At 37.6% G+C, this 96,736-nt stretch carries 96 protein-coding genes and 1 pseudogene (1 of these 97 running past the window's edge); 34 read left to right on the top strand and 63 right to left on the bottom strand.

Going from position 1 to position 96,736, the window contains the following annotated elements:
• Positions 1 to 174: 174 nt before the first annotated feature.
• On the bottom strand, positions 175 to 447 hold the full coding sequence (locus tag IEX29_RS19535) for a YbyB family protein (RefSeq protein ID WP_188736403.1): 273 nt from the start codon (positions 445 to 447) through the stop codon (positions 175 to 177).
• A gap of 153 nt (positions 448 to 600) precedes the next feature.
• On the opposite strand from IEX29_RS19535, the gene IEX29_RS19530 reads away from it, so the two are divergent.
• Positions 601 to 804 carry a YlaI family protein gene (locus IEX29_RS19530; RefSeq protein WP_077601046.1) on the top strand — a complete coding sequence of 68 codons (204 nt, stop codon included), beginning with the start codon at positions 601 to 603 and terminating at the stop codon, positions 802 to 804.
• Positions 805 to 917: 113 nt separating this feature from the next.
• On the opposite strand, the gene IEX29_RS19525 is transcribed toward IEX29_RS19530, so the two are convergent.
• A complete protein-coding gene (locus IEX29_RS19525) occupies positions 918 to 1,226 on the bottom strand; it encodes a YlaH-like family protein (protein WP_188736401.1) in 309 nt (102 codons plus the stop codon).
• Positions 1,227 to 1,381: 155 nt separating this feature from the next.
• Here IEX29_RS19525 and IEX29_RS19520 point away from each other — a divergent pair, with 155 nt between their 5' ends.
• Positions 1,382 to 1,555 (top strand): DUF5325 family protein, encoded by a 174-nt coding sequence (locus tag IEX29_RS19520; protein ID WP_175637037.1) that lies wholly within the window; start codon positions 1,382 to 1,384, stop codon positions 1,553 to 1,555.
• Here the strand turns inward: IEX29_RS19520 and IEX29_RS19515 are convergent, their stop codons facing one another.
• From IEX29_RS19515 to IEX29_RS19500, 4 genes are all read right to left on the bottom strand, one after another.
• Positions 1,556 to 2,362 (bottom strand): inositol monophosphatase family protein, encoded by an 807-nt coding sequence (locus IEX29_RS19515; RefSeq protein WP_188736398.1) that lies wholly within the window; start codon positions 2,360 to 2,362, stop codon positions 1,556 to 1,558. It abuts the gene before it with no gap.
• A gap of 205 nt (positions 2,363 to 2,567) precedes the next feature.
• A complete protein-coding gene (locus IEX29_RS19510) occupies positions 2,568 to 3,473 on the bottom strand; it encodes an RNA-guided endonuclease TnpB family protein (RefSeq protein WP_268239101.1) in 906 nt (301 codons plus the stop codon).
• A gap of 39 nt (positions 3,474 to 3,512) precedes the next feature.
• Positions 3,513 to 3,854, bottom strand: coding sequence for a hypothetical protein (locus IEX29_RS19505; protein ID WP_188736395.1), 342 nt, complete (start codon positions 3,852 to 3,854; stop codon positions 3,513 to 3,515).
• Positions 3,855 to 4,072: 218 nt separating this feature from the next.
• A complete protein-coding gene (locus IEX29_RS19500) occupies positions 4,073 to 4,261 on the bottom strand; it encodes a YkzI domain-containing protein (protein ID WP_077601043.1) in 189 nt (62 codons plus the stop codon).
• Between the two features lie 240 nt (positions 4,262 to 4,501).
• Here IEX29_RS19500 and IEX29_RS19495 point away from each other — a divergent pair, with 240 nt between their 5' ends.
• Entirely contained in the window at positions 4,502 to 5,125 is a 624-nt protein-coding gene (locus tag IEX29_RS19495) for a YktB family protein (RefSeq protein ID WP_188736393.1), read from the top strand.
• Positions 5,126 to 5,164: 39 nt separating this feature from the next.
• Here IEX29_RS19495 and IEX29_RS19490 read toward each other — a convergent pair whose 3' ends face one another.
• The 3 genes from IEX29_RS19490 to IEX29_RS19480 are packed head-to-tail and all read right to left on the bottom strand — an operon-like array spanning position 5,165 to position 7,262.
• Positions 5,165 to 5,434, bottom strand: a complete 270-nt coding sequence (locus IEX29_RS19490; RefSeq protein WP_188736391.1) for a UPF0223 family protein — start codon at positions 5,432 to 5,434, stop codon at positions 5,165 to 5,167.
• A 2-nt stretch (positions 5,435 to 5,436) separates the two neighbouring features.
• Entirely contained in the window at positions 5,437 to 6,399 is a 963-nt protein-coding gene (locus IEX29_RS19485; protein ID WP_188736389.1) for an NAD(P)H-dependent flavin oxidoreductase, read from the bottom strand.
• A 20-nt stretch (positions 6,400 to 6,419) separates the two neighbouring features.
• Positions 6,420 to 7,262 (bottom strand): polysaccharide deacetylase family protein, encoded by an 843-nt coding sequence (locus tag IEX29_RS19480; RefSeq protein ID WP_229720297.1) that lies wholly within the window; start codon positions 7,260 to 7,262, stop codon positions 6,420 to 6,422.
• Positions 7,263 to 8,564: 1,302 nt separating this feature from the next.
• Here IEX29_RS19480 and IEX29_RS19475 point away from each other — a divergent pair.
• Complete coding sequence (locus IEX29_RS19475; protein ID WP_188736385.1) at positions 8,565 to 10,232, top strand: BCCT family transporter; 1,668 nt, start codon at positions 8,565 to 8,567, stop codon at positions 10,230 to 10,232.
• Between the two features lie 347 nt (positions 10,233 to 10,579).
• Positions 10,580 to 10,960, top strand: coding sequence for a hypothetical protein (locus IEX29_RS19470; RefSeq protein WP_188736382.1), 381 nt, complete (start codon positions 10,580 to 10,582; stop codon positions 10,958 to 10,960).
• A gap of 44 nt (positions 10,961 to 11,004) precedes the next feature.
• On the opposite strand, the gene lpdA is transcribed toward IEX29_RS19470, so the two are convergent.
• From lpdA to IEX29_RS19445, 5 genes are all read right to left on the bottom strand, one after another.
• Complete coding sequence (gene lpdA / locus IEX29_RS19465) at positions 11,005 to 12,411, bottom strand: dihydrolipoyl dehydrogenase (protein WP_188736380.1); 1,407 nt, start codon at positions 12,409 to 12,411, stop codon at positions 11,005 to 11,007.
• Positions 12,412 to 12,414: 3 nt separating this feature from the next.
• The gene (locus IEX29_RS19460) at positions 12,415 to 13,698 is read right to left on the bottom strand and encodes a dihydrolipoamide acetyltransferase family protein (protein WP_188736378.1); all 1,284 of its coding nucleotides are present in this window, start codon (positions 13,696 to 13,698) and stop codon (positions 12,415 to 12,417) included.
• Between the two features lie 19 nt (positions 13,699 to 13,717).
• The gene (locus IEX29_RS19455; RefSeq protein WP_188736377.1) at positions 13,718 to 14,695 is read right to left on the bottom strand and encodes an alpha-ketoacid dehydrogenase subunit beta; all 978 of its coding nucleotides are present in this window, start codon (positions 14,693 to 14,695) and stop codon (positions 13,718 to 13,720) included.
• A 3-nt stretch (positions 14,696 to 14,698) separates the two neighbouring features.
• Entirely contained in the window at positions 14,699 to 15,781 is a 1,083-nt protein-coding gene (pdhA, locus tag IEX29_RS19450; protein WP_188736375.1) for a pyruvate dehydrogenase (acetyl-transferring) E1 component subunit alpha, read from the bottom strand.
• A gap of 451 nt (positions 15,782 to 16,232) precedes the next feature.
• A complete protein-coding gene (locus tag IEX29_RS19445) occupies positions 16,233 to 16,904 on the bottom strand; it encodes a YkyA family protein (protein ID WP_229720296.1) in 672 nt (223 codons plus the stop codon).
• Between the two features lie 888 nt (positions 16,905 to 17,792).
• Between IEX29_RS19445 and def the strand changes: the two genes are divergently transcribed.
• The 4 genes from def (at position 17,793) to IEX29_RS19425 (ending at position 21,477) form a co-directional block, all read left to right on the top strand.
• Positions 17,793 to 18,344 carry a peptide deformylase gene (gene def, locus IEX29_RS19440; RefSeq protein ID WP_188736373.1) on the top strand — a complete coding sequence of 184 codons (552 nt, stop codon included), beginning with the start codon at positions 17,793 to 17,795 and terminating at the stop codon, positions 18,342 to 18,344.
• A 538-nt stretch (positions 18,345 to 18,882) separates the two neighbouring features.
• Positions 18,883 to 19,092, top strand: a complete 210-nt coding sequence (locus IEX29_RS19435) for a DNA-dependent RNA polymerase subunit epsilon (RefSeq protein ID WP_188736372.1) — start codon at positions 18,883 to 18,885, stop codon at positions 19,090 to 19,092.
• Positions 19,093 to 19,094: 2 nt separating this feature from the next.
• Positions 19,095 to 20,762, top strand: a complete 1,668-nt coding sequence (gene rnjA / locus IEX29_RS19430; RefSeq protein ID WP_077601031.1) for a ribonuclease J1 — start codon at positions 19,095 to 19,097, stop codon at positions 20,760 to 20,762.
• A gap of 100 nt (positions 20,763 to 20,862) precedes the next feature.
• Positions 20,863 to 21,477 carry a class I SAM-dependent methyltransferase gene (locus IEX29_RS19425; RefSeq protein WP_188736370.1) on the top strand — a complete coding sequence of 205 codons (615 nt, stop codon included), beginning with the start codon at positions 20,863 to 20,865 and terminating at the stop codon, positions 21,475 to 21,477.
• Positions 21,478 to 21,562: 85 nt separating this feature from the next.
• Here IEX29_RS19425 and IEX29_RS19420 read toward each other — a convergent pair whose 3' ends face one another.
• From IEX29_RS19420 to IEX29_RS19405, 4 genes are all read right to left on the bottom strand, one after another.
• Positions 21,563 to 22,225 carry a potassium channel family protein gene (locus IEX29_RS19420; protein ID WP_188736367.1) on the bottom strand — a complete coding sequence of 221 codons (663 nt, stop codon included), beginning with the start codon at positions 22,223 to 22,225 and terminating at the stop codon, positions 21,563 to 21,565.
• 391 nt (positions 22,226 to 22,616) lie between these two features.
• Entirely contained in the window at positions 22,617 to 24,347 is a 1,731-nt protein-coding gene (locus tag IEX29_RS19415) for an ABC transporter ATP-binding protein (RefSeq protein WP_373290700.1), read from the bottom strand.
• Positions 24,348 to 24,462: 115 nt separating this feature from the next.
• A complete protein-coding gene (locus IEX29_RS19410) occupies positions 24,463 to 26,211 on the bottom strand; it encodes an ABC transporter ATP-binding protein (protein WP_188736363.1) in 1,749 nt (582 codons plus the stop codon).
• A 431-nt stretch (positions 26,212 to 26,642) separates the two neighbouring features.
• Entirely contained in the window at positions 26,643 to 26,891 is a 249-nt protein-coding gene (locus IEX29_RS19405; protein WP_188736361.1) for a thioredoxin domain-containing protein, read from the bottom strand.
• A 124-nt stretch (positions 26,892 to 27,015) separates the two neighbouring features.
• On the opposite strand from IEX29_RS19405, the gene IEX29_RS19400 reads away from it, so the two are divergent.
• Positions 27,016 to 27,888: a helix-turn-helix domain-containing protein gene (locus tag IEX29_RS19400; protein WP_188736359.1), complete on the top strand. Its 873-nt coding sequence runs from the start codon at positions 27,016 to 27,018 to the stop codon at positions 27,886 to 27,888.
• Positions 27,889 to 27,931: 43 nt separating this feature from the next.
• Positions 27,932 to 28,309: a VOC family protein gene (locus IEX29_RS19395; protein ID WP_188736357.1), complete on the top strand. Its 378-nt coding sequence runs from the start codon at positions 27,932 to 27,934 to the stop codon at positions 28,307 to 28,309.
• A 102-nt stretch (positions 28,310 to 28,411) separates the two neighbouring features.
• Here the strand turns inward: IEX29_RS19395 and IEX29_RS19390 are convergent, their stop codons facing one another.
• From IEX29_RS19390 to cbpB, 3 genes are all read right to left on the bottom strand, one after another.
• The gene (locus IEX29_RS19390; protein WP_188736355.1) at positions 28,412 to 29,530 is read right to left on the bottom strand and encodes an N-acetyldiaminopimelate deacetylase; all 1,119 of its coding nucleotides are present in this window, start codon (positions 29,528 to 29,530) and stop codon (positions 28,412 to 28,414) included.
• Positions 29,531 to 29,546: 16 nt separating this feature from the next.
• Complete coding sequence (gene dapD / locus IEX29_RS19385; RefSeq protein ID WP_188736353.1) at positions 29,547 to 30,254, bottom strand: 2,3,4,5-tetrahydropyridine-2,6-dicarboxylate N-acetyltransferase; 708 nt, start codon at positions 30,252 to 30,254, stop codon at positions 29,547 to 29,549.
• Positions 30,255 to 30,477: 223 nt separating this feature from the next.
• Positions 30,478 to 30,927, bottom strand: a complete 450-nt coding sequence (cbpB, locus tag IEX29_RS19380) for a cyclic-di-AMP-binding protein CbpB (protein WP_188736351.1) — start codon at positions 30,925 to 30,927, stop codon at positions 30,478 to 30,480.
• 353 nt (positions 30,928 to 31,280) lie between these two features.
• On the opposite strand from cbpB, the gene IEX29_RS19375 reads away from it, so the two are divergent.
• From IEX29_RS19375 to IEX29_RS19365, 3 genes are all read left to right on the top strand, one after another.
• Positions 31,281 to 32,129 (top strand): metallophosphoesterase, encoded by an 849-nt coding sequence (locus tag IEX29_RS19375; RefSeq protein ID WP_188736349.1) that lies wholly within the window; start codon positions 31,281 to 31,283, stop codon positions 32,127 to 32,129.
• 180 nt (positions 32,130 to 32,309) lie between these two features.
• Positions 32,310 to 32,882: an SCO family protein gene (locus IEX29_RS19370; RefSeq protein ID WP_188736347.1), complete on the top strand. Its 573-nt coding sequence runs from the start codon at positions 32,310 to 32,312 to the stop codon at positions 32,880 to 32,882.
• Between the two features lie 257 nt (positions 32,883 to 33,139).
• Positions 33,140 to 33,610: a YkyB family protein gene (locus IEX29_RS19365; protein WP_188736345.1), complete on the top strand. Its 471-nt coding sequence runs from the start codon at positions 33,140 to 33,142 to the stop codon at positions 33,608 to 33,610.
• 119 nt (positions 33,611 to 33,729) lie between these two features.
• On the opposite strand, the gene IEX29_RS19360 is transcribed toward IEX29_RS19365, so the two are convergent.
• Positions 33,730 to 34,062 carry a hypothetical protein gene (locus IEX29_RS19360; protein ID WP_188736343.1) on the bottom strand — a complete coding sequence of 111 codons (333 nt, stop codon included), beginning with the start codon at positions 34,060 to 34,062 and terminating at the stop codon, positions 33,730 to 33,732.
• A gap of 291 nt (positions 34,063 to 34,353) precedes the next feature.
• Positions 34,354 to 34,518, bottom strand: coding sequence for an FbpB family small basic protein (locus tag IEX29_RS19355; protein ID WP_188736341.1), 165 nt, complete (start codon positions 34,516 to 34,518; stop codon positions 34,354 to 34,356).
• Between the two features lie 111 nt (positions 34,519 to 34,629).
• Between IEX29_RS19355 and IEX29_RS19350 the strand changes: the two genes are divergently transcribed.
• From IEX29_RS19350 to IEX29_RS26835, 3 genes and pseudogenes are all read left to right on the top strand, one after another.
• Complete coding sequence (locus IEX29_RS19350; RefSeq protein WP_188736339.1) at positions 34,630 to 35,790, top strand: aminotransferase A; 1,161 nt, start codon at positions 34,630 to 34,632, stop codon at positions 35,788 to 35,790.
• Between the two features lie 125 nt (positions 35,791 to 35,915).
• Positions 35,916 to 36,440, top strand: coding sequence for a signal peptidase I (gene lepB / locus IEX29_RS19345; RefSeq protein ID WP_268239100.1), 525 nt, complete (start codon positions 35,916 to 35,918; stop codon positions 36,438 to 36,440).
• Positions 36,441 to 36,993: 553 nt separating this feature from the next.
• Positions 36,994 to 37,074 (top strand): annotated as a pseudogene (locus IEX29_RS26835) (YjcZ family sporulation protein); the annotation flags it as partial.
• A 78-nt stretch (positions 37,075 to 37,152) separates the two neighbouring features.
• Here IEX29_RS26835 and IEX29_RS19335 read toward each other — a convergent pair.
• Both IEX29_RS19335 and IEX29_RS19330 read right to left on the bottom strand, forming a co-directional pair.
• Complete coding sequence (locus IEX29_RS19335) at positions 37,153 to 38,517, bottom strand: TrkH family potassium uptake protein (protein ID WP_188736337.1); 1,365 nt, start codon at positions 38,515 to 38,517, stop codon at positions 37,153 to 37,155.
• Between the two features lie 29 nt (positions 38,518 to 38,546).
• Positions 38,547 to 38,948, bottom strand: a complete 402-nt coding sequence (locus IEX29_RS19330; protein WP_188736335.1) for a YwpF family protein — start codon at positions 38,946 to 38,948, stop codon at positions 38,547 to 38,549.
• A 277-nt stretch (positions 38,949 to 39,225) separates the two neighbouring features.
• Between IEX29_RS19330 and nfsA the strand changes: the two genes are divergently transcribed.
• The 8 genes from nfsA (at position 39,226) to IEX29_RS19290 (ending at position 44,003) form a co-directional block, all read left to right on the top strand.
• Complete coding sequence (gene nfsA / locus IEX29_RS19325) at positions 39,226 to 39,972, top strand: oxygen-insensitive NADPH nitroreductase (protein ID WP_188736332.1); 747 nt, start codon at positions 39,226 to 39,228, stop codon at positions 39,970 to 39,972.
• A 302-nt stretch (positions 39,973 to 40,274) separates the two neighbouring features.
• The gene (locus IEX29_RS19320; protein ID WP_077601008.1) at positions 40,275 to 40,478 is read left to right on the top strand and encodes a DUF1657 domain-containing protein; all 204 of its coding nucleotides are present in this window, start codon (positions 40,275 to 40,277) and stop codon (positions 40,476 to 40,478) included.
• Positions 40,479 to 40,564: 86 nt separating this feature from the next.
• Positions 40,565 to 41,008 (top strand): hypothetical protein, encoded by a 444-nt coding sequence (locus IEX29_RS19315; protein WP_188736331.1) that lies wholly within the window; start codon positions 40,565 to 40,567, stop codon positions 41,006 to 41,008.
• A 65-nt stretch (positions 41,009 to 41,073) separates the two neighbouring features.
• On the top strand, positions 41,074 to 41,553 hold the full coding sequence (spoVAC, locus tag IEX29_RS19310; protein ID WP_188736329.1) for a stage V sporulation protein AC: 480 nt from the start codon (positions 41,074 to 41,076) through the stop codon (positions 41,551 to 41,553).
• A complete protein-coding gene (gene spoVAD / locus IEX29_RS19305) occupies positions 41,553 to 42,569 on the top strand; it encodes a stage V sporulation protein AD (RefSeq protein ID WP_188736327.1) in 1,017 nt (338 codons plus the stop codon). Before spoVAC ends, spoVAD begins: the two co-directional genes overlap by 1 nt.
• On the top strand, positions 42,566 to 42,916 hold the full coding sequence (gene spoVAE, locus IEX29_RS19300; protein WP_188736325.1) for a stage V sporulation protein AE: 351 nt from the start codon (positions 42,566 to 42,568) through the stop codon (positions 42,914 to 42,916). Before spoVAD ends, spoVAE begins: the two co-directional genes overlap by 4 nt.
• Before the next feature lie 11 nt (positions 42,917 to 42,927).
• The gene (locus tag IEX29_RS19295) at positions 42,928 to 43,131 is read left to right on the top strand and encodes a DUF1657 domain-containing protein (RefSeq protein WP_188736323.1); all 204 of its coding nucleotides are present in this window, start codon (positions 42,928 to 42,930) and stop codon (positions 43,129 to 43,131) included.
• 14 nt (positions 43,132 to 43,145) lie between these two features.
• Positions 43,146 to 44,003 carry a DUF421 domain-containing protein gene (locus tag IEX29_RS19290; RefSeq protein WP_188736322.1) on the top strand — a complete coding sequence of 286 codons (858 nt, stop codon included), beginning with the start codon at positions 43,146 to 43,148 and terminating at the stop codon, positions 44,001 to 44,003.
• An 84-nt stretch (positions 44,004 to 44,087) separates the two neighbouring features.
• Here IEX29_RS19290 and IEX29_RS26830 read toward each other — a convergent pair whose 3' ends face one another.
• From IEX29_RS26830 to citZ, 6 genes are all read right to left on the bottom strand, one after another.
• Entirely contained in the window at positions 44,088 to 44,240 is a 153-nt protein-coding gene (locus tag IEX29_RS26830) for a GNAT family N-acetyltransferase (protein ID WP_373290699.1), read from the bottom strand.
• A 41-nt stretch (positions 44,241 to 44,281) separates the two neighbouring features.
• Positions 44,282 to 45,262, bottom strand: a complete 981-nt coding sequence (locus IEX29_RS19280) for a zinc-binding dehydrogenase (RefSeq protein ID WP_188736320.1) — start codon at positions 45,260 to 45,262, stop codon at positions 44,282 to 44,284.
• 1,212 nt (positions 45,263 to 46,474) lie between these two features.
• A complete protein-coding gene (locus IEX29_RS19275) occupies positions 46,475 to 47,887 on the bottom strand; it encodes a hypothetical protein (RefSeq protein ID WP_188736318.1) in 1,413 nt (470 codons plus the stop codon).
• Positions 47,888 to 48,073: 186 nt separating this feature from the next.
• The gene (gene mdh, locus IEX29_RS19270; RefSeq protein ID WP_188736317.1) at positions 48,074 to 49,012 is read right to left on the bottom strand and encodes a malate dehydrogenase; all 939 of its coding nucleotides are present in this window, start codon (positions 49,010 to 49,012) and stop codon (positions 48,074 to 48,076) included.
• A 141-nt stretch (positions 49,013 to 49,153) separates the two neighbouring features.
• Positions 49,154 to 50,428, bottom strand: coding sequence for an NADP-dependent isocitrate dehydrogenase (icd, locus tag IEX29_RS19265; protein ID WP_188736316.1), 1,275 nt, complete (start codon positions 50,426 to 50,428; stop codon positions 49,154 to 49,156).
• 61 nt (positions 50,429 to 50,489) lie between these two features.
• Positions 50,490 to 51,608 (bottom strand): citrate synthase, encoded by a 1,119-nt coding sequence (gene citZ / locus IEX29_RS19260; protein ID WP_188736315.1) that lies wholly within the window; start codon positions 51,606 to 51,608, stop codon positions 50,490 to 50,492.
• 625 nt (positions 51,609 to 52,233) lie between these two features.
• Here citZ and ytvI point away from each other — a divergent pair.
• Positions 52,234 to 53,340: a sporulation integral membrane protein YtvI gene (ytvI, locus tag IEX29_RS19255; protein WP_188736314.1), complete on the top strand. Its 1,107-nt coding sequence runs from the start codon at positions 52,234 to 52,236 to the stop codon at positions 53,338 to 53,340.
• Between the two features lie 4 nt (positions 53,341 to 53,344).
• Here ytvI and IEX29_RS19250 read toward each other — a convergent pair whose 3' ends face one another.
• From IEX29_RS19250 to dnaE, 7 genes are all read right to left on the bottom strand, one after another.
• A complete protein-coding gene (locus tag IEX29_RS19250; protein WP_373290698.1) occupies positions 53,345 to 53,713 on the bottom strand; it encodes an FxsA family protein in 369 nt (122 codons plus the stop codon).
• A gap of 345 nt (positions 53,714 to 54,058) precedes the next feature.
• On the bottom strand, positions 54,059 to 55,819 hold the full coding sequence (gene pyk / locus IEX29_RS19245; RefSeq protein ID WP_188736313.1) for a pyruvate kinase: 1,761 nt from the start codon (positions 55,817 to 55,819) through the stop codon (positions 54,059 to 54,061).
• Between the two features lie 42 nt (positions 55,820 to 55,861).
• A complete protein-coding gene (pfkA, locus tag IEX29_RS19240; RefSeq protein ID WP_188736312.1) occupies positions 55,862 to 56,821 on the bottom strand; it encodes a 6-phosphofructokinase in 960 nt (319 codons plus the stop codon).
• Between the two features lie 354 nt (positions 56,822 to 57,175).
• Entirely contained in the window at positions 57,176 to 58,132 is a 957-nt protein-coding gene (gene accA / locus IEX29_RS19235) for an acetyl-CoA carboxylase carboxyl transferase subunit alpha (protein WP_188736311.1), read from the bottom strand.
• 6 nt (positions 58,133 to 58,138) lie between these two features.
• Positions 58,139 to 58,993: an acetyl-CoA carboxylase, carboxyltransferase subunit beta gene (gene accD / locus IEX29_RS19230; protein ID WP_188736310.1), complete on the bottom strand. Its 855-nt coding sequence runs from the start codon at positions 58,991 to 58,993 to the stop codon at positions 58,139 to 58,141.
• A 389-nt stretch (positions 58,994 to 59,382) separates the two neighbouring features.
• Positions 59,383 to 60,621 carry an NADP-dependent malic enzyme gene (ystJ, locus tag IEX29_RS19225; RefSeq protein ID WP_188736308.1) on the bottom strand — a complete coding sequence of 413 codons (1,239 nt, stop codon included), beginning with the start codon at positions 60,619 to 60,621 and terminating at the stop codon, positions 59,383 to 59,385.
• A gap of 293 nt (positions 60,622 to 60,914) precedes the next feature.
• On the bottom strand, positions 60,915 to 64,232 hold the full coding sequence (gene dnaE / locus IEX29_RS19220) for a DNA polymerase III subunit alpha (RefSeq protein ID WP_188736307.1): 3,318 nt from the start codon (positions 64,230 to 64,232) through the stop codon (positions 60,915 to 60,917).
• A gap of 165 nt (positions 64,233 to 64,397) precedes the next feature.
• On the opposite strand from dnaE, the gene ytrH reads away from it, so the two are divergent.
• Both ytrH and ytrI read left to right on the top strand, forming a co-directional pair.
• The gene (gene ytrH / locus IEX29_RS19215) at positions 64,398 to 64,730 is read left to right on the top strand and encodes a sporulation membrane protein YtrH (protein WP_077600988.1); all 333 of its coding nucleotides are present in this window, start codon (positions 64,398 to 64,400) and stop codon (positions 64,728 to 64,730) included.
• Positions 64,730 to 65,236, top strand: a complete 507-nt coding sequence (gene ytrI / locus IEX29_RS19210; RefSeq protein WP_188736305.1) for a sporulation membrane protein YtrI — start codon at positions 64,730 to 64,732, stop codon at positions 65,234 to 65,236. The genes ytrH and ytrI overlap by 1 nt, the downstream gene beginning before the upstream one ends.
• Positions 65,237 to 65,553: 317 nt before the next feature.
• On the opposite strand, the gene IEX29_RS19205 is transcribed toward ytrI, so the two are convergent.
• The gene (locus tag IEX29_RS19205; protein ID WP_229720294.1) at positions 65,554 to 66,498 is read right to left on the bottom strand and encodes a DHH family phosphoesterase; all 945 of its coding nucleotides are present in this window, start codon (positions 66,496 to 66,498) and stop codon (positions 65,554 to 65,556) included.
• Between the two features lie 136 nt (positions 66,499 to 66,634).
• Here IEX29_RS19205 and IEX29_RS19200 point away from each other — a divergent pair, with 136 nt between their 5' ends.
• Positions 66,635 to 66,928, top strand: coding sequence for a YtpI family protein (locus IEX29_RS19200; RefSeq protein ID WP_147211028.1), 294 nt, complete (start codon positions 66,635 to 66,637; stop codon positions 66,926 to 66,928).
• A 159-nt stretch (positions 66,929 to 67,087) separates the two neighbouring features.
• Here the strand turns inward: IEX29_RS19200 and IEX29_RS19195 are convergent, their stop codons facing one another.
• The 4 genes from IEX29_RS19195 to IEX29_RS19180 all read right to left on the bottom strand — a co-directional run bounded on the left by IEX29_RS19195 (position 67,088) and on the right by IEX29_RS19180 (position 70,250).
• Entirely contained in the window at positions 67,088 to 68,395 is a 1,308-nt protein-coding gene (locus tag IEX29_RS19195; RefSeq protein ID WP_188736303.1) for a DRTGG domain-containing protein, read from the bottom strand.
• A 72-nt stretch (positions 68,396 to 68,467) separates the two neighbouring features.
• Entirely contained in the window at positions 68,468 to 68,695 is a 228-nt protein-coding gene (locus tag IEX29_RS19190; RefSeq protein WP_188736301.1) for a hypothetical protein, read from the bottom strand.
• 109 nt (positions 68,696 to 68,804) lie between these two features.
• Positions 68,805 to 69,491 (bottom strand): metal-dependent hydrolase, encoded by a 687-nt coding sequence (locus IEX29_RS19185; protein WP_188736299.1) that lies wholly within the window; start codon positions 69,489 to 69,491, stop codon positions 68,805 to 68,807.
• Between the two features lie 90 nt (positions 69,492 to 69,581).
• Entirely contained in the window at positions 69,582 to 70,250 is a 669-nt protein-coding gene (locus IEX29_RS19180; protein WP_188736297.1) for a PspA/IM30 family protein, read from the bottom strand.
• A 184-nt stretch (positions 70,251 to 70,434) separates the two neighbouring features.
• Between IEX29_RS19180 and IEX29_RS19175 the strand changes: the two genes are divergently transcribed.
• Both IEX29_RS19175 and IEX29_RS19170 read left to right on the top strand, forming a co-directional pair.
• Positions 70,435 to 71,532, top strand: coding sequence for a M24 family metallopeptidase (locus tag IEX29_RS19175; protein WP_188736295.1), 1,098 nt, complete (start codon positions 70,435 to 70,437; stop codon positions 71,530 to 71,532).
• 256 nt (positions 71,533 to 71,788) lie between these two features.
• Positions 71,789 to 72,217 (top strand): universal stress protein, encoded by a 429-nt coding sequence (locus tag IEX29_RS19170; RefSeq protein WP_188736294.1) that lies wholly within the window; start codon positions 71,789 to 71,791, stop codon positions 72,215 to 72,217.
• 94 nt (positions 72,218 to 72,311) lie between these two features.
• On the opposite strand, the gene IEX29_RS19165 is transcribed toward IEX29_RS19170, so the two are convergent.
• The 6 genes from IEX29_RS19165 to IEX29_RS19140 all read right to left on the bottom strand — a co-directional run bounded on the left by IEX29_RS19165 (position 72,312) and on the right by IEX29_RS19140 (position 77,598).
• Complete coding sequence (locus IEX29_RS19165; protein ID WP_188736292.1) at positions 72,312 to 73,157, bottom strand: DUF2785 domain-containing protein; 846 nt, start codon at positions 73,155 to 73,157, stop codon at positions 72,312 to 72,314.
• A 251-nt stretch (positions 73,158 to 73,408) separates the two neighbouring features.
• Positions 73,409 to 74,593: an acetate kinase gene (locus tag IEX29_RS19160; RefSeq protein ID WP_188736291.1), complete on the bottom strand. Its 1,185-nt coding sequence runs from the start codon at positions 74,591 to 74,593 to the stop codon at positions 73,409 to 73,411.
• A 22-nt stretch (positions 74,594 to 74,615) separates the two neighbouring features.
• A complete protein-coding gene (locus IEX29_RS19155; protein ID WP_188736289.1) occupies positions 74,616 to 75,608 on the bottom strand; it encodes a class I SAM-dependent methyltransferase in 993 nt (330 codons plus the stop codon).
• Positions 75,609 to 75,907: 299 nt separating this feature from the next.
• Positions 75,908 to 76,408, bottom strand: a complete 501-nt coding sequence (tpx, locus tag IEX29_RS19150; protein WP_188736287.1) for a thiol peroxidase — start codon at positions 76,406 to 76,408, stop codon at positions 75,908 to 75,910.
• A 93-nt stretch (positions 76,409 to 76,501) separates the two neighbouring features.
• The gene (gene ytfJ, locus IEX29_RS19145) at positions 76,502 to 77,041 is read right to left on the bottom strand and encodes a GerW family sporulation protein (protein WP_188736285.1); all 540 of its coding nucleotides are present in this window, start codon (positions 77,039 to 77,041) and stop codon (positions 76,502 to 76,504) included.
• Positions 77,041 to 77,598 carry a DUF2953 domain-containing protein gene (locus tag IEX29_RS19140; protein WP_188736283.1) on the bottom strand — a complete coding sequence of 186 codons (558 nt, stop codon included), beginning with the start codon at positions 77,596 to 77,598 and terminating at the stop codon, positions 77,041 to 77,043. Before IEX29_RS19140 ends, ytfJ begins: the two co-directional genes overlap by 1 nt.
• 281 nt (positions 77,599 to 77,879) lie before the next feature.
• On the opposite strand from IEX29_RS19140, the gene IEX29_RS19135 reads away from it, so the two are divergent.
• Positions 77,880 to 78,677, top strand: a complete 798-nt coding sequence (locus IEX29_RS19135; RefSeq protein WP_188736281.1) for an NAD kinase — start codon at positions 77,880 to 77,882, stop codon at positions 78,675 to 78,677.
• Between the two features lie 181 nt (positions 78,678 to 78,858).
• Here IEX29_RS19135 and IEX29_RS19130 read toward each other — a convergent pair whose 3' ends face one another.
• The 5 genes from IEX29_RS19130 to refZ all read right to left on the bottom strand — a co-directional run bounded on the left by IEX29_RS19130 (position 78,859) and on the right by refZ (position 84,722).
• Positions 78,859 to 79,056 carry an alpha/beta-type small acid-soluble spore protein gene (locus IEX29_RS19130; protein ID WP_040979745.1) on the bottom strand — a complete coding sequence of 66 codons (198 nt, stop codon included), beginning with the start codon at positions 79,054 to 79,056 and terminating at the stop codon, positions 78,859 to 78,861.
• Positions 79,057 to 79,659: 603 nt separating this feature from the next.
• On the bottom strand, positions 79,660 to 80,862 hold the full coding sequence (gene thiI, locus IEX29_RS19125; protein ID WP_188736279.1) for a tRNA uracil 4-sulfurtransferase ThiI: 1,203 nt from the start codon (positions 80,860 to 80,862) through the stop codon (positions 79,660 to 79,662).
• Between the two features lie 5 nt (positions 80,863 to 80,867).
• Complete coding sequence (locus IEX29_RS19120) at positions 80,868 to 82,010, bottom strand: cysteine desulfurase family protein (RefSeq protein ID WP_188736277.1); 1,143 nt, start codon at positions 82,008 to 82,010, stop codon at positions 80,868 to 80,870.
• 219 nt (positions 82,011 to 82,229) lie between these two features.
• Positions 82,230 to 83,924: a septation ring formation regulator EzrA gene (gene ezrA, locus IEX29_RS19115; protein WP_188736274.1), complete on the bottom strand. Its 1,695-nt coding sequence runs from the start codon at positions 83,922 to 83,924 to the stop codon at positions 82,230 to 82,232.
• Between the two features lie 174 nt (positions 83,925 to 84,098).
• The gene (gene refZ, locus IEX29_RS19110; protein WP_188736272.1) at positions 84,099 to 84,722 is read right to left on the bottom strand and encodes a forespore capture DNA-binding protein RefZ; all 624 of its coding nucleotides are present in this window, start codon (positions 84,720 to 84,722) and stop codon (positions 84,099 to 84,101) included.
• 142 nt (positions 84,723 to 84,864) lie between these two features.
• Between refZ and msrC the strand changes: the two genes are divergently transcribed.
• Positions 84,865 to 85,344, top strand: coding sequence for a free L-methionine (R)-S-oxide reductase MsrC (gene msrC / locus IEX29_RS19105; RefSeq protein WP_188736270.1), 480 nt, complete (start codon positions 84,865 to 84,867; stop codon positions 85,342 to 85,344).
• A gap of 367 nt (positions 85,345 to 85,711) precedes the next feature.
• Positions 85,712 to 86,314: a 30S ribosomal protein S4 gene (gene rpsD / locus IEX29_RS19100; RefSeq protein ID WP_188736268.1), complete on the top strand. Its 603-nt coding sequence runs from the start codon at positions 85,712 to 85,714 to the stop codon at positions 86,312 to 86,314.
• Positions 86,315 to 86,431: 117 nt separating this feature from the next.
• Here rpsD and IEX29_RS19095 read toward each other — a convergent pair whose 3' ends face one another.
• From IEX29_RS19095 to IEX29_RS19055, 9 genes are all read right to left on the bottom strand, one after another.
• Positions 86,432 to 86,830, bottom strand: a complete 399-nt coding sequence (locus IEX29_RS19095) for a DUF1259 domain-containing protein (RefSeq protein WP_229720299.1) — start codon at positions 86,828 to 86,830, stop codon at positions 86,432 to 86,434.
• A gap of 523 nt (positions 86,831 to 87,353) precedes the next feature.
• Entirely contained in the window at positions 87,354 to 88,589 is a 1,236-nt protein-coding gene (locus IEX29_RS19090) for a dicarboxylate/amino acid:cation symporter (protein ID WP_188736266.1), read from the bottom strand.
• A gap of 346 nt (positions 88,590 to 88,935) precedes the next feature.
• The gene (locus IEX29_RS19085; RefSeq protein WP_188736264.1) at positions 88,936 to 90,030 is read right to left on the bottom strand and encodes a zinc-binding dehydrogenase; all 1,095 of its coding nucleotides are present in this window, start codon (positions 90,028 to 90,030) and stop codon (positions 88,936 to 88,938) included.
• Between the two features lie 69 nt (positions 90,031 to 90,099).
• The gene (locus IEX29_RS19080; RefSeq protein ID WP_188736262.1) at positions 90,100 to 91,674 is read right to left on the bottom strand and encodes an FGGY-family carbohydrate kinase; all 1,575 of its coding nucleotides are present in this window, start codon (positions 91,672 to 91,674) and stop codon (positions 90,100 to 90,102) included.
• A gap of 118 nt (positions 91,675 to 91,792) precedes the next feature.
• Positions 91,793 to 92,779 carry a sugar-binding transcriptional regulator gene (locus IEX29_RS19075; protein WP_188736260.1) on the bottom strand — a complete coding sequence of 329 codons (987 nt, stop codon included), beginning with the start codon at positions 92,777 to 92,779 and terminating at the stop codon, positions 91,793 to 91,795.
• Positions 92,780 to 93,158: 379 nt separating this feature from the next.
• The gene (locus tag IEX29_RS19070; RefSeq protein WP_188736258.1) at positions 93,159 to 93,584 is read right to left on the bottom strand and encodes a GNAT family N-acetyltransferase; all 426 of its coding nucleotides are present in this window, start codon (positions 93,582 to 93,584) and stop codon (positions 93,159 to 93,161) included.
• A 7-nt stretch (positions 93,585 to 93,591) separates the two neighbouring features.
• Positions 93,592 to 94,104, bottom strand: coding sequence for a YjcG family protein (locus IEX29_RS19065; protein ID WP_188736256.1), 513 nt, complete (start codon positions 94,102 to 94,104; stop codon positions 93,592 to 93,594).
• A gap of 92 nt (positions 94,105 to 94,196) precedes the next feature.
• Positions 94,197 to 94,922 carry an alpha/beta hydrolase gene (locus IEX29_RS19060; RefSeq protein WP_188736254.1) on the bottom strand — a complete coding sequence of 242 codons (726 nt, stop codon included), beginning with the start codon at positions 94,920 to 94,922 and terminating at the stop codon, positions 94,197 to 94,199.
• Between the two features lie 75 nt (positions 94,923 to 94,997).
• Positions 94,998 to 96,736: the 3' portion of an ABC transporter ATP-binding protein gene (locus tag IEX29_RS19055; RefSeq protein ID WP_188736251.1), read on the bottom strand. The gene runs 67 nt beyond the window's last position; 1,739 of the gene's 1,806 nt are visible here — the last part of the coding sequence; the start codon falls outside the window, past its right edge — the gene reads right to left on this strand; it ends in the stop codon at positions 94,998 to 95,000.

The raw sequence follows: 96,736 nt of genomic DNA, 5'->3' as shown, positions 1-96,736 counted from the left end.
TGACCAATTCATTATAAAGGATTTTTTTATGGCTTAAAACAGTAAAAACCGAAAATTAGGATTATTTTGTATTATTAGACATAATTAATGCAATGCTAGTGATTTCTATGGTAATAATAAAGCCCGCCTGCTGAATGTTTTTAGTTAAACAAATCGGCCGGCGGGCTATTTGTATTATTCATCTTCTTCTGAGAGCTGATACATTTTATCCTTTTTCTCGTTGTAATACTGTACTCCAAATTGGGACCCTTCTGAAACCATCTTTGCATTTTCCAACTGGTCTAATTCTTCATCAGTAGACTCATCAGGTTTTCCCGCATTTTCAAATACTCTTAGTGTACCTGCAGCCGATTTTAATTTTTTTCGTTTTTTTCTATCTGACAATAATACTCCGGCAACTCCTGCTCCAACTGCTCCTAACGCTGATACAACATATCTTTTTTTCATATAATCACCCTTTCAAGAATTCAGGCACTCACTTTAGTTATATGATTCCCACTTTTCACCTTTTCAAACTTTGATTATTTAATTTGATTATAAAATTATGCTATACTAATATAAGATATCGTTTTACTATTTTTGTCGAATTGGGGTGAAAAAATGCAGGTTAAATGCACCATATGTGATAAAGTAGAAGAAATAGAAAATGATTCACCACATGCAAAAAGATTACGTAACCGCAGAAAAAATATTCATTTATGCACTCCATGCTATAAACGCATTGAAGAAAATACAAAAAAACGGCTGGCTACAGGTAAGTTTCGATTCTATCAGGAAACAAAGAAAGTAGATGACTACTTATAATCCGTTGTAAGCTTTTTATCATCTAAAAAAGCAGAGATTCCAAAATGGATTCTCTGCTTTTATTAGTACATATTCACAATTTTCCAGGAATTGGCGCTCTAATCTGTGTGCGTTTACGAATTACTTTCCTGCACATCTTGTCGATTCTTTCTTTCACGATGTAATCGAAAACGATAGATTCCTAATACAAATATTATAATAATTAAGCATTCTACTGTAGGCATTCTCATTACTGTTGAGAAAATTGTTACGACGAATGTACCAATCATCAATAATATGTATACAATCATATTTTTTAAAACCGGGAGCTTCTTAGCAAAGCCCAACTGATAAGCTACTGCTGAGAGAATTAAATTAATTACGTAAAAAATCCAGAAAATATGCTCAATTCCATTCATTTTAAGGATATACTCTAATACCATTATTTAAACGCCACCTTATCTTTACGCTCCCTTAATCATACTAAAAGTGCTTCCATATGACTAGAGAAAAATAAAAAATTATATGTCTGTTTTTTGAAGTTCTCCGCGATATCCTTTATACTAATCTGTGGACAGATAATAAAGGCGGTTGAAAAATGAAGAAATTAGACATTCCAATGCTGTTGTTAGCAATTTTAGTTGTTCTATTATTTATTTTAGTTGGACTGGCTATTGCTTTCCGAAGTGTTTGGGCTATCATTTTATGTATTATATTGGCATTTTCTACATTCGGATTTGCGATGTCCAACAAGAAAAAAAGGAAGGGATAATTATTTCCTTCCTTCCTTAATAAAATCTACGATAGATTGATGAATTGCCGGATTAGCCACTAAAGAGGACGACCTTTCCAAAGGATTCCAAGGATTTCCATCAATATCTCCTGCAATACCGCCAACTTCTTCAGTCAATATGATTCCTGCAGCTACATCCCACGGTGAAAGGCTTAAAGCCAGATAAGCATCTTGAATTCCCTCAGCAACATACGCCAATTCTAATGACGCAGAACCATGGGAACGTGTTCCTCTCACCTTACGCACAAATTTTTGCATCACCGGATAATCTACCAGTTTGTTCTCACATAACCAAAAATGGTTCATGCCGACAATAGCTTCTTCCAGCTTTTTCTCCTTGTCCAGCGGAGCTAATTTTGAATTATTTTTAAAAGCGCCTTCTCCACGTTTAACATGGTATAAAATATCGCCCATAACGTCATATATAAAGCCTATTTCGCCCACGCCATTATGTAAAATTCCGATTGATATGGCAAAGGTCCGCTTTTGATGGACGAAATTCATTGTTCCGTCAATGGGATCAATAATCCATATTGTTCCATCAACTTCTGTTAATGCGTCTCCATATCCTTCCTCACCAATAATATGATGTTCGGGATAATATTGATGAATACGATCTACGAAAAACTTCTCTGTCTGCTTATCAAGAACCGTTACTAAATCATTTGGATTCGATTTTGTTTCAATATCCAACGGCTCATCCATATGCTCACGAATGAAGCTGCCTGCTTCATATATCCAATTCTTTGCTGTTTCATAAATTTCCTGTCTTTGTTGCTGATTCATTATCCATCGCCTCCAAAAACTTCAAGTAAGCTTATTTTATCAAACTCCTGTCCATTAGACCAATCGTTAACACCCCATGACTGAAATCACGGGCTTGTAAGGTTTTGCAACCTTTAGAATTTACAGCGGACAACAAGACCAGTGTCTTGCCCTTTAAATCATGCGACAGATACTGTCTGGGCTCCAAGCAACCCGTTTGTAGGATTTAAACCACAACGGTTTGTGGCAGAATTTCTTCTTTCGTATAACGTTCTCCATATTGTTTCAGGTTGAACGCAGCATTCCTATCCCGATCATGATGGCTGCCACACGAAGGGCAGTCCCATTCTCTTATAGTTGCATTTCCCTTTAGTGCCGTATGCTTATATCCACAGGTTGAACATAATTGCGTCGACGCAAAATCTTTCGACGCTTTGATAAAATATTTTCCTTGTTGTTCTAATTTGTATGTTAGATACTGTCGAAAATAACCAAAACCGTTATCCTGCTGATTTTTGGCATAATACTTGTTTTGTCTAATAGCACGAAGATCCAGATTCTCTACCACAATCATGTCATAACGTTTTGCAAGCGCATAGGCTTTCTTGTGAAGCCAATCTTTTCGTTGGTTGGCTGCTTTCATTTGTAACCTGGAAACAACAAGACGTTGTTTCTCCCAACGTTTCGATCCCTTCTTCCTTCGTGATAATATTTGTTGTTCTTTCACTAGACGTTCTTCCATTTCTCGATAATAGTGTGGATAATTGGCTTTCTTACCCTCGTTGTCTACGAAAAAATGAGATTGCGAATAGTCTAGTCCCAGAATATTAGTAGGTGTACCAATGCTTTCTATTTCCAATGGAAATTCAACACAAATAGACACGTCAAATTGTCCTTTCGTGTTCATCGTAACCGTTACATGTTTTATTTTACTAGCTTGCGGTAAGTCTCTATGTGTGTTTAGCTTTAATCCAACTGTTTTTACAGAAGACTTTTGTGCAGATGGAAGATATAATATGTCCTCCTTCATGTAGATAGTTCCGTTGTGATTGAATGTCGTATAACTGGCTTTGCTCCCTTTACGGGAATGAAACGTTGGTATTCCTTTCAAATCACGAAATGTCGGTTCTATCCCTAAGGTCTTTTGACGTTTTAGAGCAGACTTCTTATATTATTTCTTATATGCCATCTTATTAAAAGCAGTTATTGCCTTATTAAAATGTTGTTTTGCTTCATTGGAAGCATAGGCATCTCCAAGATATAAATAAGCTTCATTGTCCTCATTGACACATTGTTTTTTGAACATAGAAACAGTAGGCATTCTCATCTTCTTTAAAGAAGGCAGCTTGTCTCCAATTTGATAATTATTTGTCTCCAAATAATTGTATAAGTGAGCTACATGCAGATTATATATTTTGCGGTCTGCACCGAAGCATTGACGTAAATACATTTCCACTTCTTGAGAAATGGGGGCAGCACGATACACATAACCACGGTTTACTATTTCAAGCATTGGCTTCACTTCCTGTCTATTATACTACGAATCACATCATAGGTATAAAGATGAACATCGATTTATCAATGATTTTATTCTTTTTTCAAATATCATATGTGATTTTAGCCAAGAAAGAGAATGTCTAAACTTTTTATTCTAAGTTTATAATAAATAACCCTAATACGCCTCTTTCTTATCAAGAAAGCTGCCATATATTAGGGTGAAATGCTATCCTATTAATCCATGAGAGCCATCCATTGTTCACTAAGCTGCTTTAATCTCTCTTTGGATTTAATTATTTGTACAGTATCCTCATCCTGCATAGCCTCGTACAATGTTGCCAATTCATAATCAATCTCTAATTTTATGACAGGGAGACGTTCTTCTGCTTCTTTTCGCCGGAGAGCTTCCATAACATATTTCATCCTATCACTCCTTAACTTGAAAACATATTGATTAAATTCGTTTCATGTATGTGCTATATATTATGTTTTACAAAATAAATTGTTCACCTAAAATAACAAAAACAATTTATTGTTATCTCTCTATTCCCTCTATTTAAAGAATTGAAACCTGCTTTGGGTCTTGCTTGACTTCTTTCTATAGATGAAGAATAATATTCTATATCAAAAAAGATACACAATATTAAAGAAAGGGTGTCATTTGTGGAATTACATCATTTTAATAAAGAAGATTTCCAAACATTTTTAATCGATGGCTTAGATGAGCGTATGGAAGCTATCCAAAATAGAATACAGCCAAAATTTCAAGCGATAGGTGAAGAGCTCCTATCATATTTATCAGAAAAAACTGGTCAAGAGCTTTATTTACATATTGCAAAGCATGCACGGAGAACCGTCAATCCGCCGAGGGATACCTGGTTAGCAATTGCTGATAATAAAAGAGGATATAAAAAGCACCCCCATTTTCAGGTTGGTTTATTTGATGACCATTTATTTATTTGGCTTGCACTTATCTATGAATTGCCAAACAAACAGAAAATTGCACAGAACTATTTAGACAGCTTTGCTGAAATAAAAAGCCTTCCAAAATCATTTGTTGTCTCATTAGACCATACAAAGAAAGATTCTATGTCGTTGGAAGAATTATCTCAAAAAGATTTAGAACGTTTCCGGGATGTAAAAAAAGCCGAGTTCTTAATTGGCAGGCACCTATCTTATGATGATCCTATTTTACAAAATGATAAGGAACTATTCACCACCATTACAAAGACATATGAACAGCTGCTTCCTCTTTACCGATTGGCAATAGACAGCCGCGATGCATAAAAACAACCCCTAAACTTTAAATTAGTTTAGGGGCTGTTTTTACGTCATGGAAATTAATGCTTCTTCCGACTCTCTTGCTTTTTTCACAACATGGTAGCTGGAATATCCGGAAGACCGTTTAAATTCCTCAAACAATTGCTTTTCTCTGCTTTTCGAAGGAACAATTTCCTTAAATCGACGATATAGATGCAAAAGGTCTGTACGCCTGACTTTTTTCTCATATGCCTGTTCAATTAAAGAGAAAAAGTTCACTACATCAATAATCTCCTGTGTAGACCATGTCTCATCCATTGGATATGCGTAATTCATGTTTACACCTCTTTACTCCATTTTCCTCGAATCTGGTCCGCTTCATCTATAATGGAGCTTATTAAGTCTTTCACGCTTAAAATTTGATGAATACGGCTGGCTCCTTGACCAGCCCATCCAAAACCTGATGATTCGTTACCTGAATGAATATATTTTTGATTTACCTCTCCACTAATATAATCTTTTAACTGCTCATAATTATTCCCGTACTTTTCTTCCAGCGAAAGAATATTTTCTGTAAAAGGGCTCCGTAAAGCTCTGGCTGGAGTTCCTAACGAACGCTTTATCACAACTGTGTCTCCTTCATCTGCAGACAAAATCGCTTGTTTATAATTTATATGCGACTGTATTTCCTTTGTTGCAATAAACCTTGTTCCCATTTCAATTCCCTCTGCACCAAGAGCAAGTGCAGCCATGAGACCTCTTCCGTCAACAATACCGCCAGAAGCAATAACCGGGATTTCTAGCGCATCAACGACATGCGGTGTTAGAACAATGGTCCCTGTATCACTTCTGCCCAGGTGACCTCCACCTTCTTGCCCAACGACCATCACTGCATCTGCACCTAATTCCTGCGCTTTTTGAGCCTGCCTGGAGGATGCTACCAAGACAAGTGTTTTTATAGGAAAGTCTTTCAGCATATCTAAAACACCGGCCGGGTTTCCGCCGGTAATAGAAACAACTGGAACTTGTTCATCAATAGCAACCTGCACCATATGTTCAAATAATCTGCCATGCTGGCCAATTGCAAAATTGATGCCAAATGGCTTTCCAGTCAGCTGCTTTACCTTATGAATTTCTTTTTGCAGACTTTCTGGATCCGGCAAACTCATCGCAGTGATTTGTCCAAGACCTCCGGCATTACTAACTGCAGCAGCAAGATCAGCATAAGCCAAATATGCCAAACCGCCTTGAACAATTGGATATTTAATATTTAACAGCTTGGTAATCCTTGTTTGGTACACGGTTTCCCCTCCACATTATCTTATTCTAATGTTTCGATTAAATTAGGATCAGCTAACTTATATCCCTGTTCTCTAAGACCATCAATCACATCACCTAATGCTTCATTGGTCCATTCACGATCATGCATAAGAATATTTGCGCCAGAATGAAGCAATGATTGATCCTCGCCTATTTCCGGTGCTTCTCCTGAAATCAATGCTTCTTTCAATTTATCCGCATCCTGATATTCCTCAAAAAAATCAAAACCATACGTCCAATTCATTAAAACCATTCCTTCATCTTTTACAACCTCACGTGAATGGTCTGAATTTGCCCCATGTGGTGCTCTGAAAAATTTTGGACGCTCTCCAATAATTTCTTCAACTTTATCGTTTAGACTGACAATTTCCTCTGTCTGTTCATCCTCAGGAATATCTGGAATAACAGGGTGGGAATATGTATGGTTACCGATTGGAAATCCCATTTCATGAATAGCTTTCAGCTTTTCCTGACCTTCTTCATCTTCAATAAAGTGTCCATTCACGAAAAATATAGCCTTTGCATTCTTTTCTTGCAGTGTTTCAGCCATTTCTAAAGCGTACTTATCAGGCGCATCATCGATAGTAAGAAGAATTACGTTCTCATCATCATCGTCGTTAATAGGACGAATAGATGCTGTTTCTTCATCTATATAGTATATCGGCTCCTGATCCTCTGCTTCATTCTCTTCATTGCCCTCTTCATCAGCTTCTTCATTTGCAGCCTCTTCATCGGAGCTTTCACTTTCCTCGCTCTCTTGGTTATTTTCTGTTTCCTCCTCTGGCTTCTCTGCATTGCTTTCACTATGATCATCAGAACTGCAGGCTACTATCATACCCAACATTAGAAGGAATACGACAACAAAACCGCTTTTTCGTAACATTTTATCAAAAACCTCCATAATCCATTATAAAATTCTGATTTTATTATAAGCCAGTTTCTTACAATGAGCAACCAATGTATATTGAACAAAAGGAGTTTAGTATGTTTGCTTATTTTTAATAATAAGTACTCAACTTTCGCACCTAAAAAATAACTTGCCGATTATAGAGACATGTGTTGATTGTTCCTTCCACCTAACTCTTTACAAGGCATAAACTATAGCTAGAAAGACGGTAATGTGTGAGGCCACGATTACTTTCTATTCATAAAAGCTATTCCCGATATTTACTATTCATGCTGTGTGGTGTGTCATAGTTTCAATTGCCACATTAACCATTTGAAATGCTAAAATGATCTTTTCATCAAGCAAAAAGCAATGACTTCATCCAACTCCATCAGGATATGATTCCTTTCATTCACTGTAGAAGCCTAATTCAGAGCAGACCAACCACGAAGACTCCTAAGTGGTTCGCAGGCTAAACCCGTGACTCCTGGGGCCTAAGATTACTCACCCCATCGAAAAGTGTTGTCACAACGCCTGCACTTGTACGTCCTGGGACTGCGATTACTCGTCCCACCGAAGAGCTTTTGCGATTACTCGCCCGGAAACATTTGTGCATCGCAGGGCGAGCTGAAGATCCACTTGAAAAGCGGGTTTCTTTTCAAGTTAGCTGAAGCCGTCCCCATGGAAAGCGTAGTGGTTGGTTGAAGGCGCTATACACAATCTGCATTTCAATAAAAAGGTGACAAAATCCAATTAGGATAATGAAGAACATGCTCATCCTGGGGTAGGAAGGTATAGTTGCTTATTCTTTAGGTGCGAAAGTTGAGGTAAGTATAAAAAGACCCGGAAGTAATACATACACCTTTTGTTTGCCTGTACAAGTGCTATATCAAATGGTTTGACAATAAGGTTCAAGGATTGTTAGTCTGTTATAGGTATTTATTTAATGAAGAGGCATTAAACCAGTCCAAAACAAAAAGATAATGCTTTAAGCAGCTATTGATTTATCCTGAAATAACGTAATTCATATTACGTTTATTACTAACTATCGTTAAAAACGTTAAAATGCATAATACATAAAAATCAGTATATATTTTTGTTTTTTAGTATTTTCAATTTCAGTATCAGTTTTTGGATAATCTGCATTTAAGGGGGGAAATATAAGAAACACCCTTTAACAAACTGAACTTTTCAACACAATAGTAATCAGAATGGATAAATACAATAGAACATTTTCTTGTTATATAGAAGATAGTGACGATGCTTAGCTTATATTACTTACGTTATAAGGAGGTCATAATTATTAAATCAAAAACAATTACGCCCGTTTTTTGGGTATCGATATCATTGATACTTGTATTTCTTATTTGGGGAACATTCTTCCCTGCAAATGTCGAATATGTCTTAGGAATTATTGATGGTTTTATTTCAAACACATTCGGCTGGTTTTATATGCTGGTTACAACAGGTTTCATCCTGGTTGCACTCTTTCTTGTCTTTGGACCTTATGGAAAAATTAAATTAGGTAAGCCTGATGAAAAGCCGGAATATAGTTATTTTACCTGGTTTGCGTTTTTATTTACCGCGGGTATGGGTGTCGGCCTTGTATTCTATGGCGTCACAGAACCCATAACTCATTATTATTCTCCCCCTTCTGCTGAACCGGAGACATTAGCGGCAGCAGAACAATCTATGCAATACACTTTATTCCATTGGGGATTTCATCCATGGTCTGTATATGCAGTGCTTGCATTGGCATTGGCTTATTTTAAATTCCGGCATCGTTCCCCTGCATTAATCAGTTCTGTTTTTGCACCATTGATTGGGGATCGTGCAAAAGGCGGGCTGGGTATTGCAATTGATACATTAGCTGTTTTTGCTACTGTATTTGGTATTGCAACCTCCCTCGGGCTCGGTGCAACACAGATTACAGCCGGGTTGAATTTTACATTTGAGGGTATTCCAAATAATTTTACAACCAATTTGATTGTCATTTTTGTTATCACAGCTTTATTTATGCTTTCTGCTACAACAGGTATAAATAAAGGTATTCGTTATCTGAGCTGGACTAACGTAGTTCTTGCTATTGGGTTAATGGTTTTTGTTTTCATCCTTGGCTCTTCTACACAGATGATTGAAACATTCACAACAACATTGGGGAATTATCTACAGAATCTGCCGAGTATGACGTTAGGTACCAATGCTTTTGAAGGAGACAGAGAATTCCTGAATGACTGGACACTATTTTATTGGGCATGGTGGATTGGCTGGTCTCCGTTTGTTGGAACCTTTATTGCCAGAGTTTCCAGGGGAAGAACAATTCGTGAATTTGTTATCGGGGTAACTGCTGTGCCAGTAGTATTCAGTGCTATCTGGTTCTCTATTTTCGGTGTTGCAGGACTTGAAATGGATATAGCTCAAGGCGGTATGATTCATCAATTAATGAATGAACTGGGCAATGAAGTTGCTTTATTTGCTTTTCTTGAGTCTATGCCAATGGCTTCTGTTATCATCGGTATCGGTGTTATCTTAGTTTCATGCTTCTTTATCACTTCTGCCGATTCCGGGACTTTTGTGCTTGGTATGCTTACAACAGGCGGTAAATTAAATCCCGGCATGGGGATAAAGGTTATCTGGGGATTAATTTTAGCAGCTATCGCTTCCGTTCTACTATGGTCTGGCGGATTAAGCGCACTTGAAATGGCCATGTTGATTGCAGCATTCCCATTCGCTATTTTAATGATCTTTATGTGCTATTCTCTCTTGAAAGCATTGAAAAGCGAGCATAAAATTTTGACCTTGGAAGCAAGACAGCGCAGATATGATCCAGAATTCCGCGAAAGACAGAAAAAAGAAATCAGGAAAATGAAAGAAGGATTTGAGAAAACACTTCCTGACGCGGACGAAGAATACAAAAACGAATTTTAATTTAAAAGAATGTTGATTTGAAAAGAAAACACATTTCAATTCAGGTGTATCCGAATGAATTTAACTAAAAAGCTCTTCTTAAGTATAGAGTCACATTATACTTAAGGAGAGCTTTTATATTTACAATCTTTCTTCGACAAAATATTTATCACCATAAAAAATCTATTTTTCATTACTTTTCTTTTAAAGTATTACACTTTGCTACAATTGAATGTTACTCTAATATCATTTTCTTTACTATTTTATAACATCTGCAAATTCATAAAATATATTTGTTAAGCTATGTATATCGTATGAAAATAAAAAAGGTAGATACTTGTTTTATTTTCTGGAAGAGGTGGGATAGAATGAAGAAATTTAGTATCATTCTACTATTATTTACGATCATCCCTATATTAAATAGTTGCCAATCGGAAGAGGAGATACAAGTAATCGAATTTCAATTTACGGATTATCAGGTTATATATGTTCCTCCAGATGATGATAATGATAGCTATATGAATACATTTATTGATTTGAAGGCAAAGTATCCAAAAGAGCTTTCCAATCCTGAAAAACGTACAATGGGCAGTCAGGATTTACCGGCGGATTACACTTTAAGTACAAATAGTTTTTACTTACTCAAAGATGAATCAGTTGTTTTTTCAGTTGAAAATGCAATGTCACGCGGGCAGATCATGGATACATTAGAGTCTATTGTAGATACAAGTAATCAAATTATATATTAAAAAAGACATGCCCCGAATAAATCCGGGGCATGTCTTTTTTTAAATTACATTGTATGGATCGGCGTACCTAATCCAACTTCTGCAGCTTCCATTGTAATCTCACCTAATGTTGGGTGAGCGTGAATAGTTAATGCAATATCTTCTGCTGTCATACCAGCTTCGATAGCCAGCCCGATTTCAGAAATCATATCACTCGCATTTGGACCAGCAATCTGGCCGCCGATGATAAGACCATCTTCTTTGCGGGTAACTAACTTCACGAAGCCTTCTGATGTATTTAATGATAATGCACGTCCATTTGCAGCAAATGGGAATTTCGCTGCTTTTACATCATAGCCTGCATCTTTAGCAGCTTGTTCAGAAAGACCTACAGTTGCTAATTCAGGTTCAGTAAATGCTACTGCCGGAATTGCATTGTAGTCAATTGCTACTTTTTCACCGCTGATTGCTTCTGCTGCAATTTTAGCTTCATAAGATGCTTTGTGAGCAAGTGCCGGACCTGGAACGATATCACCAATTGCAAAGATGTTGCTTACAGAAGTTCTTCCCTGGTTATCAACTTTAACCAGACCTCTGTCATCTTTTTCAATGCCGACTTGTTCTAATCCTAATTCTTCAGTGTTTGGACGGCGGCCTACTGTAACAAGCACGTAGTCTGCTTCAACTACTTCCTCTTTACCCTTTGCTTCATAAGTTACTTTTACACCGTCTTTTGTTTCTTCCGCACCTTTAGCCATCGCTTCTGTAACAATTTTAGCGCCTTTTTTATCCAAAGCTTTTTTAACGACCTGTGTCATTTGCTTTTCAAATCCGCCAAGAATATCTTTCGCGCCTTCTAAGAACGTTACTTCTGTGCCAAAGTTTGCATAAGCTGTACCAAGCTCTGTTCCAACATAACCAGAACCAATAACAACCAATTTCTCAGGAACTTCAGTAAGGTTCAATGCACCTGTAGAATCCAATACTCTTTCAGAGAATTTGAAAGAAGGAATTTCAATTGGTGAAGAACCAGTAGCAATAATACAATTGTTAAATTTATAAGTCTGAGAGCTTTTATCATCAGCAACTTTTACAGTATGCTCATCAACGAAGTAAGCTTCACCTTTTACAATATCAACTTTATTTCCTTTTAATAGTCCTTGAACACCAGAAGTAAGTTTGTTTACAACAGAGCCTTTCCATTCTTGCACTTTAGAAAAGTCAAGGTTTACTTTTTCTGTTGTAATACCTAAGTCCTCAGAGCCTTTAGCATTCTGATATTTGTGTCCTGCTTCAATAAGCGCTTTAGAAGGAATACATCCAACGTTTAAACAAACACCGCCCAATTCACCTTTATCAACGATTGTAACCTTTTGTCCCAGCTGTGCTGCACGAATTGCTGCAACATAGCCTCCTGGACCAGCACCAACGACAAGTGTATCTACTTCTACCGGGAAATCTCCTACTACCATGACTTACGCCTCCATCATAATTAATTGTGGGTCATTCAATAAACGTTTGATTTGGTTCAACGCATTTTGAGCAGTTGCACCATCAACGATACGATGATCAAAGCTTAGGGATACAGCAAGAACTGGAGCCACTACGATTTCACCATCACGAACAACAGGTTTTTCTGCAATACGACCAATTCCAAGAATAGCTGCTTCAGGGTAGTTTAATACTGGAGTAAACCATTGACCACCAGCTGAACCAATATTAGAAATCGTATTGGAAGCACCTTTCATTTCGTCTGGTTTTAGTTTACCATCTCTAGCTTTAACTGCCAATTCATTAATTTCGCTGGAGATTTGGAAGATAGATTTTTTATCTGCATCCTTCACAACAGGAACTAAAAGTCCACGCTCTGTATCTGCAGCAATTCCGATATTGTAGTAATGTTTTTGTACAATTTCATCTGTTTCCTCATCGATGTAAGAGTTAAAAATCGGGAATTTCTTGGTTGCAGAAACCAATGCTTTAACTACATAAGGTAAATAAGTCAACTTAATTTCCTGTTCTGCAGCAACAGCTTTGAATTTCTTACGGTGTGCTACTAATTCTGTTACATCTACTTCATCCATCAATGTTACGTGTGGAGCTTTCGATTTAGAGTTGACCATTGATTTTGCAATTGCTTTACGCATTGCCGTCATTTTCTCACGAGTTTCCGGATACTGACCTTGCGGAGCAGCTGTTGCATCTTTAGAAGTTGCAGTTTCTTTCGTTTCTCCAGCTTCTGCAGCATCAGAAGAAGCTTTAGGCTGGTCTCCACTCAAGAAGTTTTCCACATCTTCTTTTGTAATACGGCCATTTTTACCAGAGCCTTGTACATCTTTAATATTCACATCATTTTCACGTGCAAATTTACGGACAGAAGGCATTGCAATAACACGCTTATCATCAGAAGATTGATCTGTATCCTCTGATTTTTCTGCAGCACTGTCATCTGTTTTTTCTTCTTTAGATTCAGAAGAAGTATCTTCAGATTTTGTTTCTTCCTCTTCCTCATCGTCATATCCTTCAGCATCAAATGAAATCAATGTATCACCTACAATTGCAACTTCACCTTCTGCTACATGGATTTTAGTAACTTTCCCGTCAACTTGAGACGGAATTTCAACGACAGATTTGTCATTTTGAATTTCACAAAGCACGTCGTCTTCTTTTACTTCGTCGCCTTCTTTAACAAACCATTTAACAAGTTCGCCTTCGTGAATTCCTTCACCGATATCAGGTAATTTAAAATTAAATGCCATGAATTTGTCCTCCTAAAATTTAGAAATTAATTACTTCGTTTACTCTTTCAATAATGTCTTTATGATCAGGTAACCAAACTTCTTCTGCATCAGAGAATGCATAAACTGTGTCTGGTGCAGTAACACGAAGAATAGGAGCTTCTAAATGTAAAATTGCTCTTTCCTGGACTTCGGAAATAACTTGTCCAGCAATACCAGCTTGACGTTGTGCTTCTTGAACAAAGACAACGCGATTTGTTTTCTTAACAGATTCCAAGATAGTTTCATAATCAACCGGGGAAACTGTACGTAAGTCAATTACTTCAGCAGAAATACCGTCTTTTTCTAATTCTTCAGCTGCTTTTAATGAAGAATGAACCATTGCTCCATAAGCAAGTAATGTTACGTCAGATCCTTCACGTTTTACATCAGCTTTTCCAATTTCAACTGTATAGGCATCTTCCGGAACTTCGCCGCGGAAAGAGCGGTATAATTTCATATGCTCTAAGAATACAACTGGATCATTATCACGAATTGCAGAGATTAGTAAACCTTTTGCTTCATATGGTGTAGAAGGAATAACTACTTTTACACCTGGTTGTTGAGCGATAAGTCCTTCTAAGGAATCTGCGTGTAATTCAGGTGTGTGAACTCCGCCGCCAAATGGAGCACGAACAGTAATCGGCGCATTATAATGGCCGCCAGAACGATAACGCAAGCGGGCCATTTGACCACTGATAGAATCCATTACCTCAAAAACGAAGCCGAAAAACTGGATTTCCGGAACCGGACGAAATCCTTCCATTGCTAAACCGATGGCTAAACCGCCAATCCCTGATTCAGCAAGCGGTGTATCAAATACACGATCTTCGCCGAATTCATCTTGAAGACCTTCCGTAGCACGGAAAACTCCACCATTTTGCCCAACATCTTCACCAAATACAAGCACGTTTTCGTCATTTTTCAATTCTACGCGCATTGCATCAGTGATTGCTTGAATCATTGTCATTTGTGCCATGATTTATTTCGACTCCTTTGCTTCGTAGATTTCTTTTTGCTCCTGTAAGTGAGTTGGAAGCTCTTCGTACATATGATTAATTAAATCTGTAACTTTTTGTTTTGGTTGTTGTTCAGCTTGTTTAATTGCTTTTTTAATATCTTCTTTCGCTTCCTCAATTACTTTGTTTTCATCTTCTTCAGTCCAAAGTTTTTTACCTTCCAGATATTTACGGAAACGAACAAGTGGATCTTTTTTCTCCCACTCTTTATCCATGTCTTCTGTACGGTAACGGGTAGGATCATCACCAGACATTGTATGCGGTCCGAAACGATAAGTTAATGTTTCAATTAATGTTGGACCTTCACCTGCGACCGCACGTTCACGGGCAAATTTTGTTGCAGCGTAAACTGCTAAAACATCCATACCGTCTACTTGGATTCCTTCAATACCTGCAGCAACAGCTTTTTGAGCTAATGTTTTTGCGTTTGTTTGTTTTTCTACTGGAACAGAGATAGCAAAACGGTTATTTTGCACAACAAAAATTGCAGGAGCTTTAAATGCACCGGCATTATTTATTCCTTCATAAAAATCACCTTGAGAAGTACCACCGTCACCAGTATAAGTGATTGCTACATTTTTCTTGCCGCGTTTTTTCAGACCAAGAGCAACACCAGCTGTTTGAACATACTGTGCGCCAATAATAATCTGCGGGCTTAACGCTCTTACTTCATCCGGGAACTGGTTCCCATGAAAATGCCCTTTTGAGAATAAGAAAGCCTGATATAACGGAAGTCCTTGCCAAATTAACTGTGGAACATCACGATACCCTGGTAAAATAAAGTCATCCTGCTCTAACGCAAACTGACTGCCTAACTGAGAAGCCTCCTGGCCTGCTGTTGGTGCGTAGAAGCCTAAACGCCCTTGACGATTAAGTGCAATGGAACGCTGGTCAAGTATACGAGTATACACCATACGTCTCATTAACTCCTTCAATTCATCATCTGATAAATCAGGGAGATCATCTTTGTTTACAACTTTTCCATCTTCATCTAGAACTTGGAACATTTCGAATTGGTTTTCAATATTTTCAAGTACCTGTTTCAAAATGATTCACCTCTTCCTTTCTTATATCAAAATTAAGTATTCTTTATCTATTCTACCCTTAAACAATAAAAATTACATACTAAAGTCATTTACCCTGATACAGGATTTCTTAATCTGTACCATTTTATCATTACTGTTCTAAAAGGACGAGCAATAGAGAGTAATACAATTTTTATCCTCTCTTATCTTAGCTCATTTTTTTATGATGGTCAATCACTTTGCTTCTTGATTTTCAATATATCTCACAAGGGCTTTCCTTCCATCATTCCTTTAAGTTTAAACTGTATTACTTAATAAAAAAACTGTATTAGTTTTGTCTCAAAACTTAACAAACTACTTTTCAATTTTTTTGCATGATGGAAATGTCCGCCTGTGTTATTTAGAGCTCTGTTTCATAAGAAAGACACCCTATACCGTTATTGCAACGGTATAGGGTGTCTTATCATTTTGCTTATTCATCTGTTTCGTCTTCATAGGTCACATTCAAATCAGAAGCTTCATAAAATGTACGTTTTGCTTCATTGTACTCAGCTGTCAATTGATTAAACTCTTCATTTAATGAAATAATTGTCTCATAATTTTCATTTAAAGCCTCTAAATGACTGGTTACTTCTTCCTGTTCAAGTTCTTCTAACTGCAGCATTTCATATAACTCTTTCTCCTGCTCTACAGAAGTTTGATAAGTATCATTTAAATCATAATATGTTTCATACCGGTTTGTCATAATTTCAAACATTTCTTCTGCATCCTGCTTTACATTTTCATCTTCTAAATCAGTAATAATAGATTCAACCTGGACAAACTCTTCCTCTGATGCTTCTATACTTTCCCTTTCTTCACCCAGCTTATCCTTCTTCTGATCAGAAAGAGAAATTGCATCCTGCGATAATTCTTGAATTTGATCAAATTGATCCATATCAAGATCCACAATCTGATTAAATATTTCTTTTTCTTGTAATTCAAGTTCTTCAATTTCACCTTGAAGCGTTTCATAATCTTCTTCTAAATTAATCGCTTCTTCCAAATGGTCATGTATTTTTTCTTCAGAAGATTTACTACTGCATGCCGTAATTAACAATATAGATGAAATAATGATTGCAAACATATAAACCTTTTTTGACACAAAAAAACCTCCAATATGTACATTTCTTTTTTTACTTCTTGGTTGTCCATTTAAATCCTTCGACTATACATGATTAAAATTGTAACATACTCATTAAGAGTCAGGGAAGAAAAGAGTAAAAGCTTTTACATCTTCTCCTCCTGATTTTATAATATGAAATATCATTAATTCAAATATGTGTTACTATAATCAACAGACTTGTCTAACATAAATTTTTAATGTGTTATAAACTCAACTTTCGCACTTTAAAAAGAAACTTCCTATCCATAGAAACAGGGGTTGATCATCTCTTCCATATATCTGTTGACAAAGATAGAAGGTAAAGTGTAAAGCGACCGCTGCGGCGGACCGTTTTGCTTTCGACGTACAACTCTTTTCGATGGGGTGAGTAATCGCAACCCCAGGACGTTGCGACCTTAGCCTGCCTAGGGGCACGCTCTTCAGCTACAAGCGTCAAAAACTAGACAACTTCCCGACAGCGCCCTACGATAAAGAAGACTTAGTGACTGGCAAGCCGTCAGGCGCAGACAGAGCTAAAGTCGCGCTTATGCCCCGCGGGTGAAAGTCATCATCCGTTAAAGTAAAGGAAGGCCGACTAAAAGCAGGCTGAAACCTAACGTCGGCATACCCCTAAAGGGGCATGATTCCTTTATCTCAGTTGCTTCGGTCCAGTTGTTACGTTTTTAAACGACGCTTTCCGCTTTTCTTTCAGGAGTCAAAACGGTCCGCCTCCGCTAGCAGGATGTTCTATACTGAAATAACTGAACAAATAAAAGGCAGATCTGACAGAACAAATTTTTGTGTTGCATGGTAAACATGCTCAGCAATGTTTATTCTTAGGTGCGAAAGTTGAGTTATAAAGATAAATCTATAAAAGGAGTCATAAACATGATAACAATGAATGATATTGTCAGAGAAGGTCACCCTTCTTTAACTAAAAAAGCTGCAAAGGTCGATGTTCCATTATCAGGAGATGATAAACAGTTATTAGAAGAAATGCTTCAATTCTTAAAAAACAGCCAAGATGAAGAAATTGCCGAAAAATATAACTTAAGAGCCGGCGTAGGTCTGGCAGCACCACAGCTTGGTGTAGAAAAGCAATTGATTGCACTGCACTTTGAAGATAGCAAAGGGAAAAAATACAGCATGGGATTAGCCAATCCTAAAATTATCAGTCATTCTGTAGAGCAGTCATATTTACAAAATGGAGAAGGGTGTTTATCTGTTGATCGTGTTATAGAAGGATATGTTCCTAGACATGCCCGTATTACAATAACTGCAACAGATATTAATGATAATCCTGTGAAACTCCGGCTGAAAAATTATCCGGCTGTTGTATTCCAGCATGAAATCGATCATTTGCAAGGTGTTATGTTCTTTGATCGGATTAATAAAGACAATCCTTTCGCTATTCCGGATAATGCAATCGAGATAAATTGACGCATGTCTGCGTGATATTTCTTTTCAAAACTGTATAATTTTGTTGATTTAGACGATGATAGAAATAGTTTATACGATTCGATCAGACGATTGTTATTTATAACGTCAAAGCACGGCCTTTCTAGGAAAGACCTTAAAAAAAACGAGTTTATCCGCTCAAAAAAAAGTAGGTAAACTCGAGTTTTTCTAATTATTTATCGTTTTTTATTTAATTCTTTCCAATTTCGTACTATACTATAGATAAGAGGATTGGACGGTAGAGGGTTAAATTTGCTTTTCTAAATTATCGGAAGGAGAAGTGAGTCCTTATGCTGAAACGTCTTAAAGAGAAACTCAAAAAACGTTTAAAGGATTTACTGGGCAAAGAGGGGCGTGTACCAACTACTAATAAATAATTAAACCGCCAAACAATAATTTTTAACGGTAAAAAGCCATTTTTCAGGTGAGCTGACGGAAACTTACCTTTTATAACGGAATATAACACATCAAAATAATAACCCTAACGTAATAGAGTTTTAAATTTTAAAGGAGAGATGAAATGATTTTTAAAGTATTATATCAGGCATCATTAAATCAAGTGCCTGTTAGAGAACGCACGGAGAGCCTTTATGTAGAAGCGCAATCCTTAAGAGAAGCAAGATCAAAAATTAGTGACCGTAATATTAACATTGAGTACATTCAAGTATTAGATGAGGCACATCTCGAATACGAAAAAAGTACTGGCAAGTTCGAATTGGAGAATGTATAACAATGAAGTTTGTAAAAAATGATCAGACTGCTGTATTTGCCCTAGGCGGACTTGGGGAAATCGGCAAAAATACGTATGCAGTTCAATTCCAAGACGAAATCATCCTTATTGATGCAGGAATTAAATTCCCTGAGGATGAGCTTCTTGGTATTGATTATGTTATCCCGGACTACACCTATCTTGTACAAAACCAAGATAAAATTAAAGGTCTTTTTGTAACACACGGTCACGAAGATCACATTGGTGGAATCCCATTTTTATTAAAACAAATTAATGTGCCAATTTATGCTGGAAAGTTAGCAATCGGTCTAATCCGTAATAAACTGGAAGAACACGGCTTATTACGCAGCACGAAGCTAATTTCCATTCAAGAAGATGATGTTATTAAATTCCGTAAGACTTCCGTAAGCTTTTTCCGCACGACACACAGTATTCCAGATTCATTTGGGGTTGTTGTAAAAACACCGCCCGGAAATATTGTGCACACAGGTGATTTCAAATTTGACTTTACCCCTGTCGGCGAACCTGCAAACCTTTCTAAAATGGCTCAAATTGGCGAAGAAGGGGTATTATGCCTTCTATCCGATAGTACGAATAGTGAAGTGCCCGGATTTACAATGTCTGAAAGCGTTGTTGGCGAAAGCATCCAAGATATATTCAGCCGTGTTGATGGCAGACTGATATTTGCTACATTTGCGTCTAATATCTATCGATTACAGCAGGTTGTTGAAGCAGCTGTTAAACATAACCGTAAAGTAGCTGTCTTCGGAAGAAGTATGGAATCCGCAATAAACATCGGTCTGGATTTGGGTTATATCCAAGCTCCAAAAGATACGTTTATTGAAGGTAACCAAATTAATCGTCTTCCGGCAAATGAAGTAACGATCCTCTGTACAGGTTCACAAGGCGAATCAATGGCAGCACTTTCCCGGATTGCCAATGGAACGCATCGTCAAATTCAATTAATTCCTGGAGATACGGTTGTATTTTCATCATCACCAATCCCTGGAAATACTGTCAGTGTAAGCAGAACAATTAATAAGCTGTATCGTGCAGGAGCAGATGTTATTCATGGAAAACTGAGTAATATTCACACTTCTGGTCACGGAAGTCAGGAAGAGCAAAAGCTGATGCTGCGCTTAATTAAACCAAAATATTTCATGCCAATTCACGGCGAATACCGTATGTTAAAAGAACATACGAAACTGGCTGAATTATGCGGGGTGGAAGAAAACCATTCATTCATCATGGATAATGGTGACGTACTGGCTCTTGGAAAAGAACAAGCTTCCATCGCAGGTAAGATTCCATCCGGCTCCATCTATGTAGATGGAAGCGGCATTGGCGATATTGGAAATATTGTTCTGAGAGACCGTCGCATTCTTTCTGAAGAAGGATTAGTTATTGTCGTCGTAAGTATTAACATGAAAGAATTTAAAATTGAAGCAGGTCCAGATATCATTTCCCGCGGCTTTGTTTATATGCGTGAATCAGAAGACCTTATCAACGATGCACAAAAGCTTGTTGCCAAGCATTTGGAAAAAGTAATGGAACGCCGGACAACACAATGGTCTGAAATTAAAAATGAAATTACAGATACGATTGCTCCGTTCCTATATGAGAAAACAAAGCGTCGTCCAATGGTATTGCCAATCATCATGGAAATTTAAAGAACAAAAGCTTCATTCACCTCAAGCAAACTAAGAGGTGAATGAAGCTTTCTTTAAATGATTCAAACACTGTTGTCTATTTTAGAAAGAGGTACAGGTAATGAAAGATAAATATTATGATAAGCTGTTAAATATCCATACCATGGAGAATAAAAAAACGATATACCCTGAATCACATCACTACAACCCTTATGAACCTACCCCATATAGTGCTCTGGAAAGGTTGACGGTATCTTATACTTTTGACAAACAGGACACTGTTATTGATTTTGGCTGCGGAAAAGGACGTTTACCTTTTTATCTTCATTTTTTTCAGCATCTATCTGTTACTGGAATTGAAATGGATTCAGATTTTTTTAATGATGCCGAGCATAATTTACAAGCATATAAGCAATTAGTAAATCCTGAAAGCGGCGGGTCTGAAATTCAATTTATCTGTTGTTTAGCAGAAGAATATCAAATTAAACCTCAAGATAACCGGTTTTACTTTTTTAATCCTTTTTCTGTGCAAATTTTTAAGCATATTGTCTCTAACATCCAAAAATCTGTGGAGAATATCCCAAGAGAGGTGGATATTATCTTATATTATCCGCACGAAAGTTACATTCAATTTCTTGATTACTACAGTCCATTTGATTTATTCATGGAGATAAAACTAAAAGCTTATTGGCTTAATCCAGATGAACGAATCGTTATCTACCGCCTGAGCAGTTAATTTTTTTAAGTACATATCTGGAGCTTTTCCCTCTAAAATGAATTAAAATAAAAGAACCTTTCACTAATGGAAGGTTCTTTTATTTTCAGTCAAAAATCAAGGCTTTTTCAAACCTGTTAATATCATGATCTGCTCCTATAATAATAAGTATATCCCCTTCTTTTAAAGGCTTGTCCGCTTCAGGGGAGACATCAATTTCCGATCCACTCTTTATTGCAACAATATTACACCCAAACTTCGCCCGGACGTCGAGTGAGATTAAAGTCTTTCCAATCATTTTCCTGCCGGCAATAACCTCTACAATACTATACTCATTGGAAAGCTCCAGATACTCTAAGATATTATTCGAAATAAAGCTGTGCGCTAACCTTTTTCCCATATCCCGTTCCGGGTGAACAACATGATGGACCCCAATCCGGTTTAATATTTTATCATGATAATCATTCTGTGCTTTGACAGTAATTCTTTTTATATCCAAATCAGTTAATATAACGGCTGTCAGAATACTTGCTTGTATATTTTCACCGATAGCGACGATAACATGATCAAAATTTGTAATTCCAATTTCTTTCAAGGCATCTTCATCGGTTGCATCCAGTACAACGGAATGATATGCAATATTTTTATATTCATTCACTTTAGCTTCATCAGAATCAATAGCCAGAACATGCATTCCTTTATCGCTCAGCTCTTTACAAATGCTGCCTCCAAATCTGCCCAGCCCAATAACTGCAAAATCCTTTTTCATAAGAAACCTCCATTCTTCTGCTCTTTATATTAACTTGAACTACCCCCACTTATCAACCTTATTGGTTGCTTGAAGCGGGAGATTCCTAAGAACACCGACCCATTGGTCAGTTATGGATCAGGCTATCCCCGCAGCCCCTGCGGTTAATTGCAATGGTCCCTTACCTCTTTCTTTCTATTATATCAGAAGAAGGACCGAAAAGGAACGTTCGTTCTATTTATTTATGAATAGTTACTGATCAAAAAGCAATCTCTTGTCGGCAGGCGATTCATCTCCCCTTTATCACTTTGATTAAAGCCTTCAAGCGCTTGAAGAGGGAGTCTTCTCGGCTGTTTTAATAAAGTTAAAAGAAAGGGAGCCAGTTTATAATCAACTGCTCCCCTTTTCTTTACTACATTGCATCCAGCATTGTAAATTGTGATTTTACAAGATCATAATATTTTCCATGCTGCTGCATTAACTCTTGATGGCTTCCATATTCTAAAACCTTACCTTGCTCCAGAACATAGATACAGTCTGCTTCCCTAATAGTGGACAGACGATGCGCAATAATAATGGATGTTCTTCCTTTTAATAAACGCTTCAAAGCCTTTTGGATTTTCACTTCTGATTCTGTGTCAATGCTTGCTGTTGCTTCATCCAATATAATAATACTTGGATTTGCCAGCAGTGCTCTTGCAAAGGATAATAATTGCCTTTCTCCAGCAGATAAAATATTTCCCCGCTCTTCTACTTCTGTCTCATAATCATTCGCTAAACGGCTGATAAAACTATCTGCTCCGACAACTTTTGCTGCTTCTTTTACTTCTTCATCCGTTGCATCCGGTCTCCCAAAACGAATATTTTCCATGATCGTTCCTGAAAAAATAAACGTATCCTGCAGAACAACACTGATTCGTTGTCTTAGGCTGTCCAGCGTAACATCACGCAGATCATGACCATCGACTTTTACTGCACCAGATGTAGGATCATAAAAACGGCTGATCAGATTTGCAATGGTAGACTTACCGCTTCCCGTATGCCCGACCAGAGCAATCGTCTGCCCTGCCTGAATATCCAGTGAAATTTTCTTTAAAGCTAAACGATCTGCATTATAAGCAAATTCTACTTCATCAAATTCAATTTTTCCTGCCATTTCTTCAATCTCAAAAGCATCTTCTTTTTCAGCGACATTAGGCTGCTCATCTAAGAATTCAAAAATACGTTCTGAAGATGCCATTGCCATTAATAGCTGATTATACATCTGTCCAAGCCTGGAAATAGGCTCCCAGAACATTCCTAAGAAAAAGGCGAAGGAAATAAATGTTCCCAATTCAATCGTTCCATTTAGAATTAAATAAGAGCCAAAAGCGATTAATATAATGGTTCCTGCTGCATCACAAATATCCACAAGCGGTCTGAAAAAAGCACTTTTCTTCGCTGCATCACGGAAGCTGTTAAAATAACCGCTGTTTACTCCATCAAAGAATTCTGCATTTTCTTTTTCCTGTGAGAAGGATTGGGTAATGCGCATACCTTGAAGTCCTTCATTTAAATGCGAATTCATTCTGGATTGCTGCAGACGGACCATTTGCCAGGAACGTCTTATTTTCCTTCTTAATGTAGTAGATATAATAAACATCAGCGGAATAACGATGACGACAGCCAATGCTAAAGGCGGACTCATGATGAAAAGAATAACAATAATTCCACTTAACATTAAAATATCCATCAGTAGATTAATAATTCCATTTGTAAACAATTCTTGCAAAGAGTTGATATCATTTAAAATCCGTACAAGTATTGATCCCGCTGAACGAGTATCAAAAAAACGGTGTGAAAGTCTCTGTACATGGGAAAATAACTTTTGTCTTAAATCATAAATAACATTTTGCCCCAGGATATTAACCCATTTTATCCGAAAGCGATTGGCAACAAAACTGATCATATAAAGAATAGCAATACCTACAACCAGATAGATCAGAAGATTTGTATCACTGCGTGAAATCGCTATATCTACAGCTACTTTACCAATTAAAATAGGTATGGCTAACCGGACAGCGGTAGCAATAACCATCGCTATAATTGCCCCCGGCAGATATGTTTTTGAATATGGCTTTAAAAACTGAAGTAATCTCCACATCTGTTTCCAGTTAAACGGCTTCTCAATTGCCTGGTCTATCGTATATTGAAAACGTTCCAAATGATTACTTTGTTTTTTAGCTTCTTTTACTTTCGCCAAAATTTCGCACCTCCCTTTAGTTAACCACGCTCATAATTTCCTCGCGGTCCTGATATTGGATATTGTAAATACGTTCATAAGGTCCATTATTTTTTAATAAGAAATCATGTGTACCCCGTTCGACAATTTCCCCGTCCTCCAGCACTAAAATCTCATCTGCATGCTTTAAAGAGGAAATACGGTGTGCAATAATAAAGGATGTTCTGTTTTTCATCACTTCCCGCAGAGCCTTTTGGATTTTATGCTCTGTTTGCATATCAACAGCAGATGTAGCATCATCCAGAACGAGAATACTAGGGTCGATACAAATTGCTCGGGCAATTGCTATCCGCTGTTTCTGCCCGCCAGACAGCCCCATTCCTCTCTCTCCCAGAAGCGTATCATATCCGTTTGGAAGCTCCATGATAAAATCATGTGCTTGCGCCATTTTTGCTGCCGCTATAATTTCTTCTTCTTTAATTCCAGGCGTACCGTAAGAAATATTTTCTTTAATCGTTGTTGAAAACAGGAATGGCTCCTGAAGAACAAATCCGATTTGGCTGCGGAGGCTTTTCAGCTTATAGTCTGAAACAGGGCGCCCATCGATCAGAACTTCCCCCTCCTCCGGCTCATAAAACCTTGTAAGCAGCTGTGTAATACTTGTTTTCCCAGAGCCAGTTGCACCGATTAAACCAATCGTTTTGCCAGGCGGAGCATCGAAGCTGATATGTTTTAATGCTTCATCATCATCTTCAATATACGTTAGCGTCACATCCTTAAATGTTACATGACCTTGAATCTCCGTATCTATGGCATCAGACTTTTCTTCGATGTCTTCATGTGCTTCCAGAATCTCCAGCAGCCGTTCTCCGGATGCTTTTGCCTGAGAAAATTGATTAATGATAAATCCTAAGTTCATAAGCGGTCCCATGATGAACCAGACTAAACTGAAAAATGCCATTAATTCTCCTGTCGTCATGGAGCCGTTTATTACAAAAAAACCACCGAACGCTAATAAAACCACCGCACTAACATTCCCGATAAATTCCATTACCGGGAAATACTTCGCCCATAGACTTGAAGTATACAAATATTTTTGCCGATAATTATCATTACTAGTAGAAAATCTGCCAATCTCGAAATCTTCTCTTGATAATGACTTCACTGTGTTCATCCCGCTTATGTTCTCCTGTACCCTTGTGTTTAATCTGCCAAAGGAACGTCTGATGCTTCGGAAGGCTGGATGAACCTGTTTATCAAATTTATAAACAACAAATGCCAGAAACGGCATTGCAGCCATTGTTATAAGTGCTAGAGGAATAGAATAATAAAACATAACTGAAATACTTATCAGCATCAAAGAAACAACTCGGATCAATTCTGCAAAACCGACAGAGAGAAAGAAACGGAACCCTTCCACATCTGCAGTCAGCCGGGACATAATATCTCCTGTTTTTGCATTATCATAGTACTTAAATGCAAGCGCCTGCAGCTTATCATATAATGATTCACGCAGCTTATATACAGCAGTCATCCCAAATATATCGCCCAGATACTGAAAGAAAAAAGTAGACACCCCTTTTATCATCATTAACCCTAAAAAGGCGCCACAGATATAAGGTATCAATCCATATCTCTGTTCAGCAACTACTTCATCAATTGTAATTTGAAGTATAATTGGATAAACGACTGTAATAACTGTCACGATAAGCATACCAATAATTGACCAAATAAAGTATTTCTTATAAGGCCAATAAAATCGCTTTAATTTTTTAAAAATATTCAAAATTTATTCCTCCTTTCACTTTTCCGTAATAACTAATATAACGGTTTCCGAAATAAATTTCTACTGTTTTGTGCTATTTTTTTGAAAATTATTTTAAAAAAGTTTTTTTCCATCAAAATACCTATTTAAGGGAATGAATTGCCGCATATTGTTCTGAATAATTCGTTTATTGTCCTTGAAACTTTTTTACTGTCACAATAAAAAAACTCCATTCTATAAAGAACAGAGGGATTACTACTTACTTTTCGTTTAATAAACGCTTTAAACGCTGTTCCATCAAATTTGTAGAAGATTTTCCGCTTTGTTTAAACCGAAGCCTCTCCTGTTTATCAAATAAATATAACGCTGGTACATAACGGAATTGAAATGTGGTTGACAGCCGGTCATCTATATCATTTAAGGAAACTGCATCAAAGTGCAGCTGATCCAGCTTATTTTTTTATTGTCGATAAGCTTACCTGTTCTCTATCTAAATATATATGAATTAAAATGGGAACAACTTTCTTTGACTTAATTTCCGGAACCTCAGCCAGCTGTTTCAAAAAATTACTGCAGGATGAACAGCTTACAGACCAAAAAATAACAAGAATTGGTCTTCCGCTTGATAATAAAAGAGACTGGTTGCTGCCGGGCAAGGGTTTAATTTTGGATAGGTCAGGAAGAATATCATAAATCTGCATGATGTCACTCCTTATTTTTTTGCTCTTTAACTGATATATGACAGAGGGGAAAAATCTATGTATTTGTTTTTATTATATTCAATATTCTGTATAATATATACAAAAAGCATATGGAGATTTTATTATGAATCAAACCCGTTCAAGGAATTTCATTCTGCATGCAAAAAGCCCACAGTTCTACTGGGAAGGGACTGGGCAGTTATCTATCAAAACATTTTCCAATGGCAAAGCCTATTATAAAACAAACAGAGGATTTTTCGCTGTTGAAAATGACAGATACTTACTTCTTAATAAAGGCGCATACACCATTAATATTGATCAAGCTGTTTCAGTTGAATCTTTTTGTATCTTTTTCAAAGATGACTTTGCAAACAATATCTTCCAGGCATTAAAAAAATCTAATAATCAGCTTCTTACAGACCCATTTAAAAATGCGGATTCTATTGAATTTATCGATAAAACTTACTTGAAAAATGATAAGCTTTCTTCACTGCTCAATATTTTCAAGCAAAATCTCCCTTTTCTCGATAAAAACACGATTGGCTATGAGGAGTATTTCCATCAAATTATGCAGGTAATTCTAAATGAGCATTTTAAAGTGAATAAAGAGATAGAATTATTGCATGCCGTACGCCGCTCTACAAGAGAAGAATTATATAGAAGAATCTGCATCGCCCATGACTATATCCGTTCATGCTTTGCTAAGCAGATCAAGCTGGATGATATCGCAAAGATTTCCTGTCTGTCACCAAATCATTTATTAAGGAGCTACACGCAAATATACGGCAAAACACCTCATCAGCACATCACTTATTTTAGAATAAATAAAGCAAAAGAATTATTAAGGGATGAAAGAAACACAATGACTGATATCACTTTTGAAATTGGACTTCAAAACCCTGTATCGTTTAGTAAATTGTTTAAACAATATGTTGGTATATCGCCTCAAGAATTTAGAAAAAAAGTGATTTTGGATAAGAAGCATTTACAATATTAATTTAAAATAGTCTTAAATTTATGTTTAAGGGAGAGATAATAGTATGCAGACAGACATTATTCAACACATTGGACAAATTGGTGTACCTATTAAAAATTTACAGAGAGCCATGCTCTTTTATCAGGAAAAATTAGGACTTCCTCTTTTATTTAACACGGATAATATGGCCTTTTTTGATTGCGGCCGCCTTAGGATTATGCTGACGCATCCAGAAAAAGAAGCATTTGACCATCCAAGCTCCGTTATTTATTTTCAAGTGGATGATATTCAAAGTTCATACAGACAGCTTAAAGAAAAGCAAGTAACTTTTATTGATGAACCACATATGGTTACGAAAATGGGAAATACAGAAACATGGATGGTATTTTTTAGCGACACAGAAAATAATACACACGCACTTATGAGTGAAGTAATTAGTTAATTTAGGCGAGAAGAATTATGAGCGGATAAGAAAAAAGACTTTCTTTGAAATAAAACAAGAAAGTCTTTTTTTCTTTTGTAATAAATCTTCTCCAGTAAAAAATTAATCAAATGATCGGATAAATGTTTCTACTGCTTCCGCCCCAACTGAAAGAGCTGCTTCATCCGGAGCCAGCTTTGCGTGATGAAGTCCGTATGGTGAATCCACCCCAAGCCAGAACATAAATCCAGGAATTACTTTTAACATATCTCCAAAGTCTTCTCCAGTCATTGCTGCAGAGGCCTGGACATATTCAATGTCTGTACCTGCTAAGGATTCGTGAAACAGCTCGACATATTTGCCATCATTCACCACTTGATAATAATTAGATCCATAATCTACATCTATCTCACAATCATACGCTATTTCGAAGCCTTTGATCAGTTTCTCAAGCTTTTCTTTCACCAATAGAATCGAAGAAGCCTCTGTTGTCCGAATAGTCCCTTCCAATCGGGCAGTTTCTGCGATTGCATTTTGTACAAATCCGCTTTCCATTTTTCCAATCGTAATAACAGAGCCGTCTAAAGGATTCAGCCCTCTGGAAACAATTTGCTGCAGCTGAACAACAAAGTTGCTCGCTGCCACAGTCATATCCCTTGTTAAATGCGGATATGCGGCATGTCCGCCAAGACCTTTAAAATCAATAAACAGCTCACTTGTATTAGCGAATAAAAGTCCCGGCTTTGATGATACTTGACCAACTGGTAATTCCGGAGCAATATGCAATGCAAAAATAGTATCCGGTTTCCAATCCAGAAATTCCTTTGATTCAATCATTGGTTTCGCACCGCCCGGGCCTTCTTCTGCCGGCTGAAAAATAAATAGAACATTATCTTTTACAGGCTGTGCAATCAGTCTGCTAAGAGCTGCCAAAGCAATAGTCATATGGAAGTCATGTCCACAGGCATGCATTTTTCCCGGGTTTGTAGAAGAGAAGTCAAAGCCTGTGTCTTCTAAAATCGGAAGTCCGTCTATATCTGTCCGGAAACCAATCCGCTTCTCCGGATTGATTCCAGATACATGTACCAAAATACCAGTCCGCCAGGTTTTAATGTCAACACGATCTGTCGCCATTTCCTGAATCTTCCCAAGCAGATACTTTTGCGTTTTCTCCTCTTTGAAGCCTAATTCAGGAATTTGATGCAGTTCCCTGCGGACAGTTTGCAAATCAAATGCTGTCATATACTATTCATCTGCCTTAATTATCTAATTTACGAAGCTCTTGTTTAATTTCCGTTTTAGATTTAGTCTGCTCGTCAATTTCTTTTAAAACACGTGCCGGCGTTCCACCTACTAATGTGTTCGGTTCTACATCCTTAGTAACAATAGATCCTGCTGCCACAATAGAACCTTTTCCGATAGTAATTCCTTCAAGAACAACAACATTCGCTCCAATGACCACATCATCTTCTACAATAACCGGTTTTGCGGAAGGCGGCTCAATAACACCAGCTAATACAGTACCGGCGCCAATATGGCAGTTCTTTCCAACTGTAGCTCTTCCACCAAGAACAGCATTCATATCAATCATTGTTCCTTCACCGATAACAGAGCCAATATTAATCGATGCGCCCATCATAATGACAACGCCATCGCCGATCTCTACCTGGTCACGAATAATAGCGCCCGGCTCGATACGTGCATTGATATTTTTTAAATCCAGCATTGGAATCGCTGAATTACGGCGATCATTTTCTATAACATAGTCTTCAATAATAGATTCATTTTCTTTTAGGAATGTTTCTATTACTTTCCACTCGCCAAACAATGTACCGCTTTTGGTGTCAACAAATGCTTTAATCCCCTCTTGCTCAGGAAGCTTGTCTAAATTTCCTTTCACATACACTTTTACCGGGGTACTTTTCTTGCTATTAGAAATAAATTGTATAATTTCATTTGCATCCATAGTAAACTATTCCTCCATTTTTATAATCTCTTTATTACTTTAGCAGACGCTACCTTCATCGGCAACTAATATAATGTACTTATGATTATTTAAAAGCTTTCTAACTTTTAAATAATCTTTATCCTGCTGAACGGGATAGTTACTGCTTAAAATCAGGCATATAAAAAACCTCCATAATGCAGAACAAAATGGATTGCTCCTCCACATCACAGAAGTTTTATAATTATTTTTTATATACATTCATATAAATATCTTTCTTCATTTGCTTTAATATGGCTCTTCTTGTCAGGATACCATCAAAATAACCGTCTGCATCTACTAAACAGACAAATGGATGATCAATCGAAGCATTAAGACCGTCTAATAAATTATTTTCCCTTGTTAAGGTCGGCACGTCACTTGCCATTGCATCCATTACCCTTATTTCCGATAAGCGGTCCATTTCAAAGCTTTCTATCCCCAGCACTTCATTAAGGATAGCTGTTTTACCAATAATTCCCGCAAACTTGTAAGCTGAATCAAGTACCGGGACTGCTGTGTATCCGGATTTCATTAATACCAGTAATGCGTGTTCTAAAGGATTATTGAGCTGGACATGTGCCACCTTCTCAGCAGGTATAAGTACTTCACTTAACTTAATATCTGCTAACTGTTTATCTTGCGTTGCACTCACCTTATTTGCCCCCTTTTTTATATAAACATTCGTATTTGTAAATTGATTATTCTTTTTAACACTTTTCTTGTATATCTAATTCATCGCAGCAAAGCCCTTGTGCCTTATACCCCGAAACAATTATACATAAACTTCCATTCTGAATTTTATTTAATTCATACACATATCACCAGTTTAACATACTTCTGCTATTCTCTCACGGTTATTGCATCAGCAAGTTCCCAAAGTAGCAGGCTGCAGTTTCTTATCATGTTCTTGCATCAGCTTATGTAAATTAATGATTTTCCAAATGAAAAAAGCTCTCTATCCGTGCTATAATTTTCATAACAGGTTATCAGAAAGGAAATTATACAATGAATCGCAGAACATTTTTAAAAAGGTCTCTAGGAAGCTTGTTAACATTAGTGGGTTTAAGTGGCGGTACTTATTTTTATGCTCGTGAGATTGAACCTTCTTTACTTACAATCACGGAAGAATCTATTACTTCTCCGCAAATCCCCGCAGCTTTTAATCAATTTAAAATTGTCCAATTTTCCGATACACATTTAGGTTTTCATTATGAAATAGAACAATTGGAATCACTTGTTTCAAAAATTAATAATCTGAAGCCTGATATAATTCTGTTTACGGGAGACCTGGTTGATGACCCTAATAATTATCATTGGAATGATAAGCTCATCCAGTTATTACAGCAGTTAGATGCACCAGAGGGGAAATTTTGGATTTATGGAAATCATGATCATGGAGGCTATGGAACGGATATTTTACATGAGACATTTGAAGCGGCTGATTTTAAATTGCTGCAAAACAGTTCATCCCGTATCCAGCGGAAAGACGCATCCTTTATATTAGCAGGGCTCGATGATGCTATGCTTGGAAATCCAGATATTAGCCGGGCTTTGGAGGAACGTACAGATTCTGACTTCACCATTTTGCTTGCACATGAGCCAGATCTTGCAGATACAGTAAAAAATTATCCAGTGGATATTCAATTATCGGGACACAGTCATGGAGGACAGGTTCGTCTGCCTTTTATAGGTGATTTATATACCCCTGCGTATGCAGAAAAATATGTACAGGGGAAATATACTATTTCAGATAAATTGACACTTTACGTGAACAGCGGCATTGGAACAACCCGTTTACCGTATCGATTTTTATGCCGCCCCGAGCTGCATGTATTTACGCTTCACTCATCTTAAAATTCTTAAAGTGTGCGTTCAAAAAGTCCAATTAAAATAACATGATGGCTCTCCATATTCTTTTACAAAACTTTTTGAACGCGCATTTAAATGTCATAATTCCTTCATAAGGGATGCTTTCTCTACATTTTATCCAATGCTATAATGAGGATAAGTATAGTTGGGAAAGGATTTAATGATATGAGACGCTATTTAGTACTTATTGGTTTATTTTTTCTATTGGCAGGATGTGGGAAAGGTTATGCTATTGAAACAACCATGTCAGAACAGGTTCCCGATTTTGAATACACCACTCAGGATGAAGAACAGCTTTCTCTGGAGGATTTAAAGGGGGATTGGTGGATTGCTGACTTCGTTTTCACCAATTGCCGAACAGTATGTATGCCGATGACTCAGAATATGGCTCACTTGCAGTCCATGATGGAGGAAGAGGGTATTGATGCAAAGATTGTTTCCTTTAGCGTAGATCCGGATTATGATACACCAGAAATATTAAAGGAATATGCTTCCCATTATGGTGCAAACTTTGATAACTGGTCCTTCGTAACCGGCTACGACTTTGAAACTATCCGTGAATTTTCCATTAAGCATTTTAAAAATTTAGTTCAAGCTCCAGGTGAAGGAGATGATCAGGTTATTCACGGAACTTCCTTTTTCTTAGTCAGCCCTGAAGGAGAGGTTGTTAAAAAATATGATGGTGTAGAAATGAAAAATATGGATACCATCCTTGCTGATTTAAAAAAAGTAAATTAAGCAATCCTGCTATTTAAAATGAAAGCAGCTCTTTTTAGGATTCGGAAAGGTTATATTTCGTTTTATAATGCTATAAGACCGCATTTATGGAAATGCGGTCTTTTGCTTTTCTACTCAAACTTTATTATCCACAAACAAAATAAGTGCATTTGTTCGTATTTATTTTGATATAGTATTGAAATTGTATAAAGTTTAAGGTAGAGTAATAATTGAAATAAATTGATTTAAATCCTTTTTTAAAAGGGAGAGAGTTGAAAATGAAACATGACGTTGAGGTTCAAAAGATAGCACAAGCCTTATTTGTAATCAATAAGCATGCTAAAACAGCTCCTGAACCGAAGCAATTATATCAATTAAAAAAACAGGCTATTGAACAATTATTAAAAGAGAAGAAAGCTTTTAAAAAAGGGCTGCATTTTTCTAATCATCCAAAGCTTAGTAATCAACATTCTACTGTACTTATTAAAGTTGGAGACTATTGTTTCCATATTCCTCCTGCAAAAGAGGATTTAAAACAGCTCGAGCATTTAGGTTCATTAGATCAAACCTACCGAAATCCCCCGGTAAAAATGTCTTTATCTCAGGCAAAGCGGCTTGTCTGCCAATATATTAATTGGAAACAGGAAAAACCAAAGTCTGCTGCCACCAAGAAGCAGCGTTCCAGCTATTACGTCCCTTCCTCACTGGGTAAAATGGATTGGCCGCCTGTACGTTCTAAAAAGAAATAAGGAAATATCAGCCTCAGACGATTATCACAAAAGCAATATAATCAGTAATGAGTGCTGTTTTCCTTATGTACAGGCTTGGTATCCAGTTTAAACAGGCGTCATATGTCTGCCGTATATATTTATTTTCTTTTTAATAAAAATTGATGCAGCAATGGAAAAATAGCCAGGCTGATCCCTAAAAAAGCCAGACTTTGTATACCTGCCTTTAAAAATTGCCACGCATCTCTCTCCTGAAGAACAGCTAAAATAATAGTTAAACTTATTATAACGGTGCTTGCACCAATGTAAGACAGGAATCGCAGCATTTGTTTTTTGATTGCCCATTTATATAATTTTTTCACCATATAGTAAACTGCTGCACTGCATAGAAGCATTATACCGAGATAAACATATACAGAATTAATTCCAATATTTCCTATAGTTATAATACCTGATAGCAACATATTCTCCATTCTCACCTTTCTTCCCGTTTTTGCTTCTATCTAGTTTAGTCACTGCTGATTTATTTTATACCAGTGTGGTCAAAGATTGTGCCGGCTAAGAAAGCAGCACCCTCAACTGAATTTATGCTTTTGCATACTCAGGTGACATTTTTATCAGGAGAAGAAATGCAAAATGTTTTCGGTGAGACGAGTAATCGTAGCCCCAGGCCCGGTTTCAGGACAAAGACGTACTCCGTAAAAGTACTCTTTTCCGTCGTATTCATTCTATCTAAGTAAAAAACCGCTTTAGCAAGGAATACCTTACTCAGCGGTTAGTTCATCTTTATTCTTTTTATGAGCCATAAAAAAAGCTTCTTGTTTCTTTTCTAATTTCTCTTCAATTTGTGATATACTTTTTTCATCGTTTAATAATTCTTGTCTATTCATATCAACCAGTTGTTCAAAATTAAGTGATCTTGGACGCATGCTGCATTCTCCTTTCTATACTTTTCATTATACCCGTATTCGTTCATATTAATCCAAATTATTTGAACATTTATTGAAATTTTTATATTTTTCTAAGTGAAGGTGATTTTGTTGAAAAATTTAATAAACAGCAATGTACAAAATATTGAAATATCAGGAATTCGTAAATTTTTTAATCTCGTATCCGGTGAAAAGGATGTCGTTTCTTTAACTATCGGACAGCCGGACTTCCATACCCCTGATAATGTTAAAAAAGCAGGAATACAAGCTATTGAAAATAACTTTACAACGTATACACCAAATCAGGGGATTCCTGAGCTGCGAAAAGCAATAAAAACCTATTATCAGACAAACTATGACCTGACTTATCAGCCGGAAACAGAAATTATTGTTACCTCTGGTGCATCTGAAGCAATTGATATTACTTTTCGAACCATTCTCACTCCAGGTGATGAGGTAATTTTACCAAGTCCGATCTATCCTGGTTATGAACCGCTCATCACATTGGCTAATGCTAAACCGGTTCATGTTAATACAGCAAATACAGGGTTTAAATTTACTCCCGAAATTTTGGCGAATGCCATAACAGAAAAAACGAAATGTGTTGTGCTTCCTTCTCCGTCTAACCCGACAGGTGCGGCATATTCAAAAGTAGAATTACAGGCTCTTGCCGAAGTACTTAAAGGAAAAGAAATATTTATTTTATCTGATGAAATTTACAGTGAAATTGTATTCGATTATGATCACACTTCGATTGCTTCAATTTCCGATTTAAAAAACCAGACAATCGTTATCAACGGAGTATCTAAATCACATTCAATGACAGGCTTTCGTATAGGATATACGCTTGCTCCAGAATGGTTATCCGGGCAAATGCTAAAGGTGCATCAATATAATGTATCGTGCGCTGCTTCCATCAGTCAATACGCTGCATTAGAAGCTCTGACAACTTATCAGCAGCATACGGCGCATATTAAACAGGTTTATAAAGAGCGCAGAGATTATGTCTATGAACGCCTAATAAATATGGGATTAGATGTTGAGAAGCCACAGGGAGCCTTTTATATCTTCCCCAGGCTGCAGTTAAACAACATGAATTCATTTGATCTTGGCCTCTCTCTCGTTCGTGAAGCCAAACTTGCCCTTGTTCCCGGCAGCAGCTTCTCAAGTTATGGAGAAGGCTATATGCGTTTAAGCTACGCGTATCATGAAAATATTTTAAAAGAAGGATTAGACCGGTTAGAAGCGTACTTATCAACAACAAAAAGGTAAAACAGCTGCCTGATATGGGAGAGCCCTCCTCCGTTCTTTGAGGACTCTCCAACTGGCATGTTTGCGTCAGATTGCTTAAACATGCTACGATAAGGGAAGATTATGGACTTTTTGGAGATGAACATGTGGAAAATATCAATCAAAAAAAAGAATGGATAGGCTGGTTCAAGGCAATTGTTATTACGATCATGCTTGCCCTTTTTCTCAGGACTTTTATTTTTGCCACTTCTATTGTAGAAGGAGAAAGCATGTATCCTACCCTTCAGGATGGGGAACGTGTGATTTTTAATAAGGTTGTTTATTCTATCCATGAACCCGATCGTGGCGATATTGTAATTATTCATCAGCCTCCTAAAAACTACGTAAAACGTGTGATTGGAATGCCCGGCGAAACGATAGAAATTAAAAATAGCCAGTTGTATATTGATGATGAAGCTTATCAGCAGCATTTTCTAAGTGATGAGGTAATTGCACAAACCAATAATTTTGGTCCTATTGAAATTCCTGAAGACAATTATTTTGTGATGGGGGATAACCGGTTAATCAGTAAAGACAGCCGAAATGGACTCGGATTTATCCCGCGGGATGATATTATCGGCAAATCCGAATTAATTATCTACCCTTTCAGCGAATTTGGCCGGGTAGAATAAAAGCAGAAAACTGACCTCCCCTTTTCTTCAAGTAAAAGGAAGCAGTTTTCTGCTTTTCTTATTGCACGGGATTTTATAAAATTATTCCCTCAAGGATAACTATTCTTTATCCATAACACAAAAACCAACATTTAATACCAGAATCCCAAAACATACCACACCGAAAAGCATTTCCATCCTAAAAGCACTCCCTTCACTTATGTACATACCATTATTTAATATACCTATTCTAATACCATCTTATCAATATCGTCACATAAAATAAAGAAAAAAATGTGATTGTATATTTTTTATCCCTCAAAAGCATATTTTCTGCATAAATACTTTCCCGGGGCAAAAAAACAAAATTATATTTCCACTGACTTAAATGGGTCCTGCTCATGCTTTTCTACACTGCAATTACCTGAACGATAGCACGTGAGTTCCGAGAAAAACCAGGGCAAACGTCTATACACATTTTATCTATCTGCATACAGTAATACTGTAAGTTCAGGAGGTGAAAAGCATGGGCTATGGATATGGTGGTGGCTACGGTTACGGTGGCGGCTATGGCGGCGGCTACGCTGGCGGCTTTGCGTTGATTGTTGTTCTTTTCATTTTACTAATCATCGTAGGAGCTGCATTTTACTGCTAATCAAAAAATGGCTTGTGCTGAAGGCACAGGCCATTTTATTTTACATGGTCAACATTTTCCCCTTTTTTAAAAGTTTCTTTAACCAATAATAATTCTTTCTTTTGGATAATTAAATTTTGCAGGATCCTTTTTACGTTTAAATATCATTAGAAAGGTAAGTATACCAACCCGGCCAATAAACATTAATATCATCAATATAATTTTACTGACTGCGGATAATTCATCTGTAATTCCCAGGGAAAGACCAACTGTTCCAAAAGCAGAGGTCACTTCAAAAATAACCGCATCCAGAGAAACCGGTTCTAACAGGGTAAGTATAATAATAGATGAAAACACAACAATAATTGCAAAAAAAGTTACGGTAACAGCTTTATTTAAATCGACTTCATAAATCTCTCTATGAAATATTTTAACGCTTCTTCCGCCCCGAATAAATGTAAATAGAAAAATAAGAACCAAGGCAAAGGTTGTGGTCCGGATTCCTCCCCCGGCACTGCTTGGTGATGCTCCAATAAACATTAATGCTGACATAAATAAATGATTTGTATCCGATAATAAATTCAAATCCATTGTTGCCAGTCCACCGCTTCTTGTTGTAACAGATTGAAACAAAGCATAAAAGAATGACTCATGCCAGCTGACATCTTTAAAAAATCCATGAATATCAAATAAGAAAATCCCGACTGCTCCAACCAGTATCAGACAAAAAAAGGTTGTAGTTGTCAGCTTTGTAAATAAACTAAAATGAAATTGATTTTTTATTTTTCTTTTATGAAATAAATATTCCTTCACTTCAATAATTACCGGATAGCCAATGGCTCCAATGATAATTAACACCATACACATAAATTGGACAAAATAATCAGATTGAAAAGGAATTAAGGACTGCCCCGTAATGTCAAAACCTCCGTTAGAAATCGAGCTGATTACAAAGAAAAATCCATGTAATAATGCTTCCCCAGCCGAAGAATAATACTTCATAAAATAAAGCCCGATGATAATGAAAAAAACAGCTTCAATCACCAGCAATACATAAACAATATTTTTAATTAATCTTACCATACCGTCAAAATGGGTTTGATTCTGGTCCGTCATAATCATATTTCTTTCTCTAAAACCAATCCGCTTCCCTAACATAATCCAGAGCATTGTACCGGTAGCCATAATCCCGACTGCTCCGAGCTGCATGATCAGAGCTAAAATAATTATCCCGGTTGTACTTAATGAATCAGCAATAGAAATTGTACTTAATCCTGTTACACTAATGGCACTGACCGCTATAAACAAGATATCAATAAACGGAATATCGATGCCTGGTTTATGAGCAACAGGTAAAGATAACAATATAGTCGATAATGCTATCGCAGCAATATAATAAAACAGCAGCAGCTGAAAAGGTGTCCATTGGTGTATATTTTTATATTTATTACGTGTTTTTTGCATTGTTTTCCCTTCTTCTTATCAAATAAAAACTAATAAATTTCTTTAAATTTCTGGATTAAATTATCTCCCTCATATCCCTCCTCAACAAGTGTTGTTAAAAGCTGTTCCACATCTTTCTTTTGCTTATCTATTATTTTCCCCATCAGCATTACATTCATTTGGTCACCGATTTCGTGCAGCTCCGTCAATTTTGTTATAAATGACGCGGGTTCATTCGTATCTTTTGTAATCGTCGCCTGAACCATCAGCTCTTCATTCTGTTTAGCTTTAAAATACTCCCAATAGGAATGATCGATAAACCCTTCGATTAACCAGGTGTCATGGTCATCTTCACGATTAATAATCAGTCCGTCAATCAGTTTTACTTCCGTTCCTTCTAATCCTTTATCATAATCCAAAATCACTAATTTACGCAGTTTAAATGTTTTCATACACTTCACTCCTCCGTATGAATCCTAATAATTTTACAATACTTATCATTGAAAATCCATTCCATTTTAATATGAAGGCTTATGTTGTCCTTATAATAACATAGTTTTTAGATTTCTTTCATTGAGCAGAAGCATTATTATTTTCTCTAATAGACGTAAGAGCAAGATTATTGGAATCGGGAAGAATCCCATGATACACTTACTAGCGAATATTGTTTTTACAGTATATATCATTTAAACATTCATTTTTACAATATAGAAAAAGGAGAGTAGCAACATGAATCAAATCATTGAAACAATAATGAACCACCGCTCTATTCGAAAATTTGCAGATAAACCTTTAAGTAATGTCCAAATAAAAACAATTGTAGAATCTGCACAACGCGCATCATCCTCCAGTAATGTAATGGCGTATAGTATTATCGGCGTGTCAGATTCAGCAATCAAGGAACAGCTCTATGCCGTTTCCGGCCATGCTCATGTGAAGAATAATGGTCATTTGCTGATCTTTTGTGCAGATTTGCACCGGATTGAGCAATTAGATGGAATTGAACATACAGAGACTTTCCAAACAAATATTGAAAGCACAGAGCAATTTATAGTCGGCACAATTGACGCCGCTTTAGCTGCCCAAACTGCTGCCATTGCGGCAGAATCTTTGGGTTTGGGGATTTGTTACCTGGGAAGTCTGCGTAATGATATTCAAGCTTTTAATGATATTCTGAAACTGCCAGATCATGTTGTTCCATTGTTTGGTATGGCTATCGGCTACCCAAAAGAAATACCTGATATCAAACCACGTCTGCCGCTTGCAGCTATATATCATGAAAACCAATATATCCCATTTGAAAAACAAAAGCATTTTATTCAGGAATATGATTTAACGATGAAAGACTATTATGAAACACGGAATTCCAATAACAAACAAGAAACATGGACAGAACAAATTGGCCAAAAATATGAAAAACCAACCCGGATGGATGTAGGTCCATTTGTAAAAGCAAAAAATTTAAACAAGCATTAAAAATTTAATTATCCATGGAGAAAAAATTATAAATTACACCATTCTTTAAAAACGACAGAGAGCTGAACTGTGTCTTCGATTGTTAACCCATCTAACTTTCGGGGCGCAGTTCAATAATCTGTCGTTTTTTTATACCTCAAAATTCCGTTTTTCTTCAAACGTAAAAACGTTATCTTTTCCTCATGTCTTTACAACTTCAGACCTCTTTACTGCAGATAAGGATTTTGGAAATTGTTTACAAGCATAAAAAATGACTTTTTTATCAAAATAATAAGTGCAAGATATGAAAAGGAGTGAAGATAATGACAGTAGGTACGCAGGTTCAACAAACTATTTCAGGTTTAAAAAGTGCACAGGCGAGCCTTGAGCAGTTTGCACTTCAAACAGATAATAAACAGGCACAGCAGCTGTATAAAAATGCAGCACAACAAACACAAGGTATTTTAGATCAATTAGAGCCAAGAGTACAGCAGGTTATGCAGGAAGAGCCTCAATACAAACAGTAACAAGGTATGTTAGAAAGCACAATAAATCCGGGGGCTATCCATACAGTCCCCTCTACATATCAGAATGAAGAACAGGATGTGAATGTATGAATTCCAGGAAAATTACACTGTTGGTACTCTTTATTATTTTTTTAACCGGTTGTAATCATAACGAATCTTCTTATTCCGATGACCCCAATATAACGCATTTATCCACTAGTTCAAATCAAGAAGCTGCTGTCCAGGCAAAAGAATTACTTACGGATAGAGATGATATTGAAGCAGTCCATGCAGTGAATACAAAAGATACGCTGCTGGTTACTATTGAAATTCCGCATCATGAGCGATTTTCACTAAAAGAAAAAACTAAAACTTATCAAAAAGAACTGAAACAGACTTTTCCCAATTTCACCATAGAATTGTCAACCGATAAAAAGATAATTATTGAAATAACAGAACTCGAGGAAAAAATAACAAAAAATGCTTTAACAGAAGATGAAATAAAGAAACAGATGGAGAAAATAATACATTTATCTAAGGAACAGACTTGATAAGAGAAAATGTTTCAGCAAAATCCTCCGTTTGTTTCATATAAATCCGAAAAGGAGTGTCTTATATGGGAGATAAAAAGAAACAAAAATTACAGCCAAATCAACAGCGATATCAAGCTTTCCAACAAAAGCGTGAAATAAAACGGCCCATCTTTAAAAATTGTATCAAGGCTTTCCTTATTGGCGGTTTAATCTGTCTTATCGGCCAGCTTATTTCTACCTTTTATATTTATCAATTTAATTTCACAGAAAAAACAGCCGGGAACCCGACTGTTGCCACATTAATTTTTATTACGATGCTGTTAACCGGTTTCGGTATCTATGATCGCATTGCACAATTTGCAGGAGCAGGTTCTGCAGTTCCTGTAACAGGATTTGGAAATGCCGTTATCTCGTCAGCAATTGAGTACCGATCAGAAGGATTTATTCTCGGTGTCGGCAGCAACATGCTCAAACTGGCCGGGCCTGTAATTGTTTACGGTGTATTTTCTGCATTTATCGTAGCCATCATTAAAACGATTCTCACGCAATGGGGGGGATTCTAATGCTAAAAGGACATCAATCCTGGATTTTCGAAAATCGTCCATCTATTCTATCTACAGGAACTGTCGGCGGACCTTTTGAAGCAAAAGGAAAAATTCCTGAAGCATTTGATATTCTTCATGAGGATATGTGGATTAATCAGGATTCCTGGGAGAAAGCTCAGCAAAAAATGCTGGAAGAGGCGATACAGACTACTTTAAAAAAAGGCCGTATCGAAAAAGAAAACGTGGAATTTTTAATTGCCGGTGATTTAATTAACCAAATGACACCGACCAGCTTTGCGGCAAGTACAAGCAGCATCCCATTTTTAGGAACCTTCAGCGCATGTGCCACCTCGATGGAAAGCCTGGCACTCGCTGCTTCTATTATTAATGCTAAAGGAGCCAATTATATTCTTTGTGCAGCTTCCAGCCATAACGCAGCGACAGAAAAGCAATTTCGTTACCCGACAGAATATGGTGGACAGAAGCCCCCTACCTCCCAATGGACGGTTACCGGAGCAGGATGTGCGCTTGTCGCTCAAAATGGGAACGGACCATCTATAACATCAGCCACGATTGGAAAGGTAACTGATATGGGAATGACTGATCCATTTAATATGGGCGGGGCTATGGCTATCGCTGCCGCTGATACGATTGAAGCTCACTTTCGGGATATGCAAATTGATCCATCTTATTACGATTTGATAATAACTGGTGACCTTGGACACGTTGGAAGAGAGGTTTCTCTGGATTTATTACATGACCGGAATATCCCGATTGATGCAGATAAATATGTTGATTGCGGGATTGCTATATATCGTGAGGATCAGCCCGTACTTGCCGGAGGAAGCGGGGCTGCTTGTTCAGCTATCGTAACCTATGGGCACTTTCTCCAAGAAGTAATGAAAGGGAATTTAAAAAGAATTCTTGTCGCAGCAACAGGATCTCTTCACTCTACACTTAGTATTCAGCAAAAAGATCCCATCCCATGTATTGCACACGCTGTGTCAATCGAGGCAAGAGGTGAACACATATGATTTTTTTCTGGGCATTTGTTGTAGGAGGTCTTATCTGTGTTATCGGGCAAATTATGTTTGATGTATTTAAATTATCTCCTGCACATACATTATCGATTTTAGTTATTGCCGGAGCTGTTCTGGATGGAGTCGGCTTGTATGAACCGCTTATTGATTTCGCAGGAGCAGGAGCAACAGTGCCAATCACAAGCTTCGGGAACTCTTTAGTCCATGGAGCAATGCAGGAAGCGGAAAAGCACGGATTAATCGGTGTGGTAACAGGAATGTTCGAAGTAACAAGTGCAGGTATTTCTGCTGCGATTATATTTGGTGTTATCGGTGCTATTATCTTTAGACCAAAAGGATAGGAAGGTGCTTTATGACAGTAGGATCACAGGTAAAAACATGCTATGCTACTTTAAAATCCATTGAAGCGGGGTTAGACCTGTTACACGCTTCAACAACAGAACAAGATTTAAAAACAACTATAGACGAGACTTCTCAATTAATTAAGATTGCACGTCAGGATTTACATCAGCAAATCATTCATATTGACAAGCAAGAACCGCAATATAAATCCTAAAGGGAGGGAAAATCATGCCTGAATGGATATCGATTATTATTCGCTCCATTATTTTAATCACAGTCTTATTTTTCTTTGTAAAATGGCTGGGTGCAAAGCAATTATCTCAGCTCAATATATTTGAAACCATTTCTGGAATAGTACTCGGAGGAATTGCCGCATTTCATACTGTCGATCCATATAATAGCTTTTATTACGCTTTATTAGCCATGTTTGTCTGGTTTATTGCCGCATTCACAATTGAAAAATTATCCTTGAAAAGCAAGCGTATACGAGACTTTACGGATGGAAAAAGTACGGTTTTTATTCAAAATGGGAAGGTTATGGAGGAAAATTTAAAAAAAGAAGGCTACTCTACTGATGACTTGTTAGAAAAGCTCAGGAATAACGACCAGTTTCTTGTTTCCGATGTGGAATTTGCAGTTTTAGAGCCGACTGGAGAATTAAATGTTCTGCCAAAACGGGAGAATCGGCCGATAACCTTAAAAGACTTAAACATCGCTCCAGCGCCCGATAAAGAGCCGCAAACCGTTATTGCAGACGGCAATATACTGCTGGAGCCTTTGGCTAATGCTTCTTTAAATCCAACCTGGCTTGAAGCAGAATTAGAGAAACAAAACGTTACGATAGATAATGTATTTCTCGGACAGGTCGATCATCAGGGACAACTGTTCCTTGACCTTTATGATGATCATATTACCGTGCCTGAACCCGCACAATCTGCTCTTTTATTAGCCAGTATGAAAAAATGTCAGGCAGATTTGGAGCTATTTGCTTTAGCTACAGATAATCCTCAAGCTAAGGAATTATACGACCGAAATCAAAAACGGCTGCAGGAAGCAGTAAGACGAATGGAACCTTATTTAAAATAATATGAACCTATATTAAGTAAGAACATAAATAGGCAGTGAGACTATTTCAGTTATATGAAAGTCCCCTGCCTATATTTTCACTGCTTATTTTTGCTTCCATTCCTCTTTTAAAATGGAATAGATACAAGTATCCTGAGAGTGTTCCGGCCGGTTAATATAGCTTCTTAACAATCCTTCTTTTTGAAATCCAAGCTTTTCTAATAACTGATTGGACGCCTTGTTTTCAGGGTAGGTAATGGCGCCGACCCTTTTTAAATCCAGCTGATGAAAGCTATATTTTAAGAAATACGAATAATCACCTTTCCAAATTGCTTTCCTCCATCTAAATAGCTGAGTGCATCTAAACTTTGATCGAGAGAAAAAACACGGTCGACCACCGGATGTAATTGATATTGTTCAGCATGCTCAAGAGCGGCAATCAATTCTTCCCTGCAGCCCATTGTGGACCCAATAAGCTTGTATTGTCCATAAAAGAAAGAACGCAAATCAAATTCTACAACATCATCCGTAGTTGCACCAAATGTTACAATTCTTCCTCCCTTCTTCAAAATAGCTAAAGAGCGGCTAAACGTTGCTTTTCCATTACTATCAATAACCATATCAACTGTTTCATTACCCAGCCTTACCTTCCAATCATCAGCTGTGTCAATAACAACATCCGCTCCGAGTTTTACAGCCTTTTCCCTTTTCTCAGCACTTCTTGACGTTGTAATAACCCGGGCACCAATATTTTTTGCGAAAGCAATTAGGTAAGTTGCCACTCCGCCGCCAGCTCCAGGAATAAAAACAGTCTCCCCTTTTTGAAGCTGGCCTTTTGTAAACATTGCCCGGTATCCTGTCAATGCAGCCAATGGAAAGGCAGCAGCTTCTTCCCAGCTCATAAAGGATGGCTTGGGCTCTACCTGATCTTCGGAAATAACAATTTTCTCAGCAAATGTTCCATGATCCGGCATTCCTAAAATATCAAATTCTACCGGCGGAGCTTCACTATTCTTTATCCAGCGTAATGCCGGATTAATGATTACTTCATCTCCAACTTTTACATCTGTAACATTTCTGCCTATTTTTTCAACAATTCCGGCCCCATCTGAACCAAGTATCAGAGCATCCTCAGCTTCCTTTCTGCGATTAGGAATACCCAAATCTCTCCGGTTAAGTCCTGCTGCCTTCAGATTAATAACTACTTCTGATCCCCCCGGTTCCTGTAATTCCATTTCTTTCATTTGTAAGCTGCCATTTTCATGTACAAGTGCTCTCATCAATCTAACTCCTCCCCATCGTTCATATAATACTGTGATAATTTTGTTGGTTTTGGAATATTCTTTTTCACAAAGAGATAATATTCAGCCTATATATTCATTTTAAAATACTAACGATTCTTTTACCCAATTATAAGCTCACGAATTTATTAAATTCTCAACTTTCGCGCCTTAAAAAATAACTTGCCTATGATAGAGACAGGTGTTAATCATTCCTTCCATCTATCTCTTGACATAGCATAAACTCTACCCAGAAAAAAGGTAAAGTGTAAAGCGACCGCTACGGCGGACCGTTTTGCTTTCAACGTACAACTCTTTTCGATGGGGTGAGTAATCGCAACCCCAGGACGTTGCGGCCTTAGCCTGCCTAGGGGCACGCTCTTCAGCTAACTTTTGCCAAGAAGACCACTTGGCAAAAGTGGATCTTCAGATGGTGCTAATCCCTGTCCAGCTACAAGCGTCAAAAACTAGACAACTTCCCGACAGCGCCCTACGATAAAGAAGACTTAGTGACTGGCAAGCCGTCAGGCGCAGACAGAGCTAAAGTCGCGCTTATGCCCCGCGGGTGAAAGTCATCATCCGTTCGTAAACTCACGGTGATTCCTTTATCTCAATTGCTTCGGTCCAGTTGTTACGTTTTTAAACGACGCTTTCCCTTCAGGAGTCAAAACGGTCCGCCTCCGCTAGTAAGATATTCTATACTGAAATAACTGAACAAATAAAAGGCAGATCTGACAGAACAAATTTTTCGTGTTGCATGGTAACCATGCTCAGCAATCCTTTTTTTTGGTGCATGAAGGCTATTCTCGATATGAATTATTTATGCTGTCATTATTTGAACTGTTAAAAACGATGATTTCATCTAACTTCATCAGGATATTATTTTTCCCATGGGCTGTAGAATCCTATTAGAGCACAGGCCAACCACAGAGACTCCTATGGGAACAGGGCGAGCTGAAGATCCACTTGAAAAGCGGGTTTTCTTTTCAAGTTAGCTGGAGCCGTCCCCTTGGAAAGCGGAGCGGTTGGTTGCAGGAGCTATACACAATCTCCATTTCCATAGAAGGATGATTTAACAAAATGCAAGCAGGATAATGAAGAACATGTCCATCCTGGAATAGTAAGGTATAGTTGCTTATTCTTAGGTGCGAGAGTTGAGTTATGTACAAGAGCTCTCTTTATAATAAAAAAGAAAGCTCTTAATCTTAAAGCCTAAAATATAAAAACAGCTGCAATTGTTGCAATAACTAAACCAATAACTACAGGAAAGAAGTTTTTCCTCACTAATTCAATTGCTGAAACACCACAAAATCCTGCTACAGCAATAAGAGATGACCACGCTATTAACGCGCCTCCACCTGACCAAATTGCGCCAAGCTGCCCAATTGAAGCTAATGTACTCGCATCTATAGAAGAAGATTGCAATGATGCAGCCAAAGCTCCCGTTAAAGGCAATCCGGAAAAACCAGATCCATCCAAACCAGTGATAATACCAACTAATAATAAACTAAAAGCAACAAAAACCGTACTTTCTGGAAGAAAAGACTGGATAGAGGTAATAATCTCAAATAAAAAAGATGGCGCTTCTTCTACAAGCAAGATATCCTTGGAAAATTCAGCACTTCCTAAAAAGAAAAATCCGGCAATAGGAATGACTGGCCCCATCGCTCTAAAGGCAAACACAAATCCATTTGTAATATGATTACCTACATAATCCAGCGCATTTCGCTTTCCAAATACTGCTGTAGCAAGTAATAATAAAATAACCGCTACTCCCCCTACAAGGGCAGCACCTTCTCCACCTATTAACTCACTGGATCCAAAAAATTTATTATAGAGCATATACCCAACTACAGCCAGCAAAACAACCGGCACCAGCCAAGCAAAAATACGGCTCCATTTAATCAGATGCTTTGAAGCTGCTGTATGCCCGGAAGAATCATAGTCTTGAATTTGTTCTGCCTCTACCTGATTTCTAGGATCATCTTTTGAACGGATCGATTTCCGGTAAAATAAATAAGCTAATAAAGCAGCTGTAACTCCAGTAATAAGAGATAGAACCAGAGACCGGTCTGCAACTATGGACGTTTCTACGCCTGCTGCTTTCGCGGATAACGCCGGCGCTACCTGTACAATATAATCAGAGGACAGCGCCATCCCCTGGCCTGCAATGGTAATTGCTACAGCAGCTGTAATTGCAGGAAGTCCGGATCGTATTGCCGCAGGAACAAGTAAAGCACAAATAAGCGGCACGGCTGGTGTTGGCCAGAAAAATAAGGAAATACAATACGTTACTATAATCAAAACAAAATAAGAAAGGTGTCCATTAGTCATGACCTTTTGAATCGGCTGAATCATCAGCACATCTGCCCGTAAATCCTTTAGTGCATTTAACAACGCAAGCATAAACGTTATAATCAAAAAGATGCTGAAAAGCTCCTGAGCAGCAACTAAATTAGCATAGAAAATAGCCATAAACCCACTGACTATACTTCCTTTATAGGCCCATGCAATAACAAACGTTCCCAGCAAGCTTGGAAGGACGATCCCTCTCCGGAAAATCATTGTCACCAAAATAAGCAGGGTGAAAAATCCATACAGTAAATGCGGGATAGTTAAACTCATCTCATTCAGATCCTCTCCTTCAATGTGTACAATAGCCTATGCAGCAATGAAGACAGAGGGTACAAAATAATAAAAGAGATGTAAGACTGTTTTATCATGGAGAAGAACGAAAATTCCCGCCAAATACTACTTATTAAGGAAAAAACGCAGCGGTTTTAGGTTTTACCGCTGCGTTTTTACTGAAATTTATTCCAGAATATCTATAACTTTTTTTACCGAATCTGCAGATTTATCTAATTGCTTTTTCTCTTCATCTGTTAAATCCAGTTCGATGATTTCTTCCATTCCTGTTCCACCGAGAACGGTAGGAACACCCAGGTAAATATCCTGATATCCGTATTCTCCATCTAAATAAGCAATGGATGGTAAAATTCGCCGCTGATCCTTGAGGATGGCCTCGGCCATCACCGTTAACGATGCAGCAGGTGCATAATAAGCACTTCCATTTCCTAACAGATTTACAATCTCACCACCGCCAGTCCGGGTCCGTTGTACAATCTCTTCCAGCCGTTCTGAAGAAATAAGTTTTTCAAGCGGAATTCCCCCAGCATAGGAATAACGGGTAAGCGGCACCATATCATCACCATGTCCGCCGAGAACGAAACCAGTTATATCTTTTACAGAAATATTTAATTCCTCCGCCACAAAAGCTCTAAAACGAGCAGTGTCCAATACTCCTGATTGTCCTATTACACGTTCTCTCGGAAAGCCTGATGCTTTATAGACTGTATATGTCATTGCGTCAACAGGATTGGTCAGAACAACAATAATTGCATCCGAAGAATACTTCACAATTTCTTTTGTAACCGACTTCATTATTTTTGCGTTTGTATTTACTAAATCATCCCGGCTCATTCCTGGTTTACGTGCAATTCCGGCAGTAATAATTACTAAGTCAGAATCCTTTGTATCGCCATAATCTGAAGTTCCAGTTACTCTTGCATCAAAACCTTGAACCGGCGCTGCTTCCGCCATATCCAATGCTCTTCCCTTCGTCGGGTTCTCCATATCCGGGATATCAACAAGAACAACATCTCCCAATTCCTTTTGTGCAACCATTAATGCAGTGGTTGCTCCTGTAAATCCGGAACCGATAACGGAAATCTTTTTGCGTATAGAAACCATCAAACTACCTCCTACTATGTGTTCCTTTATTTGAAGAAAATGTTTGCATCAACGATAAAATCATCAGTTGTTACAAACATTTTCTTCAGGTTAGCAGAATAAACTATTCTGCATTATATTCTTTTCATAATGGAAAACTTTTTATGCTTCCATATTTTTAATCAGTTCATCAGCAAACTCAGAGCATTTCACTTCTGTTGCACCATCCATAAGGCGGGCAAAGTCGTAAGTTACCACTTTAGAACCAATTGTTTTATCCATTGATTTTGTAATTAAGTCAGCTGCTTCTCTCCATTCTAAATGTTCAAGCATTAATACAGCAGAAAGAATAACAGAAGACGGGTTAACTTTATCTAATCCTGCATATTTTGGAGCAGTACCATGAGTTGCTTCAAAAATAGCATGTCCAGTATCATAGTTAATGTTTGCTCCCGGAGCAATACCAATACCGCCCACCTGTGCAGCAAGCGCATCAGAAATATAATCACCATTCAAATTCATTGTTGCTACTACATCAAACTCTTTTGGACGGGTAAGGATTTGTTGTAAAAAGATATCTGCAATAGAATCCTTCACAAGAATTTTACCAGCTGCTAATGCATCGTCCTGAGCTTTGTTTGCTGCATCTTTACCTTCTGCTTCCACAATGCGGTCATATTCAGCCCAAGTAAATACTTTATCGCCGAATTCCTGTTCAGCAACTTCATAACCCCAGTTTTTGAAAGCTCCTTCAGTAAATTTCATAATGTTACCTTTATGTACTAAAGTAACACTCTTGCGTCCTTCGCTTAACGCATAATCAATGGCAGCACGAACAATACGTTTTGTACCTTCTTCAGATACCGGTTTAACACCAATGCCTGATGTTTCAGGAAAACGTACATTTTTAACGCCCATTTCATTTTTTAAGAAGTCAAGAACCTTCTTAACCTCATCAGTGCCTTCCTGCCATTCAATACCGGCATAGATATCTTCTGTATTTTCACGGAAAATAACCATATCTACATCTTCCGGACGTTTTACCGGAGAAGGAACACCTTCAAAATAACGTACAGGACGCAGGCAGGTAAATAAATCTAATTCCTGACGTAAAGCTACGTTAAGAGAGCGAATACCGCCACCGATTGGTGTAGTTAATGGACCCTTGATAGCAATCTTATATTCGTTAATTTTATCAAGTGTATCCTGTGGTAACCATTCACCTGTCTTATCAAAAGCCTTTTGACCGGCATATACTTCTAACCAATCGATAGATTTTTCACCATTATAAGCTTTTTCAACAGATGCTTCGATAACGCGGCGGGCAGCAGCCCAAATATCAGGACCAGTTCCATCCCCTTCAATGAATGGAATTACCGGTGTATTTGGTACATTCATTTCGCCGTTTTCTACTACAATTTTTTCACCTTGTGCCATAGATAAAAACCTCCTATTAATGATTCCTATTACATTTTACTACATTTTAACGATATTAGCATTATCCTCTATCTTCAATAGCAACATAATCCTGTAAATCCGGCCCGTTGTATTCAGCACGCGGACGAATCAAGCGGTTGTCAGCATACTGCTCTAAAATATGAGCTATCCAGCCGGAAGTTCTGCTGACAGCAAATATCGGTGTAAATAAATCTTCATTGATTCCTAAGCTGTGATAAACAGATGCACTGTAAAAGTCAACGTTTGCAGGCAAACCTTTATGCTCTTTCACATAGTCCTCAATTTTAATAGACATGTTATACCATTTTTCCTGACCGTTGCGTTTTGTCAATTGCTTAGACATTTCTTTTAAGAATTTAGCTCTTGGATCACCGTTACGGTATACACGATGTCCCATTCCCATAATCTTTTCTTTATTTTCCAGCTTTTCTTTAATATAAGGAATAGCATTTTCTTCTTCGCCGATTTCAAGAAGCATCTTCATTACATTCTCATTTGCACCGCCATGCAACGGTCCTTTTAAAGCGCCAATAGCTGCTACGAGTCCGGAATAAATATCGGAAAGCGTTGCTACACAAACCCGTGCTGTAAACGTAGACGCGTTTAATTCATGATCAGCATGAAGAACAAGCGCTTTATTAATCGCTTCTACTTCAATGTCCTCCGGCTCTTTTCCGTTTAGCATATATAAGAAGTTAGCCGCATAGCTTAAGCCTTCTTTTGGTTGAACGGGATCTTTCCCATCGCGAATCCTGGCAAATGCAGCTACGACAGAAGCAATCTTTGCCTGAATGCGAATCGCTTTTCTCTTATTTGCTGCTTCGTCCATATCGTCTTCTTCTTCATCATAAACTCCTAATAGTGAAATCGCTGTACGCAAAGCCGCCATTGGATGAACACTTTTCAAATCATATGAATGCAAATGATCAATAATTGCATTTGAAATGGTCATATTCTTTGCTAAATCAGCTTTTAACTCATCTAATTCTGATTTCGTAGGAAGCTTTTGATTCCAAAGTAAATAAATAATTTCTTCAAAGCTGGATTTTTCAGCTAAGTCATCAATTTTATAACCAACATAGGATAATTGATCATCAATGATCGAACTGATTGCTGATTGTGTTGCGACAATATTTTCTAATCCTTTTGTTGTTGACATATTACCCTCTCCCTTTCCAGTTAATCAGAGTATTACATATTACATATTGTTCTACATTAAATAAATAATACAAGGGTGACAAACTAAATTTTGGCTGTTTAAAGCTATGTAGGAATAAATTTAAGCAAATCTTATTATATTCGCTTAGTATCAATCAGGTGATGGAACTCGCGTTTCGTGGACGATTAAACGTGGAACCAAAATCTTTTGAAAGTTACGAATCAAAGAATTTATTATTCTACTTCTTAAACAAACTCAGAAAAAACTTTATCTTTACTTGTACCCTGATTTGATTAAAGCAATCCTTTTTGCCTGCCCACCTCTTATTATAAATGATAATAGGCAGAATGTGAATTGAAACCGTTTAAATTTTGTAAAATAACTGCTGGCTTCCTTCCATCCTTATATAAATAATAACAAATTATTTCTTAAAAAGAATGTTTGCGAACCTGCCTGCCAATTTAATAAAACAAGTGATCACAATGATTTTCGGCGAGGGCAGGTAATCGCGGCCCAGCCCAGTCCCGATATCAGTATCAAAATGATAATTCAAACACCTTACCGCTTCTACTTTGCTATATAAAAACATAGATTACAATAAGATCGTTTATTTGGGGGAAATATCATGCAATCAAAAATCGTTGGACAACTTATCCGCAGTCTTATTATCATTATCATTTTATTCGGCAGTATTTTTCTTCTCTATATGCTTTTCCCTTATATATACCCTATTCTGATAGCATTCTTACTATCGCTTCTCTTTCAGCCCTTCATCAGATTTTTTGCAGAAAAGCTGAAAATGCCAAGACTGCTTGCTTTAGTCAGCACGTTTATTCTTTTTTTCAGTTTGTTCACATTTGCTATATTCTTTTTAGTAAGCGAGGTCTACCAAGGCATTCTTTACTTATCGGACAGGCTGCCTGCCTATTTTTACCACATGATGGAGCAATTTCAACAGGTGTTAGATACCCATATATTACCTTTATATGATCAATTGCTTTCTCTTCTGACTACTTTACATGTTGATTATCGTTTGGAAGTCTATGAATATATAAATTCCTTTACAGAAACGATTACTGCAGCCTTGACCCGCTTCTTTCAAATGCTGTTACAACAGACGGCAAATTTTCTTATGATGCTGCCAAATTCCTTTACCGTTTTTATTTTTATTATACTGGCTACGCTTATGATCAGCTATGATTTTCATAACATCCAAAACAAGTTTCATGAAATCATACCTTCTAATTGGTATGCTCTTCATAAAAAAATAGCCTCTCATTTAAAAGAAGCTGTGATTGGCTATTTTAAAGCTCAGGTTATACTTGTTTGTATTTCTGCAGTTATTTTGTGGGTGGGACTTCTCGTTCTCCGTGTGGAGCATGCCTTTACGATTGTGTTATTTGCGGCAATTGCAGATTTTATTCCTTATTTAGGAATTGGTATTATTATTATACCTTGGATTCTTTTCAGCTTTTTAACGTTTAATTACCCTTTAACAATTGGTTTATCCATACTTTATGGGCTTATTATCATTATCAGACAATTGATAGAGCCTAAAATTGTGGCAACTTCTATTGGTATTTCGCCTTTAATGATGCTCATAGGGATGTTTTTAGGCATCCAATGGTTTGGAGTTTTTGGATTTATCCTTGCTCCTGTGATTTTAGTAGTTATACTTGCCATCAAAAAATCCGGTGTATTTCAGCAATTGTTTCTTTATATTAAGGGATAATCTATTACCAGCGGCGATAAATTATTGTGTTTCTGCCCACAAACTGCATTGCTATTTTCTTTAGTTGCTTTTTAAATTGATTTCTTGTCCAAGGTATCAGTAACAATAAACCAACTATATCTAAAACAAAACCAGGGATAATAAGCAAAAATGCTCCAAGCATTGTTGCCAGCCCATCGAGAATTTCATCGGTTGGAGGTGTACCTCTCTGTATTTGCAGCTGCGCGCGTCTAAAAACTTCCATTCCCTGATACCTGGCAAGGAAAATACCCAGCATCGCTGTTCCAATAATTAATCCAACTACCCATAAAACGCCGATAAGCTGACTTAACCAAAGAAACACGCCAATCTCTACTGCCGGACAATTATAAATGCCAGAAGAAGGTATTTATTTCTCATTTTCAACACCCTTTCTACCTCGATACGGTATTTTCACCTACTCCCAGAATATATACCCGAAATATATAAAAGTAGAAATACCTATATTATCTATCCATTGAATTGTATCATTGAAAACGGATTGTTTCACGATTAAAAAAATAAAGCAAAGAATTGGCAATCCGATATTCCTTTTAAACATATTACCTCTCCTCCGCAAATAAGTCTCTTCACTAAACCTATAAATGAACCAGTTTTTATTTTAGCAGGTTTAATATAGACTTAAAAATAAAACCCCCGAAGTCTATCGAGGGTTTTACATTCTTATTTTTTTATATTTTTACAGTACGTCTGCATGACCAGCATAGACCTGTCCACGGCTGCTGTCTACAGTAATATCCTGACCATCTTCTAACACTTCAAAAACATCTTCTACCCCAACAATAACCGGGATTCCAATACTGACGCCAACTACTGCTGCATGTGAAGTCAGGCCGCCTTCTTCTGTAATAATTGCAGAAGCTTTCTCGATTGCCGGCATCATTTCTTTTTCAGTAGCATGCGTTACAAGAATATCCCCTTCATTCATACGGGATAATGCTTCTTCATTATTTTTAGCGAAGACAACATGTCCATATGCTTTACTTCTGCCAATACCTTGTCCTCTTGCAACTACATCGCCAATGACATGGACTTTCATTAGGTTGGTTGTACCTTTTTCTCCAGCAGGCACTCCTGCAACAACCAGCACTGTATCTCCGCGTTTACATACTTCCGCTTCAAGTCCACGTTTTACAGCTACTTCCAACATTTCATCTGTAGATTTTGTCGGTGTGCCCATAACTGCATGAACACCCCATACAAGTGAAAGCTGACGGTTTACTATTTCATCCACTGTTACAGCAATAATCGTTGCTTTAGGACGATATTTTGAAACCATACGTGATGTTGATCCGCTTTCTGTCGGTGTGATAATTGTACCTATATTCAAGTTATATGCTGTATGAGAAACAGATTGTGTAATAGCTTCCCTAATTTCCATATCTACATTTTTAGAACGTTCTTCCAAAATAGCTTTATGATTTAATGCAGATTCTGCTTTTAATGCAATATTACTCATGGTTTGTACAGATTCAACCGGATAAGTACCAGCTGCTGTTTCGCCGGAAAGCATGATTGCGTCTGTACCATCAAAAATTGCATTTGCAACGTCGGAAGCCTCTGCACGGGTCGGGCGAGGGTTTCGCTGCATAGAATCTAACATTTGTGTTGCTGTAATAACCGGTTTTCCGGCTGTATTACATTTTTTGATGAGTTTTTTCTGTACAAGAGGCACATCTTCTGCAGGAATTTCCACACCAAGATCTCCACGTGCAACCATTAAACCATCACTAACCTCCAGGATGCTGTTAATATTATCTACACCCTCCTGGTTTTCAATTTTAGGGATAATTTTAATATGATCTGCATTATGCTGCTCTAATACTTCTTTAATTTCCAGTACATCTGAAGGACGGCGGACAAAGGATGCTGCAATAAAGTCTACCCCTTGCTCTACTCCAAAAATAATATCATTCGTATCCTTTTCTGTAATTCCGGGAAGATTGACGGATACATTTGGAACGTTAACCCCTTTTTTGTTTTTAATTTCTCCGGAGTTTAACGCAACAGTAACAATTTCTCCATTGTCCTGATTAATTTCTTTTACTTCTAATTCAATAAGGCCATCATCCAGCAGAATTTTAGATCCTTCATGTACATCGTTGATTAATCCATCATACGTAATGGAGAATCGTTCAGCGGTTCCTTCTACTTCCTTCATTGAAACAATTACTTCTTTACCTTGAACAATATCAGCTCTTCCTTCTTTAAAGTTTCCTGTACGGATTTCAGGTCCTTTTGTATCAAGAAGGATAGCTACTGTTTTGTTTTTCTTAGCTGCTGCTTCGCGAATATTATTGATTCTGGCACCATGCTCATCAAAATCTCCATGTGAGAAGTTTAATCTGGCAACATTCATTCCTGCATCAATTAGCTTCTCTAATGTTTCTATTGATTCAGATGCCGGACCAATTGTACATACAATTTTTGTGTTTCTCATTTTATTTCCTCCTTAAATTCAACCAAAATCTACCTTAATATGTTAGATAGAAAGTTCTTTAGATAACTGGAACATTTCATTATTAATATGATGCTTCATTTTTAAGATATCATTAATATCATTATTCACAATTTGGTTGTTTCGAATTCCAACCATACGTCCGCCTTTATTATTGAGTAACAGTTCTACGGCTGCAGCACCGAGACGGCTTGCCAGTACTCTATCCTGACCAGTTGGTGAACCGCCCCTTTGGATATGTCCCAATACAGTTACTCTTGTTTCCAAGTCAGTAGCTTCTTCAATTTGCTTTCCAACATCAAATCCGCTGCCGACACCTTCCGCAAGCAGGATGATACTATGCTTTTTCCCGCGTTTATGTCCCCGGTCTAACCGATCAACGATTTGAGAGAATTCATCCTTCTGTTCCGGAATAAGGATGCTTTCCGCGCCGACAGACAATCCAGCCCAAAGTGCCAAATCGCCTGCGTCCCGTCCCATTACTTCTATGACATATGTACGCTCATGAGAAGTAGCAGTATCGCGAACCTTATCCACGGCATCTATAATTGTGTTAAGAGCTGTGTCAAACCCAATTGTAAAATCAGTTCCTGCAATATCATTATCGATTGTTCCCGGCACACCGATACAAGGGATACCTTTTTCTGTCAGCTTTTGTGCGCCTTTAAAGCTGCCGTCACCACCAATAACAATTAAACCTTCCATGCCGGCTTTCTTCATTTGTTCAATTGCTTTTTGCTGTCCTTCATCCGTTTTAAACTTTTCACTTCTTGCTGAGAAAAGAATTGTTCCCCCACGGTGAATGATATCACCGACAGAGCCAAGGTGCATTTTTTCAAAGTTTCCATCCATTAAACCCTGGTAGCCGTTTTTAACACCTACTACTTCCATGTCATGATAGATTGCTTTTCTTACAGTTGCTCTGATAGCAGCATTCATACCAGGAGCGTCTCCTCCACTAGTTAACACACCAATTTTTTTCATTTATTATTCACCTCATTATTAAAATATTATCATGCACAGTTTGTTTTAAGCATATGAAAAATACTGGAATCGGCGCCCCTGTCTATTACTTCATACAGGCAGCTGTTATCAGGCAGTTATACTATTTTGTCGAATTCCCTTTTTTATAATTTTAAAACACCCGGACATGCTCTTCATATAAATAAAAGATAAAGAATTTCATCAGTGATAGTAATTATAAATCAAATTAAATCAATAATCGATTATTGATTTCTTATCTTTCATCCACCACTATATCTATTTTACATTATTCTTTCATTATAATCCAAATTAAAATAAAGGCTGATATTCATTCTCAGCCTTTATAAACGATACTTAAACCGTTTGAAATGAACCTATCTTTTTATATTTTTGCCATCTTTCTTCTACAATATCCTCAGATGACAATTCTTTTAACTCTTTTAGAGATTTTTCAAGTACTTGATCAATAAGTACAGCTTGTGCATCAATATCTCGATGAGCTCCGCCTTTTGGCTCTGGTATCACTTCATCAATAACGCCCAATTTTTTCAAATCAGGAGCTGTAATCTGCATTGATTCAGCGGCTCGCTGTGCTTCACCTGCATCCTTCCACAGTATTGCAGCAGCGCCTTCCGGAGAGATCACGGAGTATGTAGAATTCTCCAGCATGTGAACGTGATTTCCTACACCGATTCCTAATGCACCGCCGCTTCCGCCTTCTCCAATTACAATACACACAATAGGGACGGTTAAGCCGGCCATTTCCATTAAGTTTTTGGCAATGGCTTCACTCTGTCCTCTTTCTTCAGCTGCTCTGCCAGGGTATGCCCCTTTTGTATCAATGAAAGTAATAATTGGACGGTTAAACTTTTCAGCCTGCTTCATATGACGCAACGCTTTCCGGTAGCCTTCAGGATGCGGCATTCCAAAATTACGTTTGATGTTTTCCTTTGTATCTTTTCCACGTTGATGACCAATTACTGTTACCGGCTGATTTTTATAATAGGCAATGCCGGAAACAATTGCTTCATCCTCGCTAAACAAACGGTCACCATGAAACTCAATAAAATCTTCAAACAGTCTTTCTACATAGTCTAATGTAGTAGGACGGTCGGGATGTCTGGCCATCTGCACACGATTCCATGGCTTTAGATTTCCATAAATATCCTCTTCCAGTTTTGCCAAGCGTTCTTCCAATGTCTTTATTTCATCTTTCAAATCAATTTCACTGTTTTCTGTGAATGCTTTTAATTCTTTAATCTTTTCTTTTAAATTTACAATTGGTTTTTCAAATTCCATTATTGGCGCCATTTATGATTACCTCCCATCTGCATGCATGGAAAGAATTTTTCCAAGCGTTTTTTTCATGTCATGACGGTGAATAACCTTATCTATCTGCCCATGCTCTAGTTGAAATTCAGCTGTCTGAAAGTCGTTTGGTAATTTTTCACGAATCGTCTGCTCGATAATTCTTCGGCCGGCAAAACCTATGAGTGCCCCCGGTTCGGCAAAATTATAGTCTCCAATAGATGCAAAACTAGCAGATACACCACCGGTCGTTGGATGGGTCATAACAGAAATCATTAAATTTCCGCTGTCTCTGAATCGTTTAACAGCAAACGATGTTTTCGCCATCTGCATTAAGCTTAAGAGCCCCTCCTGCATACGGGCACCTCCGGATGCTGTAAATATAATAAACGGAATAGATTCTTTTCTGGCTTCTTCAATTGCTCTGGTTATTTTTTCTCCGACTGCGGATCCCATGCTCCCCATACGGAAATGTGAATCCATAACGGCAAATGCAACCTGATTGTCTTCAATTACCCCTGTCCCAGTAACAACAGCTTCATTTAGCCCTGTTTTCTGACGATCTTTCTTAATCTTCTCTTCGTAATCAGGGAAATTTAGCGGATTTGCAGAGGTTAAACCGGCATCCAACTCTTTAAATGTCCCTTCATCGAACAAGCTTTCAATTCTTGTCCATGCTGTCATTGGATGATGATACCCGCAGTTTGGACAAACATATAAAGATTTAACTATTTCTTTTCGATAATAGATTTGTTTACAATTATCACATTTCTGCATTAAACCCTCTGGAACATCTACTTTCGCTTTCTCGCTCGGGATTGATGCATACTTCTTACGCTTGCCGAAAAAATCTTTAAGTGGCAAGTTTATCCCCCCCTTTTTCTACTACTAGATTATCTGAGCATATATAAACAGGCTGTGTATATTATCTAGTATTCAAATAGAGCTTTCAATAAGAGCTGTTTCCTATTTTACTATTGTAAACTATTTTGCCGAGTTATAATAGTTATTCCATAAAATGAAAGTACTTTTAGTTTTAGAATCCCAACAAATAGATTACCACCTGATGACAAGTCGTGCAATCACGTTTTTCTTATTCACAATAATTTTTTTATCAAAAGAAGGGTGGATAACACTGTTTAACAAACGAATAACAAGCCTTCCCTTAGCTGGAATTAATTTTAGGTTTAAAAATAAAATACCCCAAAAACATTTTTACTAAAAATGTTTCCGGGGATAATTATCAGGTCAGACTATTTATTGATTTCCTTTGTCAGATTCCTTGTTTTCTCCGCTATCTCCTCTGGATCCACCTGGACACGGGCGACACCGGATTTCATTGCCGCTTCAGCTACGTGCTTGGCCACAAGCGGGGCGACTCTATCATCAAAAGGAGAAGGAATAACATAATCCTCATTCAGCTCATCCTCTGAAATTAAAGAAGCGATTCCTTCTGCAGCAGCAATTTTCATTTCTTCATTAATCCGTGTTGCTCTGACATCCAACGCTCCCCTGAAAATCCCTGGAAAAGCAAGTACATTATTTACCTGATTTGCAAAGTCAGACCGGCCGGTCCCAATGACCCTTGCCCCTGCTTCTTTTGCATCATCTGGTAAAATTTCCGGATCAGGGTTTGCCATAGCAAAGATAATTGCATCATCATTCATCTTCTCTACCATTTCTTTTGTTAATGCACCGCCTACTGAAACACCGATAAATACATCTGCACCCTCTAAAACATCTTCCAGACTTCCTTCGATTTTCTGTGCATTGGTATATTTTGCAACAAGTTCTTTCACCCGGTTCATTCCGTTAGGACGTCCTTCATAAATTGCTCCTCTTGAATCACACATAATCATGTCATGAACACCCAGGCTCTTTAATAACCGGATGATTGCAATTCCTGCCGCGCCCGCTCCGTTAGCAACAACTTTTATATTTGAAAAATCCTTATTTACTAATTTTAAAGCATTCATTAATCCCGCAACCGTGACAATTGCCGTACCGTGCTGATCATCATGAAAAATAGGGATATTTGTTTCACTTTTTAAGCGGTCTTCTATAATAAAACAGTTTGGCGCTGCAATATCTTCCAGATTGACTCCGCCAAAGGTTGGTTCCATTAATTTTACTGTTTCTACAATTTTATCTACATCTTGTGTATCCAGACAGATCGGAAAAGCATCTACTCCTGCAAAGCCTTTAAATAATACTGCTTTCCCCTCCATAACAGGTAAAGAAGCTTCTGCACCGATATTACCGAGGCCTAATACAGCAGACCCATCACTTACTACAGCAACCATATTTCCCTTCATCGTATAGTCATAGACAGTTTCTTTCCGTTCATAAATTTCCTTGCAAGGTTCTGCAACACCGGGGGAATATGCCAAACTTAAGTCCTCTTTGTTTTTCATGGGAACCTTTGATTTTATTTCCAATTTCCCCTGCTTTTGTTTGTGTAAATGTAATGCTTCGTCTCGTAGGTTTGCCATCGAATCCCGCTCCTTTAAATACTGTAAGTAATATGTATAATTATTGCGCTTACAATTTGGGCCAAGCCCTTTCAAATCCCTTTTATTATAACAGATGATGAACCTGTGTAAAGTAACTCTGCGCATAAAAATACTATCTTCTCTGTCCTTTGAATATTAGCTGATGTATTATAAAAAAATATGCAGCTGCCAATAGTGCGCCTCTTCCCTTAGAATATATAAAATCCGGGAAATTTACTTTTGCTGAAGTAAATTTCCCGGATTTTATAACTTTCATCTCTATGCCGCTGAAGCTATCTCTCTACCACGTTCTCATTTCCAAAATAATTTTTCAGCTGCCTCATTTCTTTTTCCGTCAAATAAAAAGCATAATCATTTGCAAGACGATAGGTTTCTCTGTTTACAGGATTATATACAATCACAGGTGTTTTACCCGGATGCTGATCAGCTAGTTGCTTCAAATATTGTAAAACACTGCTTTTATCCTGATTTGTCATTCGTACAAACAATTTTTTTGTTTCGGGTACACCTATTTCGGAAAGATCTAAAGCTGCAATGTCTTTTATAACAAGCTGGAGCTTCTGATTTCTCTCTTCCACCGAAACACGCATCCAGACAATCTGTTCTTCCTCCAGCTGGTTAGAAATTTGACGAAATAAATCAGGAAAAATAACTGCATCCATCTTTTTATCCTCATCCGACACGGTTAAAAAGGCCATTCTTTCCCTATTTTTTGTTCGGATAACTTTTACTTCTTCTACAACTCCAACCGTATATATCTCTTTTCTCTTACCAGCAAATTTTTCTGCCTGTTTGAATGAAATTATTCCGTTCGCTCTTAAAACATCCCGGCAGCTTTCAAATGGATGATTCGATATATAAATACCTATTAATTCTTTTTCAAAAGTGAGCTTCTGTATCATTGAGTAATCTTCTATATCTGTATATTCCAACGCATCTTGAAACAGGGAAGCATCTTCGAACATCCCTTGAAAAAGCTCTTTTTGTTCGAGAGCCGGCTCAATAGAGGCTATCAGACTTGCCCGATTGTCGTGAAATGTATCGAATACACCAGCTAAAATAAGATTTCTTATAGCAGCGCGGTTTACTTTTTTAATATCAACCCGCATACAAAAATCAAAAAAACTGATAAAAGGAGCTTCTTTCCGAATTTCTAAAATATGAATTAATGCTTGATAACTGATTCCTTTAATAGCAGCTAATCCCGTACGCACCATGTTTTTTTCAACTGTAAATTGCTGAAAACTTCTATTAATATGCGGCGGAAGTATATCAATATGAAGTTCTTTTAATGATTCCTGGTAAGCTGACAGCTTTTCAGGCTGGTTCTTGGCATCAGTCAGCAGGCATGAGAAGAACACTGCTGGGTAATGCGCTTTTAGAAAGCTTAGCTGATAAGATATTTTACTATAGGCTACTGCATGGCTTCTCGGAAAACCATAATTGGAAAAGCGCACAATCCAGCTGAATATTTCTTTCGCCACTGCATGAGAATAGCCATTTTTTATGCACCCTTTGATAAAAGCTTCCTCCTGCTGCTGCATAACACCCTGCTTCTTTTTGCTTACAGCTCTTCTTAAAATATCTGCCTCTCCAAGACTGAAACCGGCAATACGATGGGCAATTTGCATAATCTGTTCCTGATAAATCAGAACACCATATGTTGATTTTAAAATTGGCTCAAGGTCTGGATGCGGATAGGTTACAGGCTCCCGCTTAAATTTCCGCCGGATATAAACAGGAATAAAATCCATTGGACCTGGCCGGTAAAGTGCATTTACCGCCACAATATCCTCAAATGAAGACGGCTGCAGCTCTTTAAGTACATTTTGCATCCCTGCAGATTCCAATTGAAAGACGCCGCTGGTTTCTCCGTTTCGCAACATCGTAAATGTCTTTTCATCCTGCTCCGGGATATCCGTTAATACCTCATCTTTTTTCAAAGTATATGCTACACCTTTTGTTACTCTTTCTATTAACGAAAGGTTTCTGAGCCCCAAAAAGTCCATCTTTAACAATCCTGATGCTTCCAGTTCATTCATTGCATATTGTGTCAAATATGTTTCTCCTGTACTGCTTGTTAAAGGAACATCTGTCACTAATGGCTGTTCACTGATCACCACACCTGCAGCATGTGTGGATAAATTTCTGGGCAAGCCCTCTAATTTAATTGCTATTGAAAATAAAGTCTTTAATTTTTCAGATGATTTCACATACGCTGTCAATTCCGTTGAATCTTGCATTAGCTTTTGGATACTTTTAGAAGATGCCCCCTTCAGCTCCCTCAAAATATAGCTGACATCCTGTTCATGTACATCCATTGTTTTCATCAGTTCACGAAGAATAGAACGCGTCGCAAAGGTTCCAAAAGTAATAATCTGCGCAACATGCTCTCTTCCATATTTATCTCTAACATAATCGATTACTTCATCACGCCGGATATCAGAAAAGTCCACATCAATATCTGGCATGGTCAATCTCTCCGGATTTAAAAAACGTTCAAATAACAGATTATATTTTAAAGGATCTACTTCAGTGATTCCTAAAATGTAAGCTACAATAGAACCTGCCGATGACCCCCTGCCAGGACCGACCATAATATGATTCGTTTTAGCAAATTGAATAAAATCAGCAACTATTAAGAAATAATCACTGTAATTCATGTTTATAATGGTGTTCAGCTCATATTCCAGCCGATTCCGATGTGCGTCTGTAATAATCGTATAACGTTCCTGCAGTCCTTTTTCACAACACTTCCGCAAATAAGTATCTGCAGATATCTGGTCTGGAGTTGGAAAGGATGGCAGATGCTGTTCATCAAAATTTAAATATGCTGTGCATTTATTCGCAATTTCTTCTGTTTTATCGATCAGCTCCGGCCAGGCGTGGAATAACTGCTTCATTTCTTCTGGAGAAGTAAAGTGATGCCCTTTAGGCAGCTGATCCTTCCTTTTTGGTCCCCACTTCTCTCCAAATCGCATCGATTGCAAGCAATCGTATGCTAATACATCCTGTTCTTCTAAATACAAAACTTCTTGCATAGCTGTATAAGAGAAGTCTGCCTCCTTCCAAATTTGGAGCTGATGTACATGAGAATCGATTCCAACATAGAAATCACCAGGTTGAAAGTATGCTTCTACTTTTTTCAACTCTTGAAAAAATAAACCTGCATCAGCTTCTGCAGAATAATTACTACCCCGAAGGAAATGTTTTCCTGATAATACACCAATGACACCTTCTGTATATTTCGAAAGCTGACTGCCAGTTAATGTATCCATATGATTTGTTTGTAAATATGTACTTAACTTTAGAAGCTGCTGGTACCCTGTCTTATTTTTGGCGAGTACAATAAAAGGAATTCCCGGTTCATTTTCTTCTGTTTGAACATGAACAGTCATTCCAATAATTGGCTTAATCCCTTGATCCATACAAGCTTTATAGAATGAAATGGCACCATAAAGAACAGCCTCGTCTGTTAAGCACAAGCTTTGATAATGTAAACTTTTTGCTTTTTGAACCAGTTTTTGTATAGAAATGGTGCTTTCCATTAAACTATAGCCGCTTTTCACTGAGATATGTGTGTATGTCATTCTACTCCGCCTTCTTTCTATTTCTATTATAACAAGATAGTACATATGTGCCTATAAATTTAGTTTTGCTCATATCCCGCCTATTTCATTCATAAGATAGAATATGCACCTCCAATCATTAGGATTGCCAATTATAAGACAAGCTGTAGCGCGAGGAGTGTCAGTATGGAGGAACGGTTTTTTGCTGCGTTTATTCATTGTTTTTTTATTGCATTGGGAGTTATCATAGGGGGCTCTATTATCGGGAGCATTGGAGATTTTGCAACTGGAGATGCCGCCTTGACCTCCATGAATCGAATCGCAGAACGTTTAAGAATATGGGGAATTGTTGCTGCTATCGGCGGAACTTTTGATGCTATTGCCAACTTTGAAAGAGGTTTATTTGATGGAACACCAATGGATTTAGTTAAACAGATACTATTAATTTTATCTGCTATGGGCGGTGTAAAGGTCGGACTTATTATTATCCAATGGTTTTCACAAGGAGATGTCCCATAATGCATATCCCGCCATATCATAAAAAAACAAACTGGCAGCTGATTTTTGTCGGTTTCTTTTTTGGCACTATTATTTCATACATGATTTTCACATATATGTACGGAACCATGTATGAAAAACTGTTAAAAGAAAATATTGAACTGTCTAATGAAGTAACCGAACTGGAGCACACAAATCAAACGCTGCTGAAGGATAAAGAGGATTTGAGTGAGCAATCCAGACAGCCGCTTACCATCTCAAAAATCACAGTTGAAATAGAAAATCCGGATTCTATGAAAATTGATTTATTAATGCAGGATCAGCTCCGTGCTTTAATTCGCGATGAAATTAATCATGTCGTAGGCCAGGAGGTAGAGCTTATCTCGCGGTCAGATGAACTGCTTATCTCCACTATTGAAAATAAAGCTTTCACCCTTGACGGCATGAGCTACCAGTTCACTGTAAGTCAAATTATTGCTTTGGGATCAGAATTAAAAATAACTGTCCTGCCTGATTCAGTAAGATAATTTACATGATTAGAGCGATGCCTGGTTATGCAAATATCTAAACAAATTGCTAAGAATGTTATTGCATGAGCTGCTCCCACTTTATTTTTGACAAAATTTAAAGCGGGAGTTTCTCGATTTCATAACGAAGGCATCCGTTCATCTCGCTCCAGCTCATTGAACGAGCTCTCTTTATATTACACAAGAGTGGATACTTCCTGGCTAAAACTCGTTAAACGATTTATTTTACATTCTATTTGGACGCATAACAGCCTTAGACCATTGTTTAGTAAAGCACTATCTGATATAAATCTTAAGCTTCCACATTTATAATCGATTTAAGCAGACTCCCTGCATACTTTTTCCAAATCAGATACTAAGTCGTTTCCTTCCTCCCATGAATACACTGTGGCGCCTGAGGCTAATGGATGTCCTCCACCGTTATACTTACCTGCTACCCCATTAATAATAACTCCTTTTGAACGGATACGCACTCGAATCTGATCTTCTTCTTCAATCAGAAAAACCCAGGCTTTTATCCCTTTTACATCTGCTACAACCTGAACCAGCTGATTGGATTCTTCCACACTGACATCATATTTTTCCAGCAAATCAGCGGTTAATTTAATAACGCACAGCCCATTATCGGATAATTGAAAATGCTGTAAAATATAGCCGCTTAATCGCAGCACCTTCTCATCTGCCTGATATAACTCATCATATAGAGCTGATCTGTCAAAATCATAACGAACCAGTTCTCCGGCATATTGAAAGGTTTTTACGGTTGTGCTCGGAAATTTAAATCTTCCCGTATCACCGACAATTCCTGCATATAACAGACGGGCTGCATTATTATTTAAGGTCCAGCCTCGTGTTTGTGCTTCTAAGGCAAGCTCAACAATCATTTCTGAGGTAGAACTCGCATCTGTTGACACCCATTCTATATCTCCATAAGAATCTGTAACCGGGTGATGATCAATTTTTATTAATTGTTTACCTGTATCATAACGCTCATCGTCAATTCTCGGCTGATTGGCTGTATCACAGACAATTACCAGACTCTCGTGGTAAGCATCACCTGATACTTGATCCATCTGCGCTAAAAAGGTTAAGGACTGAACGTCTTCTCCTACAGCATAGACTTCTTTTTCCGGGAAAGAATGCTTGATCAGCTCTTTTAAACCCACCTGTGAGCCGATCGCATCCGGATCTGGACGCACATGCCGATGTATGATGATTTTCTGATTTTTTTCAATCGCTTCGATAATTTTTGTGACTTTCATGACTATCTCCCTCTCCTGTATGGTATCTTAAATATTCCCTTTAAATTAATTCCAGCAAAAATATTATACTTCCTTTCACATCTAAAAAACGGTACAATAAACATAGAATTTAGAATATGTAATTAGGAGCATTTAAATGGTTATCTTCCCAATAATAATTATCGTTTCAGTTGTTTTTTATATCTATTATAAAGTATCTATCCTGAAAGAGAAAAGCACATTAACCCAAAAATATTACAATGGCAGATCGAAATCCTGTCTTGGAGCGTTTATGATGGCTTTTGCTATTAACCAATATACGCTCTACCTTACACAGCTTAGTCTGTTTATCGGCCTTGTTATCTTCATTTTAGGATTAATGCAATTCATCCGCGGCTTTAAAGAAGCACGCCACTATCAAAAAGAATGGAGAAGATTACATCCACAGTAGAAAATTGTGAACTGCACCGTTAAAAAAGCAGAAAATCATCTCCACCTTCTCTAACGAAACTAATTCAGACAAACTTTCCTCACTTTAGCATAAAAACAACTGGAATCCATATTGTTCCAGTTGTTTTTTTATTGCCTTGCAGCAGATATATTTCTTTTATTAGCGATTAATAAGCTGTGCCATTATCAAAGCTCTGCCGACAGTAATTTGCCCTTGCAGCACTTCTACATCTATTTTTGCATACAAACGACCGACGTCCAGAAGTACCGGCTTAACATGCAAAATACTATCGATTGGCACAGGTTTGCTAAAATAAACAGTAATATTTTCAATCGAAATTTCTGCCTTCTTCTCGATTTTCATCATTTTATCACAGGCTTCTGTGATTAGAGCTGTAAAAACACCATGTGATAATGTTCCTAAATGATTTGTCATTTGCGGTATGACCCGTGCTTCATACAAACCGTCCTCGTCCGGATTCTGGGACATATTATTGGAAACAATATCTTCTATTGTTTCCCCAACCTGTGGCTGTCTCTGAATCTGCTGCATCGCCTTCAATACATCCTGTCTGGAAATGACCCCTTTTAACACATGAGATCCGTCCACTACAGGAACAAGCTCAATACCTTCCCAAACCATCATATGTGCTACAGATGCTAAAGATGTTTTTTCTTGAACAACTAAAGGCTTACGGCTCATGATACGATCTATAAACGTACTCTGCTCTTTTCCGACAATGTCACGGGAGGAAACCATTCCTACTACCTTCATGCGGTCATCAACCACCGGAAATCGTGTGTGTGAAGATACCTCGTTATTAATATACCAATCCTTCACCTGCTGTTTTGTGGTTAAATAATAGGAGGATTCGAATGGTGTTGAAATATCCCCTACAAATATAATTTCCTTCTTAATCAATTGATCATAAATTGCCCGGTTAATCATTGCCGCAACTGTAAAAGTATCATAGCTTGTCGAAATAATAGGCAATTGTTTTTCATTTGCCAGCTGTTTGATAGAATCATCCGTATCGAATCCTCCTGTAATCAGAACAGCTGCCCCGGCTTCTAATGCCAGCTTATGTGCCTCATGACGGTTCCCGACAATCAGCAATGAATCTGCCTGTGTATAACGCATCATAGCATTTAATTGCATTGCACCAATGACAAATTTGCTGAGGGTTTTATGCAGTCCATCTCTGCCGCCGAGTACTTGTCCATCAATAATATTTACAATCTCGGCAAAGGTCAGCTCTTCAAAATTATCTTTCTTCTTCTGTTCAATCCGGATAGTCCCTACACGTTCAATTGTACTGACAATTCCTTGATTTTCCGCTTCTTTGATTGCCCGGTAAGCAGTCCCATCACTAACATTCAAATCTTTTGCAATTTGACGGACAGATATCTTGCTACCTACTTGCAAAGACAAAATATGCTGTAATATTTGTTCATGCTTGGTCGCCATCTGCCATCACCTTCTTTCAACTGTACTATATAAAACGTAATAGTTTTATTATACAACTAGCACAGCTGAAACTCAATGGTTGCGCAGTTTCTTCTTATTTAATCCTTCCTGTTCCATAACTGGCGGACGGGACATCTTTAATAGTGTTGCAAGATTTGCACCGATAAATACAAATGCAAATAATAGCCAGCATCCCCAAAAGAGGAACTCTAAGGAGCTGGAAGATTGCGGAATCATCGGCCAGGCAATATAAAGGAAAAAGCCAACTAATAATAATCTTAAAATAATATTTGTTCTCAAAGCTACATCCCCCTTTATTATAAGTGTATGAGGAATGGTTATTTCTATGCACCAGAAAACCACAGAATCGCTATATTCTGTGGTTTTCTGGTTTACATATATTCTTTTTTTAAGAATTTAAATCAATTGTTTCTCCAACTTTCATTGCACGGGCATTACCGGCCTTCACTTGAGAAGCCCAAGCTTCCGGATCCTGAACGATTGGCGGGAAGGTATTATAGTGCACCGGAACAACCTTTCTGGCATTTACCCATTCAGCTGCAAGCAGTGCATCACTTGGTCCCATTGTAAAATTATCACCGATTGGAATAAAGGCAATATCAATATCATTTAATTCGCCGTACATTTTTAAATCTGTAAATAATGCTGTATCGCCTAAGTGATAGATCGTTTTTCCATTTACTGTGAGAATTATTCCTGCAGGCATTCCGCCATAAATAACTGTTCCATCCTCTTCTTCATAAGAAGAACCGTGAAAAGCCTGTGTAAGCTGTACTTTTCCAAAGTCAAATTCACGGGAGCCGCCAATGTGTAATGGATGTGTATTTACACCTTTTGAAGCTATAAAATCAGCAAGTTCTTTAGGTGCTACAACCAGTGCATCATTATTCTTAGCAATTTCCACTGTATCTCCGACATGATCATTATGAGCATGTGTCAGCAGAATAACATCTGCCTTTTCTGTACTTGAGTCTAAATCACATGCTTCATTTCCATTGATAAACGGGTCAATAATGATGCGATGCTTTCCTGTATCTACTTTTACTACGGAATGTCCATGAAAAGATACTTTCACTCAAAATCTCTCCTTTGATTAGTTGGATTATTATCAGGTTTAGTACATGTTTTCCCGTTATCAATTAATTCTACGCATCTTTTCACAAATTTATTTATTGAATTTCTTTTTCAATTCTGCCAGCTCATCATCCACACCATTATTATTTTCAAGCACTTTGAATTCATCATCCAGTGTACGTGCATTTTCATTTAAATCTTCTGAAGTCTCTGCTTCCGCTTCATATTGAAGTACTTTTTCTTCCATTCTTTCAAATCCTTGACGGGATTGATCACTGCCGATAGAAGACATCGTACGGTTCATTTTCGTTCTAGTTTTCGCAGATTCCGCGCGTGCTTTTAAGGAATCTTTTTTCAACTTCATTTCCTGATATTCTTTTTTCATTTCAGATAATTTTTCTTTAAGAATCCTTACATCCTCATCAGCCCGCTCCCAGGAAGCCTGTAAAGACTCATACGATTTTTCCTGGTGTCTTTTATCTTCTAACGCTTTTCTGGCTAAATCTTCATTATCTGCTTCTACTGCTTTTTCAGCTTGTTCCTGACGCTTCTCTACCATTGTTTTCGCATCATTTGCTTTCCGTTTCAGCATTTTTTCATTTGCCATTTGCTTCGCTACAGCTGCTTCGACATCTTCAATATCCTTACCCATATCTCTCAGGTATTGATCTAACATTTTGACCGGGTCTTCCGCCTTATCAATCATTGCATTCAGTTCTGAACTGACAATTGTTTTCATTCTGTTAAAAAATTGAAACATACAAATCCTCCTCTTAGAATAAGTAATAGTAATGTACGGTTCGTGTACAGTATGAAATACGATTGATTTCGCAAAAAGTTTCATTTTTATCGGATTTTTTCTTTCTATCTGCTATAATTTTTTAAAGGATACTATTTATACATGCGGAATCGCAGCTATATTAATAAACTAGGAGGAAAAAATAATGTCAGAACGAATTAATAATTTATTTGCAGAACTCAAAAAACAGCAAGCGGACAGCTGTTTTATCAGTTCCAAAGCAAATGTATATTACTTAAGCGGGTATTACACAGATCCCCATGAAAGAGTAATCGGAATTATCATCATGGACGGCATCGATCCTATTTTCCTATTGCCGAAAATGGAGGAAGAGGATGCAAGGAATGCCGGATGGGAGCATTTGATTGTAAGTTATTATGATCACGAAAATCCTTGGCATGCCTTACAGGCTTTCTTAAAAAAACAAGAAAAAGAACCTGCTGTCATGGCAATAGAAAAAGATCATCTGACTCTTTACCGTTATAACCAGCTTCAAGAAACATTCCCGAATGCGGCATATATAGATGCAACACCAGTAATCCAAAATCTGCGTTTGATTAAATCTAAGAAAGAGCATGATTTATTAAGGACAGCGGCTGAATTAGCTGATTTGGGAGTTAAGACCGGAGTGGAAGCTTTAAAAGAAGGTGTCTCTGAACTAGAGGTGGTTGCTGCCATCGAGCACACCTTGAAAAAGCAAGGGATACGCGAGATGTCATTCCAGACAATGGCATTATTCGGTTCGAAAACAGCATCCCCTCACGGAAACCCGGATAAAACACAACTGGAGAAAAATAATTTTGTTCTCTTTGACTTAGGTGTTATTTATCAAGGCTACTGCTCTGATATTACCCGGACAGTCTCCTTTGGTAATATTACAGATGAACAAAAACAAATATACGATACTGTATTAGAAGCGCAAGAAAGAGCAATTGAGGCAAGCAGAACCGGCACAGCCGTCGGCGAGCTGGATAAAATTGCAAGAAATCATATCACAGAACAGGGATATGGCGAGTATTTTACACATCGGCTTGGTCATGGCTTAGGAATCGAAACACATGAGTATCCATCCATGCATAGCGAAAACACACTGCCTATTGAACCAGGAATGTGCTTTACGATTGAACCGGGGATTTACGTTCCGGGAGTCGGCGGTGTCAGAATTGAAGATATGCTGTTCACAACTAATTACATGCCTTTAGAACTGACAAAATATCCGAAAACATTACAAATTATTTCTTAATGCACGGCATATATTTATACAAAGAAGATCCTAATTAATAAATGAATCAGTTTAGCAGACTTAACCCCCTGTTCTACGTAGAACGGGGGTTAAGTAACATACTGCAATCAGAAGTCTTCACAGCTCCTGCTGTCTAAAATAATAAACTGATTCATTTATTTTTTGTCTTTTTTTCGAAATTTTATGTATTTTACTGAATTCGTTTGTAACGCTTTCAAAACAGGTATATAATAATAGTAGAAAGGGGAGATGAATCATGGAATATAAAAATATTGTTGTAGCAGTAGATGGATCTAAAGCAGCTGAAAAAGCTTTTAGCAAATCACTCGATATCGCAAAAAGAAATAGTGCCCGATTAATCCTTGCTCACGTCGTTGATTCCCGTACTTTTTCAACAGCTGAAGCTTATGATCGTTCCTTATCTGAAAGAGCGGAAACTTACGCAAAAGAATTACTGGATGATTATGTAGCGCAAGCTGAAGCAGTTGGATTAACAGATATTATCCGCTGTATTGAATACGGATCTCCTAAAGTAAAAATCGCAAAAGAAATAGCTGGTAATTTTGAAGCTGATTTAATTATTTGCGGTGCGACTGGTATGAACGCCGTTGAACGTTTCTTAATCGGTAGTGTTTCTGAAAGCATTACAAGATACGCCAGCTGTGATGTACTCGTTATTCGTTAATCTATGGACTTCCATCCTTTGGGAGGCTCCTCTCAAAGGATGGAAATTAAAGACATACAACCAAAAATAATACTGTATCTCAAGGTTCGATAATCTACTCATGGAGATTATATGTTTCCCTATGCCATTGCTCCAGTATAGCCGCAATATTTTTCCTGATCTCTGGATATGTATTCTTATACAACAGCCGAAAATAAAGTCCCCTTAAAAAGTTTACAGCATTTGATTTTTTCCAATAAAAGTTTAAATTATCTCCTTCTTTTGTTTTTAACTCCTGCAGTTTGTCAGTGATATCCAATATCAGGAAAGTGATTTCCTTATCTTTGATACCTTTATCAATAAGCGCTTCCAATACAAAAAGAAGCCGCTCTTCCTCTTCATCAATGTAAGGGGATTTTGTTGTGCCTTCTTTAAACAGGCACCGTTTCATTGTCTCCAAGCATTCAAAAGACAGGCGATTATCAAAACAAGGATGTTTAATAGCTTCTGTCAGTAAATCTGCTCCATGTGCAATACTATGGGCCCATCCCTTCCCTTCCACATAGCCGCGGGTATCTTCTTCAAGATTTAAATATTCTATGCTTTGTTTTATTGTTTTTACGGCTGCTCCGTCCTGTAAAAAGCGCTTTTGCCTATCTTTATGCAGAATTATTCCAATAACTAAAGCAGAACAAGAACGTGTGAATACGAGATCGCTTTCCTTTTCTTCAATTCCAAGAAATAGTTTGTGCAGACAAACATCGAGAATATATTCCATTTGTTTATTGGTTAAACAATCTTCCAAAATCAGCTTTCCAAATGTATTAAAAATTAGAGCATCTCTCAACTCTGCGTCAGTGGTCCCAATATTGTCTAACATTTTTTCGATTAGAGCATTCAAATCTTTTTGTTTCCATTTTGTATCATAGTCTATCCCCTGCAGTTCTACTTTTAATGTCATGCTGTCACCACCTTTCTCTCTTTTAAACATCCAAATCAAAGTACTGAAGTACAGATTTTTACAATCATCATAGTAATATTAACACAAAGTTACCTGACCCAATAGATTTTATAGATATAGAAAAAACTAACCTCTTTCCATGTAATTTTTTCATTACACAGAAAAAGATTAGCTATTTCATACTTGCTCTTGCTAAAATGACTTGCATGAAGCGGCTATTAACAGCCGCTTAAGCCGCTAACAATCCTTTTTCATTTACTCAAACGAACTGTATCCCTTGCAATCATTACTTCTTCATTCGTAGGGATGACAATTACTTTTACAGGAGAGTGCGGGTAGTTGATGAATTGCTCTTTTCCACGCACTTCATTTAGCTTCGGATCCCAATAAATACCCATGAATTCCAGTCCTTTAAGAATTTTTTCACGGATAGTAATACTATTTTCTCCAATACCAGCAGTAAAAATAATGGCATCCACACCATTCATCTTCGCAGCATAGGATCCAATATATTTATGAATTCTTCCGGCAAATACGTCTAAAGCCAGTTCTGCACGAGGGTTTGTATCTGCTTGACTTTCGATATCACGTAAATCACTGGAGAACCCGGAAAGTGCCAGCATTCCACTTTCTTTATTTAAAACATGAAGCACTTCATCTACTGTTTTACCAGTACATTGCATAATATAAGGAATTAATGCCGGATCAATATTACCGGAACGTGTGCCCATTGTTACTCCAGCAAGTGGTGTAAAGCCCATAGAAGTATCCATCGATTTACCATCTTTAATTGCTGTCACACTGGCACCGTTGCCGATATGGCAAGATATTAAGCGAAGACTTTCTAACGGTCTGCCCAAAAGTTCTGCTGCCCGTTCAGAAACATATTTATGGGAAGTCCCGTGGAAACCATATTTACGGATGCCGTAGTCTTCATAATAATTTCTTGGCAGGCTGTAAAGATAAGATGATTCCGGCATTGACTGATGGAAGGCAGTGTCAAACACAGCTACCATAGGAACATTAGGCAGAATTTCTTTGAAAGCTCGAATCCCTGTTAAGTTAGCAGGATTATGCAAAGGCGCTAATTCAGAGACCTCTTCAATTTTTTGAATCGCTTCGTCATCTAATAAAACAGAATCAGTGAAATATTCTCCTCCATGAACAACACGATGTCCAACTGCATCAATTTCATCAAATGATTGAATAATTCCTGTAGAAATCAAAGCATCTAATAGCATTTTTACTGCGACACTGTGGTCCGGAATATCTGTTACCGTCTTATCCTCTTTGCCGTCCGCCTCAATTTTAAAAATTGAATCCGGCATTCCGATTCGTTCTACAAGACCGATTGCAGCTACTTCTTCTTCCGGCATTTTAATCAGCTGAAATTTCAAAGATGAACTTCCAGCATTAATTGCTAATACATTACTCATTTTCATTCCACTCCTATATTCTTCATTTAATCCTGTTTGGATAAGATGTAAACCATTGATTAATCTGTTTGATGATATCTGCCGTTGCATGAGCATTCTTAAAAGAAGGTAGTTGTACAAGTAACGGTTGCTTCGGTTCTTTTGTACCATACCCTTTTTTCTGCAGGATTAATACACTTTTCGCCTGATTTTTTGATTTAAAAGATGTTTCCGGCAATCGGATAACCCCGACAATATGTGCTGTTTCCTGTAAAAACGCATGTAATTTTGCCGATTGATCACTATCAAATAAAAATTCTGGAATCACGCCAATAAAAAATCCGCCATCTTTTATATATTTTAAGCTCTGCTCTATAAATAAATGATGTGAATAAGAATGACCTTCATCTGCCTTTAGCTGATATTCCTCCGCTGTTACATCATCCGGATAATATCCCACTGGAAGGTCGGTAACAACAAAATCTACCGGCTCTATCAGAAAAGGTCTCAAGCTGTCCTGATGATAGAAACTGATTTCTCTTTTCTGTAAATTTGCATTTAATACAGCTAATTCAATCAAAGTCGGATCTATTTCAGAAGCATATGCCTTAACAGGATTTTCTATCTGATTTAACACAGCTGTAAGCAGATTAGCTGTTCCGCTGGCAGGGTCAAAAATGGTTATCTGTCCCTTTTTATCAATCAATTTATTTACTAAGTAACTGATTAAAAAACTAACCGTATCAGGTGTCATTAAATGCTGCTGTTGCGCTGCACCCTTCATTCCCTTTAAAATGGAAAGTCCCAACGCTTTGCGATACGACTCTGCATCAAGCTCTTCTTCATTAAATGTCTGGACAAGTTTTGTAACCTTGCGTTCCGTAACATCGTCCAATTCATTCCGGGTTTCCCCGTCCAAGATAGTATCTAACGATAAAATCAGACTTTCCAGATAGGTTTCATTTTTTGCGCTTTGAATAATTTCAGTTACTTCATCAATACATTTAAATAATTTTTCGACATTCGATTGCTCCATGGCATGTCCTCCTATCCAAGCTGACAACTTTCTATTTTAACAATTCTCACACCAGATGTAAAAGGAATTTCATTATTTCCAAATAAAATGTTTTCTTCGATAAGAACAGCACAGGACATAACCATTTTTCATCCATGAAAGTGTTTCTTTATTTTATATTACAGGTTTCGGTAATTGTCATTTTACTTACTATTTATACCAGCACTTTTACTTATCTTTTTAAGCCTGAGATGTAAGAGTTATTTATGTATTTTATTTTAAAAAAAGCATGACTCAGACGGAATCATGCTTTTTTCTCATTATTTTGTTTTTAAATGCTCCAATACAGCATCGTAATTTGGATGGTTTGTTACTTCTGGAACATATTCTACGTAAGTGATTTCGTTATTTTCATCTACTACAAAAATTGATCTGGATAATAGACGGAGCTCTTCAATTAATACTCCATAATTTTTACCGAAATCAGCTAAGCGGTGGTCAGATAATGTTTCAACGTTTTCAATTCCATTTGCACCACACCAGCGGGCCTGAGCAAATGGCAAATCCATACTGATTGTTAAAACAACTGTATTATCAAGATTGGCAGCTTCTTCATTAAAACGGCGCGTCTGCTCAGCGCATACCCCTGTATCAACAGAAGGAACTACACTGATTAATTTAACCTTTCCGTCATAATCGGCAAGTGTTTTCTCTGATAAGTCATTTGCAACTACCGTAAAGTCAGGAGCTTTATTCCCTGCTTTTTGTTCTTCTCCGAGTAAAGTAACGGTTTCTTGTTTAAAAGTGACATTTTTTGGCATTATATTTCTCCTCCCCATCCTTACAATTCTGATTCATTTACTATTATGGGGCTTGTTTTATTAACTGTCCAATCATAGCTATTATTCTGCAATCTAAATTTCAAAACGGTCAAGAATAGACTCCAGCTCTTTTTTTTCTTTCTCAGGTTCATGATCAGAAGCTTGTTTTTGTTCCTTATGCTCTTTATGCTCCTTCTCATCCCTTTTATGATGTTTTTGCTCTACCTTCTTTTCTAACACTTTTTCTTTATCAGGCATTCCTGCCCCTGACCGCTGCAAAAGTTCAGGAATCAAATCAATTATTTTTTCATACAGATGCGCATGCTGATCCATATGCACCAGCTCCATTTGCCCTTCCTTTAATACTAAAAAAGCAACCGGTGTTATAGAAACACCTCCTCCACTTCCTCCACCAAACGGAATTTCGTGTTCTTCAAAATCACTTGACTTTAATTCTCCCGGCATGAATTCACTTCCGCCAGCAGCAAAACCAAACCCGACCTTCGACACTGGAATGATTACTGTATCATCGGAAGCTTTCAAAGGGTCTCCGATAATCGTATTTACCTCTACCATCTTTTGTATACTTTTCATTGCACTGGACATTAAACCTTCTATCGGATGTTCAGTCATTATTTTACCTCCTTTATTTTCAAGACACGCATGATTCCCAGAATAGTTTTTCCTAAGCGGAAGGAAATCATACATGAAAAACTGGTCTCCAGACTGCTGCTTTGAAAATCCGGCTGCACATGAATTTGCGGTTTTTCAAAAAGCTGAAGATGCTGTGTGAGATAACCAATCAGCCAGCCTTTTATCGCCCAGATTGCACCGCTTGCTATAGATGTAGAAAAAGCATCCCCGGTCCCTCCTTTAGTCTGCCATTTGAATTCAAGGATTTTTAGTTCCTTTAATAAGGACCGGAGTTGCAGCTGTTTTAATAAATGAAGCTGTTTTCGGGATAAATGCTTATAAAAATGCACATATCCTTTTTCCATTTCATTTTGATCTGGTATACGTAATTTCTTTTGTCTAAGTACACACCATTTATAAAAAAAGACTGAAATCTGCATATCATCCATTTCCGGAAATTGATAGTTGACTTTAATGATCCATTTGCTCCGGAAAAGAAATATGATGATCAAAACACTCACAGCAATAAAAATTAACATAATGTATAAGCTATTCATAATCAGCTCTCCTAAAATGATTAAATCATTTATTTTACAATTGTTTGTCTTCTTTATATTGATTCATTATCTATGTACGTTTCTAAAGGGAAATAACACTTAGAAAATGTTATGATGAATGTAAGAAAAATAATATTTCTTCAGGGTTTGCCTGTCTACTTTTACTTCGTGAACTAAAACCGTATTTGATAAGTTCCTGTCTGACAACAAGTATCTCTATCATGAAAACGGGAGCCTGACAAAAGATTACTGCACTATAAAATTTGCTTGGAGGTTATCGTATGCAAAATCGTAATAATATTTTCTTTTTTTATCACCCTCGTCAGGAAGGCGAAAAAACAGATTACTTAAAATCGATTGCTGAAAAGAATGGTTTACACGTAGTTAATGACCCAAAAAATGCCTCTATTATTGTCAGCTTTGGCGGAGACGGTACTTTCCTGCAGGCTGTCCGCAAGACTGGATTTCGTCAGGATTGTATCTATACAGGGATTACAGACGATGAACAAATTGGATTATACTGTGATTTTAGTATAACCAGATTCGATGAAATGATTGATGCAGTAACAAATAATAAAATTGAAGTTCGCCGTTTTCCTGCAATTAAAGTGAGTGTTGACGGTGAAAAAGCTTTTTATTGCCTGAATGAGGTATCTTTACGTTCCAGTATTATTAAAACCATTGTCATTAATGTCAAAATAGACGGCGAGCATTTCGAAACATTTCGTGGTGATGGTATGGTCGTATCAACACCGACAGGAAGCACAGGCTATTCCAAATCTGCACATGGAGCAGTTATCGATCCGCTGCTTTCCAGCTTCCAGGTATCTGAGGTAGCTTCGTTGAATAATAATAGTTACCGTACACTTGGGTCTTCTTTTATTTTGGGACAAGATAGAAAACTTCAGCTGGAGGTCATTCAAGACGGGAATGACTACCCAATTATCAGTTTGGATAACGAAGCATGGCCGGTACAGCGAATTCATCATGTTGATGTCGAAATGGATGCAACAGTAATCAAAACTGTAAAAATGAAAAATAACACATTCTGGAATCGTGTACAAAGAACATTCTTATAAAAAATTCTCAGAAACCCGGGAACTCACTGGCAAACAGGTGAATTCCCGGGTTTTTACAGATGATATATTAAAAAATACAGTACGCCAAAAACAAAGAGCTCTTTTAGATATACCTCTCTTATTTTCATACAATATAAAAGCTGCCTCCACATCTGCAGAGACAGCTAGCCATTCATTTTTATTATTTAGTTCCGCCAAATTGTTGCTCAGCCATTGTTACTAATCTTTTCGTAATTTCTCCACCAACAGATCCGTTAGCACGAGAAGTAGAGTCAGGACCAAGTTGAACGCCAAATTCCTGAGCAATTTCGTATTTCATTTGATCAAGTGCTTGTTGCACTCCTGGAACAACTAATTGATTTGAGTTATTATTTGCCATGTTGTTCACCTCCTTGGTACTTATAGAATGTGTCAATCGGGGTGAAAACATGCGTTTTATTTAATGGTAATTTTTTCTTTTTAACTCAACTTTCGCACTTTAAAAAATAACTTACTTATCATAGAGACAGGTGTTGACCTTTCCTTCCATCTGTCTCTTAACAAAGCATATGCTCTATCTAGAAAGCAGGTAACGTGTAAGGCACCGCTGCTGCGGCGGACCGTTTTGACTCCTGGGGCCTAAGATTACTCATCCCATCGAAAAGCGTTGTCACAACTCCTGCACTTGCACGTCCTGGGACTGGGACTGCGATTACTCGTCCCATCGAAAACATTTGTGCATCGCAGGGCGAGCTGAAGATCCACCTGAAAAGCGGTTTTCTTTTCAAGTTAGCTGAAGCCATCTCCATGGAAAGCGTAGTGGTTGGTTGAAGGCGCTATACACAATTTCCATTTCCATAGAAGGAGGATTTAACAAAATACCAGCAGGATAATAAAAAACATGTTCATCCTGGAATAGTAAGGTATAGATGCTTATTCTCAGGTTCGAAAGTTGAGTTTTTAATTGCTATTTAAACAGCTACTGTAAGAAGAGCATATCTGCTTAAAAAAGATCTGTGAAATCCTCATTGAATAAGGTTTTCTCTGTTACTTTTATTGTTTCTATACCATCTATTGCTTCTTCAATAGATGGTGTAAAGTCATATTTTGCTTCATAAAAATTCACTTTATCTCTTTTCGGCTTTGTTTTTGGAGATTTCGGTACAAAGATAGTACAGCAATCTTCATAGGGTAAAATCGAAGTCTCGTATGTTCCGATATCCTGTGCAATTCGAATAACTTCTTCCTTATCCATCGCGATTAACGGACGGAGAATTGGATAATTAGTTACCTCGTTGATGGTGTGCATACTATCCATCGTTTGACTGGCCACCTGCCCAAGGTTCTCTCCTGTTGTCAGCGACAAGATTCCTTCTTGTTTGCAAAGCTGTTCACTGACACGGAACATCACGCGGCGCATGATTGTCATGGCATAATCATTAGGCATCTCTCTAAAAATCTCCTGCTGTAATTTGGTAAATGGGACAATATGCACTTTTATGGACTTTCCATATTTCGTGAGTTGTTTTGCCAAATCCAGTACCTTTTGCTTGGCGCGATCGCTTGTAAACGGCGGAGAATGAAAATGAATTGCTTCTAAATGAACGCCTCTTTTCATCGCCAAAAATCCTGCCACCGGACTGTCAATGCCGCCTGAAAGCAAGAGCAGCGACTTACCAGATGTTCCAACCGGAAGTCCACCTCTGCACATAATTGTTCCACTGGTAATATAGGTTGCTTCCTTACGTATTTCTACTTTAATTTCCAAATCAGGATGGTGCACATCTACTGTAATGCCTTCTGTATTGGTTAACAAATGGCTCCCTAATATATGATTCATTTCACCGGAACGAATTGGAAAATCTTTTTTTGTACGGCGGACACTCATCTTAAATGTCTTTACGTCTGTTTCTTGGTTTAATGCGTATAGAGCTGCTTCCTTGATTTCTTCCACGTCGTTCTCAACACGAATCGCCAGACTTAAACTATGGATACCAAAAACATTTTTTATTTTTTCTACAATCGGCTCTGGATCATTGCCGTTCAGTAAGACGAACATTCTTCCCTGTGTCCGCATTACCTTCACACCATCAAAATCCTTGACCTGTTGATGAATATTATCATGAAGCTTCAGTATAAATTGTTTCGCGTTTTTTCCTTTTAAAGCTAACTCTCCATAACGAATTAATATATGATCATATTGCATACTATCTACCTCAATACCTCTTTAAATTGTTGAATTGCTTTTTTTAGTTCTTTCACAAATATATCTACTTCTTCTTCTGTATTCTCATAAGAAAAACTTACCCGCAACCCCGAGGAAGAAACTTCCTTTGTTTTCCCGCAGGCAACCAGCACCTGACTTTCCGTCAGATCCCGGGATGAGCAGGCTGACTTAGTGGAAATATATATTTCCTTTTGGCTTAAGCTATGAATAATAACCTCCGGCTTAATTCCCGGTACGGAAAAATGAATAATATGATTGGCACCGTCAGCAGGGCTGTTGATTTTAACGCCCTCCAACTGGCTGAGCTCCTCCATAAGCTTATCATGCAGGGTTTTTAATATATTATCCTCCTGAATATCCTGCTTCTCTTTGACTAAACGCAATGCTTTCACAAAGGAAACAGCGCCAGCCACATTCTCAGTTCCTGAACGGATACCAGATTCCTGACTGCCACCGTGAAGAAGCGGATATAATTTAGCCGTATGATTCACATACAGGAGTCCTGTTCCTTTGAGTCCATGAATTTTATGGCCTGAAAAAGTACATAAATCAACACCAGTATCTGAAAGGTTTAGAGGAACCTTCCCCAAACCTTGGACAGCATCCACATGAAAAAGCACTTTAGGATGCTTTTTTAGAACATTTCCAATTTCCTCAATCGGCTGAATCGCACCAATTTCATTATTCACCTGCATCATTGTAACGAGAATAGTATCTTTTCGAATTGAATTTTCAACATCTGCTGCCGAAACAGTCCCATCTTCTGCTACCGGCATATAGGTTATTTCAAAGCCTAATTTTTCTAAACTCCTGCAAGTATCATGAATAGATGGATGCTCCGCTTGCGTTGTAATAATATGTTTTCCCCGGGACTGATGCTCAAGAGCAACTCCTTTAATCGCTGTATTATTTCCTTCTGTTCCTCCTGAAGTAAAGATTATTGTCTCCTTGGGAACGCCGATTAAATCTGCTGCCTGCTGTCTCGCAGCCTCCAACAGCTTCTCCACTTGACCGCCTAGAGGATGTATCGATGAGGGATTGGCAAAATAATTAGCTGATACTTTTGCGAAGCTTTCAATCACTTCCGGATGCGGCTTCGTCGTTGCACTGTTGTCGAAGTATATCAAGTTTTCCACCTTCTTTTTAACAAAAATGTAAGGCTGACCTAAGTTAACGAAGATTCCATTCTTAGCGACAGCCTTTACCTTATATTTTTCATATTATATAGTATCTGAAATCTTCAGCGGATACAAAGCAGGCAACCTGTAATCTCAAAAAATTGTTCTTCCTGCTCTTATTCTACCCAGTAAATAACCTTTTCCCTTCAATTAAAAAAACAACTATCATTATTGGCTTCTTTCCGTCTGATACGATTCTATTTTCTGTAACGAGCCCGGTTCAATCTCTTCTACTGCTTTGGCAGCATGCTCTAAAGAAAGCTCATATTCATAATTACGGAATAATCTCTCTGCTTCCTTCAGCTTGTTGTCCAAATCAGAATGCTTACTTCTGTAGCGGTTTGCATATTGAATCACCTGCTCTGTCAAGTAAGCCTGATCCAGCATCATATCTACTTGCTCATATGCCTGCTCAATCGATTTTTTAGCCTCAGTCAGCGCCTGCTGTACATTGTTCATATCTAATGGGTAGGTTTCCAATGCTTCCATTACCTTCTCATTTTTCTGTATTGCTGTTTCAAAACGGGTCCAAATGTAGCTTGGTACTCCCGGTATATTACTCTTTTTCAGTTTTCTATTCAAATCTGTAAGCTGTCCGCGCATTTCTACCAGTTTATCTCTTGCCTCCAGCTCATCTTTCCGTAAATTTGCAATAGACTTTTTAAAGGATTCATGCTCTTCTTCCAGCTGTGCAATTTTCTTAAATCCTTCTTCAATTCCTTTTTTCAATTCTGAATGTGATTGTTTATCGTCCTCTATACTCTGGTGTAATTCTTCTACATGGCTTTTTAAAGCCTTAATTGCTTTACCCATAGTCTGGAAACGTTCCATATCATCGTCTTCTACGTAGTAAGCCTTCTTTATCTCTTCTACTTCTATTTTCGCAGTTTCATACGTAGCACTTATCTGGCTTACAGAATCTTCATACTCCGGACCTTTCTGCTCTATATAGTTCTTGGCTATCGCCTCTCCTTCCAGAGCTTCGTACATTTCTAAAATACGTGTCTCTATTTGCTGAAGAAGCTGTTCCACATCAGTTATATCAGCAGTTTCAAGCTGAGATTCTATATCCTTCAATTGTTCCTGATATGTAATAATTTCTTTTTCAAAGCCTAAATGTCTAATCCGGTAGCCATTTTCCCTCATCTCTTTCATACCGGAAGAAAGATTTGTTAATTGAGATGGCAGCTCCTGCTTCACTTGCTTGAGCAAATCAGGAAATGTATCTAATTTATTTTCTACTTTTTCAGTACTTTCCTTTAATTCACTAATACTTTCATTCGCTTTTAAATAATCACCATCATTAACAAATGCGTCGTATTGGTCCAATATTGCTTCCAGCTCATCGATTTCCTTGTCAAATTGCTTTTCGGCCTTTCCATATTGGTATCTGGATTGAGAAAGCATACTTCGTAACCCTTTGATTCTCGGTTTTAATTCCTCTGCACCGCCACGACCTGTTTCTTCTGCATAAAGTAATTCCTCTAACTCACCGATAATTTCTTTAATTTCTTCCTCAATTTTTTCGAGATGATTTTCTGCCTCTTTCAAAATTTTATTTGCTTTAGGCACAAGAAAGCGGTCAGCTGCCTCTTCTGCATCCATCAAATACTTCTCTATGTCAGGCAAAGATTTGGTTACAATTTTTTCCCATTCTTCTTTCCATTCTTCAAATTTCTCCAGCGTTTCACCGGATAGATTCAATGCTTTAATTTTTCCAATCTGCTTCGCAACATCTCTATCCATAATATCCAATTTCCATTTTTCAATATGGTCTACCTGATCATAAACACGTTTTCTTACAATTAAAGCAATCGTTAAACATACAATAACCGCTAAAATAATCCCAACTACGACAGCCATACTTTGCCTCCCAACCAATAAACATCTATATAAATATATCTATAATTACAAAATCACAATAATATATCCTTTATAATATCATGTATTCCGCCCTTTTGGCTAAAGAAAATACATTTTTCTTACTGATTCAACAACTTTTTGATATTTATACGGGGAAAAGTCCATTATTTTTTATTATTTACTTTTCTCGTTCATTTTTACATTTGCATTAAATTGAATCCATTTCTGTATACTTTTGGTATATTTTTTCACAAATTGTTCGTGAGCAAATTGCCCTAATATTTGATCTTTCCAATCTGAATGTAAAATATACGGGGTTATCAGCATGCCTTTCAGCTGCATAAATAAATACCTTTTCTCATCCTGATCAGCATTTCTGCCGATTGTTTCCTGAAATAATTCTTTTAAATAGTAATTTTCTTTAGCCAGATATGTAACCGTCATTTCCCTGACGAATACAGAGTCAAGAGATAATTCACGCTGAATAAAACATGTTAATTGATGATGCGTTTGCTTATAATGTATAATTGTAAAAATTAATTCATTTAATCGATCGATAGAAGAGCTTCCTTCTGTTTTTTCAAGTGACTCTTCTATTTTCTCTAAGTATGCTTCATAATAATTTGTTACAGCATATTCTAAAAGTCCCTGCTTTCCTTTAAAATAATAACTGATTAAGGAAACATTCACAGAGGCCCGGTCAGCAATATCACGCACAGAAGTGCCATGGAATCCTTTTTGAAAGAATAGGGAGGAAGCAGCGTCCACTACTTTTTGCTTGGTTACGTTATTTTTCATTCTTATTCAACTCCTTACTCTATTCATTTACGACAAAGAAGGGGATAAATCCTTTAATCGATTATCGACAAAAACTGTATTCATGTCGTTAAATGTCACTTTTTACAAAACTAATACTGCAACTTTCAGGAGGTAACACATAATGTTTCAACAACTTGATTATTCTGGAGAAAAAACAAAAGATTACGAGCTTCTTATTAAACAGCTGGATGCTTTATCAGCGGGCGAAACAAATCAAATCGCACTGCTTTCAAATGCTTCAGCACTTCTCAATCAATTTTTAGATGAAGTAAACTGGGTTGGTTTCTACTTATCCGAAAATGAAGAATTAGTGCTCGGGCCCTTCCAAGGACTGCCGGCCTGCATCCGTATTCCTTTTGGAAAAGGAGTTTGCGGAACTGCTGTCTCAGAAAAGAAAACACAGCGTATATCAGATGTTCATCAATTCCCTGGCCATATCGCCTGTGATGGAGCTACAAAATCTGAAATTGTCATTCCTGTCTACCATAATAATGAGATTATCGGAGTTTTAGATATTGACAGCCCTGTTCATGACAGATTCGACGCCATTGATCAGGAATGTTTAGAGAACTTTGTTACGGTACTTGAAAAACATTTATAATTGACTCATTTTATTACAATATAGATTTTCAGACATATTCATTATAACGGATACTTTTTTATTAGGAATTATTTTTGCTTCTAATACAAAAATAATATCTTCCCAAACAGACTTTATACTGTGTTTTTGCTTTTTACTATTGACAGGTGTACATGCAAATTATATACTAGAATTTGTGTAAAATAATAAAGTGGCCTAAGTGAGTCGACGCTTGCACTCATTTTGTTCCTTTCAAAGATGAATATTATAAAGGTGTATCGTGTAACTCTCTGCTACTGGAGCGATGGTACATGAAAACAAAATGAACAACGAAACGATCACGCGCGTTTTATTTTATACAAATAAAACATAAAGGAGGAAATGTCCTATGTCACGTTATACTGGATCAGTATGGAAGAAATCACGTCGTCTTGGCATTTCATTATCTGGAACTGGTAAGGAATTAGATAAACGCCCTTACGCTCCTGGTCAACATGGACCGAACCAAAGAAAGAAAATCTCTGAATACGGCTTGCAAATGCAAGAAAAGCAAAAATTACGCTTTATGTATGGATTGAACGAGCGTCAATTCCGTAACCTATTCAATAAAGCCGGCAATATGAAAGGTATCCACGGTGAGAACTTCATGATTCTTCTTGAATCCCGTCTTGATAACCTTGTTTACCGTCTTGGCCTTGCCCGCACACGCAAGCAGGCACGTCAGCTGGTTAACCATGGTCACGTTACAGTAGATGGTTCTCGTGTAGATATCCCATCTTACTCTGTAAAACCTGGTCAAGCAATCGCTCTTCGTGAAAAATCTCAAAAGCTGGATATCGTTACAGAAGCTATTGAAGTAAATAACTTCGTACCAGAATATACTACTTTTGATGCTGAGAAAAAAGAAGGTACTTATGCTCGCTACCCTGAGCGTTCTGAACTTCCAGCTGAAATTAACGAACAGCTTATCGTTGAATTCTACTCTCGTTAATAGCGGGGAATATAATTTAACAGCATTTAAAGCCCTAGAAACCTTGTACATCAAGGGGTCTAGGGCTTTTCTATAATCGTTCTCAGATATCCCGAATATATTATTCGACCCTTATCATTATCCTTGGATTGGCTCACTGTTTAATACGAAAAAAGATCTCGCCATTTTTTCAGCAAATGAAACAGGCGGTTCCACAGATTGTATATGAATATACATAATTACTGGGTCTGTATATATACAATGATTATGAATTGCACTCACAATTAACTCTTCTTGCGTTACCTTTTTTACAAACAGCGGGAGCTCCTCTTCTAAAACAGCAATTTCCGCTAAATTTAATGCTTTTCCGTCTTTATCCAAAGATTCAAAAACAATACTTGCTGGAACTATTGAAGAACTTGTTTTTCCTTCTACCTCAACCTTAAATTGCCGATGTAAATCAACAGAGCAAACACCATTACTTAAGCTCCCTTTCCCATTCACAGCTTGAGCAAATTCAGAACAAATATCCTCAATTTCATTGTTGAATTTTGAGCGTACTTCATTCTCTGCCTCATTAAATTCATTTTCTCCATCTATATCTTCAGCAATTTTATTCTTAATTTTAGTCTTTGCATACCTTTCATAATCAATTTTCACATCATGCATGAACTGATAGATTCGTAAACAATCTTGTCCCTCTTTTTTATTTATTTCATCCCGCAAAGCTAAGAAATTCTTTTCCAGCTCACTATTACGAATATCGAAATCTTCATCTTGAATAATATTTTCCATCTCATTCACCCATTTGACTGATGCCTCGAGAAAGTATTTAACATCCACATACATTTCTTCCTCCAACAGAATTCCTCCCCATGCTTCAAATTCAAGATCAGCGTATGCGAAATATTTGTCCCTTGTTCCTTTTCAAATTGGAAGAAAATCATTCATGAGATAAACAAGTTATTTTTTACGGTGCAAAAGTTGAGTTACTTCCAAATAAAAAGGGTGCTGTATCCCAATATTACAGAAATACAGCACCTTCTATCATGTTATTCTCTTAAGTCCTGGCAGCATCTGCCTTCTCCATCCAGTCTTTCCCTTCAATATGCCTTGCCACAACCATACTGGATACCGTATCACCAGTTGAGTTAACCATTGTAGCCGGCGGATCAACAACAACACCGATAGCGGTAATAATCGGCAGAGCTTCGATTGGGAAACCATATAATGTGATAATCATCAATTCTCCTGTAAAACCACCGCCTGGAATCCCGCTCATAACAATACCGGATAATAAACAAATACCAATAGCAGTTATAAATGTATCAATCCCAGTAAAGTCCTTGTTAAACACACCAAAAATAAAGGCGATTTTTAACATAGCTGATAAACAGGAACCATCCATATGTATGGTTGCTCCGAGTGGCATAATCGTCTCGCGGATATCTTTTGGAACGCCGATTTTTTCTGCAGCCTGCAGATTAACCGGAATGGTTGCAACACTGCTTCCTGTCCCGAGCGAGGTAGCAGCAGGACCAAGTATATTCTTCCAAAAGCGGCTGACTCCTTTTCTTCCGCCAGCGATAAATGCGTATAATGTAAAGCCGATAGCGAAATACAAAATAGATACCGGATAATAAACAATCACAGCTTTTGCATAATCGCCAATCAGTGCTGTACCGAATTCGCCGACTAAGGAGGCAAAGTACGCTCCTAATCCAATAGGTGCATAATACATAATAAGCTGAATCAGCTTCATAAAAACATCAGAGGCGCTGGTAAGGAGTCTCGCAAAGGGCCTTCCCTTCTCTCTGGACAATCCGGTTGCGACACCAATTAGTATCGACATTACAATAAGTGCCATCATATTATCTCTTGAGAACAGTTCAACAAAATCCGGAACAGTAAACGTATTGACTAATTGATCAGATAGAGTTTGTTCCTCTACATTTTCAGGAGAGCTTAGTGGAATATCCACACCTGAACCCGGTTTAAAAATAACTACCGCAACAAGCATGAATACAGCTGCAATAACTCCAGTTATCACAAAGACTGTAATCATAGAACCCATAATTTTCCCGAGTCTCTTCATGCTATCCATGCTGGCAATAGCTGATGAAATGGAGAAAAACACAAGCGGGATAACAATCATAAATAATAAGTTTATAAATAAGTCACCAAAGGGTTTTATTACGGTTGCATCTTCCCCAAAAACTAATCCAATTATCGCTCCAATAATAATAGAGGCTAAAAGAATAAGTGGAAATCGATAGGCTTTTAATTTTTCTAACATTTTATATTTCCTCTCTCTTTACAATATGATATTAGTAGAATCTATTCTATTTTACAGGAATGCTGAAATGAAGGGAAGTTATTAAATATTCTTATAATTAGGTGATTTTTACGTCAGTAACTTTTTTTGTGAAATGGGGCCGTTTATTCTTTTGTTCCCACAAACATAAAAGGAGAGAACATCAAAAAAATCACTATTCCACATAATTGGCTAGAATAGTGATTTCTTGAGGCAAGTTGTATTTTATTTTCACCGGTGATAAAATGAAGCGGACGGGCATATTGGTCTGGAGATATGGTAGAGTGGAATCAATCAGTCTTTTCCAGGCCAATATGTCTGTCTTTAATTATTTTACATAAGCTGCATCTTCTTTTTCCTTCGATGCTTTACTGCTTAATTCCGGTTTTACAACGATTTTTATATGCTCCGGCTGTGGACCGGCAACTAATATATCTCTTGCTTCTTCTAAATCTACTACCTTAGAAATCATAAAGTCGGTTTGTATCCTCCCGGTTGTAATTAAATCTGCTGCGATACGTAATTGTCTTGCTGTCGAATCCGATGTTCCCGTAATTGTAATTTCATTGTAGTGAATTGCATTCAGATCAAGTGTTGCTTCAGGCTTTTGCTTGGGCATCCCACCAAAAACATTGATTCTGCCTCTTCTTCTTACCCATTGCAATGCGTCACTGACTATTCCCGGTACCGGAACAGCAACAATAACTGCATTAACTCCTAATCCACCGGTCAGCTCCTTTATTTTTTCAGTCGGATCTTCTTCCTGCGGCGAGAAAACAATATCCGCTCCATGTTGTTTTGCAATCTCTAAACGATTCTTATCAAAATCGCTGGCAATAATTTGTTTAGCGCCATTTAATTTAGCTAATTGAATATGAAACAGCCCCATCGGCCCGCAGCCAACAACCAGTACACTGTCTCCCAGCTTTACTTCAGCTATTTCCTGGCCATTTATGGCACAGGACAAAGGTTCACTTAATGCAACCTGCTGCAATTTATCACTTGAAACCTTCAAGACATTCCCGGATCGGATGGAACGTTCAGGCACTCTCATATATTCGGCAAAGCCTCCATCATAATTATATGCCGTTGCCTGTTTGTCGAGGCATTGATTTTCATAGCCCTCCAGACATAATTCGCATTTGCCGCAGGGACTTACTGCAGCAACCACAATGTGCTCACCAACTTCAAATTCATCCTTCCAGCTTTCACCGGCCTTGACAATGGTTGATGCAATTTCATGTCCCATCACCCGGGGTAAATCCATCCCATGCGCTGACCCTCCTGCCGCAATATTCCGAAAATCACTGCCGCAGATTGTGCAGGAATCGACTTTAATCAGGAGTTCATTGTCATTAATCTCCGGAACAGGAATATCATCTACTTTCATATCCTTTGGTCCATATAATCGTAATGCCTTCAATGCAAAATCCTCCTTAAATAATGATTTAAATGCCGCAATGCTTTTATCAGCTTTTAATATACATTTAATTTAGACAGATTGTTTTACTACTTTTTCAGCAGCAATTCCATCAAGCTTACTTGTAGCATGCATCCATTCTTTAAATTGCGGGTAAGCTTTTTGATATTGCTCACTATATAATTTATAGATTTCATGGTGCTCCGGATTAGGTTCTATCCGCTTCTTATAGCGGACCATATGACTTACAGCTTCATCTGCATTTGCATAAGCTCCTGCTGTAACCGTTGCCATAATAGCTGAACCTAAACAGGCTACTTGATTTGATTCTGGAACATTGATTGGCAGATTGCTTACATCTGCGTGAATCTGCAGATATAAATCACTGTTGGTTGCGCCGCCCGCTAAATATAACTCTTCTACTGGAATTCCATTTTCTTTAAAGTTTTTAATATTTAATTCCGTACCATATGCAACTGCCTCCATAATTGCCCGGTAAATATGTGCCCGTGTATGCTTTAAAGTCAGGCCGGAAATAAAACCGCGTACATTCGCATCAACATAAGGAGTCCGGTTTCCCTGCCAATATTCAAGTACAAGAAGACCTTCTGACCCTGGCGGAAGCTCAGCCGCTTCTTTATTTAGTAAATCATAGACACTGACACCATCCTGTTTTGCCTGTGCTTCGATATCTATTCCGAAATGTGTTTTAAACCATTTAATAACAGAGCCTGAGGAAGCCTGACCGCCTTCAGCTAATTTCATTCCCGGAAAAACAACTCCTGGATATGTGCCGAAGATACCTTCTTTGTGGATTGATTTATCAGTAAATGCCAGATTACAATGCGAAGAACCTGTAATTAGTGCCAGCTTTCCCGGTTTTGTCACACCGAGGCCAATCATTCCATTTAAGCAATCCACTCCGCCCTGGCCGACAGGCGTCCCCTCAGCTAATCCTAAATGTTCTGCTGCATAAGGAGTGAGGCCGCCTATATATTCACCCAGATATTTAATTTCATCAGGAAGCTTATCAAAAATATCCTCTAAACCGATTGTTTTATAAAAGTCCTCAGGAACTCCGCCGTTATCCTGGTCATAGTACCATCTCAATGTGGTCGTACTTGCAGAACCAGTATTTTTTCCAGTCATCATAAATGTATACCAGTCTACATAGTCCATAATTTTTTCTGTTTCATAATAGTTATGAGGCTCATGATTCTTAACCCATAATGCTTTACTCGGCATCCATTCTGCTGAAACATTGCCAAAACCATTATACTTTAATGCTTCATGACCTGTTGCAGCCATCTTCTCTGCTTCTTCTGACGAACGGATATCCATCCAGATAACAGCTTTTCTTACAGGTGTTCCATCTTTTTTGCAGAACACCACACTGGAACAGGTAGTATCTAAACCGATACTGATAATTTCATCTTTAGAAGCATTTGCATCTTTCATTGCTTTTTTTATACTTTCCGCCAGAGATGCCCACCAGTCGTTCGGGTCCTGTTCAGCCCACCCCGGCTTCGGATAATAGGTTTTATAGGGGGTTATTCCCTCCCCGACTTCATTTCCTTTTAAATCAAAAATTCCTACACGAACACTTTCTGTTCCGCCATCCACACCAATAACAAGCTCTCTTGTCAAAAATACCCTCTCCCCTATATTTTCTTTTAAAACATATCTACGAAAAACAGGTGAAAACGATTATAAGCTTAGAAAAAATATCTTGTTGGAGGCAGTCAGAGATGTTATAAAGAATAATTTATTTTATTTCAATCTCTGATTCTATACCTTGATCCACCTTTTCTTTATGGTTTCTCAACAAGTACTCTGCAACATGTTCATCGGTAATTAATGTATCTACCCATTTCCCCGCAAGTGCTGATTCAATTGCTTCTTTCTTATAATCATTTCCGGATACCAATACTACTTTAGAATGTTCGCTGATCTCTTCAACGCTTGATCCAATTACCCTGTTGTGAATGTCAATATTGGGAATTCTCCCATCAGAGTCAAAGAACCAGCAAGCCACTTCTCCCACTACATTCTTTTCTTTTGACTGTATTTTCTCTTCTTCGGTTAATAAATGAATATGGGCATAAGAAGAGGATTCAACACCAACACTAATAAAGGTTATGTCTGTCTTCAATGATTTTTTAAATACATTTTGAACAGTTAAGTCACTTAGAATGGATTCTTTTAATTCCTGATTAGAAACAATAGCCGGTGCATACAATGGATAGCATTTTGCCCCTAACTTCTCTGCTACTCTTTGGGAAATAGTATTAGCATCCAAACCGTAACCCATTCCAGGCCAATTTCCTCCCATGATTGGAACCACTTCACAATCAATTTTCTGCTCATCCCCTAAATAGTAAGCAAGTCTCTTTAGCGTTTCACCCATAGAAAAACCTACAGTCATACCATCTTTCACCTGGTTCACAAGATACTCTGCTCCTGCCTGCCCCAGGGAATTTAATATATTCTCTTCTTTCGTTGAATATACTGGAACTACAATGGCTTCACTTATTCCAAACACATCTTCCAGCTGCTGCTCTAAATCAAAACAGCGTGTCACCGGAGTGGTTACATTTATCTGAACAATTCCTTGTTCCCGTGCTTCCAGTAAAAGCCTTGATATTTTACTTCTGGAAAAATGAAGCTCCTGTGCGATATCGTGCTGAGACATATTATCGATATAATACATATATGCAATTTTTGATAATAACCTCAAATCTACTTTAGACATAATTAAAATATAGCCTCCTGCTTATCACAATTATTTATTTTTTATCATATCACTCCTTTGTCATTTTTTGAACGAGGTTATTACCGAATAATAATTGAACAAATGTGCAAAATAAAAATCATTTGTTCATTTCTGATTAGTATAAAGCAATGATTTTTCAATGTCAACGCTTTCATTAAATTTTTAATTTTAATATTTCCTAATTAATAGAAATTTATTTGGATTTTCCTGGCTAATTGATGAAAATTAAATTTCGTTCCTATTTGTGAACAATTTTTGAAATATCTATAAAATATGTTTTTCACTTATAGTAATTTTGCAGCCGGTTAATCTGCAATAAAAAAGCCCCTATCCCCGAGAGATAAGAGCCTTCTTAAAATTATAAGTATTTAACCATTGTGACATGCGGGATTCCTGCATCCAGAAATTCTCCGGAAGTAACTTCATAGCCCAGCTTTCGATAAAAATCCTGTGCATGTGTCTGTGCGTTTAGCTTAGCTTTATGAAAATCCCGATTTTTGATTTCTTCTTCCATCTTAATCATTAATTTTTTCCCGAGAGATTTTCCACGCTGCGATTTCAAGACACAGATCCGTTCCAGCTTACCGTAACCATCTTCCGTAAAACGTAAACGGGCTGCAGCAACAGGGAGTTCATCCTCATATGCAATAAAATGAGTTGCAGTTTTATCAAATTCATCTATTTCTCTTTCCGGCGGTACATTCTGCTCCTCAACAAATACCTCTGTCCGGATTTGATATACAGCTTCTAACTCTTTAGGAGCAGTCGCAATCTTTACTAACATGAATGTCTTATTCCTTCCCCAATAAAAATGTTTCATAAACGGTCCAAGAGCCATTCTCTAATTCGTATAACAGCTGAAAACGGTCAATATAATCTTTAATTTCAAAGCCTTCCATTTTCAATCTTCCAACAACATCTCTGAATTCATCATGCACCAGGTCCTGCGCAATCGTAATGTGCGGCACAAAAGAATGATCCTGGTTATTTTCGAATATTCCCTGTTGCAGCTGTTCATTCAGCATTTTTAATTGTTCAATTGGTTCAACCTTTAAATAAATTGTATTTGTTACTGGTTCAAAGGTGCTGACTTTGTTGATATGAATATAAAAAGGATCTACACTTCCGGCAATTTTATGCAATGCCTGGACAACTTCATCTATCTCATCAGAATTTGTTTCAAACGGGTACTTTAATGTAATGTGTGGAGGGATTAAAGAGTACCTTGGGTCGTAACGCTTTCTTAAGGCATTGGCTTGATCCTGTACAGTTTTTGAAGGGAAAATAGCGATTCCATATTTCATTAATACAACCTCCTGGTATTATATTATTTATTATAAGCTATATATAATCTGTATCTACATAAGTATAGCAAAAGAAAATGAAAATAGAAATTTTAATCAAACAATGTTGTCAATAGACGCCGCATATCATTTTGCCAATATTTCCACGTATGAATGCCGTCTTCTAATTCGTGATAGGTATAAGCTGCTCCGGCTTTTGCTAATGCTTTATTTAATTTCCGATTAGGTTCTACAAAATCAGCTGTATTTCCATCACTCATTTGCACCTCTGTTTCTTTTGTACCAATTGTATGGTAAATATCCAGGGTGGATAAAGGTTGAGCCTGCTCTACATACGCTATTACTGAATCATCAACATAAGGAGATTGCACCCCCGCCTTTCCAAATGTATGCGGATATTTCATTGCTGTCATCAATGCCAGGGTTCCCGCCAAAGAGTCACCGATTAGTGAACGCGATTTCCCCATATGGTATGTTGGTATTAAATCATCTAAATAAGGGACAACCTCTCGCACGAGAAAATTTGTATAAGCCTCATTCTGTTCTCCGGATGGGTGATATTTCTTTCTGCGGTCATGTTTATCTTTATAATGAATACCGACAAAGACAACATTGTGCATTTCTTTTTCATCATGAAGCTTGTCACTTAATGTAGCGATTCTCCCCATTTGAAAGTAATCTTTTCCATCCTGCATAATACAGATTTCATATTTATACAGCTCGGAAAAAGTCTCCGGATGATAAATCTGTAAAGTCATTGTCTCTGTTAAAAAAGAGCTGTCTATTTCTTTTTCAATCATTTTACCCTTCCTGCGCAAACGTCCCACCTCAGTCTTTCTTAATAGTATAGCAATAGTCTATCATTGTATGGCCGGGCTGTCACTTGAAGCATTTTATTGATAAAGCTGATAATACTTTCCCTGCTGGTTCATTAGTTCCTGATGACTTCCCTGCTCCATGATTTCCCCATTTTCGAGCATAATAATTTCATCTGCTTCCCGTATAGTATTTAGTCTGTGAGCAATAACAAAACTGGTCCGTCCCTCCATCAGACGTTTTAATGCTTCCTGAATTTTTAATTCTGTGACGGTATCAATATTACTGGTTGCTTCATCAAGTATTAAAATTTTAGGTTCCGCTAATAACGCACGGGCAATCGTTAATAACTGTTTTTGGCCCTGGCTAATACCGCTTCCTTCCTGATCCAGAACCGTATCATACTTATCCTGTAAAGATAGAATAAAGTCATGTGCATTAGCATCTTTAGCTGCCTGCTCTATTTCTTTATCAGTTGCTTCGAGTCTTCCGTACCGGATATTTTCACGGATGGTTCCATGGAATAAGAAAGTATCCTGCAGCACAAAGGCCATATGTTTGCGGAGGCTGGAGCGTTTTATATTTTTGATATCAATACCATCCAATGTAATCTGACCGCTATCATAATTATAAAAACGGGAAATAAGGTTAATAATGGTTGTTTTTCCAGCTCCGGTATGTCCTACAAATGCAACCGTTTCTCCAGGCTTCGCCTCAAAGCTGATATCATTAAGAATTTTAGCTGATTCATAACCAAAGCTTACATGATTAAAAACAAGATGACCTTTTGTATCCGGAATCTCTGCAGCATCCTTCTCATCGATTTCTTCTCCCGTTTCATCCATTACCTGGAACACTCTTTCCGCACCGGCGATAGCGGATAACAGTAAATTAAACTGGTTTGATAATTCATTTAAAGGCCTTGTAAATTGGCGTGCGTACTCTGTAAAGATAACAATGGTTCCTACAGTCACCAGCGATCCATCTGAGGTAATAACAAGTACACCGCCTACAAAGGCAATCATTGCAAAGCTTAAAAAATTCAACGTATTCATAATTTTAGGGATGAAACCGGAGATTGTCAGTGCCCAAAAACCTGTGTTCTGCAAGGATTTATTTCTTTGCTCAAACTGGCTGGTTACATAGTCTTCCTGAGAATACGTTTTGACAACGTGCTGACCGGAAACTATTTCTTCCACATAGCCGTTTACATCACCTAAATCACGCTGCTGCAATTTATATAATGGCCCGGTTCTTCTTGTAATCCAGCGCATTGAAAAAAACATGACAGGAATAATAGACATCGTCACTAGAGTTAAAACAGGGCTCAAATAAAGCATGATACTGATTGTCCCTACTAAAGTAAGGACACTGGCGAAAATTTGAATGACAGATTGGTTCAACGTGTTATTAATATTATCTATATCATTTGTTAACCGGCTCATTAATTCACCATGCTGCCTCTGGTCAAAATAGGAGATAGGCAGCCGGTGAAATTGTTCAAACAGATTTTTCCGCAATGTATATACTGTTTGCTGCGCAATATCGACCATCCAGTAATTTTGGAGAAACAGTGACAAAGAATGAATAATATAAACGATAACCAGACCCAGAAGTAAAAGACCAAGCCCGTTAAGCTGCTGGACCGCAATAAAATTATCAATTGACATTCCTACTAAAAATGGTCCCAGAAGAGCAAATAGAGAACTGATAAATACCATCAAAATAACAAGAATCAATTTTCTCTTCTCCATCTTTAAATAATTCCAAATCCGCTTTAAGGTTGCCCCCATGTTTTCTGCTTTTTTAGAATCAG

Origin of the sequence: Oceanobacillus neutriphilus (assembly GCF_014645515.1) — a bacterium.
Taxonomy (GTDB): domain Bacteria; phylum Bacillota; class Bacilli; order Bacillales; family Amphibacillaceae; genus Oceanobacillus; species Oceanobacillus neutriphilus.
Note: the sequence above shows the minus strand (reverse complement) of the source record. Positions and strands in the feature narration are given on the sequence as shown.

Coding starts and splice junctions, on each gene's coding strand:
- IEX29_RS19535 (WP_188736403.1), bottom strand. CDS start 447: ATGAAAAAAAGATATGTTGTATCAGCGTTAGGAGCAGTTGGAGCAGGA.
- IEX29_RS19530 (WP_077601046.1), top strand. CDS start 601: ATGCAGGTTAAATGCACCATATGTGATAAAGTAGAAGAAATAGAAAAT.
- IEX29_RS19525 (WP_188736401.1), bottom strand. CDS start 1,226: ATGGTATTAGAGTATATCCTTAAAATGAATGGAATTGAGCATATTTTC.
- IEX29_RS19520 (WP_175637037.1), top strand. CDS start 1,382: ATGAAGAAATTAGACATTCCAATGCTGTTGTTAGCAATTTTAGTTGTT.
- IEX29_RS19515 (WP_188736398.1), bottom strand. CDS start 2,362: ATGAATCAGCAACAAAGACAGGAAATTTATGAAACAGCAAAGAATTGG.
- IEX29_RS19505 (WP_188736395.1), bottom strand. CDS start 3,854: ATGCTTGAAATAGTAAACCGTGGTTATGTGTATCGTGCTGCCCCCATT.
- IEX29_RS19500 (WP_077601043.1), bottom strand. CDS start 4,261: ATGAAATATGTTATGGAAGCTCTCCGGCGAAAAGAAGCAGAAGAACGT.
- IEX29_RS19490 (WP_188736391.1), bottom strand. CDS start 5,434: ATGAATTACGCATATCCAATGGATGAGACATGGTCTACACAGGAGATT.
- IEX29_RS19480 (WP_229720297.1), bottom strand. CDS start 7,262: ATGTTGGGTATGATAGTAGCCTGCAGTTCTGATGATCATAGTGAAAGC.
- IEX29_RS19475 (WP_188736385.1), top strand. CDS start 8,565: ATGCTTAGCTTATATTACTTACGTTATAAGGAGGTCATAATTATTAAA.
- IEX29_RS19470 (WP_188736382.1), top strand. CDS start 10,580: ATGAAGAAATTTAGTATCATTCTACTATTATTTACGATCATCCCTATA.
- lpdA (WP_188736380.1), bottom strand. CDS start 12,411: ATGGTAGTAGGAGATTTCCCGGTAGAAGTAGATACACTTGTCGTTGGT.
- IEX29_RS19460 (WP_188736378.1), bottom strand. CDS start 13,698: ATGGCATTTAATTTTAAATTACCTGATATCGGTGAAGGAATTCACGAA.
- IEX29_RS19455 (WP_188736377.1), bottom strand. CDS start 14,695: ATGGCACAAATGACAATGATTCAAGCAATCACTGATGCAATGCGCGTA.
- def (WP_188736373.1), top strand. CDS start 17,793: ATGATAACAATGAATGATATTGTCAGAGAAGGTCACCCTTCTTTAACT.
- IEX29_RS19435 (WP_188736372.1), top strand. CDS start 18,883: ATGATTTTTAAAGTATTATATCAGGCATCATTAAATCAAGTGCCTGTT.
- rnjA (WP_077601031.1), top strand. CDS start 19,095: ATGAAGTTTGTAAAAAATGATCAGACTGCTGTATTTGCCCTAGGCGGA.
- IEX29_RS19425 (WP_188736370.1), top strand. CDS start 20,863: ATGAAAGATAAATATTATGATAAGCTGTTAAATATCCATACCATGGAG.
- IEX29_RS19420 (WP_188736367.1), bottom strand. CDS start 22,225: ATGAAAAAGGATTTTGCAGTTATTGGGCTGGGCAGATTTGGAGGCAGC.
- IEX29_RS19415 (WP_373290700.1), bottom strand. CDS start 24,347: ATGTGGAGATTACTTCAGTTTTTAAAGCCATATTCAAAAACATATCTG.
- IEX29_RS19405 (WP_188736361.1), bottom strand. CDS start 26,891: ATGCAGATTTATGATATTCTTCCTGACCTATCCAAAATTAAACCCTTG.
- IEX29_RS19400 (WP_188736359.1), top strand. CDS start 27,016: ATGAATCAAACCCGTTCAAGGAATTTCATTCTGCATGCAAAAAGCCCA.
- IEX29_RS19395 (WP_188736357.1), top strand. CDS start 27,932: ATGCAGACAGACATTATTCAACACATTGGACAAATTGGTGTACCTATT.
- IEX29_RS19390 (WP_188736355.1), bottom strand. CDS start 29,530: ATGACAGCATTTGATTTGCAAACTGTCCGCAGGGAACTGCATCAAATT.
- dapD (WP_188736353.1), bottom strand. CDS start 30,254: ATGGATGCAAATGAAATTATACAATTTATTTCTAATAGCAAGAAAAGT.
- IEX29_RS19375 (WP_188736349.1), top strand. CDS start 31,281: ATGAATCGCAGAACATTTTTAAAAAGGTCTCTAGGAAGCTTGTTAACA.
- IEX29_RS19370 (WP_188736347.1), top strand. CDS start 32,310: ATGAGACGCTATTTAGTACTTATTGGTTTATTTTTTCTATTGGCAGGA.
- IEX29_RS19365 (WP_188736345.1), top strand. CDS start 33,140: ATGAAACATGACGTTGAGGTTCAAAAGATAGCACAAGCCTTATTTGTA.
- IEX29_RS19360 (WP_188736343.1), bottom strand. CDS start 34,062: ATGGAGAATATGTTGCTATCAGGTATTATAACTATAGGAAATATTGGA.
- IEX29_RS19355 (WP_188736341.1), bottom strand. CDS start 34,518: ATGCGTCCAAGATCACTTAATTTTGAACAACTGGTTGATATGAATAGA.
- IEX29_RS19335 (WP_188736337.1), bottom strand. CDS start 38,517: ATGCAAAAAACACGTAATAAATATAAAAATATACACCAATGGACACCT.
- IEX29_RS19330 (WP_188736335.1), bottom strand. CDS start 38,948: ATGAAAACATTTAAACTGCGTAAATTAGTGATTTTGGATTATGATAAA.
- nfsA (WP_188736332.1), top strand. CDS start 39,226: ATGAATCAAATCATTGAAACAATAATGAACCACCGCTCTATTCGAAAA.
- IEX29_RS19320 (WP_077601008.1), top strand. CDS start 40,275: ATGACAGTAGGTACGCAGGTTCAACAAACTATTTCAGGTTTAAAAAGT.
- IEX29_RS19315 (WP_188736331.1), top strand. CDS start 40,565: ATGAATTCCAGGAAAATTACACTGTTGGTACTCTTTATTATTTTTTTA.
- spoVAC (WP_188736329.1), top strand. CDS start 41,074: ATGGGAGATAAAAAGAAACAAAAATTACAGCCAAATCAACAGCGATAT.
- spoVAD (WP_188736327.1), top strand. CDS start 41,553: ATGCTAAAAGGACATCAATCCTGGATTTTCGAAAATCGTCCATCTATT.
- spoVAE (WP_188736325.1), top strand. CDS start 42,566: ATGATTTTTTTCTGGGCATTTGTTGTAGGAGGTCTTATCTGTGTTATC.
- IEX29_RS19295 (WP_188736323.1), top strand. CDS start 42,928: ATGACAGTAGGATCACAGGTAAAAACATGCTATGCTACTTTAAAATCC.
- IEX29_RS19290 (WP_188736322.1), top strand. CDS start 43,146: ATGCCTGAATGGATATCGATTATTATTCGCTCCATTATTTTAATCACA.
- IEX29_RS19280 (WP_188736320.1), bottom strand. CDS start 45,262: ATGAGAGCACTTGTACATGAAAATGGCAGCTTACAAATGAAAGAAATG.
- IEX29_RS19275 (WP_188736318.1), bottom strand. CDS start 47,887: ATGAGTTTAACTATCCCGCATTTACTGTATGGATTTTTCACCCTGCTT.
- mdh (WP_188736317.1), bottom strand. CDS start 49,012: ATGGTTTCTATACGCAAAAAGATTTCCGTTATCGGTTCCGGATTTACA.
- icd (WP_188736316.1), bottom strand. CDS start 50,428: ATGGCACAAGGTGAAAAAATTGTAGTAGAAAACGGCGAAATGAATGTA.
- citZ (WP_188736315.1), bottom strand. CDS start 51,608: ATGTCAACAACAAAAGGATTAGAAAATATTGTCGCAACACAATCAGCA.
- ytvI (WP_188736314.1), top strand. CDS start 52,234: ATGCAATCAAAAATCGTTGGACAACTTATCCGCAGTCTTATTATCATT.
- pyk (WP_188736313.1), bottom strand. CDS start 55,819: ATGAGAAACACAAAAATTGTATGTACAATTGGTCCGGCATCTGAATCA.
- pfkA (WP_188736312.1), bottom strand. CDS start 56,821: ATGAAAAAAATTGGTGTGTTAACTAGTGGAGGAGACGCTCCTGGTATG.
- accA (WP_188736311.1), bottom strand. CDS start 58,132: ATGGCGCCAATAATGGAATTTGAAAAACCAATTGTAAATTTAAAAGAA.
- ystJ (WP_188736308.1), bottom strand. CDS start 60,621: ATGGCAAACCTACGAGACGAAGCATTACATTTACACAAACAAAAGCAG.
- dnaE (WP_188736307.1), bottom strand. CDS start 64,232: ATGACATACACACATATCTCAGTGAAAAGCGGCTATAGTTTAATGGAA.
- ytrH (WP_077600988.1), top strand. CDS start 64,398: ATGGAGGAACGGTTTTTTGCTGCGTTTATTCATTGTTTTTTTATTGCA.
- ytrI (WP_188736305.1), top strand. CDS start 64,730: ATGCATATCCCGCCATATCATAAAAAAACAAACTGGCAGCTGATTTTT.
- IEX29_RS19205 (WP_229720294.1), bottom strand. CDS start 66,498: ATGAAAGTCACAAAAATTATCGAAGCGATTGAAAAAAATCAGAAAATC.
- IEX29_RS19200 (WP_147211028.1), top strand. CDS start 66,635: ATGGTTATCTTCCCAATAATAATTATCGTTTCAGTTGTTTTTTATATC.
- IEX29_RS19195 (WP_188736303.1), bottom strand. CDS start 68,395: ATGGCGACCAAGCATGAACAAATATTACAGCATATTTTGTCTTTGCAA.
- IEX29_RS19180 (WP_188736297.1), bottom strand. CDS start 70,250: ATGTTTCAATTTTTTAACAGAATGAAAACAATTGTCAGTTCAGAACTG.
- IEX29_RS19175 (WP_188736295.1), top strand. CDS start 70,435: ATGTCAGAACGAATTAATAATTTATTTGCAGAACTCAAAAAACAGCAA.
- IEX29_RS19170 (WP_188736294.1), top strand. CDS start 71,789: ATGGAATATAAAAATATTGTTGTAGCAGTAGATGGATCTAAAGCAGCT.
- IEX29_RS19165 (WP_188736292.1), bottom strand. CDS start 73,157: ATGACATTAAAAGTAGAACTGCAGGGGATAGACTATGATACAAAATGG.
- IEX29_RS19160 (WP_188736291.1), bottom strand. CDS start 74,593: ATGAGTAATGTATTAGCAATTAATGCTGGAAGTTCATCTTTGAAATTT.
- IEX29_RS19155 (WP_188736289.1), bottom strand. CDS start 75,608: ATGGAGCAATCGAATGTCGAAAAATTATTTAAATGTATTGATGAAGTA.
- tpx (WP_188736287.1), bottom strand. CDS start 76,408: ATGCCAAAAAATGTCACTTTTAAACAAGAAACCGTTACTTTACTCGGA.
- ytfJ (WP_188736285.1), bottom strand. CDS start 77,041: ATGACTGAACATCCGATAGAAGGTTTAATGTCCAGTGCAATGAAAAGT.
- IEX29_RS19140 (WP_188736283.1), bottom strand. CDS start 77,598: ATGAATAGCTTATACATTATGTTAATTTTTATTGCTGTGAGTGTTTTG.
- IEX29_RS19135 (WP_188736281.1), top strand. CDS start 77,880: ATGCAAAATCGTAATAATATTTTCTTTTTTTATCACCCTCGTCAGGAA.
- IEX29_RS19130 (WP_040979745.1), bottom strand. CDS start 79,056: ATGGCAAATAATAACTCAAATCAATTAGTTGTTCCAGGAGTGCAACAA.
- thiI (WP_188736279.1), bottom strand. CDS start 80,862: ATGCAATATGATCATATATTAATTCGTTATGGAGAGTTAGCTTTAAAA.
- ezrA (WP_188736274.1), bottom strand. CDS start 83,924: ATGGCTGTCGTAGTTGGGATTATTTTAGCGGTTATTGTATGTTTAACG.
- refZ (WP_188736272.1), bottom strand. CDS start 84,722: ATGAAAAATAACGTAACCAAGCAAAAAGTAGTGGACGCTGCTTCCTCC.
- msrC (WP_188736270.1), top strand. CDS start 84,865: ATGTTTCAACAACTTGATTATTCTGGAGAAAAAACAAAAGATTACGAG.
- rpsD (WP_188736268.1), top strand. CDS start 85,712: ATGTCACGTTATACTGGATCAGTATGGAAGAAATCACGTCGTCTTGGC.
- IEX29_RS19090 (WP_188736266.1), bottom strand. CDS start 88,589: ATGTTAGAAAAATTAAAAGCCTATCGATTTCCACTTATTCTTTTAGCC.
- IEX29_RS19075 (WP_188736260.1), bottom strand. CDS start 92,779: ATGTCTAAAGTAGATTTGAGGTTATTATCAAAAATTGCATATATGTAT.
- IEX29_RS19070 (WP_188736258.1), bottom strand. CDS start 93,584: ATGTTAGTAAAGATTGCGACTGCTCCTAAAGAGTTAGAAGCTGTATAT.
- IEX29_RS19065 (WP_188736256.1), bottom strand. CDS start 94,104: ATGAAATATGGAATCGCTATTTTCCCTTCAAAAACTGTACAGGATCAA.